This is a genomic window from Natronosalvus sp. KLKA75 (assembly GCF_059736265.1).
In genome coordinates this window covers 57,672-170,866 of record NZ_CM185522.1, presented here as the reverse complement: position 1 = coordinate 170,866, position 113,195 = coordinate 57,672, and the positions used below count along the sequence as shown (strand labels likewise).

Sequence of the window (113,195 nt, the reverse complement as noted above, 5' to 3'; positions counted from 1 at the left end):
GCGTCGACCTCCCGGAATCGCTCGCCGACGCCGTCGCCGCGGCCCAGGAACCGCTCTCCGATGCCGCCGGAATACGGCTCACCGACCCGACGCAGGCACACGTCACGCTCGTCTTCCTCGGCGACGTCGACCCCGACCGGGTACCCGACCTCGAGCGAGAACTCGAGGCCGCCGTCGACGATGCCGAGATCAACCCGTTCGAGGCTCGGTTCGCCGGTCTAGGCGTCTTCCCGAATCTCGAGTACATCCGCGTGGTATGGCTCGGCGTCGAGGACGGAAGCGAGGAACTGACGCGCCTCCAGGCGACGATCGAGGATCGGACGACGGCGATGGGCTTTGAGGCAGACGACCACGAGTTCACGCCTCACGTCACCATCGCGCGAATGGACCACGCCGGCGGGAAAGAGCGCGTCCAGTCGGTCGTCCGCGAGCGCTCGCCGACCGTCGGCACGACTACGGTCGAGGAGATTCGGCTCACCGAGAGCCGACTCACCGAGGACGGGCCCGTCTACGAGACGCGCGAGCGCTTCCCGCTCGAGTAGCCGATTCGTCGCAATTTCCGCTCGAATAGCCGGTTCGCCACGATTCCCGCTCGAGCCGGATTCGATGTCCCACGTCCCATCGGCGAACCACCTGTTCTCTCCGCACACTATCCGTCGTTCGTGACAGTCCGAAGCGCGCGTCAGTATCGCTCGATCGACCGTCATCAGAAATAGACTATTTCGTGATACGTACGCGAATATCTCGATTCAAGTAGAGTCATCGAACAACAAGTAGAGATTCTGTAACTCACGTTATCGACGAAATACAGCGAGAAGAGTAATACCAAGTTCTGTTGTAACAGAACAGGTATGATCGAGGTGACAGGGACGGTCGACGTCGGTCGCGGCCTGACTGTCGTGAACGCAAATACGTCCGTGAGCGCGACCACCGCCGCGGTGGTCAGAGCGGGCACCGATCGACCGACACCATGAACGAGGCCGACGGGTCCCGTGAATCCGGAGATGATGGGTCGGCAGTCGGTACGACAGTCGGCACGGCGGATGACACGACGGGCAGCACCGCGGACGGCGCGTTCGTCGACGGCATCACGACCCGACGAGAGGTGCTGGCAGCCCTCGGCGGCGCGGCCGTCCTCTCCTCAACCACCGAGACGACGACCACGTCGGTCACCGGAGGTCCAGTCCACCTCCGCGTCTACCCCGGCACCCTCCCCACGACCGGGTGGGCCCGCTACGGCTGGCAGGGTGTCTCGAGCGGCTGGCCACCGCCGTACGAGGACGCCCTCGAGGCCATCAGGGACGCGTTCGATCAGGTGACGGCATACGCCACAGAGCAGGGACGGCTCGAGGACATCGACGTGATCGTCGAACGCGGCGGCCAGGTCGACCTCTCGCTCGCGTCCGGCTCTTCCCCGCGGGACGCCGTCGCGCCGACCCAGCAGGGCATCCTCGACGCGTTCGCCGAGGTGCTCGAGGAGCGAGGGGCCGTCACGGGGCGGTGTAGCCACCTCCTGTGCTGGTGGGGGCCGGTTCACTACGCGGTCGGATACGGCGGCACCCGGCGGCCGAACCACCACGTCGATGCGGTCGAAGGCGAGGACGCACAGGTCGTCGCCAACCTCGGTGCCACGGAGACGTGGGATTCCCGCGACGTGACGAAGAACATCGCCATCCACGAGGCCTTTCACACGTTCCTCACCGACGACGTCGTCGAGACCGTGATCGACAGCCGGTGTGAACACGACCTCGGGACCGCCGTCCGCGTCGACGACGACACCCTCGAGGTGTCGCCGATGGCGACCGCCTACGCCGGCCCGGAGGGAGTTGGTGGCGGGACGCGATTCCACGGCACGGCCTGTTACGATCACGACTCGTTCTACCGCCACGACGGCTACGACGGGGTTGAGAACTGGCGGTACACGACGAGCGTCAGCGAGGCGACCCTCGAGGCCGTCACGACCTACGTCGAGCGCTATCTGCTCGAGGACGGGTGACTCGGGCACGTTGCTCGAGTGCGCGTCGAACCCTCGACGGCCAGATGGACAAGATTTTAAGCCAGCGTCGGTTACCTGCGTCCACTATGGGCAAAAAATCCAAGGGCAAGAAAAAGCGGCTTGCCAAACTCGAGAACCAGAACAGCCGCGTCCCCGCGTGGGTCATGCTCAAGACCGACATGGAAGTGCAGCGAAACCCCAAACGACGCAACTGGCGTCGAAACGACACTGACGAGTAACCATGAGTGCAAGTGATTTCGACGAACGCGTCGTCACCGTCCCGCTGCGTGACGTGAAGAAAGGCCCCAACCACGAGGCCGCCAACTACGCGATGTCGGTCGTCCGCGAACACCTGGCGAAGCACTTCGCCGTCGACGAGGACGCCATCCGCCTCGATCCCTCGATCAACGAGGAGGTCTGGGCCAACGGCCGCGCGAACCCGCCGCGGAAGCTCCGCGTCCGCGCCGCCCGGTTCGAGGACGCCGGCGAGGCGATCGTCGAGGCCGAGGTCGCCGAGTAACTTGCTTCGCGCCGCGTTCGGCGGGTCGTCGTACATCGGCGTCTTCGCCCGTGCGACCGACTCGCACCTGTTCGTTCGCCCCGACGCCGACGACGACCTCGTCGCAGACCTCGCCGAGGAACTCGCGGTCGAGGCCGTCCAGACGACCGTCGGCGGCTCCTCGACCGTCGGTGCGCTAGCGATGGGTAACGAGAACGGCCTGCTCGTCAGTTCGCGCGTCCTCGAGTACGAGCGCGAACGCCTCGAGGAGACTCTCGACGTACCCGTCACCGAGTTGCCCGGACAGATCAATGCCGCCGGAAACGTCGTCCTCGCAAACGATTACGGCGCGTACGTCCATCCCGACCTCCCCCGGGAGGCCGTCCAGGTCATCGGCGACGCCCTCGAGGTGCCCGTCGAACGCGGCGACCTCGCCGGCGTCAGGACGGTCGGAACCGCGGCCGTGGCGACGAACGATGGCGTCCTCTGTCATCCCAAGGCGACCGACGGGGAGTTAGACGCCCTCGAGGACGCGCTCGACGTCCGCGCGGACGTCGGGACGATTAACTACGGCGCGCCGCTGGTCGGCTCCGGTCTGCTCGCCAACGCCCAGGGATACGTCGTCGGGAGAGACACGACGGGGCCGGAGCTGGGCCGGATCGAAGACGCCCTCGGGTACATCGACTGACGGCAGACGAGTCACGTTTCTTGCCTGTGATGGCCGGAAATCGACTAACAGTTTCTAGGGACGATCATGGTACGGCCTCGAGCGGTAGCCACGCTTCACTGATTTACCCTTACTCCCGACGCTCGAACCGATGGCGAACGACCTCGCTCCCGTCGTCCCACTTGAAGGTCTCGTGAGCGCGCTCGAGCAGGTCGCGGTACGCCTCGAGGTCCTCGACACCCTCCTTTCTGGCGTCGGCGTCCGTCAGGTCTCCGAGGGTTCGTTCCGTGACGTCGACGACCTCGAACGTCGCGTCGTCGACGACGAACGTATCACCCACTTCGGCGTAGGCTCGTCCGCGGTGAATCTGGGTGATTTCGCCGTCGGAAGCCTGCGATTGCATTCGAGGCGAGGGGGAGCAGGGTTTCCGGCTCGAGTTCGGTCATACTCGACCGTTCGGTCGGTGGGGCAAAAACGCTTGAGCCTAGGGCGGTCCCGACCGCACCTCACGTCTCGGAGCCTGGTTTCACCGATCCAAATTGGTCAGGTCGGTAGGGAAGGGAACATTCTTCCGACTGCCTGACGGACCAATAGTCATGCGAACAATCGATAGCCACGAGGCGACACACGCGCGAACCGACGACGCAACCGAGGTGTCCTGCTGATGGGCGCCAGCCAGCAGCAACTCCAGGAACTCTCCCAGCAACTCCAGGAGATCGAAGAACAGATCCAGGTCCTCCGGAGCGAAGTCGAGAACGTCCGGGACGAGCAGGACGCCGTCGACGAGGCGACCGACGCCATCGAGCAACTCGAGACCGGCTCGACGGTCCAGGTTCCCCTGGGCGGCGGTGCCTACGTCCGGGCGACCATCGACGACATAGACGAGATCATCGTCGAACTCGGCGCCGACTACGCCATCGAGCGCGATCAGGACGGCGCTGCCGAGACGCTCGAGCACAAGAAGGACCGCCTCGGCGACCGGATCGACGACCTCGAGGAGGAGATTACAGATCTCGAGAGCGAGAGCGGCCAGCTCGAACAGCAGGCCCAGCAGCTCCAGCAGCAGGCGATGCAACAGCAGATGCAGCAGATGCAGGGTCAAGGCCAGGGTCCGGGATCGGATCAGGGTCTCGACGAGTAACGTAGGCGACGCCCATGTTCGACAACCTGAAGGAGAAACTCGGTAGTTTCCGCAAGGACGCCGAAGAAGCCGCGGAAGCGAACGTCGAAGACGTCGACGAGGACGAACTCGAGGACGGCGACCTCGAGGACCCGGTCGACGCGCCCGAGTCGGATCCCGCGGAACCGGACGCCGAGGACGAACCAACAGCGACGGCGGCAGCTACCGCGACCGACTCACGCTCGGGTGTCGAGTCCGACTTCGAGGACGAAACGGCCGCTGGTGCGGGTACCGAATCCGAACGCGAAGTCGCGGAGACAACCGACGCTGGCGCCGAACCTCGAGACGGTGCTCCCGTTGCAGAGACCGACGCCGCACCCGTCGAAGACGGAGCGTTCGAGGAGGATGCCACGACCGACGAAGGGGTCGTCGGGGACGGTTTGGTGAGCGAAGAGGGAGACGGAGACGGAGACGGAGACGAAGACGAGGAGGACCTCGAGGACGAAGTCGAAGTCGAAGCCGAAACCGAAGTTGAAGCCGAATCCGGAGCTGAAGCCGAAACCGACGCAGACGACACCGGCGGTATCGGCTTCGGCCGCAAGGCCAAATCCCTCGTCCGCGGCAAGTTCGTCATCGAAGAAGACGACCTCGAGGGGCCGCTTCAGGAACTCGAACTGGCCCTGCTCTCGAGCGACGTCGAGATGGGCGTCGTCGACGAGATCGTCGACAACATCCGCGAGAAACTCGTCGGCGAGACGCGCACGTTCACCACCTCGACGGGCGCGGTCGTCGAGGAGGCCCTGAAGGACGCCATCTACGACGTGATCAGCGTCGGCCAGTTCGACTTCGACGAGCGAATCGCCATCGAGGACAAGCCGGTCGTCATCGTCTTCACGGGCGTCAACGGCGTCGGCAAGACGACCTCCATCGCGAAACTTGACCGCTGCTTCGAGGAACGCGGCTACTCGACCGTGATGGCCAACGGCGACACCTACCGCGCCGGCGCGAACGAACAGATCGCCGAGCACGCCAGAGCCCGGGACACCAAACTCATCGCCCACGACCAGGGCGGCGACCCCGCGGCCGTGCTCTACGACGCCGTGGAGTACGCCGAGGCCAACGACATCGACGTCGTCCTCGGAGACACTGCTGGGCGCCTCCACACCAACGAGGGGCTGATGGACCAACTCGAGAAGATCGGCCGGGTCGTCGACCCCGACATGACCCTGTTCGTCGACGAGGCCGTCGCCGGCCAGGACGCCGTCAACCGCGCTCGAGAGTTCAACGCGGCCGCCGAAATCGACGGCACCATCCTCACGAAAGCCGACGCCGACTCGAACGGTGGCGCGGCCATTTCGGTGGCCCACGTCACCGGCAAACCGATCCTCTTCCTGGGCGTCGGTCAGGGCTACGAGGATCTCGAGCGATTCGACCCCGACGAGATGGTCGAGCGGTTGCTCGAGGAGTAGTTGCTGGCGTTCTCATTTCTCACAGCGGAAGACGATTTTCGAGGACGTCGAGCAAATCAGCGACCCTCGTCCACGCCGTTAGACGCAACCCCGAGCGTCGCGGTCATTCGGACGGCTTCCTCGACGCTGACGTCGACGTCGGAGACGGCTTCGTCGGGAACGTGGACGATGAACCCGTTCGTCATCGGATTCGGACCGAGCGGGATCATGACCGTCTGCATGTCCCCCGCATTTGCACTCTCCTCGATCGCCGTCGGAGTGTCGGCGGTCAGAAAGCCGAGGACGTGCGCGCCCCGGTGGGGGAATTCGACGAGTTTCACGTCCTCGAACTGGTCGACGTCGTCGTCGATCAGGACGTTGCTCGCCTGGCGAACGCTCGTGTAGATCGTTCCAATGCCAGGAATCGTCTCGAACGTGCGGTGAAACCGACGGGAGAGGTACGTCCCAGGGGTGTACTCCGCGATGAGCCCGACGAGGAAGAAGAACGCGAGCAGCGCGAGGATGGTCAGCACTTGCATGACCGCCGTCGACGGCTCATTGTCCCAGAGGTAGCCGATGCCGGCGATTGCCGGCGAGAGGAGACCGAGGAGGAACTCGAGGACGACGAGGAGGACGATGAGCGTGACGATGATCGGGATCGTGATTACGACCCCATTGACGAACCACCGCCTCAGCCGCGACAACAGCGCGTTCATACGTCCGGTATACGATACGAATCCCTGAAATTCGTTCGGCCTGCAGTGATCAGGAGTCGGTGATATTGATGCGCTGATAGCACTGGCCGTGATCGCCTCAGTGCTCGAGCTTAGCGGTGATACGGTCACGCCAGCGCTCGAGGCGGTCGGCGACTGCCCGAGGGACAGACCTTTCGGCCGGCCGGCCGTCGATAGGGACATGACGGCAACGCCGCTACCGCGACTCGTTTACGACGACGACTGTGGCTTCTGTACCTGGTGTGCCGAGTACGCCGACGCCCGCGGCGCGTTCGAACTCGTCGGCTTCGAGGAACTCTCGCCGGATCAACTCGCCCGGCTACCCGACGACTACGAAACCTGCGCCCACCTCCTCACCCAGGACCGGGTCTACTCCTGCGGCGAAGCCCTCGAGGAGGCCGTGGCCCGCCTCGAGACGCCCGACCGGTTCGTGGCTCGAGCGTTCCAGCGACTCCCCGGACACAGTCGATTACGAGAGTGGGGGTATCGCGCCGTCGCGGACAACCGGGTCCTGTTCGGCAAAATCGCGAGCCGGGATCCGCCGGCGAGACAGCAGTGACAGCAGCCGTCACCTCATACGACCGAGATTGAGCCTCGCTATAACATCGATACCATTTCCGAACAACTAGTCTCGAAAGTCTCGAGTGGTCGAATTGCTCGAGGAACAAGAGAGTCAGGCTGACTACTTTCAGCCGGCTATACGACCATTTATACCCCATGCCGACCCTAGACGATTTCAATGGCGCAAGCGGGCAACTCTGAACTCGTCGACGCGTTCGAGCAGTTCTTCCGTAACTACTACGACAACGAGATCAAGCAGCTCGCCCAGCGTTACCCCAACGAACAGCGCTCGCTGTCGGTCGACTGGCAGGACCTCTACCGATTCGATCCCGACCTGGCCGACGACTTCCTGAACCAGCCCGAACAGCTCCAGCGCTACGCCGAGGAAGCCCTCCGACTCTACGACCTGCCGATCGACGTCAGCCTCGGGCAGGCCCACGTCCGCATCCACACACTCCCGGACACCGAATCCCCCGAGATCCGCGAAATTCGCGCCCGCCACATGAACACCCTCGTCCAGGTGCGCGGCATCGTCCGGAAGGCCACCGACGTCCGTCCGAAGATCGAGGAGGCCGCCTTCGAGTGCCAACTCTGTGGCACCCTCTCGCGAATCCCCCAGTCGACCGGCGACTTCCAGGAGCCCCACGAGTGCCAAGGCTGTGAGCGACAGGGGCCCTTCCGCGTGAACTTCGACCAGTCCGAGTTCGTCGACTCCCAGAAGCTTCGCATCCAGGAGAGCCCCGAGGGACTGCGCGGCGGCGAGACGCCCCAGGCCATCGACGTCAACATCGAGGACGACATCACCGGCGAGGTCACCCCCGGCGATCACGTCTCCGCGGTGGGCGTCCTGCGTCTCGAGCAACAGGGCAACCAGCAGGAGAAGTCGCCCATCTTCGACTTCTACATGGAGGGGATGTCCGTCCAGGTCGACGAGGAGCAGTTCGAGGACATGGACATCACCGACGAGGACAAGAAACAAATCTACGAGATTTCCCAGCGCGAGGACGTCTACGAGGACATGGTCGGCTCCATCGCGCCCGCCATCTACGGCTACGAAGAGGAGAAGCTCGCGATGATGCTCCAGCTGTTCTCAGGCGTGACCAAGCAGTTACCCGACGGCTCGAGGATTCGTGGGGACCTGCACATGCTGCTCATCGGAGATCCTGGTACAGGGAAATCGCAGATGCTCGGATATATCCAAAATATTGCACCTCGCTCCGTCTATACCTCTGGGAAGGGGTCGTCCTCGGCAGGGCTTACCGCAGCTGCGGTTCGCGACGACTTCGGCGACGGCCAACAGTGGACCCTCGAGGCTGGCGCCCTCGTGCTCGCCGACCAAGGAATTGCGGCGGTCGACGAACTCGACAAGATGCGCCCGGAAGATCGCAGCGCCATGCACGAAGCCCTTGAGCAACAGCGGATCTCGGTCTCGAAGGCGGGCATCAACGCCACCCTCAAGTCCCGGTGTTCGCTGCTCGGCGCGGCCAACCCCAAGTACGGTCGCTTCGACCACTACGAACCCATCAGCGAGCAGATCGACCTCGAGCCGGCGCTCATCTCGCGGTTCGACCTGATCTTCACCGTCACGGACCAGCCCGACGAGGAGAAAGACCGCAATCTGGCAGAACACATTCTGACGACGAACTACGCCGGCGAGTTGACGACCCAGCAGCGAGAGATGCCACAGCTCGACGTCTCCACCGAGGAGATCGAGTCGATGACCGAGGAGGTCGACCCGGTGATCGACGCCGACTTGCTGCGCAAGTACATCGCGTACTCCAAGCAGAACTGCCACCCGCGGATGACTCAGGAGGCCCGGGAAGCCATCCGGGACTTCTACGTCGACCTCCGCTCGAAGGGGACCGACGAGGACGCCGCGGTGCCGGTGACGGCCCGAAAGCTCGAGGGGCTGGTTCGACTGTCGGAAGCCAGCGCGCGGATCCGCCTCTCCGATACGGTCGAGGAGGAAGACGCCACGCGCGTGATTGAGATCGTTCGCTCGTGTCTCCAGGACATCGGCGTGGATCCCGAAACCGGCGAGTTCGACGCGGACATCGTCGAGGCAGGGACCTCGAAGTCCCAGCGCGACCGGATCAAGAACATCAAGCAGCTCATCAGCGACGTCGAGGAGGAGTACGACGAGGGCGCACCGATCGACGTCGTCCTCGAGCGGGCGAACGAGATTGGCATGGATCAGTCGAAAGCCGAACACGAGATCGAGAAGCTCAAGCAGAAGGGCGAGGTCTACGAGCCGAGTACGAACAACTTGCGGACGACGTAGCGTCGCTCGCGCTCGTGCTCGACGTCGTCAAAAAGTGGATCGCCTCGAGTCCTCACTCCACCTGATCGACTAGTTCGACCGCCGATCGGATCGTAACCGGCGAGACGTCGGCGACGTCGGCGGCGGCCTGCTGGGTGATGGCCTCACAGTCGAGCACGAGCGAGGCGTGATACAGACAGCCAGCGGCGACGCCGCCTGGATTGCGGCCACCGATCAGACCCTGTTCGAGGAGGGCGTCGACGCGTTCCTGGGCGTGTCGCTCGACGTCAGCGTCGAGCTCGAGTTTCGACGCGAATCGCGGCAGGTACTGAGACGGGTCGATCGGGCCGGTCGGCAGGCCGAGTTCGCGGTTGAGGGCGTCGTAGGCGACCTTGAGTTCGTTTTCGCTGGCACGGGAGACGGCGACGATTTCGTCGACGGTTCGGGCGATCGACCGCGTTCGACACGTCGCGTAGACCGAGGCCGCGGCGAACCCCTCGAGCGACCGACCCTGTAGCAGGTTCTCCGACTGGGCCGATTTGAAGAGGGTACACGCCTGTTCACGGACGGATACGGGTAGCGAGAGACGGCTTCGAATGCGACGGATCTCGGTAAATCCGTAGACGCGGTTTCGGTCCGCTTTCGTCGCGATGCGAGCGCGGTTGTGTTCGCGCCTGAGTCTGGCAAATTGACGACGTTTCCGGCCGGTGAGACGCGAGCCCGAACCGTAGCCGATTTCGGTCGAGAGACCGCGGTCGTGTCGCGACCGCGTGAGCGGCGCGCCAGTTCGGCGCCGAGACTGGTCCTCGTCGCCGTAGGATCGCCACTCCGGTCCGGGATCGATCGCGTGCTCTCGACAGACGAGTCCACACTGGCTACAGATCTGTTCCGTCCCCGTCGATCGGATGGTCCCCTCGCACTCGGGACACCGGTCCTTACGTGCACCTTGTTCCACCATACATTCATTGGGGCATTGATGTATTTAAATTATACTATCGAAATTAGAATTTCATTTTTATCTGAAGACGTTAAAAATACGGTTGGATATAACACCTAATTTCCACCGTATCAGGATCGAGTCGGGTCCGGTTCAGGCTGGGTGACGAACTCGAGAACCTCGTCGTCGGTTACCTCGAGGCCCTGTCGCCGGAAGAACGAGGCGACGTTGTGGCAGTCGCGTTCGAGGAAGCCCCGACTGTTGGGGTGGTGGACGGTGACGGCTTGTCCGAGGTCGATGACGATGAGTTGATTCTCGTGGACGATGACGTTGTACTCGCTCAGGTCGCCGTGAATCAGGCCGGCCGAGTAGAGTCGACGCATGTACTCCCGAATCACCTCGTAGGCCGTCTGCGGGTTCTCGACGTGGACCTCGCCGAGGCGCTTCGCTCGACCGTCCGCGTCGTTTCCGAGGTACTCCATCACGAGGACGTTTCGTTCGGCTGCGATTGGTTCCGGGACGCGAACACCGGCGGCGCGAGCGCGCTCGAGATTGGCCAGTTCTTTGCGGACCCAGGCGAGGACGACGTCCTTCTTCTTGCCGCCCAGTCCCTCGAATCGGGGGTCGCCCTCGAGGTAGTCGCGCATCTGGCGGAAGTTCGAGGCGTTGATCCGGTAGATTTTCACGGCGACCTCTCGGTCGTCACCGAGGGCATGGTAGACGTTGGCTTCCTTGCCGGTCGAGATGGGGCCACCGAAGGCCTCGACGTGGCCATCCTGGACGAGTTTGTACAGCGCGGCGAAGGTGGCGTCGTCGAACACCGACTGTTCGACTTTGAACTGGTCAGCGTCCTTGATGCGTTCCTCGAACTGCTCGAACTCGCGGTCACGCTTGCGGGCGATGCGGTCGGCTTCCGTGTCGGTGACGTCGATCTCCTCCCACTCGTCACCGGGGGTGTCCGCTTCCTCGAGGTCGACCAGTTCGAACGCGGCTGTCATCTAGGGTGACGTAGGGCGCGAAACGGGTAAAGGGTAGGCATGAGCAACTGGTCGGATTCGACGGCAGGGCGATCGGGGACGAAAGTAAACAGTATCTGTAGTCATTGTACACGAAAAACTTTTAGTATTCCTGGTGGACCACCACCGTAGGGCCTGCTACCATGTCTCAAGATGTCTTCGACGAACGCGAGTACGAGCGTCGGGTCGAGCGAGCGAAAGCACGGTTGCGCGAGGAGGAACTCGACGCCATCGTCGTCACCGACCCGGCCAACATGAACTACCTCACCGGCTACGACGGCTGGTCGTTCTACGTCCACCAGGCCGTCGTCGTCACGGCCGACCGCGACGAGCCGGTCTGGGTCGGGCGCGAGATGGACGCCAACGGCGCCCGGACGACCACTACCCTCTCCGAGGAGAGTATCCGGGCGTACAGCGACGACCACGTCCACTCGCCGTACGACCTCCACCCGATGGACTACGTCGCGGGCGTCCTCGAGGACCTCGAGGTCGCAGACGGCCGAATCGGCCTCGAGATGGACGCATCCTACTTCACCGCGAAATCGTACACGCGACTCCAGGAAAACCTCCCGGCAGCCGAATTCGACGACGCGACGCTCCTAGTCGGCTGGGTACGGGTCAAGAAGTCCGAGCAGGAACTCGAGTACATGCGCGAGGCCGCTCGCATCTCGGAGAACGCGATGCAGGCGGGCCTCGACGCGATCTCGGAAGGCGTCCCCGAGTACGAAGCCGCGGCCGCAATTTACGACGCACTGATCACCGGCACCGACGCGTACGGCGGCGACTATCCGGCAATCGTCCCGCTGATGCCTTCGGGCGACCACACTGGTACCCCACACCTCACGTGGACCGACCGCCCGTTCGAGGACGGCGACCCCGTCATCATCGAGCTATCGGGATGTCGTCACCGCTATCACTCGCCGCTGGCCCGGACGACGTTCGTCGGCGATCCGCCCGCGGAACTCGAGCGAACCGCAGACATTGTGGTCGAGGGGATTGAGGCGGCCCTCGACGCCGTCGAGCCGGGGGTCACCTGCGAGGCCGTCGAGAAGGCCTGGCGCGATACGATCGCCCAGTACGGCCTCGAAAAGGAGGACCGAATCGGCTACTCGATGGGGGTCGGCTACCCGCCGGATTGGGGCGAACACACCGCGAGCATTCGCCCGGGCGACGAGACCATCCTCGAGGAGAACATGACCTTCCACATGATCCCCGGCATCTGGACGGAGGAAATTGGGATGGAGATCAGCGAGACGTTCCGCGTGACGGGGACCGGCGCGGAGACGCTGGCCGACTTCCCACGGCGACTGTTTACCACCTGATTGCACTCCGACCCGTTGCACATTCGAGCCGCGAACGTCGCTCTCGAGACGACGGTGAGGACTCGTCCCCGGACGAGGAACGACCGATAGGGATCGCGACGGAGAAGCGCCTCACGGACTCTGGCCGTGAGTCTCCCGTGGCTATCGGCTGATCAGTCTCTCGACGTTCCGGAACGGATCGACGTCACTGACGCTCGCTTCGTCTCCGTATTCGGACGTCACGTTGCTCGGCAGACGCTATCACCCCCACGACGAAGGGAAATTCGATCGGGGTCAGTGGTCAGCGCTGCTCCAGACCGATGTACGAACCGAGCTGTCTGACGACCTCGTCGACGAGTTTCTCGTCGAGCGTCCCGAGCTCACGGTCGATTCGAGTCACGTCGATCGATGCGACCGCCACGGGAGGATCGAACTATCTTTCGGGAGACCACCATCGATGATATCGTCGCCGTCAATCTGGACGCGCTCGTCGTACCACGTTTTCGTCGAGAGCGTGACGGCGATAAACTGGTCGCCGAAAAACGGCGTCTCGTCCGTGCCGATGAGCAGCCACGGTCGGCTGGCGTCCTCGCCCTTGAACGGATCCTCTGCGATGACGATCGTTCCTCGATCGTACGTCAGTCGCTCGCTCGGTCACTCGCTTCGATCCACTCGTCGCGATCCTCTTCGCCGTAGAGTTCGTCGAACCGCTGAACTGTCCGATGGAACTGATGGGCACGACGAAGCCGTTCCGTGTCGTCCGTAATGGCCCAGTACGACCCCTTGTGCCGGACGAGGTCCCGTTCCTTCAGTCGGTTGAGGGCCGCCGAGATCGAGTTTTCGTTGACGTCCGCTCGTTCAGCGATAGTCGATGCCTTCCACGCCTTGTCGCTGTTTTCGAAGAGGAACCGGAGCACTCGTTCGGCGTTACTCGGCTCCTCGAGTTCCGCGGGCGAGCGGTCCTCGAACTCGTCGATATCGATCGACATATGCGAACAAACGAGCCATATCGGTAAAAGCGTATCTGACGTATTATCAATACGGGATGTATGCTTGTATGCTTCCTACCCCACGTATTTTTCCGCTCAATGGCGAATGGCTTTCCCTAGAACGACGTGCGGAACTCGGGGCGTAGCCGTCATCGGACTCGACCGACGTTCTCGAGAAAGGTGGTGCGACCGTCCCGATTGTGGAGTTCGATGGCGGTCGGCCACCAGTGGCCGCTCGAGCGAGGGTCTGATCCGCTCGCGGCCAGAAAATCGAAGACCGACGACTGACCTCACGATCGCTCCGCGAGCGCCGCCGCAACCGCCTCGATCGGGTGGGGCGGATCCGTACACCCGTCGTAATCCGATAGCTGCGTCCGACAGGACGCGCCAGGGGCAACGACCCGATCTCCGTCACTCGCGTCGACCTGGTCGAACAGGATCTCGCCGATGGCCCGGCTGAGCGAGTAGTGTTCGGCCTCGTAGCCGAACGAACCGGCCATCCCGCAACAGCCCGAGTCCAGCGCGTCGACTGCGTAGCCGACGGTCTCGAGGACGGTCGCGGCGTGACCGTCCTTCTTCGTCGCCTTCTGGTGGCAGTGGCCGTGGTAGGTCAGGCGCTCACCGGCCCCGTCGGCCGGCAGTTCGCCGGCCAGGTCGAACCGATCGAGGTATTCGCAGACGCCGTAGGTGTTCCTCGCGAGTCGTTCCACGTCCGGACCCGACAACAGGTCCAGATAATCCGACTGGAGCATGACCACGTCGGAGGGTTCGACCAGGACGACCTCCCACCCGTCCTCGAGGAACGGCGTCAGTGCATCGACGTTGGTCCGGGCTCGTTCGCGAGACAGGTCCAGAAAGCCCTTCGAGTGGGCCGGACGTCCGGTCGAGGTCGTTCCGTCAGGAAGTCGGACGTGAACGCCGGCCGTCTCGAGGACCTGTACCGCCGCCTTGCCGGCCCGCGGGTGATTGTAGTTCGTGTAGGTATCCGGGAAGAGGAGCACTTTCCGGTCCGCCGCCTCGAGTGAAACTCGGGGGCCGCGCGCGGCGAACCAGTCCTCGAAGCTCCGGCTCGAGAACGTCGGGAGGTCGCGCTCGCGGGCGATTCCGACCGTTTTCTCGGCGAGAACGCCGGATCCGGGAAGCGAGGTCATCGCGTTCGACAGGGGGGCGAGCGCGGAGCCGACGGCATTGAGCCGGTCGACGTTCGCGAAGAGGCGGTCCCGGAGGGACGAGCCGTTTCGCTGGTGGGCGGCGTGTTCAACCTCGGCTTTGAGCTTCGCCACATCCACCTCGCTCGGACAGTCGCGTTTACAGCCCTTACAGCCGATACAGAGGTCCACGATTTCGGCCAGGAACTCCTCGTCGGTCGTGTCGGCGTCGAGTTCGCCGCTCATCGCCCCCCGGAGCGCGTTCGCCCGGCCACGGGTGCTGAGGCTCTCTTCTTCGGCCGCGCGGAACGTCGGACACATCACGCCGCCGGTCGTCTCCTGGCCGCTCCGACAGCCGGCACAGCCGTGACAGAGGTCGACCATCCCCTGGAAGCCGTTCTCGTTGTCCCAGTTCAGGCTCGGCTCGAGCCCCGGGTCGAACGCGTAGTCGGGGTCGAACCGGAGGTGTTCGGTCATGTCGTGGTCGCCACAGACGGTCCCGGGGTTGAGCAGCCAGTCGGGGTCGAACGCCGTCTTCAGGTCGCGAAAGAGGTCCCACACGTCGTCGCCGTAGAGCTTGTGGTTCCACTGCGTGCGGGCGCGGCCGTCGCCGTGTTCGCCCGACACCGAGCCGCCGTACTCGACGACGAGGTCGGTGACGTCGTCGGCGAGCGACTCGAACGCCTCGAGCCCGGACGAGCTCTTGGTGTCGACGAGCGGACGCATGTGCATACAGCCCGGCCCCGCATGAGCGTAGAAGCTGGCGAACGTGTCGTACTCCTCCAGAACGTCCTGGAAGTCCGCGACGTAGGCCGCCAGGTTCTCGGTCGGGACGGCCGTGTCCTCGATGAACGAGATGTGCTTCGCGTCGGACGTTCGCGAGAGGAGGATCGGGGCCGCGCTCTTGCGGAGCTTCCAGAGTTCGGCGATCCCTTCCGGGTCGTGAGCTTCGATGGCGTCGAAGGCCCGGACGGGGTCGTGCTCCGGGTTGGCCGTGGTGTCCCCGTCTTCCGAATCCGCTTCGTCGGCCCCCAGATCCGGAACGTCCGCGTCCGGCAGCCGGTCGGCCAGCAACTCCGCGACTTGTTCGCGGCCGTCGTCGTCGGTCTCGGCGTAGAACTCGACGAGCAAGGCGGTCTCGGTGCCCGCGGGGAGTCGTTCGGCGACGGCCGCGAACTCCTCGGTTCGCTCGGCGAGGTCGATCAGCACGTCGTCGATCGCCTCGATCGCCGCCGGATCGTGGTTGCGGACGATCGTATCGACGTCGGCCATCGCCTCGAGCAGGTCGTGGTAGGTCAACAGCGCCACGGACGTGGTCTCGGGCACGGGCTCGAGCGAGACCGTCGCTTCCGTCACGACGCCGAGGGTCCCTTCGCTGCCGGCGAGCACCCGGGCGAGGTTGACCGTCGCGTCGGGGTCGGGTTCGCCGTCGATCACGAGCGGGCCGTCGCCACGCTCGTCGAACGCGCCCGGTTTCCCGTAGGCCTCCGCGACCAGGCGGTCCAGGTTGTACCCCGAGACGTTGCGCTTCAGTTGCGGGAAGGCCTCGCCGATCGCGCCTGCTTCCTCGTCGATCACGCGGCGCAACGCCTCGTAGATGCGCTCGAGCAGGTCGCCGTCCGGATCGGCCGCGTTTCGGATTTCGGCGACCGTCACCTCACCGAAGCGCTCGACGGAGCCGTCGGCGAGGACGACCTCGCACGACTCGACGTAGGCGTCGGTCTTGCCGTACTGCAGCGAGTGGGCGCCCGTCGAGTTGTTCCCGATGGCGCCGCCGACCGTGCTGCGGTTGCCGGCGGCGGGGTCGGGCGCGAACTTCAGGTCGTAGGGCTCGAGGGCCGCGTTCAGGTCGGCGAGAACGGCCCCCGCCTGGACGGTCGCCCGTCGTTCGTCGGGGTCGATCGTGCCGACTGCGTCCATGTGCGCCGTGAAGTCGAGGACGACGGCCTCGTTGACCGCCTGGCCGGCGAGGCTCGTGCCGGCGCCGCGCGGCAAGACGGGGATGCCGTTGTCGGCGCAGTAGCCGACGACGCTCGAAACGTCCGCCGTCGACCGCGGCAGAACCACGCCAACGGGCGTCCGTTCGTACGCGCTCGCGTCGGTCGCGTACAGTTGGCGGGTGTACTCGTCGAATCGCACCTCGCCGTCGATTCGGGCGTCCAGATCTGAGACCAGAGCCGGTCGATCGATGGTCCCGCCGACGTAGTCGTAATTCGCCCGGGAATCCACCGCGGGGTCGGCTCCCCGGTCCGCGGACGAATCGGATCGGTCCGAATCTGGCGCACCCATAGAGTCCGGTGCCCCCGTCCGGTCGGCCCGATCGGTCGTGGACGCCGAGTCGTCGGTAGCCATCGTCGGTCACCTCGACGTCGGCTCGAGGACGGCGTTCTCGAGGGCATCGCCCGACTCCAGCGCGCGGACGTTGTGTGCGACGATGTCGGCCAGCCGGTCCCAATGTTTCGGCGTGTGGCCGCCCGTATGGGGCGTGATGAGGCAGTTCTCGAGGTCCCACAGCGGGTGATCGCCGGGCAGTGGCTCGGGGTCGGTGACGTCGAGAGCGGCCCCCCGGATGCCGTTGAACTGCAGTGCCGAAACGAGCGCCTCGGTGTCGATGAGCCCCCCTCGAGCGGCGTTGACGACGACGGCGTTCGGGGGGAGCGTCGCCAGTTCCGCCTCGCCGACGAGGCCGCGGGTCGTGTCGTTGAGCGGGCACGCCAGGACGACGTAGTCGCTGCGCGAGAACGCCTCGTGCACGTCGTCCGCCTCGAATCCGAGGACCTCGTCGGTCGGGCCACCTTTCGACGGCGTGTACCGGATGCCGATCGTCTCGACGTCGAAGCCCTCGAGCCTTGTGACGATCTGCTGGCCGATCGACCCGAGGCCGACGACCGTCACGGTGCTGTCGGTGAACTCGTGGGACTGGAAGTGGCGCCACTCGCCATTTTGCTTGCGGCGCCACCCTTCGTGGAGGTTTCGAGCGAAGACGAGCATGTTGGCGATGGACTGCTCGGCGATTCCGGGTGCGTGGATGCCGCCAGCGTTGGTCACGGCGACGCCGCGGTCGGCCAGCGCGTCCATCGGGACGTGGTCGGTCCCGGCGAACGTACACGCGAACAACTCGAGGCGCTCGGCGTGCTCGAGCATGGCCTCCTCGATCGTGATTCCGGTCACCACTCGCGCCTGCGAAACGAGTTCGCGCTCGGCCGCCGGCGTACGAGCGAGTTCGACGGTGCGTTCGGGGAGGCGCTCGCGAAGCGTTTCGGCGTACGATTCCATCGACAGGCCTTCCGTTCCCTCCCGGAGAACGACGACGTCTGGATTCGTGCTCATGTGGATCATCTCCGTCACAGCGACGGCCCACCGTCCCTGAAACGTTCGTACGCTACGATTGTCACACGTTTCCTTATCCTTTTTGTGTACCCGACGTTAACACTGATTGTGTATAATTAAGTGCGTGGGCCGCGTCAGCGTCTCGCATGACCGAGTCAATACGGGACCGACTCGTCCCCCTCCGTTGCCGTTTTCACCGCCACCCAGAACCGGCCTGGTGTGAGTTTCAGACGACCGCTCGGCTCGTCGACGAACTCGAATCCCTCGACGTCGACGAACTCGCCGTCGGAGCGGACGCGTACGACCCCGCCGACCGAATGGCCGTTCCCGACGACGAGGAACTGGAGCCCTGGCTCGAAGGGGCGCGTGAAGCCGGTGTTCGCGAGGACCTCCTCGAGCGAATGACGGGGGGCACTACCGGTGCCGTCGCGGTCCTCAATCGAGGCGACGGGCCGGCCATCGGGCTTCGAGTCGACATCGACGGCCTGTTCATCGAGGAATCGACCGACGCGGATCACGAACCGGCCGCCGAGGGCTTTCGGTCGGCAGTCGACGGCACGATGCACGCCTGCGGCCACGACGCCCACATGACCTGGGGGCTGGCCACGCTCGAGGCGATCGTAGAAAGCGACTTCGCCGGGCGACTGGTCGTCTTCTTCCAGCCAGCCGAGGAGACCGGCGGCGGCGGGTGTCCGATGGCGAAGAGCAAGTTCGCGGCGGATCTCGACTACCTGCTCGCGATTCACGTCGGCCTCGACCACCCGACGGGAGAGGTCGTCGCGGGCATCGAGAAACCCCTGGCGATGTGCCACGTCGACGCGACGATCGAGGGGACCTCCGCACACGCGGGAAAGGCACCCAACGAGGGGGACAACGCCTTACACGCCATGGCCACGGCGATCGAGAACGCCTACGGGATCCCCCGCCACAGCGACGGGATGACCCGCGTGAACGTCGGTCGTGCGGAGGCGGGAACCGCGAGCAACGTCATCGCCGAACGGGCCCACATAGTCGCTGAAGCCCGCGGCGAGACCACGGCGCTGATGGAGTACGTGAAGGAGCGACTCGAGCGAACGATAAAGTCGGCGGCGACGCTTCACGGCTGTCGAGCGGACGTCGACATCGTCAGCGAGTCGCCGCGGGCCGACAGCGACCCCGAACTACAGGCGCTCGTGAGCGAGGTCGCAGCCGACGTGGCGGGCGTCGAGCACGTGCTCCCCTCGGCTGACTTCGGCGCGAGCGAGGACGCGACCTTCCTGATGGAGCGCGTCCAGGAGGAAGGGGGACTCGCGTCGTACCTCATCGTCGGCACCGATCATCCGACAAGTCACCACACGCCCACGTTCGACGTGGACGAGCGGAGTCTCGTCCACGGCGTGGACGTGCTCGTCGAGACGATTCGTGAGCTCGAGCGACGGCACCCGGTGTCTCGTCGCGACGACGAGAGCGAGGCATGAGCGAGAGCCGCGTTACCCTCGAGGACGTCGAAGCGGCCCGGGAGCGCATCGACGACGTCGTCCACCGCACGCCTCTCGACACGTCGCGAACCTTCGCCGAGATGAGTGGCGCGGCGTCGGTCGGACTCAAACTCGAGAACGCACAGCGAACGGGCTCGTTCAAGATTCGCGGCGCGTACAACGAGATGGCCCAGCTCTCCGACGCGGAGCGAGAAGCGGGGGTCGTCTCCTCGAGCGCGGGAAATCACGCCCAGGGCGTGGCGCTGGCCGGCCAGTTGCTCGGCATCGAGACGACCATCGTCGTCCCCGAGGTGACCCCTGCGGCGAAGATCGAGGCCACCCGCGGCTACGGCGCCGAGGTGGTCGTCGAGGGCGACATCTACGAGCGATCGTACGAGTACGCCCTCGAACGGGTCGACGAGACCGGCGAGACGTTCGTCCACCCCTTCAACGACGAGGAGATCGTCGCCGGGCAGGGAACGATCGGCCTCGAGTTGCTCGAGCAGTATTCCGACCTCGACACCGTCCTCGTCGCCATCGGCGGCGGCGGGCTGATTTCGGGCATCGGGACGGTGCTGAAGGCCCACGATCCCGAGATCCGCGTGATCGGGGTCCAGCCAGAGGGGGCCGCTCACGCGAAACCCTCGCTCGAGACGGGCGAGATTCGGGAACTCGAGACCGTCGACACCGTCGCGGAGGGAATCGCCGATACCCGGATGCTGGAGACCACTTTCGCCATCGCCCGGGAGGTCGTCGACGACGTGGTCAGCGTCACCGACCGGGAGATTGCCGCCGCGGTGACGTTGCTGGCCGAACGCGCGAGGACGGTGGTCGAAGGTGCAGGTGCGACACCACTGGCGGCCGCCATTTCCGAGGAAACGGCGGTGGACCTCGAGGGAGCACACGTCGGCGTGATCGTCTCCGGGGGCAACGTCGGCCTCACCGAACACGCCGAACTGACGCGGACCGGCCTCCACGAACTCGGGCGCTACGTTGAGGCACGACTGGCCATCGACGGGTGGCCCTTGGTCGTCGGAGACGTCGCGGAGACCGTCGAGTCCGAGGGCGCCGAACTGGACGTCCTCGAGCGCGCGCGACGCGGTCCCGTCGACGAGCCGAATCGGGTTCCGGTGACCGTTGGCCTCGAGGGAAGCGGGCGGGAGCACCTCGAAGGGGTGCTCGAGAAGCTAGATTCGCTCGAGGGAGTGTCCGTCGTCGAGCGTTCCTTCGAATAGCCCCCTCGAGCGTTCCTTCGAATAGCCCCCTCGAGTTGTTCCTTCGAATAGCTCTCTCGAGCCCACTCTTGGCGCGCTGAACCGCGACTTCGTCGCGGTTCGAATGGCGCGAGTGAGCGAATCGGCTGGGGAGGGTGTGGAAATCCTAGTGGCCACGATCGAGGAGTGGTGACGGCACGGTACGGCCGTCGTGACGGAGCAGTGCGTCTTCCTGGCAGCTAAGGATTCCACGTCCTCCCCAGCCGATTCGTTCGCTCCGTACAGTCGCTCACTCATCCCTCGCGCAGTTTCGGGACGCACTATCGCACGTGAACGGTCCGACCAGTACGTGCAGCGGCCCGAATACCGGTCTCGAGTCGCAGCGTCAGAACTAGAATCAGAAACGGATTACGCCACTTTCGCGTTCGGTCCGACCGCCTCGATCGCCTCGAGGAAAATACCGATACCCAGTTCGATCTCGCGCTCGCTCGAGTCGAGCGGCGGGAGCAGCCGGATCGTCTTCTTGCCACAGCCGAGGGTCAGGAGGCCGCGCTCGAGGGCAGCCTCGACCACGGCGGTCCGGCGCTCGGGGGTATCGAACTCGACGGCCAGCATCAGTCCCTTGCCGCGGACGTCCTCGACGTACGCCGGAGCGTCGTCGCGCAGGAGTTCTTTCGCCTGCTCGCCGCGCTCGCGGGCGTTCGCGAGCAGGTCGTGCTCCTGGATGGCCTCGAGCGTGAACGCGCCCATCATCGAGCCGAGCAGGTCGCCGCCGCCGAAGGTCGAGCCGAGCCGGTTCTTCTCGTCGGGGAAGACCTCCGAACGCGAGACCGTCGCGCCCACGCGAAGTCCCTTCGCGCTCGCGATGACGTCGGGTTCGATCGGGTAGTGATCCGAGGCCCAGATCTCGCCGGTGCGACCGACACCGGCCTGGATCTCGTCGACGACCAGGGGGATGTCGTACTCGTCGGTGACGTCCGCGACCTCCTGCATGAACGCCTCGCTGGGGAAGCGATAGCCGCCGACGCCCTGGATGGGCTCGAGGGCGAGGAAGGCAATCTCGGAGGGGTCGATGTGGCCGCCTTCGGGCGCGAGCATACTGCGGAGCTGCGAGTCGCCGCCGGCGAAGAAGCCGCAGTCGCAACTGTCGGCGTCACAGCCGCGGTCGGCACAGAACGGCACCGTCTCGATCCCGCTGATCTGGGGGTAGTGACGCGTGTACACCTCTTTGGACTTCGTGATCGAGAGGGTCCCCAGGGTGCGACCGTGAAAGCTGCCGGCGAAGGCGATGCCGTACTTCGCCGGGGCGCGGTGATCGTTCGTGATCTTCATCGCGTTCTCCATCGCCTCCGCGCCGGAGTTCGAGAGGAACACCGTGTCCATCCCGTACTGGCTCGAGATGTCGACCAACTTCTCCATGAGGTGACTCGAGCCCGGCACTGCCGACTCCTCGGGGGTCGGTCCGGCGCCGAAGTAGAGGTCCTGGCCGGCGATTTTCATCGGCTCGACGAGGTCGAACGCCTCGAGTGGCTCGAGGATCTTCTCGTTGTTGTATCCGAGGGGCGCAGCGCCGATGTGGCAGGTGAAATCGAGCAGAACGTTCCCGTCGACGTCCGTGACGAACGGGCCGTCGGCCTCGCGCGTGATGTCCCAGACGAACTCGTGGGAGTACTCGCTGGGCGCGGAGTGCGCCTGATGGAAGTCGACCCACCGCTGGGCGTTCGGACCCGGAAGCACGTCCGCATCGGGTTCCGCGGTGTCCCTATCCATACACAGATTATGTGTACCTCGTACATTAAAACTTGTTATAGGATAGCAGGGAACGGATCGATTGTGGCCGTCGATCTACCGTGTGGGAGAACATCGACACAGGAGCTAAACGAGATGGCAATCAGCAGGGTGGGAGGAGGGTGGCGCCTCAGTCGTCGTCGGATTCGACGGGCCCGCCGGGACCAGTCGGCGGTGAATCGGTTTCCGATGGCTTACTCGAGCCGATGAGGACGGTCTCGTCCTGCAGTAACACGCGACCGTAGTTCGAGCCAAAGTCCTTGATCAGTGCGAGCATCGCGAGGAAGCAGACGAACGCGAAGGGAGTACCGGTGATGATCGCCGCCTGCTGGAGCGTGTTCGCGCTGCCGCTGCCGCCAAGGATCATCAGGATTGCGGCGGTCATTCCGAGGACGACGCCCCAGAAGACCCGGTTGATGGTCGACGGCTTGGCCTTCCCGCCGGTCGTCATCATGGAGACGGCCAGCGTCGAGGAGTCTGCAGACGTGACGAAGAACGTCGTCACGAGTATCAAGAACATGTAGATCAGGACCCCGCCCACCGGGACCGCGTACGTGCCGAGTCCGACGGCGCTCAAGTCGATCGTGAACTGCAACGCTTCGAAGAGAATGAAGCCGGAAACCTCCGGACCTGGAGCCTCGGGGGCTAACACCTCGCTGAAGTCGGCGACGCCGTTGTGCTGTGCCCACACCGCAGTGCCGCCGACGAACGTGAACCACGGGATAGTCGCCGCTGACGTCGCGACGATGCCGGTGAAGGCGACCTCGCGGACGGTCCGTCCCTTGGAGATGCGGGCGATGAACAGTCCCGCGAACGGGGACCACGACAGCGCCCACGCCCAGTAGAAGACGGTCCAGGTGTTCATCCACTCGGTGGCTGCCGGATCACCGTTGCCCATCGGACCAGCGCCGGTGAAGAGACTCATCGAGACGAAGTCGGTAATCATGCCGCCGAGGGCCTGGGAGCCGAGCAATACCAGGAACAGCGTCGGCCCGACGATGAACGTCGCGAGCATGAGCACGACGAACAGGACCATGTTGAAGTTCGAGAGGCGTCGGATCCCCTTGTCGACACCGAGAACCATCGAGACCGTAAACAGCAGCGTCATCACCGTCACGACGGCGAGGATCCCGATGTTCCCCATACTGATCCCCCACTGGTAGTCGAGGCCAGTGACGAACTGGCTACCGATGAATCCCAGCGAGGTCGCCACGCCGCCGATCGTCGCGAAGACGGCGAGGATGTCGATGACCTTGGCCGTCGGTCCGTCGAGATTCTCCTTCCCGAGAATCGGTGTCAGCGCCGAGGATACGCGAAGCGGAACCGCGTCGTAGTTGTACGCGAAGTACCCGATCGCGATCCCCATGATCGTAAACACGGCCAGCTGGGGCAACGCCCAGTGGAACAGCGTCTGCTGGATCGCAATGGGGATCGCTTCGGCCGTCCCACCCTCGACGTTGAACAGCGGCGAGGGACTATCGTAGTAGAACAGTCCCTCGGTCGGCCCCCAGAACACGACACCCGCAGCGAAGCCGGCCGAGTACAACATCGCGAAGAACGACAGGAAGCTGTACTCGGGGTCCTCGTCACCGAGTTTGATCCTCCCCCACGGTCCGACGATCAGGAACAGGAGGAAGACCACGATCAGGAACACGATCACCAGCAGTGCCCAGTTGAACGCGCCGAGCATCGAATCGTTTAGCGACCCGATCCCTTCCTCGACGGTTGTGGGGCTGATGAAGAACGCCGCGATTACGCCGACGGTTAGCAACGCCCCGAACGCGAAGACGATGGGGTCGATCTCCTCCCGGAACTGAGCGATTGCCCCCTTCTCGGCGTCACTCATCCCGACTCACCCCCCGAACCGAGCGACAGCTCACTGATTGACTGAGCCTCCACCCACATTTTGCCATGCTTCGTGTTGGCATACCGCTACCATTTACGTCGTAAACAATAAGTGTTTCTCACTCTCGTAAACTATCTACAGATTGCGTTTATTTGACGGTCGCTCGAGCGGCCATCGACTCGAGAATATTTTTGCCACGGATCTCCCAGAAATGCTATTCAGATCAGGAATTGCCTATTCGCAGATAGCAGCGCTGTGGGAAACAATGAACCGAATACCCGACTGTTCGTCGGTCGGGTGTAGGTAGAGTGGGATCCGGACTAGCCAGCGGCCGCTGTCGACCGTCAGTTCGCCAATTTGTCAGTTCGCCAATTTGTCAACTCGCCAGTTCGTCAGTTCGTCAGTTCCTCGAGCGTCCGCTCTCGAGCCTCGGCGCTCTCGGCCACCCGCTCGGCGAACTCGTCGACGCGATCCTTGATCTCCTCGCGGGCCGTCTCGGGCGAGAATCCCTCGGACATCGTCAACAGTCGGACGAACGCGCGCAGTTCCTCGTCAGTGAGCTGAGCGAACTCCTCGTTCTCGAGTTTCTCGATCACCGCGTCGACGTCGATCTGCCCGACCGGCTCGACGTTGAACTCGACGTTGACCATCCGGTAGTTCGACCCGGCCAGTCGCTGTTCGGCCTTGCCGACGCCCTCCGAGAGCATGTCCTTGAACGGCGTGTGATAGCCCATCGTCCCGAGGTGGAGAAACGCGAGCACGTCGGTGATTCCCTGGGTGTAGGCGTCGCGGTCCTCGGCGTCGGGATCGAACACCGTCTCGCGGTCACGTTCTTCCATGTAGGCAAAGAGTATGCTGAAGTCGAGAATCGCGTTTCGCACTCGGCGCCGGATCCGATTGCGCTTTTGCTTCTTCGAGTGATCGGTGTAGTCGGTTTTCCGGCCGAGCAGGAAGTCGCGATCGGAGGGGGTGAGAATGCCCCGCGGCCGATCCGAGTCCGCTGCCGTCTGGAGGGACGCCGGCACGTCGTCCTGGCTCATAACCAATACACAGGGAGCCCGGGGATTAATCCTTCTGATCGAACGAACATGACGAGACGAGAAGACGTCCAGATGAGCGCGGTTCTGGCCGTATCTGGCCGCACCAGGCCCTACCTGGCCGAATATGGCCGTGTCTCGCCCTACTACCGCTGACGCGAACACGCTCGAATCGCGTCCGACAGGATCGCCACGCCGATCTCGAGGCTCTCGTCGTCGACGTCGAACGTCGGCGTGTGGTGGTTCGTCGGGTGGTCCGTGCCGACGAGGACGTACGACGCCAGACCGCCGCCGGCCTGGACGCGCTCCATCAGGTAGGTAACGTCTTCGCTAACGCCGAAGTCGGTCGTCTCGGTCACCTGGTGGACCCCCTGGACGTTCCGCGCGACCGAGCCGACGAGTTCGCGCAGTGCGGGGTCGCTGTCCGCCCGGGGCGACTCGCTGATGACTCGCGGGGTTACGTCGCAGTCGTGCATCTCTGCAGCTGCATAGCAGACGCGCTCGAGTTCCGTTCGCATGTACTCCATCAGTCCCGTGGTCTCGCCGCGGACCTCCGCCTCGATCGTGATCTCCTCGGCGATGACGTTGCTCGCGGTACCACCTTCGATGCGGCCGACGTTCACGCGAGTCATGCCGTCGCTGTGGCGGGGGATCCCGTAGGCGTTCTGAATCGCCGTCGCCGCCGCCTGCATCGCGTTGCCGCCCTCGTTCGGCGCCTTCCCGGCGTGGGCGCTCGCCCCCTCGAACGTGGCCGTCAGGTGTGCCATGGCCAGGGGTTTCTCGATGCCCGCGACGATCTCCCCCGTCGGGTGATCGAGACCGATGTGGAGCGCGAACAGGTACTCGAGGTCGTCGGCGTACCCGCCCTCAGCCATCGCCTTCCCGCCGCCCGAAATCTCCTCGGCCGGCTGGAAGAACACCTTCAGCGTCCCCGAGAAGTCGCTGTTCCGTACCGCGTCGATCGTCTCCAGGGCGATCGCGATGTGGGCGTCGTGGCCGCAGGCGTGCATGTAGCCCTCGTGTTCCGACCGGAACCCCTCGGCAGTCGGCCGGTGGTCGTCGTCGCTCGACTCCGCCATCGAGATGCCGTCGAGGTCGACCCGTAGCCCGACCGTCGGCCCTGGCCCCTGCTCGAGCACCGCGACGACCCCCGTGTACCCGCCCTCCATCCGGTCGAGGAGGTCCGGTCGAACGCCAGCCCCACGGGCCCGCTCGAGCCAGGGCTCGAGGTCGGCCGCCGACGGGACGGCCATCCGTTTGTCGGGTGCGAGCGCCTCTCGTCCGATCGCGATGTCGTCGAGGTCGAAGGACTCGAGTTCCTCGACGACGCGGGCGGTCGTCCGGAACTCGCGCCAGCCGGGTTCGGGATGGCGGTGAAACGCCCGACGGAGGTCGGCCACGCTCGTGTGTGCGTCGTAGGGCATACCTGATTCTGATAGGACTGGCGGATATTTAACTATGGGTAGCGTGTGACACTTCGTTTCTGCGTCGAGGCGACGGTGAACCGACCAACCGGGCCGCACCTCCGCGAAGACGTGAACCGCTCCCGACTGTCGTAGCTCCGTGAGGACGCAAACTGATCCGACTGACCGACTGCCCAACTACCCCAGGAACGCGATCGCGTCCATCTCGATTCGAACGTCGTCGGGTAATCTCGAGACCTCGACGCAAACGCGTGCTGGCGGTTCTTCGCCGAACCGTGCGCCGTAGGCCTCGTTGACCCGGTCGTAGTCCTCGAGGTCGGTCAGGTAAACCGTCACCTTGACGACGTCGGCGAGACCGTCGCCGCCGGCTGCCTCGACCACGGCAGCGACGTTCTCGAGGACGCGCTCGGTCTGCGCTTCGACGTCGCCGTCCACGACCTCGCCGGTATCCGGATCGACCGGCCGTAGCCGGAGATGTAGCACGTGTCGCCGGCCAGGACGCCCTGCGAGTAGGGGTTGTCGTTGCTCGGCGCGTCGTCGGTCTCGAGTGGGGTGGTGTCGGACATCGTTTCGTTCGAGCGACGGCTCAGGCCGTCCGTTTCGCCCCCTCAGTCACGTGTTCGATCGCCTCCACGACGACGTCGAGGGCCGTCTCGGCCAGGTCGCGGGTGAGGACGAGCGGCGGGAGCAGCCGAAGGACGTTCCCCTGGCGACCGGCCGTCCAGACGAGGACCCCGCGTTCGAAACAGTAGGTCTGGATCGCGTCGACGAGGTCGCCGTCCGGGGTCCCGTCCACGTCGACGAATTCGGCGCCGATGAACAGTCCCTTCCCGCGGACGTCGGCCAGTCGTTCCGTTTCCTCGGCCGCCTCCAGGAGTCGGCCCTGGATGTACTCGCCGAGGTCTCGAGCGTGGGCCAGGAGATCGTGTTCCTGGATGTACTCGATGGCGCGGGTCCCGGCGCTCATTCCCACGACGTGGCCGCGGTAGGTGCCGGCGTGGTCGCCCGATCCCCAGGTGTCGAGGTCCTCGTGGTAGATAGTCGCCGACAGCGGAAATCCCGCCCCGCCGAGGGCCTTCGCGGAGGTCATCGCGTCCGGGGTGACGCCCTCCCAGTCGCAGGCCCACCACTGACCAGTACGGCCAAGCCCGCTCTGGATCTCGTCGAAGACGAGAACGACGTCGTTGTCGTCGGCAATATCGCGTACCCCCTGCAGGAACCCAGCCGGCGGCGTGACGATGCCGCCCTCGCCCTGGATCGGTTCGACGATGATCCCGGCCGGATTGGCCAGTCCCCCGTAGGGATCCTCGACAATCGCCTGGACCTCCTCGAGCGCGTGATCGACCGCCTCGTCGGGCGTCTTGTCCTGGCGAAACGGGTGGGGGTACGGCGCGTGAACGACGTCTGCGAGCAGGGGCGTGTAGTGGCCCTTGAACTTCTTGTTCGAGGTGACGCTCATCGCCCCCGTCGTCGCGCCGTGGTACGCCCCACGGAAGGCGATGAGGCCGTCGCCGCCGGTGTTGTACTTCGAGAGTTTGATCGACGCCTCGATGGCGTCGCTCCCCGTCGGACCGCCGAAGACGACCTTGTTCTGGCCCTGCAGCCCGTCCGGGGCGATTTCGTCGAGCTTTTCGATCAACTCGAGTCGGGCCTCGGTCGGGAAGTCGACCGTGTGGACGAACTTGTCGGCCTGCTCGTGCACGGCCTCAAGTACGTAGGGATTGGCGTGGCCGACGTTGAGCACGCCGATCCCGGCGAAGAGATCGATGTACGTGTTGCCGTCGGCGTCGCGGACCGTCGCCCCCTTGCCCTCCTCGAACGCGATCGGAATGTCGTTCGGGTACGCGACCGCACTGCTGTCGATTTCTCGCTGTTTCTCGAGCAGCGACCGGGTTTTCGGCCCGGGAACGGAATCAACGTCCGGTGCGTCGTCGAAGTGAAGGTCGGCGATCGGCGGTCCTGCCGTCATACGTGACTCGTTGTGAAACAGCTACTAATAATTTGTCCACAATATCTATTCAAGTCGTACACAATTACTGAATAGGTTACGAGCGCTACGTTCGTCGCGCCGTCGCCCGTGTCCGCCAGCGTGTCGACGATGGCTTCGGCGTCGAGCGCTCGAGTTCGGTATCACTCTCCACCCGGCTGACAGCGGTACACTCCCACCGAGCCGGTCGAAACGGCTAACCGGTGGATGGTCGCGCTGAAACGGCCGACCCTCGACAACCGTAGCCGTCTCGAGACCGGACGATACTTGACGAATCGTCTGTTATTTCGGGTATGCAACTTCGCCGTCCTCGTCGGCCGCCCCAGTTTCGGGTAGCCGACTCCGCCCAGCAACTCGTCGGCGGGTTCCTGCTGGCGGGGCCGTTCGTCGTCACCGAGGAGGTGTGGGTCCTCGCGTCGAATATGCACCTCGGGCAAGCGCTCGCGACGGTCGGTCTCGTCTTCGCGATCGGGTACGCGGCGCTGTACGCTGCAGATTCGAGTCGCGATCCCGACCTGGAGAAGGAAGTCGGCGGCATCCCGCTGCGATTCATCTCCCTCATGCTCGTCTCGTTCGGGTCGGTCACCATCCTGGCGTTGCTCTTCGACGCTCCCGATACGTTTATCGAGGACGCCGAAACCACGACCCAGGTTGCAGCAATTACGGCGAAGGCGATCAGCGTCGGCTCGATCTTCAGCGTCGTCGGAGCGGCGACGGCCGACAGCGTCTTTGCGAAGTGACTGGGTCCGTGATCCACAAACCTACGTTTTAATCGGATCGGGACGAACGCTCGAGTAATGTCCACACCGACGACGGAGAATCCCTACCTTCGGGATCCGCCGGTCGAGTTCGATCCGGTCCGGGACCTCGAGTTCGAGGCGGCCGAAGAACAGGTCGAGCGCCTACGCGAGGCCATCCGCGAACACGACCGTCGGTACTACGCCGAGAACGACCCAATCATCGCCGACCGGACCTACGACGCGCTGTTCGCTCGTTTGCAGGAACTCGAGGACGAATTTGACCTCGCTCATCCCGACAGCCCAACCCGAGCGGTGGGGGACGAACCGCTCGACGCGTTCGAGACGGTCGAACACGTCGCACCGATGCTCTCGATCGACGCCAGCGGCGAGGCCGACGACGTCCGGGAGTTCGACGAGCGCGTGCGCCGGGAGCTTCGTGACGCGGGCTACGACGGCGACAGTGACAGTGGAGACGGCGAGGGTGAGGTCGCCTACGTCTGTGAACCCAAGTTCGACGGCGTCTCCATGGAATTCGTCTACGAGGACGGCTCGCTCGAGCGGGCGGTCACCCGCGGCGACGGCCGCGAGGGAGACGACGTGACGCGAAACGCCCGAACAATCGGCTCCGTCCCCCAGCGACTCCACGACGATCCGCCGGAATCCTTCGCCGTCCGCGGGGAAGTGTACATGCCCAAAGACGCCTTCCAGGCGCACAACCGCGAGCGCATCGAGCGTGGCGAAAATCCCTTTGCCAATCCCCGGAACGCGACTGCGGGGACGATTCGCCAGCTCGATCCCGCCGTCGTCGCCGAGCGCCCCCTCGAGGTGTTCTACTTCGACGTGCTCGCAGCGAGTGACCTCGCGGAGAGCCACCGCGAGGAACTCGAGGATTTTCCCCGATACGGCCTCCGGACTAACGACCGCGTCGAAATCGTGTCAGATATCGAAGCGGCCATCGACTACCGCGACCGCCTGCTCGAGGCCCGCGACGACCTTCCCTACGAGATCGACGGCGTCGTGATCAAGGTCGACGACCGCGAGGCCCGCGAGGAACTCGGCCAGACGGCCCGCCACGACCGGTGGGCCTACGCCTACAAGTTCCCCGCCCGCGCGGAGGTGACGCCCATCGTCGACGTCGCCGTCCAGGTCGGGCGCACGGGCCGGGTCACGCCGGTTGCACTGCTCGAGCCAGTCGACGTCGGCGGCGTCACGGTCTCGCGGGCGAGCCTGCACAACCCCGAGGAGATCGCCGCGAAGAACGTCAACGTCGGCGACACCGTCCGGGTCCAGCGCGCCGGCGACGTCATCCCCTACGTCGAGGAGGTCGTCGAGAAGGGGAGCGACGGGCACTACGAACTGCCCGACACGTGTCCCGTCTGCGGGAGCGCGATCGAACGCGACGGCCCGCTGGCGTTCTGTACGGGCGGCCTGGCCTGCGACGCCCAGCGTCGGCGCTCGATCGAGTACTACGCGAGCGACGACGGCCTGGACCTCGAGGGCCTCGGCGAGAAGACGGTCCGACAGCTGGTCGATGCGGGATTGCTCGAGAGCGTTGCGGACCTCTACAAGCTACCGCAAAAGCGAGACGCACTCCACGACCTCGAGGGCTGGGGTGAGACGAGCGTCGAGAACCTGGTGGCCGAAATCGAGGCGAGCCGTGAGCCTCCGCTGGCGGAGTTCCTCTCGGCACTCGGCATCCCCCACGTGGGGCCGACGACCGCCCGCGAGCTGGCCCGCGAGTTCGGCTCCTTCGAGGCCTTCCGAGAGATGGCCGAGGACGACCCCGCGAAACTCGAGGGCGTCGACGACGTGGGCGAAACCGTCGCCGAGACGATCCACGAGTTCTTCGCGAGCGAGGCGAACGCAGCCGTCGTCGATGCCGTGCTCGAGCACGTCTCCCCGCAAGAAGGCGATCTCGAAGACGGTGGTGACGAACTCGCAGGCCTGACGTTCGTCTTCACGGGGAGTCTCGAGGGGATGACCCGCGGGGACGCCCAGAAACTCGTCGAAGCCCACGGCGCGAACGCGACGGGGAGCGTCTCCGGCAACACCGATTACCTCGTCATCGGCGAGAATCCGGGGGCGACGAAGCTCGAAGACGCCGAGGAGGAGGACGTAGAGGTACTCGAGGAGGACGCGTTTCGGGCAGTGCTCGAGGAGCGGGGTATCAAAGTCTGATTCGGTCGGAGGCTCGCGGCGAAGATTCGAGAGGGGAGAAAGGCAAAGACGGTAGACGAATGCCGAGTGACGCGCTACAGGTCGATCCGCTCGAATCGGGCGTACCCAATCGCGAGCGGGACCGCGATCCAGAGTGCGAGGATCACGAACGCGAACCAGTGCTGGAGGTAGAACGGCTGGGAGACGGATGCAACTGCCTCCGGGTTCTGAGGGAAGGCTTGATTCAAACCGACGAACGACGTGTTCGGAATATCGTGCTGGATCGAGAGGAGCGCCATCAGCGAGTCCAGGAAGACGACGAACAGGTCGAAGCGCTGGATGAACAGCAGGAGATCGCCCGAGAACAACTCGAGTCGGCCGTTGACGTACCCGAACAGGCCCTGCCAGAAGTACAGCAGGAAGAAGGCGCCGACGCCGCCGATGGTGGCGCGGGTCTCGGTGCTGGTAAACGCCGACACGCTGAGGCCGATAGCGACGAAGACGACGCCGAAGCAGATCGTCACGAACACGAGGGCGACGTACTCGAAGAACGGCAACTCGCCGGTCTGGGCGAACATGATGATCGCCGCGGGAACGAACCCGGCGAGGATTGCGGCGGTCAGCAGCCCAGCACGGCCGATGAACTTGCCGATGACGACTTCCTGGCGGGTGTGGGGCAGCGAGAGGAGGATGCGGATGCTCCCGAGTTCTCGTTCGCGGACGATAGATTTGATACTCACAACGAGCCCGGTCAGTGGTACGAGGAAGACGATGGCGAGAATCACGGAGAGACCGAGCAACCCAAACAGCGCGATACCCGAGTCACCCGACTGTCCCTCGAACCCACGAGTGGCGACGTAGGTGAACCCGCCCATCGAGAGCAAGAACAGCGCCATCAGCGCCCAGAGTAACCGCGAACGGATCCCGTCCCGGAAGTCCTTCCGGACGATGGCGGTGACGCTCATGCCGTCACCTCCGTATACCGCTGGAAGACGTCCTCGAGCGACGCCTCCGCCGTCGAAAAGTCCTCGACGACGATACCGGCGTCCTCGAGCGCGCCGAGCACCGCCGTCTTCGAGCCCGTCGTCTCGACGGCGACGACCGCCCCGGCCGAACCGGATTCGAGAACCTCGGCGCGTTCGACCCCCTCGAGCGCGCGGACGGCCTCGAGCGCGGGTTCGGTCATCCGGTCCGTCTCGATGCGCAACTGGCTGGCCGTCGAGACGGAATCTCGCAGTCCCTCGACGCTGTCGACGGCGACCATCTCGCCGTTCCGGATAATCCCGACGCGGTCACAGACCGCCTCGACCTGCTCTAAGATGTGACTCGAGAAGAAGATGGTCGTCCCGCGGTCGTTCTCCTCGCGAATGAGCTGGCGCATCTCCCGGGCGCCGTTGGGGTCGAGACCGGTGGAGGGCTCGTCGAGGATCAGCATGTCCGGGTCGCCGACGAGAGCCATCGCGAACAGGAGCCGCTGGGACATCCCCTTCGAGTAGCCGCCGGCCTTGCGGTCGCCTTCCTCCGGCGAGAGACCGACGTGCTCGAACAGCAGGTCCGGCTCCTCGGTCGCGTCCTTGGACTCGATGGCGAACTCGAGGTGCTGGCGACCGGTGAGGCGGTCGTAGGTCGTGAACCCCTCGGGGAGGACGCCGAGGCGCTGTCTGATCGCCTTGCTCTCCGACTGGGCGTCCATGCCGAGCACGGAGACGGTACCGTCGGTCGGGCGAATGAAGTCGAGGAGGAGGTTGATCGTCGTCGACTTTCCGGCCCCGTTCGGACCCAGGAAGCCGAAGATTTCGCCGTCTTCGACGGTCAGAGAGAGGTCGTTCAGGGCGGTGACGTCACCGAATCGCTTCGTGACGTTCGTGACCTCGATTGCGTTCATACGGCCCGCTACTAAATGCAGGGATAAATACCCACCGATAGTATAGGAATGCCAACACGACTCGTCGTGGAGTCCGCCGCGACTCGCGAGACATAGCCCTTATGCACACGTCGCCTGTACACGCATCCAATGTACGTTATCGGAACCGTCGGACTCCCGGGAAGCGGCAAGGGCGAGGCCGCGACGGTCGCCCGCGAGCGAGGAATCCCGGTCGTCACGATGGGCGACGTGGTTCGACAGGAAACCGCCGACAGGGGACTCGACCCCAGCAAGGACCACGGGACAGTCGCCCAGGCGCTGCGGGAGGAAAACGGCCCTGCCGCCATCGCCGAACGGTCGCTCCCGATGCTCGAGGACCGCCTCGAAAACCACGAGGGCGTCCTCGTCGACGGCATTCGATCCGGCACCGAGGTCGACGTCTTCGAGGAACGCTTCGGCGAGGACTTCACGGTCGTGAGCATCGAGGCCCCGTTCGACCTCCGGCGAGAACGCGTCGTCGACCGCGGGCGAGACGCCGACGAGGACCACGGCGGCGAGGGGCTCGAGGCCCGCGACGAGCGCGAACGCGGCTTCGGGATGGACGACGCGATGGCACGTGCGGACGTCGTCGTCGAGAACACCAACAGTCTCGAGGCGTTTCGGTCGCAGATTAGCGAGGTGCTCGAGGCGGCGGCCGAGGGTGCCGACGTCGAATCTGGCGAAGAGTCCCAGGACGCCGACGATGTCGAAAGTATCGAAGAGTCTGAAGATACCAAAGATAGCGAACCGACCCTCGAATCCGAACCCTGACATGACCACGCTCTACCGCGTCGACGTCGAGATCACTGCCCCCGTCAACGACACGGAGGTAACGAGCCGGGTCGAAGACGCCATCAGAAACCTGTTCCCGAACGCCGAGCCCGAAGAACGGTTCGGCGAAGTGACGGCGACGGTCCACTCCATGGAGCACTTCTCGGAACAACTACACCGCCAGGAGATTCTGGATACGGCCCGGGGCGAGTTCTTCTCGAGCCGCGAGGGCGACACGTTTCACTTCGCGCTGAAGAAGCAGGCAGCGTTCGAGGGCCGCGTGAACTTCTCGGTCGGCGAACCCGACGAACTCGGCGAAATCGCCGTTCGCGTCCGCGTCGAGGAACCGTCGCTCGAGGACTACGTCGATCACGTCGCCCCGCGAACCGAGGACGGGCGGCCGGTCGACTCGTCGTAGTCGGTTCCGATAATCGCGAATCGTCGTTCGTTCCGGCGTCCACGACTCGCCGTAGTTCGTTCTGACGTTCGCAAGTCGTCGTAGTCGGTCTCGGCGTTCGCTCTCCTTACGTCCCACACGCTTCCGCCAGCTCGAGTTGTTCTTCCGCGTCGGCCTCTCGCTCTTCGGCCGTGCGCCGGTCCCCGTCGTCGGCCGCCTTCGCCGCCTCGGTGAACGCGACTGCCGCCTGCTCGAGGTGGTCGACCTGGCACAGCGCCGTCTCGAAGTACGCCACCAGCCCCTCGGGAGCGTCCGCGTGGCCGTCCTCGAGCGACGCTTCGGTATCCGCGTAAATCGTCGCCGCGTCGTCGAACGCCGTACACGCCTCGTCGAACGCTTCTTCGTCGGCCAGGTTGCCGCCTTCCTCGAGCGCTTCGTGGCCGTCGACGAGGGACACGAGCGACGTCGAGAGGACGACCAGGGAGTCGACGACCGACGCGAGCGTCCGGACGCCGTCCTCGACGGCCGCGAGGTCCGTGATTGCGAGATCGGCGAGTCGGTCGGCATCGAGGGATTCGACGCCCTCGAGTGCAGGTTGGAGAGTCTCCTGTGCGGGGGCGAAGGTGTCGACGAGCGACTCGGCGACCGACCGGGCCGTCACGAGGTCCTCGTCGACGATGGCGTCGTTGACCTGGGCGACCTCGTCCTCGAGGCCGTCGTCGGTGACGACGGCCGTCACCTCGATGGCGGGGCCGAGGACGGCCGCGTAGGCATTCAGTTCTTCGATGTCGGCGCGTTGTGCCTCGGTCGGGTCGGCGTCTTCGGCCGCCTCGAGCGACTCGAGGGCTTCGTCGAGAAACGCCTGGGGCTCCTCGGAGTCGTAGTCGGTCGATTCGGGGTCCTCGAGGGAATCACGGGATTCTCGAAGCGAGGCGCCGGCGCGGTTCAGTCGCCCGGCAGCCAGTCGAATCTCGCGGTCAGCTTCGTCGCGGCCGGCGCTGCCGTCGGTCGTGGAGTCGTCGGTGCTGCCGGTGCCGTCGTCGCCGTCGTCCGTCGCCCCGTCGCCGTTCCCGGCCGTCCGATCGGCGTCGCTCCTGGATGTCGCCTGGAGGTCGTCGAGACAGCCGGCCAGACCGCCCACGGCAAGGCCGGCGGTGAGTGTCCCGAGATAGCGACGTCTGTTCATGTATTCGTTAGTGACGCTCACGACGTTTGAACGTACTGGCCGCAGAGGGTGTCGTTACCAGGGGGCACAGAGAGTGTCAGTACCAGAGGTCATAACGGGTCGCGTCAACGGAACACAGCAGGTCGCGTCAACGAGGAGCACCCTGAACCCGCTCGAGGACCGCATCGCGCAACTCGAGTGGGCTATCGACGACCGCGTCGGCAGGCGAGTAATCGACGTCGTCGTGAGCCTCGATTTCGTAGGCGATGCAGGTCGTCCCCGCACGGGCTGCCGCACGGATCCCGTGCTCGGAGTCCTCGAGGACGACGCACTCCTCGGGTTCGATGCCGAGTTCGGCCGCAGCGTACTCGAAGACGTCCGGTTCCGGCTTGCCCGGCCCGTCGATTTCTTCGGCGCTGACGACCGCGTCGAACCGATCCGCGAGGTCGAATCGCTCGAGGACGATGTCGATCCAGTCGTGAGGGGACGAGGAGACGATCGCTCGCGGGACGTCCCGTTCCTCGAGTTCGTCGAGCAGGTCGTGAGTACCCTCGAGGAGGGCCACGCGGTCGCGGTAGAGGGTTTCGGCGGCGGTTTCGAACAGGTCCAGGAACTCCTCGCGGGAGACCGCAGTCTCGTACTCCGCATCGAGGTAGTCGTAGATCTCGCGGTAGTTCATCCCGGTGATTTCGGCGACAGCGACGTCCTGGTCGGGGACGACCTGCGGGAGAAGTTCTTCGCGCTCGAGGGTGACCCAGTAGTCCTCGGAGTCGACGAGGACCCCGTCCATGTCGAAGAGTACGGCGCGCATGTGACCCGACGATTTCGGGCGATGGCGCATAGGCGTTCGGCTGGCAGCCGGGGGCCGGGGCCGGCGCGGAGATGGCAGGTCACTCCTGGCCGTCGTAGACGCCCTCTCGCTCGAGTTCGCCCCGCTTTCCGAGCACTGACGGCGTGCGACAGATTCCGGGGGCGCCCGTCACCTGCGGGACCGTACAGTTGTTGCAGTTCTCACAGAGGACGCGCATCTCCGGGGCAGGTTCGCGGTCAGTTATGCCCGGGGACGAAGACCGAGACTCGAGCAACCGCGCCCCGAGACGCGGTTCGGCGTAGAAGGGACGGGCCATGCCGACCATGTTGCAGGCGGGTGCCGCGTTCCTGACGGACCCGTCGTCGGTTTCGCCAGTCGCACCCAGTAACCGATCCATCTGGCCTCGCTCTCGGATTCCCCCTTCGGCCAGCACCGGAATGGAGACTCGATCGCAGACGCGACGACAGAAGTCCTCGTTCCAGGCCGGCTCGAAGTCGTAGACCAGCGACTCGAGTCGATTACCAAGCGCGACGAGTCGCCGCCGCCACGGACCGCCGAAGGCCTCGTCGTACCCCTCGCGAAGCGCCTCGTTCTCCCAGGCCCGTTTCGGATACCGCCCGCGGACGATGCTCATGTCCCAGGCCACGGAGGTCTGGACCGGCACGACGCCGTCGTACCCGATCCGTTCGAGCCGTCGCGCGATCTCGACGCCGTCCTGGAGGGAGAGCTTCCTGCGGACGACCGGCCAGGATGGGGCCGGCGTCTCGGCGGGCACCTTGGTGATCAGCGGGACGTCACCAGCCCGGTCGCGGATCTCGTCGTGGACGACCTCCAGGAAGGCGAGTCGGTTCTCGGGCGTCCCCCCAAATTCGTCGTCACGGCGGTTGTAAAACGGCGAGAGGAACTGCTGGACGATGCCCATGTTCGCCCCCGAGAGGTGGATGCCGTCGTAGCCGGCGTCGACGCAGTACGCCGCCGAACGGCCGAAGTCGGCGGCCAGTTCGTACACCTCCTCGGTCGTCAGGACGTGCGGATCGTAGGCCAGAAAGCCCGCCCGGTCGAGCGCGCGTAGCGGTGCCGGGAGGGGGGAGACGGCGAGTTGCTCGAGGTCCGGGTGCTCGCGCCGATAGCCGGCGTGCCAGGTCTCCATGCTCCGAAGGCCCCCGTGCTCGAGCTGGACGAAGATCCGGCTCCCGTGGTCGTGGATCCGGTTGGTGAGCCGTGAGAGACGGGACACGAAGTCGGGGTCGTGGACGCGGGTCATCCCTGGAGCCGCACAGCCGCCCTCGCCACGGACGATGGTCGCCCCCTGGCAGAGCAATCCGACGCCCGACTCGGCGGCCGGCTCGAGGTCTTCGATCAGCGTCTCGACGGCGTCGGGTCCGTTCCCCGCGCACTCGAGGACCGGTGCTCGGTAGAGGCGGTTCGGAATCTCGACGCCGCCGATTTCGAGCGGATCCTCGAGGCGTGCCATGTTTTTCGTTCGGGGGCGTGGACAAAGAGCGTGGCGACGGTCTCGAGTGCTTGCTATAGAAAGTATAGTAATATTCAGGAGCGGAAGGGGTGGGATTCGAACGCCACGAGGCCAGACGGCCGCCGCGGGTCAGAGACGCCGCGGTGCTCTTCCGCTGAGCGACCCTTCCGTACACCGTTCGACGACAGTGGTCCGAATTGTAATCGGGAACCTAACTCCGTCGTAAGCCGAACGTTCCCGTACGCCTCGAGGAGTCTTCACCGCCGTCTCGAGACCACCCCGGTCACTGCCATCGCTTCGAGCCCATACCAGTCGCTGCCGTCGCTTCGAGCACCCCAATCGCTGCCGACATCCATCGTTCAGGACGCGCGAGACTCCGCAGCCTTTAGGACCACGCCCCCCGGTGACTCGAGTGGTGAATCCCGACCGGATCTTCGAGGCGTTCCCCGCGCCGAGCTACCGGGGCAACCAGGAGCAGGCCCTCCGCGACATCCGCGACGCCTTCGAGGCGGGCAACGACGTCGTTCTCGTCCGCGCGCCGACGGGCAGTGGCAAGTCCCTGCTGGCTCGTGCGGTCGCCGGCTGTGCCCGTACGGTCGACGAGGCTGATCCAGTGGAGGCGACCGGCGCCTACTACACGACCCCGCAGGTCTCCCAGCTCGACGACGTGGCCGGCGACGACTTGCTCCAGGACCTGAACATCATCCGCGGGAAGTCGAACTACACCTGCCTCCTCCCCGGCGAACTCGACACGCCGGTCAACCAGGCCCCCTGCGTCCGCGAGCGGGGCTACGACTGCTCGGTCCAGCACCGCTGTCCGTACTTTTCCGACCGAGCCATCGCCTCCAACCGCTCCATCGCGGCGATGACGCTCGCGTACTTCATGCAGACCGCGGGCAGCGAGGTGTTCCGCAAGCGCGACGTCGTCGTGATCGACGAGGCCCACGGCCTCTCCGAGTGGGCCGAGATGTACGCGACGATCCAGCTCGGCCCCCGGACCGTCCCGTTCTGGGACGACCTTCGGGTGCCCCAGGTCGACTCCGTGGAAGCGGCAGCCCGCTACGCCGAGGCACTCGGCCGGCGGTGTACCAGCCGCAAGGACGAGTTGCTCGGCCAGGAATCCCTCTCACCCGGCGAAGTGCGAGAGCGGGACCGCCTCCAGGAACTCATCGGCGAACTCGACTTCTTCGTCGAGGACTACCGCGACCCGCAGAGTCCGACGACGTGGCTGGTCGATCAGGCTGATGACGGAGGGTCGAACCGCGACGGAGGGGCGGACTCGAGCGACGGGGACGAAACCGAGAACCCGAACGGCGGCCCTCTCACCATCAAACCGATGGACCCCGAGCGCTACCTCCGGTACACCGTCTGGGACCGGGGCAACAAGTTCGCACTCCTCTCGGCCACGATCCTCAACAAGGACGCCTTCTGTCGCCACGTCGGTCTCGAGCCCTCCCGCGTCGCCCTCGTCGACGTCGGCCACACCTTCCCCGTCGAGAACCGGCCGCTCTACGACGTCACTCAGGGGAAGATGACCTACGAACACCGCGAGGAGACCCTGCCGAAGATCGCCCGTACCATCGTCCGCATCATGCAGGCCCACCCCGACGAGAAGGGGCTGATCCACGCCCACTCCTACGCGATCCAGGAGCAACTCGAGTCGCTCCTCACCGATTTCGGCGTCGGCGACCGCGTTCGAGCCCACTCCAGGGACGACCGGGACGCCGACCTCGAGTCCTGGAAGGCCTCCTCGGAACCGGACGTCTTCCTCTCGGTGAAGATGGAGGAAGCGCTCGACCTGAAGGGCGACCTCTGTCGCTGGCAGGTGCTCTGCAAGGCACCGTTCCTCAACACGAGCGACTCGCGAGTGGCTCACCGTCTCGAGGAAGGGCAGTGGGCGTGGTACTACCGGGCGGCGCTCAGGACCGTGATCCAGGCCTGCGGCCGGGTGATCCGCGCCCCTGACGACCATGGAGCAACCTACGTCGCGGACTCGAGCCTGCTCGACCTGTTCGAACGCGCCCGGACGGACATGCCTGACTGGTTCGAAGAACAGGTCGATCGCCTCTCGGTGCCGGAATTGCCCGAGTTCGAGCCGCGGGCGGCGCTCGAGGCGACGGATGGGGGCGGGCGCGGCGGGTACTCGAGAACGTCCTCGCACAGTATGTCGAGTTCAGAGTCGAAAGAGGGGGCAGGCTCAGGCGGGAGCGCGAACGAGAGCGATGCTCGAGGCAGTTCCCGTTCCGGATCGCGGTCACGACGCGGCCGACGCTCCTCGAAGCGAAGCCCGCTCGCGGACGTCTGGGACACCGACGGCTAAGTTAGAAGATAAACGTCGCGCCCCAGGCGACCATCGACGAGATCATCAACAGGGCGAACAGCGCCGCGATGATCTGGTTCAGGTTCATAACGGGATGGTTCGAACCCAAGTCGTATCAAGTTCACGACCGAGTACACTTCCGTAACGAAACGTGACGACGGCAACTACGCATCGTTCGAGAAACGATTAGGTGTTCCTCCTCGACAATCGCGGTCGATGGTGGAGAGAGACCCCTTCGAGCATCTGCACGAGCATCAAACAAGCTTACGTCACCATCGTCAGCCCGACGAGCGCAGTTCTGTCTCTCGAACGCAATCGACTCGTTTACCGTCCTGGGTGGGCGATCCGCTCGAGAGTGACGACAACGCCCGAGAGAGGTATCAGGAGCCACGACGCGACGCGAGCATGAACGTCCTCTGATCCTCGGCGTCACTGGGCTTTGAGTAATTTGGCTAGCGAAAGCGACCGACGGATCCAGGCGGATGGAATCGATTCGTATTCGAGCAGATTAACAAGGTCCGCACCGCCAGTCCGGCCGTGGCTGGCGCCGACTGTTCCGAATCGGATCGCGATCCCTGCGGGAATTTCGACGACAGTAACGGTGTAGGACTCACTCGGTGGGAGGGCATACCGGTCGATAACCTCGTCTCGCGTGTGCGTCGGATCAAGCTCGTCTCGCCGGTGGAGCCAGTATTCGCCGGAAAGTCCGTTCGGCTCGAACCGAAGGTATTCGGTCGGTGTACTGGTCGTTCCCTCCATGACGATCGAGCCGTCAGCAAACGATTTGCCCATAAGGCGTCTCGGTGGGCATCGTTCATATGGATTGTCACCAGAGTCCGGTCTCGATCTCCTCGCACTCGAGGCGTTCGCCCGTTGCGGGATCGAGCCGGTATCGGTGGTCGATTGTCCGATCGACCGCGACTCGTTCCCAGAGGTCGCCATCCTCGACGGAGAGATGTCCCCGCCACTCGTCGGGTTCCGAGCGCCATCGTTCCGTGCCATCGGATTCGAATGCATAGAGATCGTGTGTGGCCTCTGAACAATAAATAAAGATGGCGTCGTCGAACTCGAGGACGTCGAAGACCTCGCCGCTGAGGTCGACGGTGTGGTCACCGACGGGGAGTTCGGTTTTGGGCCACGCCTCGAGAATCTCACCCGTTTCCGGATCGAATTCGAAGGTACCGTCCGTGTGACTGGTTAGGAATCGGTCCTGTATCGTCCACAGTTTCCGATGACCTCCGTTTTCCGAGGTCATCGGGACGGGGACGGGGTCAATTATCCACGTTACCCGGCTAGCGTGATCTATCGCAACAACGTTTCGATCGTCAGAAGGGACGTCGAAATCGCGGTCTCCGTGCTTGCCCGTCCGAAACGTTCCTAACACGACGATTACCGAGTCATCGCGTTCGACGTGATCCTCGACGGAATTGGGAGGAATCACCTCGTTGTCCCCGACCGTTATTTTGTTGAGCGATACGTCGGTTGTCATCATATCCACTCCTTCGCGAGAAGTCGGCTTAGTTCGACGGATTCGTCTCCGACAATGAGCAACCGACATTCGCGAATCGTTCGATGTTACTCTGAGAGACAGCCGTGGGTGAATCAGTAGTGGGGGACGTCGGACTCTTCGAGCGTGTATCCAAAAGCGGCGGGCTGAGGGCTGTCTTCACCAGGCCACCAAGTTATACGAACATGCACGTTCCTACCACAGAAATGAGAACGTCGATCAACGGCGCCGTCCAGCGCCCTTCAGTAGCGTAACGTCGTCGATCGGTAGTTCTGCCAGTGACTCGTCGAACGTGTGTTCGTCGGTTCGATCCTGGACCACGACCAGTTTTCGGCCCACCGTTCCGTCCTTAAAAGCAGCTGTTGCGTCGGCTACCAGTTTGTCGTCGTAGGAGTCGTGCCAGGTTGCCTCCTCGAGGGCCGCCACAACCCACTCGTCGGAGAGTACCCGGCCTGCTTCGCGCTCGGGAACGTCGTCGGCACTCACCGGCTCACCGTCGGAATGATAGATCCGTCCTGCAATTACGGATTGATCGTCCCCGTCGCGTTCGAGTTCGAAGAACCCGACGTCGCTCGTGACCTGGAACGCGTCCAGGTCCACGTCAACGTCGAGTTCGGTATCGTCCGCTGGCACGTCCTCTCGGAGGAGCGCCTCCGAGAGCCGATCGGACTTCCGGGAGACCCTCAGGCCGCGTCGACGCGCAAGCACGATGTGTGCGCACACGTGGTGAAGGACGAACCAGCGAGGGTCGTCCGGATCGGGTTCCTCCGCAGCGTAATAATCGTACAGTTCCGAAAGGCTCGTTTGAGCCGCCGGTTCCGATCCATCTACGAGTGCGCGATAATACACCGGGATCACCTCCCAATACGGGCTCTTCTCCTCGAATCGTTCGAGGCTCTCCTCGAGGTTGGCGAGCAACGCCCGTACCGACTTATCGTCGATCGCGATTGCGGCCTTAACCTTTGCATTGTAGTATCGCGCCGGCGCGCTGAGAGACGATTCGGTGAAGGCATCGAGATAACTTTCGTCCATCGCGAGCGTGGCGGCTGCGACGTTCGCGAGTAACTCCTCGTCGCGACTCAGGACTGCAGCGTTGACCGCCCGTGCGAACATCTGCGGTTCGTTGTTTCACTTCGCCTGTTCGGTCATATCGCGTCGCAAGCGACACGCTTCGATGTGCGCGAGATAGCACTTGGCGACCTCTCCGATACACGTTCGGGACTGGTGGACCGCCCCGAGTAGCGCCGTGAGTTTTCCGAGGTACTCGAACCGCCTGGCGACGGCATAGAGATACGTGGTCGTCCCGTCGATCGGGACCTCGCCGTTTTCCCACGACCGGACTCGTTTTGTAATCTCGTCAACCTCGTCTTCGAAGCAGGCACGGATTTCGTCGGCGGTGAATGTCATTCCGTCACACCTCCAGTTCGGACGATACGCACGTCGTCCATACCCAATTCCCGAAGATCCTCGTCGATCGTTCTGGACACTGAGACGTCCTGTACGACGATCGCCTCCTTCTTGTAATCCCCCATTCTGATCGCCTGTTTTACCGAACCGTACTCTCCGTCGAGATCCATATCGGAATTCGATCGTAAATGGATCCACGTCGTTCATCGTCGTCGATTACGAGTCAGGAGCGTTCGTAGCTTCCGTTCCAGTCGTCGATGGAAGTAATTTGATTCCTCTCCGAATAGCGTCGGCTATATCAACGACTGCGATCGGAGCGATAGACGTCTCGCAGTCGATCGATATCTTCGCGGAGGCCTCGGTAGTCGGACGAGTCCGCTGCGAGTTGCGGATTGACATCAGCGACGAAGGCCTCGAACTCGGTCGCTCGATCGACGAGTTCGTTCACCAGCGGCTCCGCGCGGACGGTCACACTCGGTTCGTACGCTTCACGCTGTGCCGGAGAGTGCGCACTCCGTTTAGAATAACAGATCGAAACGGAGATCGTCTCATCGTCGGCAGGTTCGAACACGATATAGAGCGGGCCGTTTCCTGTCCGGAGGATTTCATCGTTCCCCGCTACACAACCCATCAGTGCTTGCAATAGACCTCCAAACAGACTCGTTAGGTATTCCCTCATCCCTTCCTCGTGTTCACCGCCGACGAGCGGTTTATCACCCCCTCGGATAACATCGATCCAGCCCAGCGGATCAGTAGCTCCCTCTTTGACCTGTTCTCGAAGATCGTCATCGTAGCGAACGGCAATTTCGAAGGTGTCTGCTGGGTCAGTCATCTTTGGAGGGTTACAGATTATCTAGCCATTCCTGCTCATCACGGATCCAGACAGCGACGTCGGGCCCCTCCTCCGGGAACGCGGTCGTTATTTTCCCATCGGCGTTCACCCTAACTATCATTTCGCTCACACCCGTTGAAGCAGGATCAGGGTCATGTGTATATTCAGCTAAACTTCGTCTGGGCCCCTGTTTGGGGTGACCGGTTTTTACTGCAGCGCCGATGATCCTTTGGACGTCACGTTCGTCGCTCATAGGTCCATCTAGCGTCCTCCCATTTATGTTCTGGTCGATTGGGAAGTAGCTTGCCAGTAGCCCTCTCCTGCACCCTCTTAATCCATCATGCGCCATGTATGTTCGATTGAAGATCCATAACACAATTTAATATTTTCTATTTTCTAATAATTGGGAAGGTGATTTATAGAGAGACGAGAATAGCCTGTTCGCGTTGCATAATAGAGAACACAAACAGAAGACTGTCGGCGGGCGTATTTGGGACGAGGCTCGATTCGAGGCGGTGCTCGTACTAGACGAGACCCGTAATACCAGATCTTAGGAGGACGAACTCGGTATCGATTGGACCTTCTCCTGAGACATGGTGGTGTAGCGGCCTGGAGGTCCTCGTGCGACGGTTCTGTCCAGTTCGAGCGCATTCGATGGTCGCTGTATCCGGTCGAAGCAGCATCGCTCAGCGAAGACGTTAGCCAGATGCTAGCCGTGCCGAACGAACGCAAAGGCCTGCTTCGCAACAGCGACCAACAAGGATAGATAACGAGCCCTTCAGGAGTCACTTCACGCGAGCGTCCACGACCACGTGTTCGACACCCGCGCTGTGCGTCTTCACCCGCCGCTTCTCGAGCACCTCGAGGGTCCGCCCTGCCTCTTCAACAGCGGCCTCGAGCCGACCGACCGGTCGCTCCCACAGTTCCGGTCTCGGCGTCGCCTCGTGATAGTGGACGACGCCACCTGGCTCGAGGGCCTCGAGGGCCGCCGGCAGGAACGAAACGGCCTCCTCAACTCGACTGCCGTGTCCCGCCTCGTCTTCGTCGTCGGCGACGCCGTAGTAGCCCATGACGACCCGGTCCGCGCGAACGTCGGCAGCCAGTTCACGACAGTCGCTGTGGTAGGCGTCGACCCGACTCGAGACGTCGTTGGCTATCGCGTTCTCGAGCAGGTAGCGAAATGCCGTCGGATTCAGCTCCGTCGCGGCCACTCGCGCTCCCGCTCGCGCCATGGGGAGCGTGAAGTAGCCGATGCCGGCGAACATGTCGAACACGCGCTCGTCCGGGTTGACGACCTCGGCCATCCGCCGGCGCTCGGCCTGATTGCCCGGCGAGAACATCACCCGCGTCGGGTCGAGGGCGTACTGCGTGCCGTCCTCGACGTGGACGGTCTCGGTGTCACTCGAGCCCGCGAGCAGTCGCGTTCGGGGTTCGCGGTAGGTGCCGCCGTCGCCCTTACTCTCGTTCGAGATTCCCTCGTCAGCGAGCACGCTGTCGGCCTCGCCGTGGAGTGCGAGCAAGGCCTCTCCGAGTTCGGCCTCGTCGTGGCAGTCGTCGGGAACGCGAACGAGGATCACCGAACCGATAACGGCCCAGGAGCCGGGCGCCGTCTCGAGGTCGGCGTCGCTCCACCCCCACTCGCGGAGGTGGTCGGCCAGGTCGCGGGTGCGGTAGGTGGGGTCGATTTGACGGACGACCTCGAGGACGGCCGTATCCGAGGGTGACTCGAGCACCGGGAGCGCCACCGTCTCGGAGCCGTACTCCCGCACCCGGCGGTCGTCGTCGTAGACGCCCTCTGCCCGCAGGGATTCGATCGCCGTCTCCGAGCGCGGTTTCTCGACGACGACCGCGAGCGGGTCGTCTCGCGGCTCGAGCGCGGTCGAGTCTTTTGCTATAGATTTTGTAGTATCGCCGCTGGGACTCGAGTTCGAATCGTCGTCCGACCTCGAATCGTCGTCTCGAGGTCGGCCCTCGTCTCGAGGGTAATCCTCGCCTCGAGACCGGTCGTCCTCCCCTGTGCCCTCACTCATCGTCCTCAGGCAAAATGTGCAAGCCGGCGCGACTCTTCAGCGCCGGTACTTCCTCCGCGTCGGCGTCGACGTACTCGGGCCGGGAAATCGTCTTCGCCTGGTAGGTCTCGGGATCGAGCACCTGGATCGAGCGCTCGTCCTCGACCGTGACGACGGTCGCCTCGACGGCGTCCTCGCGCTCCCCAAGTTTGCGGGCCTCGGGGGAGTTGCCCTCCTCGTAACTCGCCTCGTAGCGTTCGCCCGTCCGCAACCGGATTCCTTTGAGGTTGCCGTGGGCACTACTGACCAGGACGGGCCCCTCGTCGTCGTCCGCGAGGTCGATCACGTCGCCGGGAACGTACGGCGGGAGCCGAACTGCGAACGTCACGCGGTAGACGCCGTTGCCATCCTCGTCCTCGGTGACCAGTGTTTCGGCGTCGTTGACGGTGCCGCCGAACTCTTCGACCATCTTGTTGGCGATCTTCTTGCCGATCTTGTTGGTCGAAACCCGCATGTTGAGGCCGTCGTCGGTCTCCGTGGTCTCGGTGATGAAGGCGTTCCGGTCCCCGGTCGCCTCCATGTCCGCGACGATGGTCTCGGCTATCTCTTTCGCCCGCTCGAGTTCTTCCGTCGTGGGCGTCCGGTCCTCGGCCCGGATCTGGACGATGCTGGCGTAGTAGTCCCCGGCGATGCGACCGCACCTGGTGCAGGTCTGACGGGCTATCTTCACCGGGATCATCACCTGCTCCTCGACGGGCGTTCCGCGAACCGTCCCCGTGAAGTAACAGTGCATCCGGATCGTGTTCGGGCCGACCTCCTCGGGTTCGACCTGCCAGGCGACGTCCTTGACGTCGACGTGAACGGCCAGCGCCTCGCTCACCTCCTCGATGGCGACGTCGGTGTAATCCTGCGCACCGACGTCGACCCAGCGACGACCCCGGTGGACAGCCCCGCACTGGGCGCAGACGCGTACGTCGATCCGGTCGGGCGCGTCGATGAATTCGAAGTCGTCGAAGTAACAGCTGTCACAGAGGTCGACGTCGGTCCCCGGTCGGAGGGGGTCCGTCGCGTCGCCTTCGCTCCGCTCCGGCACCGGATCGCCACAGCGGGGACAGAACGCACGCGAATCGGTCATGTCCCGTGGTTGGGGACTGGGGGAGTTAAGCGACGCGTTCGTCGCCGACGCCGGTCCCAGCGAGGTGTCTCCACCGGAAATAGAGGGGTTCGACGGGCCGTTCGGTCACAGCGTGTGGGAACTCCACCCGAAACCAGGGGGTTGCGGATCGTGTTATCAGGGCACACGGAATTCGTCTCCAGTAAGTGCGCGTTTCGAACTATGTGTCTGATCTCCCCCACTGGTGTCGGTTTCGATCGTGGTGTTATCGATCGTCAAACATGTAGAACGACGGATTTCACGCCCGTCTGACGTTTCCGGTGGAACGCGAAGGCCGGGCGTCTGACGCGTGGCGTACGCTCGAGCGTCGACACCGGTGGCCGTCCCCTCGTGTTCGACTTTCCAGGGGAAATAGAGGGGTTTTGGGGACGCTCGCTCGGTGCTTCGACGTACCCGCTCGAGCACTTATGACTCAACTGAAAGGTGGTGGATTGGGGTGGCAGAACGTATCGAGGGAGCGATATCGTCGACGATCCACGTCGTCGTTGGAGGTCGATAGGGGGCGCATACGAGATACGACTCGAGGACGAGCGAGCACGGAGCGTCCGGTCGGGCCACCCGCTCGAGGCGCGTTCGCGGCGGATTTATCCGCCCTCGGTCCGTTGTTCGCGTATGGACTGGAAACCGGACTGGGGATTGCGGTTTCGGATGTTCCTCACGATGTTCCTGCTGTTCGCCCTGTACATCGTCTTCGCAGGGGTGCTGACGGCGTACATCGCGGGCGGAGCGAACCTGCTGATCTTCGGCCTGCTCTTCGGCGGGATGTCGCTGGTGCAGTACTACTTCAGCGACACCCTCACTCTCAAAACGATGGGCGCGAAGACGGTCTCCGCCGAGGAGTACCCACAGCTTCACAGCGCCGTCGAACGCCTCTCCCAGCAGGCCGACCTCCCGAAGCCGAAAGTCGCCGTCATCGACTCGAAAGTGCCGAACGCGTTCGCGACGGGGCGAAACCAGAAGAACGCTGCCGTCGCCGTCACCACGGGACTGATGCGAACGCTCGACCAGGACGAACTCGACGGCGTCCTCGCCCACGAACTCGCTCACGTCAAGAATCGGGACATGATGGTGATGACCATCGCCTCGTTCCTGTCGACCATCGCGTTCATGATCGTCCGCTGGGGCGCCTTCTTCGGCGGCGGTCACGGTCGCGGCCGCGGCGGTGGTGGCGGCGTGATCGTCGCCATCGTCGTCTCGCTGGTCGTCTGGATCGTGAGTTACCTGCTGATCCGGGCGCTCTCGCGGTATCGCGAGTTCTCCGCCGACCGGGGTGCTGCGACGATCACCGGCAAGCCCTCTGCGCTCGCCTCCGCGCTGCTGAAGATTTCGGGAGAGATCGACAAGGTACCCGACAGAGACATGCGCGAAGAGGCCGAGATGAACGCCTTCTTCATCATCCCGCTGAAATCGGGCGTCGTCGGGAGACTGTTCTCGACGCATCCATCGACCGAGCGCCGCGTGGATCAGCTCCGCCAGCTCGAGCGCGAGATGGAGACAGTATAGCTCCTCGCTCGAGATTCGACAGCACCGGTTCGGTGAGAATCCACGACGAACGCCGAAAACTATTTAACCCGCCGCGCCGAATTATTACATACAGAAGATAAACGAATTAAAATCGGTGCTTTCTTTTATCACTACCAATACGTGTAGCTACAGCGCTCGAGAGCCCTGATTTCGGGCGCACTGTAATACGACGACTCGCCTTCGATCCCACAGCGACGGCTCTCTCCACGAGTCGACCGCTCCCGCCGACCGACACCTGATCGAACGGATAGCAACTCCTCACGCATGACAGACACCCCTTTCGAGCAGACCATCGACTGGAACCGCTTCTGGGAGACCGCCGACGCGGACGACCGCGCCGGCGCGACCCCCAGTACCCACCACCTGACCGACCTCCTCGAGGACTTCGTCGCCGCGAAGGGCGTCCCTGATTCGATCGCGGACGTCGGCTGTGGCCCCGGCGAGGTCGCCTTCACCGTCGCGAAACGCCACCCGGAAACCAGCGTCGTCGGCTACGACGCCGCCGACTCGATTCTCGCGGCGAACCGCGATCGAGCCCGCTCGAGCGGGGTCGAGAACGTGTGCTTCGAACGCGCCGTGCTCCCCGAGTTTGATCCCGGCCGGCAGTTCGACCTCGTGTGCTGTTACGCGACGCTGTGTTACGTCGACGACACAGAGCGCGCGCTCCGCGCGCTGTACGACGCGGTCACCCCCGGCGGCCACCTCGTGCTCGGCTACATCACCGAGGCCGGGCGCGATCACTACGACGGTCGTCTCGCGGACCCCGACGCGTGGCGCGAGCACGACCCGGACTTCGATCCCCACGGGTTCGCCAGGCGGTTCCGGCTGGTGCTCGAGGGGGAAAGTACGCTTTCCGAATCGGCAATCGAAGACGCCCTCGGCACTCCGCCGCGGCAGTTCTGGGAATTCACCGAGAAACCCGAGGAGCGCTGGGCCTGGGATCACGTTCCACTGGTCTGGTTGCCGAAATGAGTCCATTCCAGGAACGCGGCGAATCCAGTCGAAACGCAGACACGAGATACAGATGAAGAAAACCGTCATCGCACCCGGACAAGGCACGATTGAATCGGACGTCATCGACGAACCGCAAATTTCGCTCGCAGTGGCAACGCATCACGACACGCACACGCACGTCGAGATCAACGGCCTCGTCTACCCTGAGGGGAACGTTCGTGAGCAGACTCGACAGATGCTGGGCCTCGTTGAAAAGATACTCGAGGACCTCGAGGGGTCGATGCACGACATCGTGAAGTTTCGATGGTTCGTTCGCGAGGATGTCCTCGATGACGAAACCAGAGGAACGATTCACGAGGTCCGATCGGACTTCATCGACTATCCTCACTACCCGGCTAGTTGCATGGTCGGGGTTGCCAGTCACAACGTCGACGGAGCCCTCGTAGAACTCGAAGTGCGGGCGACGATTCCCACCGACGGCGAGTGGACAGTTCGAACGATTACCGGCGACGAATAACCAATGACGGAGAAATCACCACGATCCGCGACCAGCTCGACGCGCACCGACTCCCTGACCGACCTCGAGTCGCTCACTGACCCGGCCCGGTTCCGAGACCGCGACGACGTTCACTACGAGGAACGCACCGAGACCCACGCCGACGAGAACCACTGCCGCGCCCACAGTCGCGGGATGGCCGTCGTCGGGGTCACCGCCGCCGACGGCTCGGTTCTGATCGCCACCCACCTCGAGGAGCCCGTCGCCCTGTTGCCGAACGCTCACATTGAGGACGAAGACGACGACTGGCTCGCGGCGGCCGATCGAGCGATCGAACGACTCACGGACGAGCCCGTCGACGTCGGCCGTCCAGTTCGCGTTCGATCGGTCGAGCACGTCGTCGAGGGCGACGACACGGCCCACACCTCGAGTCACACCGTCGTGTTCGAGGCCTCCCCGGAAGCGGACGGGGCGACGGCGGCCGATCTCACCGCCAGGACGACCTGCAGCTGGGACGCCGGGTGGTACACCTCGTTCCCCGACGGCTGTGACGAAACGCCCGAGCGGCCGGCGGCGGACGTTCGACTGTTCCTCGAGTGACGACCTCGAGTAAAGCCGTCCTCGGGTGAGGGAACTACCGCTTCGAGCGAGAAAACGCGAGCTTTCAAACCCTGGCCCCCCAACGAAGGGTATGGGACTGCTCGACGGACTGCGATCCGTACTCGGCATCCGCGCCGAATCGGACGCCAGCCGGGACGCCAACCCCGAGGACCTCTTCGGGATGAGCACCGCGTATCTGACGATGGAAGCCGACCTCGGCTACGACTCCGCCGACGCGGGCGCGCTCTGTTTCGCCGGTGTCGACTCGAGCAGCTTTCGCGACGCCGTCGAGAACGTCGAAGCAATCCTCGAGGCCGGCAGCGAAGACACCGGCACCGACTTTCGCGTCACCGAGGACGACCACGGCTACCACTGGGTCGTCCTCGAGGACTCGGATCCGGAGGACCTGATCACCAGCCTCCACTTCGCGGCGGACACGTTCATCGAGGAAGGCTACGGCTCGCGGCTGCTCGCGGCCGTCTTCGCCTATCGAAACGACAGCGGACCGGCCTACTGGATCTACTCCTTCCGGCGCGGCGCGTACTACCCCTTCGCGCCGCGGGCCGGCCGCGAGCGCGATTCGGGCACCGAGTTCAAACTCGAGTCCGTCCTGGACGGCGAACTCGAGATCGAACCCGACAAGGAGTACTGGTATCCCCTGTGGCCGAGTACGAGCGGGCGTCACCCCTGGGAGTAGCGCGCTCGCCGGGGGCGTGTGATCCACGACTCGAGACTCGGGACTCGAGAGTCGGGCCGAGAACGGGGCGGGACCTTTTTCTCGTCTCGGCGGGACGTGGCGGTCGATGGCAATGGACCTCGAGTCGATCCCGGGCGTCGGCGCGAAGACCGCCCGTGCACTGGACGAACTCGACGACCCCGAGCGGGCCCTCGAGAACGGCGACGTGGCCGCGCTCGCCAGCGCGCCCGGCGTCACCGTCGGCCGGGCCGCTCGCATCGCCCGCGGGGCGATCCGACGCGAACACGACGACCCCGGCGGCTTCCTCGCGACCGACCGCGCACGCGAGATTTACCGACAGGTACTCTCCCTGTGTCAGGATCGAACGGTGACCGACTACGCGGCCCACCGCCTCGAGACCCTGTACCCCAGCCCCAGGCGCTCGCGCATTGAGGAGGTGCAGGACTTCTCTCGTCAGGCGATCGAACGCGACCCCGATCCGGTCGTGCTCGAGGCCCTCGAGGGCGTCGAACCGCTCGAGCGGCCCGGCGACGTTCGCGTCCGGGACCGCTGTCTGGCAACGACCGACGCCGAGCGCTACGCCGAAGCCCGTGAGGCGATTCCCGAGATCTCCGTCGAAATCGTCGAGGACGCCCAGGGGCTGGCCGAACTGGCGAGAGGGTATTCGACGGTGGTCGCGATCGACGAGTCCTTCGCCGGCGTCGAGGTCGAGGGGGACGTACAGGTTCGCCCGGATGCGCTCGCGGACCCCGCCGACGTGGTTCCGGAGCGTCCACTCGCGTTCTTCGCCCGCAACCGGGAGCGACTGCGGGCAGCGGTCGCGGTTCATCGTGCGGTCGGCGGTAGTGGCGACACCGATTCGCAACTGGACGCGACGGTCGACCTCGACGCCCTCGAGAACGGCCTCGAGCGCCTCGACGACGACGGTACCGTCGCCGGCGACCCCGAACTCGATCGGTTGACGGTCGCCGTCGACGACCTCGACGCGGTCGCGGGCGTCGCCGAGAGCGTCGCCAACGACCGACTCCGCGGGGCGATCGAGGCACGAGACGTGACCATCGAGGGTGCCGACCTGCTCTCGCTCGTCGAGCGCGGTGCCGGCGTCGACTCGCTGCTCTCCCGGGAACTCGCCGACGAGTTCGCCGCGGCGGTCGAGGCCGCCCGCGAGCACCTGATCGACGCCCTCGACCTGGACGTCGGCGAGGCCGAACTCGCCCGCCACGTCTTCGACGACGAACCGACCTTTCCCGTCGAACGCGGCGAGAACGCCACGGCACGGCTTCGCGAGGAACTCACCGTCGCCCGGGACCGACGGGCGGCCCAGCTCAAACGCGACCTGGCGGCCGACCTCGCCGCCCAGCGTGAGGGCGCCCACGACCTGGTTCGCACGGCACTCGAGCTCGACGTCGAACTCGCCGTCGCCCGCTTCTCACGGGACTTCGAGTGTACGATGCCCGAGTTCGTCTGGGACGGCGACGACGGCTACGGGGAAACCGGATTCGCCATCGAGGGCGGCCGCTCGCCCGTCCTCGAGGAGCCACTCGAGGAAATCGAACCCGTCGACTACGCGGTGTCGGGTACCACCCTGCTCTCGGGGGTCAACAGCGGCGGGAAGACCTCGACGCTCGACCTGGTCGCGAGCGTCGTCGTCCTCGCACACATGGGCCTACCCGTTCCCGCCGAAGGGCTCCGGCTGCGCCGCTTCGACGACGTACACTACCACGCCAAGACCCAGGGAACCCTCGACGCCGGGGCGTTCGAGTCCACCGTCCGGGAGTTCGCGGACCTCGCCACCGGCGGCGAGGGGTCGCTCGTTCTCGTCGACGAACTCGAGAGCATCACCGAACCCGGGGCGAGCGCGAAGATCATCGCCGGCATCCTCGAGGCGCTCGCCGAGAACGGCGCCACGGCCGTCTTCGTCTCCCACCTGGCCGGGGAAATCCGGGAGATGGCCGCCATCGACGTGGCCGTCGACGGCATCGAGGCCGTCGGCCTGGTCGATGGCGAACTCGAGGTCAACCGGTCGCCGGTCAAGGACCACCTCGCGCGGTCGACACCCGAGTTGATCGTCGAGAAGCTGGCCCAGGAGGGGAACGCCGCGTTCTACGACCGGTTGCTCGAGAAGTTCGAGTGACCGCGGTCAGGGGGCGACCACGAGGTCGGAGAGCGACCACGACACGAGGTCGGGTCATCCGCGAGGCTCGCTCGAGGGTCGAGCCGCGGTCTCGGTGGCGGCCGCCCGCATCCCCCGATACCCCGCGACGGCGACGAGGGTGCTGGCGAGGGCGGCGACGTAGAGGCCGGGTTCCGGCGAGACGGTGACGTAGTGGGCGGGGTAGCCGACGGCGAAGACGTTCTCGAGGGAGGTGTAGATCACGCCCAGCGACAGGAGCGTCAGGACGCCCACAGCCGCAGTCACTTTGGCCTCGAACGCGGTCCACTCGCGCAGGGTTACCAGTCCGAGGGCGACGAAACCGGCGACCGGGACGGCGTATCCCATGCCCGTGAATCCGTTCGTCGTCGTCGATATGTCGAGCACGTCGATGCTGGCCCAGGGGAGGAACGCGCTGACGACGAGGCACGCGCCACCGAGGGCAGCCAGACGCTCGTTTCCGTCCGCAGGTACGTCGATCATCGATCCGTTCTGGCCCCGGCGTCGTATATAAAGTCGTGGACGCTGTGTCGGTGATTGCGTACCAATATCCCGTTTCGACGGTCTCGAGCGGTGAGAACCCGGCTTCACGCCGAAAACGACCGCAAACAACTAAGTAGCTTCGAGGGCGTGGTGAAAGTGATGACTGGCGACCCCGAAGAGGGGATGTTGTCGTGGGACGAATCCGTGTTCAGGAACGAGCACGTCTTCGAGATCGATTACGTCCCCGAGACGTTCCGCCACCGCGATTCGCAGATGCAGAGTCTCACGTACGCGCTGCGACCTGCGGTCCGGGGCTCGCGCCCGCTAAACGTGATGGTCCGCGGACCGCCGGGAACAGGGAAGACCACGGCGATTCAGAAGCTGTACGACGAGGTCGGCGCCCAGACCCGGGACGTCCAGACGATCCGGGTCAACTGCCAGGTCAACTCGACGCGGTACTCCGTCTTTTCGCGACTGTTCGAGGGCTGTTTCGACTACGAACCCCCGTCGTCGGGCATCTCTTTCAAGAAGCTCTTCGGCCAGATCGCCGAGAAACTCGTCGAGGACGACCGCGTGCTCGTCGTCGCGCTCGACGACGTCAACTACCTCTTCTACGAGAACGAGGCGTCTGATACGCTCTACTCGCTGCTGCGCGCCCACGAGGAACACCCGGGGGCGAAGATCGGCGTCATCGTCGTCTCCTCGGACCCGGCGCTCGAGGTGATCGACGCCCTGGACACCCGCGTCCAGAGCGTCTTCCGGCCCGAGGACGTCTACTTCCCGGTGTACGACCAGCCGGAGATCGTCGACATCCTCCACGAGCGCGTCACGCGCGGGTTCCACGACGGCGTCGTCGCCACAGACGTTCTGGAGCGGGTCGGCTCGCTCACGGCCAAGAGCGGCGACCTCCGGGTGGGGATCGACCTCCTCAGGCGAGCCGGACTCAACGCCGAGATGCGGGCGAGCCGAACCGTCGAACTCGAGGACGTCGAGAAGGCCTACGAGACGTCGAAGTACATCAACCTCTCCAGAAGCCTCAACAGCCTGAGTGAGAACGAACGAGCGCTCCTCGAGGTACTCGTCGACCACGACGGCTCACAGGCTGGCGAGGTGTACGAGCGGTTCAGCGAGGAGACAGACCTCGGCTACACCCGCTATTCGGAAATCGTCAACAAGCTCGACCAGCTCGGCCTCATCGACGCCGAGTACGCCGAGATCGACGGGCGTGGACGGTCGCGGTCGCTGACGCTCTCGTACGAACCCGAGGCGATTCGGGAGCGACTCGAGTGAGTTACCGGTCGCCTATTCGTCCATCCGCCGCCAGCGTGTGCCACCCACCGCCTCGCCCACCCGAACGGTGAGGCACCAACTCAGTGCCAATCGGTCGTCCGACGCCGAGTAGCGACGACTCGGCGTCAGTTCGTCCGTCCGCGTTGATCCTCGAGGGGCTCGAGGTCGGCCGTCGCCGGCGTCGACGTGGGCTCTTGCTCAGCGAGCGCTGGCGATCCGACGGCTGGCGACGATTCGTCGGTTTCACCGCCCGCTCGAACGGCGCTAAGTTGCTCGCCGGCGGCCGAACGGACGAAGTTCCAGCCGTCCTGGACGAACGGGACGGGGTCGTCCGCGACGGCGTAGTCGAACCGGGGCTCTCGAACCATCGACGTGGCGACGTCGCTGACGGCGGAGAGAAACGAGGGGCGTTCGACCAGCGGGTAGTCCTCGGCCAGGATGCTGTGGAGGTGACAGAGTTCGCCTCGGAGCAGGTGACCGCCGATGCCGACCTCGTAGTCGGGCTGGCTGATCGGTTCGCCACGGGCGAGTTGCCAATAGTAGTAGGGGAAGTCGGCGCCCGCACGCACGGAGAACGGGAGCGACGACCAGAACCGTGGGTTGATCTCCATCAGTTCGAACGAGCCCGTCTCGGGGTTGCGCAGGAACTCGACCATCGCCAGGCCGTGCCACTCGAGTTCGTCCAGCAGCGCGAGGCCGGCCGCCTCGAGTTCGGGGATGTCGGTCGACTCGCGGTAGGCGCTGGGACCACCGCTGTACTTGTAGCCCCGTTTCTGGCAGTGCTGGAAGGTGGCGACCGCCTCCCCCTCGTCGTACAGCGCGAAGAAGCCGTACTCCCGGGAGTCGGGGACGTACTCCTGGACGATGGGGACGTGGCCCCACTCGTTGAGCGACGATTCGACCGCCGGCGGGGTGCCGGGTTCGTGATAGACGGTCGAGCCGATGTCGCTGAGTCCGGCGTCGTGGCCGAGGTATTCGGGAGCGGCGACGGTGTAGCGAGGCTTGATGATCGTCTCGCGCGACCAGTCGTCCCACTCGTCGAGCAGGGTCGTCTCGGGCGTCTCGACGCCGGCGCGCTCGGCGGCCGCGAAGAGTTCGACCCGGTCTTGCACCTGCCGCAGGGTCTCGAAGTCCGGCCACGGCGTCGCGACGTGCTCGGCGAAGGCGTCCCTGTTCGCCGCGAGCGTGTAGACGTCCTCCTCGCGGACGGGGATGATCGTCTCGACGCCAGGTCGGGCCGCGAGCGAAAGGAGGACGTCCCCGTAGGCCTCGATGTCCGACCGCGGGTCGGGGAGCGTGACGAATCGATCGCAGTACCTCGAGACGGAGCCGGGCGTCGTCCGATCCTCGGAGCCGACGATGGTGTAGATCCCGCGCGGCTCGAGCGACCGCAGACAGGCGACGGTGCTAGGGGCCGTGATACCGGGAACGATGACGCGTTCCCGCGCCTCGCGTGGTTGGTCGTGCGCAGCCGATTGCATACGCGTTGGAGGGGGCCACGAGGGTATTGTTATGGGTCCGTTACCCTCGTATGGCTGCCCTACCGGGGCGAAAACCGACCCTCGAGGACCGAGTCTCGAGAGGACTCACGCGTGCTCGAGGCTCTGGCGATAGCTCTCGGCGTGTTCGATGGCGCCCTCGAGGCGATCTGCCGTCTCGGCGTCGGACTCGCGTCGTGCCTGCCTGAGCGCGTTGAGGTGCTCGTCGAAGACGGCGTGGTCGGCTTCGCCCTCGCTGGCGGCGATTTCGGCGAAGGCGGCCGCCGTGTCTCGAATAACGTCCCGCACGTCGTCGCCGGCGGTCTCGGTCGCCAGCTCGAGGTCGGCTCGAGCCTGCTGTAAGTCGGCGTCGCGGCTGGAACTGGACATACGTTCTCGACGACGACCGGCGTCAAAGACGTGGGGGCGGCATATGCGCGGCGGCTTCGGTCGGCGGGCCCGCCAACCGTAGCCGTCAGACGAGCGGCTTACGTAGCCCGAGCCCCTGGTCACGGATACGATGAGCGACACTCGAGGCCCCCTCCAGCCGGATCGACCCGAGGCCGCGAAACCGTTCGCGGTCGACGCCCCGTTCGAGCCCGCGGGCGACCAGCCCGAGGCGATCGAGCAGCTGGCGGCGGGCTTCGCCGACGGCATGGACCGCCAGACGCTGCTCGGCGTGACGGGGTCGGGCAAGACTAATACCGTCTCGTGGGTGATGGAAGAGGTCCAGGAGCCGACGCTGGTCATTGCCCACAACAAGACCCTGGCCGCCCAGCTCTACGAGGAGTTCCGGAACCTGTTCCCCGACAACGCCGTCGAGTACTTCGTCTCCTACTACGACTACTACCAGCCCGAGGCCTACGTCGAGCAGACCGACACATACATCGACAAGGACGCCTCGATCAACGACGAGATCGACCGTCTCCGTCACTCGGCGACCCGGTCCCTGCTCACCCGGGACGACGTGATCGTCGTCGCCTCGGTCTCGGCCATCTACGGACTCGGTGACCCGCGAAACTACGTCGAGATGGCGATGCGCCTCGAAACGGGCGAGGAGATCGGACGCGACGACCTCCTGAAGCGACTCGTCGATCTGAACTACGAGCGCAACGACGTCGACTTCTCCCAGGGGACGTTCCGGGTTCGCGGGGACACCATCGAGATCTTCCCGATGTACGGCCGCTACGCCGTCCGCGTCGAGTTCTGGGGCGACGAGATCGACCGCATGCTCAAAGTTGACCCGCTCGAGGGCGAGGTCAAGAGCACCGAACCCGCCGTCCTCGTCCACCCCGCCGAGCACTACTCGATGCCCGAGACTCGTCTCGAGCAAGCCGTCGAGGAGATTCGGGACGACCTCGACTCGCGGATTTCGTACTTCGAGCGCAAGGGCGACCTGCTCGCCGCCCAGCGAATCGAGGAACGAACCACGTTCGACCTCGAGATGATGGAGGAGACGGGCTATTGCTCGGGCATCGAGAACTACTCGGTGTACCTCGACGACCGCGACCCCGGCGACACGCCCTACACCCTGCTGGATTACTTCCCGGACGACTTCCTCACCGTAGTCGACGAGTCTCACGTCACCCTGCCCCAGGTTCGGGGCCAGTACGCCGGCGACAAATCTCGGAAGGACTCGCTGGTCGAGAACGGCTTTCGACTCCCGACCGCCTACGACAACCGCCCGCTCACGTTCGAGGAGTTCGAGGAGCGAACCGACAAGACGCTGTACGTCTCCGCGACGCCGGGCGACTACGAGCGCGAGGAGAGCGACCAGATCGTCGAACAGATCGTTCGCCCCACCCACCTCGTCGACCCCGAGGTCGAAGTCGCCCCCGCGACGGGCCAGGTCGACGACCTCATGGATCGCATCGACGCCCGAATCGACCGCGACGAGCGTACCCTCGTGACGACGCTGACCAAACGGATGGCCGAGGACCTGACCGAGTACCTCGAGGAGGCGGGCGTCGACGTCGCCTACATGCACGACGAGACGGATACCCTCGAGCGCCACGAAATCGTGCGCTCTCTCCGCCTCGGGGAGATCGACGTCCTCGTCGGCATCAACCTCCTGCGGGAGGGCCTGGACATTCCCGAGGTCTCCCTCGTGGCGATTCTGGACGCCGACCAGGAGGGGTTCCTCCGATCCGAAACGACGCTCGTCCAGACGATGGGGCGGGCGGCCCGGAACGTCAACGGCGAGGTCGTGCTATACGCCGACGAGGTCTCGAACGCGATGGAGTCGGCCATCGATGAGACCCGCCGCCGCCGCGAGATTCAACGCGAGTTCAACGAAGAACACGGCCACGAACCGATGACCATCGAGAAGGAAGTCGGCGAGACAAATCTCCCGGGGAGCAAGACCGACACCTCGAGCGTCGCCGGCACGGACCTCGAGGATGAGGAGGACGCCGCCCGCTACGTCGCCGAACTCGAAGATCGGATGCAGGAGGCGGCGAGCAATCTCGAGTTCGAACTCGCCGCGGACATCCGGGATCGGTTGCGGGAGGTTCGAGATGAGTTCGACCTCGAGGGGAAGGACGAGGGGGTCGCCCCGCCGGCCGAGGAGTTCTAGCGGTTCAGCCCTCGCTGGCGCTCACTCGATGACGTCGAACTCCTCGCATCCACACTCACAGCCCGTTCGCCGGCCGATCGGCTGGACCGTCCCGTCGGGCCACAACTGGGCGGCGTAAACGTTCGAACAGGATCGGCAGGCGGCAGCGACCTTTCGTTTTCCGTTGTCTTCGACGTCGCTTTCGTTATCGACTCCATCCGGTCGCGGCCCGGTCCGCGAGGAGGGATCGACGTTCGTCTTCGACCGTGGCAGCTCGGCCATAGTATTCCCCACCACAGGAACAAAGAAAGCCAGACTGCTTTGAGTTAGAAGTCCCTTATATACCCGAGGATAGAATTACGATCGCTTGAGGCCCTCGGCCCGTTCCGAAGAGACGGTGAGCGTATTTCTGGTGAGGTTGTTCGTTGCCCGACGGAGCCGCTGTGAGACGGCGTTGGTCGAGATGTCGAGGGCGTCCGCCAGTTCGGCGATTTGCGTCTCTCGCGGAACCGCGAAGTAGCCCATCTCGAGTGCGGTGACCATCGCCTCCCGTTGCTGGGGCGTCAGGTCGTACTCACGCTCCTTCGGATCCGTTGACTCGTAGAGCCGCTGGAGTTCGAAGGAGTAACCCTGTTCGTCGAAGTAGTGCTGGAACGACTCGAGTCGTCCCTGGCCGACGAACTGGAGTTTGAGATACCAGGTTCCGTTCGTCGCTGCTGCCTCCTGGACGATACCGTGTTGGTCGACGACCTGGTCGATCAGTTCCTGGACGCGTTCGGTCCAGTGGACGTTGAAGTAGCCGACGTTACCGGTACGATCGATCGTCTTCAGTTTTGTAACCGAAGAATCAGCCCGTATGGCCGTTTCCGCCGCATCGAGGTCGTCCGCGGTCACCCACAGGAACGGCATGACCCACTCGCGGCTGTGCGTGGCGAGGCGTTCGACCTCGAGCGTGAGGTCCGGGACCGTCTCGAGTGCCTCCTCGAGGGCAAACGCCTCGGCCGGGAGCGTGAATTCGGTTACGATGCTCATGCGGCGACTGATGGGTCCGACCCGTATAAGGAGTCGCCAGGAATCCGCCACTGGACCGTCGAGACCGCCAGATCGGTGATCCCACACTCCCCTCCACTCTCCTACCCCGACACTCGAGCGCGTCTCACTCGAACCCACTCACCAGCGTCGCGAGCCACTGGGCTGGATCGCCGCGGCGACGGACCTCGACTCGCTCGACCCATTTCACCCACTGGAAGCCGCGGCGACCGGGCGCCACGAGTCGCATCGGTGCTCCGTGACCGTGGCTCAGCGGTTCGCCGCCGACGTGCGTCGCGAGCAGCGCCGCCCGCGCCTCCTCGATCGGGAGCGACCACCGGTAGCCGGTCACCGAGACGAACCGGACGTATCGGGCGTCCGCCCGGGCACCGGCCGCCTCGAGCAGGTCGTCGACGCGAATGCCGTTCCAGCGCTGAACGGTGTACCAGCCGCTCGTGCAGTCGAGGAGTACTTCTTCGGAACTGTCCGGGACCAGCTCGTCGGCGCCGTACTCGAGGGACGTCTCGACCTCACCCTGGACGGACAGCGTCCACTCAGCAAGGTCGATCGGGTCTGGATCGTCCGCGACCCACGAGGTGACCGGGAAGCTCGCGTTCCCGTCGCCGCGTCGCGGCTGTGAGCCCGTGAACCGCCGGTCGGCGCCGCGGGTCTCGAGGAGTCGGTTGGTGGTCTCCTGGACCCGATAGGCGGCGGCCCCGCCAAGCAGAAGCGCCCCGTAGGCGAGCGTCGTTCGGCGACGGTCGAAGTCGCCCCGCTGCGGGAGACGAAACCGGGTCGTGAGGTGCCACGCCATCAGGAGAACGAGCGCGAGGCCGAACCCGACGTGAACGCTCAGCAGGGTCCAGTACGCGATGCGGACGTCCGCGCCGAACACCCAGACGACGCCCGTGCCGACTGCGCCCGTCGCCGCGATCAGGGTAAGTACCGAAAGAACGGTGGAGCGACGCCACAGCCGTCGATCGGTCAGTCGGTGGCGAACCCTGGCGAGTTTGAACCCCAGGAAGACGACGAGCGTCAGGCCGAGGATCCGGTGGAGCCAGAAGAGCGGCCATCCCTCCGGCCCGCCGACGGTGAACGAGAGCAGTCCCGAGGCCGCCTCGAGTACGACGATGGCGAAGATCGACCAGTCGACGAGGCGCGGCGGTGGCCTGAGGGCGTCGACAGCACTTCGACCGAGAGCCGCAGGGCTGCGCTCCATACGCGATGTTACGGGCTCGCACGGCAAGAAGGGGTACGCCCGATCCGAAAGACCGGGTTATCGAAGACGAACGAATCGGAAACGCGGGACTCGAGCGATCCGAAGTCAGTCGTCGCAAGGGGCTTCCCGGCGCTGGGTGCCGGCGAACGGCTTGGCAGAGATGTTCTTACGACCGGCGTCGAGTTCCGAGAGGACGTACACGAGACCGACGAGCAGGACTGCGCCGAGAGGCACCAGGACGAACGGCGAGAGGCCGAACAGACCGTACGCCAGGTAGACGATCAGTGCGACGAAGATCACCGTGACCGCGTAGTACAGCTGGGTCCGGACGTGGTCGATGTGATCGGCACCGGCAAACGTTGAGGAGAGGATCGTCGTGTCCGAGATGGGCGAGCAGTGGTCGCCGAAGATGGCCCCCGAGAACACGGTCCCGACGGCGAGTGCCAGCACTTCCGGCGAGCCGTTGCCGACCTCGTAGGCCAGCGGGATGGCGACCGGCGTCACGATCCCCATCGTCCCCCACGAGGTGCCGATCGAGAATGCGATCACGGCGGTCGTCAGCAACACGACGACCGGCAGCAGCGTCGGCGTGATGAAGCCGGCAGCGATGTCGGTGACATACTGGCCGGTCTGGAGTTCGCTCGCAACGGTGCCAATCGACCACGCCAGGACGAGAATGCTCACGGCAGTGAGCATGATTCCGAACCCGTCCAGGACGGTCTCCATCGACTCCTCGAGATCCATCACCCCGTAGTACAGTGACATCGCGACGGCGGTCGCGACCATGGCGAACGAGCCCCAGACGAGCGCGCCCGTGAAGTTCACGTTGTCCACGAGGGTGATGAGCGCGTCGCCACCGGATGCGGCCTCGGCGGGCGTGACCCCGGCGGCCTGGAAGCCGGTGATCGTCGCCCCGCCCATGACCACAATTACCAGGGCCGCGACCGGCACGACGAACGTCCGAACGAGCGGATCGTTGACGACCGGTTCGCCGAGGTCCTCCTTCATGCTCTGGAGCGGCGTGGCGTCCTCGCGTGTTACGTTACCCGTCTCCCTGGCGCGCGTTTCCGCGGTGAGCATCTCCCCGAAGTCCCGGCGGGTGAGGACGACGATCAGGACCATCAATAGGGCCAGCAGGCAGTAGACGTTGAACGGGATCGACCAGAGGAACGTCGCCACGGCCGAGGGCGTTTCGCCATCGATCTGTTCGTATTCGGTCTGGATGAGGCTGATTTGGAACGCGACCCAGCTCGAGATACCGAACGTCGCCACCGGCGCGGCCGTCGAGTCGAGGATGTAGGCCAGTTTCTCGCGAGACATTCGCATCTCGTCGGCGATGTCCTTCACCGCCGAACCGACGATGGCCGTGTTGGCGTAGTCGTCGAAGAACCACACCAGCCCGAGCAGCCACGCGGCCAGGCCGACCCGCCGGTGGGAGTCGACGCGATCCGTTGCGGCGCGGGCAATGGCGATCGAGCCGCCCATCCGCCAAACCAACGCGATACCGGCACCCAGCAGGAACGTGAACGTGATGATCTCGGCGTGGAACGTGTCGTCCCCGAACGAGGCGACGATCCAGCCGAACGCTTCGACCACGCCCACCACCGGGACGGCGGCGATATCGAGAGCGCTCGATGCGTTATCCCAGGCGACGATCATGCCCCCGGACCAGACGCCGAGAAACAGCGAGAGCATGGCCCGACGGGTGAGGATGGCGAGCAGGATCGCCAGCAACGGCGGCAGGAGCGACCACGCGCCGAACGGGTGTGGTTGTACCATGTACACACGGAGCACGCTATTAGTATTTAAACGATGCGTAATCGCAATCTTCGCGTCACTGACAAACTAACAACCCTGCTTCGCGGAGAAGAACGCTCGAGCGCGCTTACTCGAGCAACAGGAGTTCGGGATTCTCGAGGTACCGCATGACCTCGTTGGTGAACGCCGCGCCCTCGGCGCCGTCGATGAGGCGGTGGTCGAACGACAGCGAGAGCGTCATGACCGAGCGGGGTTCGATCGATTCGTTGCCCTCGTCGTCGGTGACGACGCGTGGCTTGCGCTTGATTTCGCCAACCGCGAGGATGCCGGCCTCGGGGTAGTTGAGAATCGGCGTGGCGTACTCGCCGCCGATACCGCCGATATTCGTGATGGTGAACGTCGAGCCCCGGAGTTCGTCCGGGCTAATGGTGCGCTCGCGGGCCTTCGTCACCAGTTCGTCCGTCTCCGAGGAGAGCTGGAGCATGCCCTTGTGGTCGGCGTCCTCGACGACCGGTACCATCAACCCGGCGTCGGTCGCGGCCGCGACGCCGATGTTGTAGTAGTTGCGGTGGACGATTTCCTGGTTCTCGTCGTCGATCATCGCGTTCATCTCCGGGAACTCCTTGAGCGCCGCGACGACCGCCTTCATGATGAACGGCATGTAGGTCAGCCGAATGCCCTGCTCCTCGGCGGTCGGCTTCAGCCGCTCACGGGTTTCGACCAGCTTCGTTACATCGACCTCGTCGTGGTGGGTGACGTGCGGTGCCGTGTACTTCGAGCGCTCCATCGCGTTCGCGATGGTCTTGCGGACGCCCTTGAACGGCTCGCGAGTCTCCCGCGGGCCGGTCTCGCCGGTCGCGACTGCGGCGGCGTCGGCCTCCTGGGCGCGCTGCTGGGCCTCGGCGTACTCCATCACGGCCTCGGGCGTGACAAACGCCTCGCCGTCGCGCTCTTCGGTCGCAGGGACGGCGTTGATATCGACGCCCTGCTCCTCCGCGACGCGGCGAGTGGCGGGAGCGGCCAGCGTGCGGTCGCGGTCGGCCGATTCGACGGACGGAGCGCTCGAGGCGCTCGTCCCAGTTCCCGTTCCCGTCTCGGTCTCGGTCTCGCCGTGGGCCCCCGCGGCAGCGTCGACGCCACCGGTGCCTTCGGTCGGTTCCGCCGGAGCGGTCTCGGCGGATTCGGTGCCACTGTCGCTCGAGCCACCTGCACCCGCAGCTGCCTCGACGTCACCTTCAGTGACTCGGCCGCCCGGGCCGCTACCCTGCACCGTCGAGATGTCGACGCCCTGCTCGCGGGCGAGTTTGCGAACTCGCGGCGGGGCGAAGACGCGGCCCTCGGGGACGTCGACGGACTCGGCGTCGGCCGCTGCGTCCGCGGAGTCGGTCTCGGCCGAACTCGAGTCGGCCGTCTCCGCTTGGTCAGCGGCTGCTTCGGTTTCCGTTTCGGCGCTCGCCTCCTCTGCCTCGTCCGCCTCGCCCTCGACGTTGAACGTGATAATCACGTCACCGACCGGGACCATTTCACCCTCCTCGGCGCGAAGTTCCGCGACTGTGCCGTTGTACGGCGAGGGAACCTCGACCAGCGCCTTGTCGGTCTCGACCTCGGCGACCGGCTGGTCCTCGCTGACCGTGTCGCCGGGTTCGACCAGCCACGAGACCAGTTCACCCTCGGCCACGCCCTCGCCCACGTCGGGAAGTTTGAATTCGCGCATACGTCGCCTTCACGGTTCGCTCACATACGGTTTTCGTTACCCTTTCGATTCGCACATATATTGCTCGGGACAGAACGGTGGTTCGTTCGTCGATTCGCTCGATCGAACTAGCTGCCGACCCGTGCCCGAACGGATTGTGACGGGGAGTTCGACTACAATCGCCGGCGACGCGCCAGCAACCCGGCTATCAGAAGCAGGGCGAAAATCGCCACTGCCGGTGATCGTTCGAGGGAATCGTCACTCTCTGCAGCGACGTCGCCACGGTACAGGACAATCTCGGGCGCCGGATCGTCGCCGATCGTCCAGACGTAGATCTGCTGTGCGTGCGTCACAGTGTCGGCCTTATCCCGATTGACGGTCCAGTTCTCCCACCGTTCGGCGGGTACCGCGACCCGGAACTCGTCGCCCGACTCGAGTGCAGCAGCGAACCCGGGCCCGATCCGGATGCGATCATCGTCAGTCGTCGGGATGTCAGTCCACTGGACGCTGTAGCGGATCGTTATGGTTTCCGCGTCGTCGCCTCGGGGAACCGAGTAGCCTCTCCTGGGGTGCTCGACCGCGTCGGAATCGAGGTCGTTGGCAGCCATCGCGTCCTGAACGATTTCCTCGCCACGGAACCACGCTATGTCCAGCGTTTCGTTGCGCGCTCGCTGGAGTTCTGCAGTCGATCTCGCCTCGTAGCTGATCTCAACGCGGACTTGAGCGGCGTCCGGTGCTTTCGGGGTAATTTTGACCACGTACGTTGCATTCTCGGGTGGCTCTCCATGGCCGTCCCCACTTTGACCGCCGACCGCAGGTGATTCGTCCGGCGATGCGGCGATGGCATGACCGGACGCGAATCCGAGCACGATCAGGGCAACGACGAGCACACCGATACAGACGAGTGCGTACTCGAGGGGGCGACGGTGTCGATCTTTCATTCGTATAGGATCCCACCTAGTAACTTTCTGTCTTGGTGTTGGTTTTTGTGACCAACAGAAGATCTCATCTTGTATAGATTATCTATCGTTCATTTAAGTGTTGTTGGAAAATGTCGTCAATTAGACGGAGTACGGTCTAAATTACCGTAGCAAATCGAACGAAGAGGTGAGTGAAGCCGATTGATCAGTTCATAGCCCGCCTCGAAACCAATCCAGACCGACGCAGTCGGCGTTCCTGAACGCACAGGGTCGCTTCCGGCGACCCTAAAAATCCATCGCGTCCCGAATTCCCGTCTCGATGCGGGCCGGTTCGGGCAAGTAGTAGTCCTCGAGCGCGTACAGCGGGAACGGCGTGTCGAAGCCGCTGATGCGCTGGATCGGCGCCTCCTGGTACATCAGGGCCTCCTCCTGGATGGTCGCCGCAATCTCGGCGCCCATGCCGTTCGTCTTCGGCGCCTCGTGGACGACCGCACCGCGGCCGGTCTTCTTGAACGACTCGACGATGGTGTCGATGTCCAGCGGGGAGACCGTCCGGAGGTCGACGACCTCGACGTCGATTTCGCCCTCGAGGTTCTCGGCGGCCTCGAGCGTCGGGCGGGTCATCGCGCCGTAGGTGAACACCGAAATGTCGGACCCCTCGCGGCGAACGGCCGCCTCGCCGATCGGGACCTCGTAGGACTCGTTTGGCACTTCTTCGCGGAATGCCCGGTAGATGAGCTTGGGCTCGAGGAAGATGACCGGATCGGGCGAGCGAATCGCACTCGTGAGCAGTCCCTTCGTGTCGTATGGCGTCGACGGGATGACCACCTTGAGGCCGGGCTGGTGGACGAACATCGCTTCGCTCGATTCGGAGTGGTGTTCAGGCGCTCGGATCCCGCCGCCGTAGGGCGCACGAATGACCATCGGACAGGTGAAGCGACCGCGCGAGCGCGTTCGCAGGCGCGCGGCGTGGGAGACGATCTGGTCGAAGGCGGGGTAGATGAACCCGAGGAACTGCATCTCGGGGACGGGCCGGAGCCCGTAGGCAGCCATGCCGATGGCCGTCCCGACGATGCCCGACTCGGCGAGTGGCGTGTCGATGACCCGGTCCTCGCCGAACTCGTCGTAGAGCCCTTCCGTCGCGCGGAAGACCCCGCCGTTCTTCCCGACGTCCTCGCCCATGACGACGACGTCTTCGTCCCGTTCCATCTCCTGACGCAGTCCGTCGCGGACCGCCTGTACCAGCGTGAGGTTTTCAGATTCTGCTGCCATGTTAGTCCTCCAGTAGCGCGTCGTCTCCGTACTGTTCGCGAATCCGTTCGAACCACTCGCGTTGTTCCGCGAGCCGTCGCGGCATCTCGGCGTAGACCTTCGAGAAGATTTCCTCGGGGTCCGGCCGCTCGACGGCTTCGGCGGCGTCGATCGCGTCCGCCACCGCGTCGGTGACGCGCTCTTCGATCGCGTCAGCGCGCTCATCGTCGAGCATCCCGTGCTCGCGCAGGAAGGTCTCCATGCGCGGGATCGGATCCTTCTGTTTCCAGCGTTCGACTTCCTCGTCGTCGCGGTAGACCGAAGGGTCGTCGGCGGTGGTGTGGGCCCCGAAGCGGTACTGGACCGCCTCGATGAGCGTCGGGCGGAGTTCACCCTCGCCCGGATTCTTGGCCTTCTGGACGGCCTCGCGGGTGACCTTGTAGACAGCCAGCGGGTCCATTCCGTCGACCTGGACGCCCTCGAACCCGTAGGCGCTGGCCTTCTGGGCGATGGTGTCGCTCGCAGTCTGGCGCTCTCGAGGCACCGAGATGGCCCACTGATTGTTGTTACAGAAGAAGACGGCCGGCGCGTCGAAGACCCCCGCGAAGTTCAGCCCTTCGTGGAAGTCGCCCTCGCTCGTGGCGCCGTCGCCGAAGTAACAGAGGAACGCCTTCTCCTCGCCGCGCAGTCTGGAGGCCCAGGCGGCCCCGGTGGCGTGGGGAATCTGGGTCGCGATTGGGACGGCGACCGTGAAGATATTCTGCTCTTCGGGAACCGCGTTGCCCTCCTCGTGGCCCATCCAGTAGAGCAGCGTCTGTTTCAACGAGAGGCCGCGGACGAGCGCCGCGCCGTGCTCGCGGTAACTCGGGAAGAGCCAGTCCTCGTCGTCCAGGGCGTGGGCACTTCCGATCTGGGCGCCCTCCTGGCCCGACAGCGGCGGGTACGTCCCCATGCGACCCTGTCGCTGGAGACTCACCGCCCGCTGGTCGAAGTGGCGGGCGAGTTTCATCTGCTCGTAGAGCTCGAGGAACTCGGATTCGTCGAGATCCGGTACCTCGACGCCCTCGAGGACGCGACCATCGTCGTCGAGTACCTGTACTCGATCACTAGGGTCGTGCTGTAGCGTGCTCACGGGTATACCCACCTTCGCATACCCTAATGGTCTATCGCTCACGTTAAAGGAGTTTCGTAAATAATTTACTATCAGCACGATTCTTGCCATTGATTACCAAAGTTCGCCGTTGTTTTCGGATGAGGCCGACCAAGCGTCCAAATAAACGCGAGAAATGGCGAGAATAGTTTGGAGTATCACGGATTATGTCCACGTTACTGGACGGATGTTCGTCGGTCATGTGGGTTCCAGGAGCGAACCGCCCGTGCGGCGGCCCGGTACGATATCGAAACGCGTCTGAAAGGTGATGGAATCGCGGGCGAAAGACCGCTCAGTTCGACGCGGGGCTCTGACGAGCGCTCGCTCGAGCGTCCTCGACGCTCTTGCCCTCCCGAAGCACAGCGTCGACGAACAGTTCGCCGGCCTTGTACGACGAGCGAACCATCGGCCCGCTGGCACAGTAAAGAAATCCAAGTTCCTCCTCGGCGACCCGTCGCCAGGTCTCGTACTTGTCCGGGTGGTCGTAGCGCTTGACCTCGAGGTGGCTCAACGACGGCTGGAGGTACTGACCCAGCGTGACGATGTCGACCCCGCGTTCGCGGAGGTCGGCCAGCGTCTGGTAGACCTCGTGGTCGTACTCGCCGTGGCCGAGCATTATCGAGGTCTTGGTGTAAATGTCCGACTCGCGTTCGACCTGCTCGAGCACGCCCAGGCTCTGTTCGTATCCTGCACGACGGTCCCGGACGGGGAACTGCAGACGCTCGACGGTCTCAACGTTGTGGGCGATGACGTCCGGCTGGGCGTCGATGATCTTTCGGACGAGGCGTTCCTCGCCCTGGAAGTCGGGGATGAGGACCTCGACGAGGACGCCCGGGTGGCGCTTTTTTATTTCGCGAATCGTCCTGGCGAAGTGACCGGCGCCCTGGTCGGGGAGGTCGTCGCGGTCGACGCTCGTCAGGACGACGTAGTCGAGGCCGATCTCGGCGATGGCCTTCCCCACGTTTTCGGGTTCGTCCGGATCGAGCGGTTCCATCCCGCCGGTTTCGACGTCACAGAAGTTACACCCGCGCGAGCAGCGATGGCCCATCAGCATGAACGTCGCCGTGCCGCCGCTGTCCGATTCGCCCGTTCCGTTTCGGCCGCTCCAGCACTCGCCCAGGTTCGGGCAGTTCGCCTCCTCACAGACGGTGTTGAGGTCGTGCTCGCGCAGCGTCTCCTTGATCCCGGTGAACTCCCGGCCCGACGGCGGCCGCATCTTCAGCCAGTCGGGCTTTCGCGAGCGACTCATACCTGATGCTGGACGGCGATGGTGAAAAGTCGTGGTGGTTCTCGTCGAAATTCGATCGCCGTTCCGTTGAGACAATGCACCAACGTGAATGAACAGTTATATTACGCCCCGTGTGCCAATGTAACAGGTCACTGACGATGCTATCCGCTTCGCGTGAGGAAATTTCGAACGGCTCTCTCCCGAAAGTCCTCCTCGTACTCGCCGCGCCGCTGCTCGTCCAGAACCTCGTCCACGTCGCCAACCAGGTGATCGACGTCTTCTGGCTCGGTCGACTGGAGCTCGGCGGTGACGCCATCGCAGCCGTCGGGTTGAACTTCCCGATTATCGCCCTGCTGTTCACCGTGGCCATCGGCATTTCGGTGGGCACGCAGGTCGTCGTCGCCCAGCGCGTCGGAAGCGAGAACCTCGAGGGGGCCCGTCGCGTCGCCGTCACCGGCACCGTTGTCGGTCTGATCGGTGGAACGATCCTCGGCATCGTCGCGTTCGTCTTCGCCCGCGACGTCATGGGGCTGTTCGCGGCCGAACCCCAAGTCATCGAGGCCGCCGCCGCTTACCTCGCAGTCATTGCACTCGGCATTCCGCTCGCGACCGCCAGCGACGCCCTCGAGTCGGGGTTCGTCGGCTGGGGCGACGCGCGGGCAGCGCTATACATCAACGTCGCCACCGTCGTCGTCAACGTCGCTCTCGACCCGTTCCTCATCTTCGGCTGGTGGGTGTTCCCCGAACTGGGCGTCGAGGGAGCGGCCGCCGCCACCGCCATCGGGTACGCCGCGGGCTTTTTCTTCGCGGTCGGCCTCGCCGTCTACGGCCGGGACGGCTTTCGAATCAGGCTCAGCAACATCGGCTTCGACCTCGAGGACGCCCGCGAAATCGTTGACGTCGGCTGGCCGAATGCCGGCCAGTACGTCGCGAGCCAGTCCGTCCGCGTGTTGATGGTCGCCATCGTCGCCGTCGCCGGCGGATCGGCCGCCGTCGCCGCCTACGCTATCGGCGCCCGGGTCGCCTCCATCGCCTTCATCCCCGCCCAGGGCCTCCAGCAGGCCGCCCAGAGCGTCATCGGGCAGAACCTCGGTGCCGAGAATCCAGGACGGGCGACCAGGACGACCTGGGTTGGCGTCGCCATCGCCGCGGGTGCCCTCACCGTCGTCGGCGCCGTCCAATGGCTCGTTCCCGAGACGTTGACGACGGTGTTCGTACCCGACGCGACGCCCGAAGAGGTCGCCCACACCGTCGCATACCTCGAGATCCTCGCCTACGGCTACTGGGCCATCGGCGCGAACTACCTGCTGATGGCTGGGTTCAACGGCGCCCGCCGGACACGGACGAGTTTCGTCGCCACGCTCTGTCAGTACTGGGCCGTTCGCCTCCCGGTCGCCGCTCTCGGGATTTACGTCCTCGGCATGGACGCGACTGCCGCCTTCTGGGCCGTGACCATCTCGAACGTCGTCGTCGCCGTCGGACTGGGACTGTACTACTGGTACGAGACCGGCTCCGGGATGAATCAGCGCGCGGTCGACGTCGCCGCCTCGAGCACCGATTGATCGGCTTTCATTTTCCAGCGTTTGCTCGAGCGTTCGGTCCTCGAGTCTGCGCTCAAGTCGTTCAGTCGCTCCAGACCCGTGCAGCCGCCCCAGCCCCGTTTAACGTGCGACCACCTCGCCCCGGCGCTCGTGTTCCATCTCGTCTGTGACCGCCGCCGCGACCGCCTCGCCGAACTCGCGCTCGAGGAACCACAGCGCCAGGTCGATTCCCGACGTGACGCCGCCCGCGGTCAACACGTCGCCGTCGTCGACGACGCGCGCCGAGCGCACGTCCGCGACCGCCTCCAGGGCCTCGAGAGCAACCCGGTGCGTGACGGCGGGCCGACCGTCCAGCAGGCCCGCGTCGGCGAGCACCATCGCGCCCGTACAGACCGACGCGACGACGGCGCCCTCGGCGTGACGGTCGGCGACGGCCTCCGGAAGCCGACGCTCGTCGATTATACGACTGACGCCCCCGTCGTCGCTCGTCCAGCCCCCGCCCGGGACGACGAGTACGTCTGGATCGCCCAGGACGTCGTCGGGTTCGACGCGCAGGCCGTGGCTGGCTCGAACCCGGTCAACGGGGTCGAGGGTGACGAGTTTCGTCTCGAGAGGCGCACCGGCACGAGCGCCGTTCTGAAAGACCTCGAAGGGACCGATGGCGTCGAGTTCGTCGAAGCCGGGGAAGATGACGATTTCGACGGTGGTCGTGGATTCGGCGTCGGACATGTGCTCGAGGAGGGTCCTCGAGACGAAGCGTGTTTCGCGTTCCGGATGACGAAATGCCGACTCTTTCCGCCTCGAGCCGACGATAAAAGGACGGTCGTCCGCCTATACGTCGTGCATCAGCCCCTGGACGTCGTCTCGAGACACGGACTTGTCGTGCGTCCGCTCGGCGTGTTGCTGGACGAGATCGACCATCTCGTCTTCGTTTTCGTCCCGGATGACGAAGTCACAGTCCTCGAACCCCGCGTCTTTGCATTGTACCTCTTTAACCATAGGAATCACTCGCCTCGTGCCGGCAGGGATTTCCACACCATCGACCGCAATAACGGTTGTCGGAGGCGGGAATGACAGTCACTCGGAGCGAAGACTCCGGACCATCCGACGAACGCGGCGGCGCCGTCCGGGGACGGTACACTGAAACCCCTCGCCCCGCTAGAGGCGTCGATAGCGATGGACGCCGAGACGCTTCGCGAGCGAGCGGCCGACCTCCCTCGAGAGCCCGGCGTCTACCAGTTCCGCGACCGTGACGGCGAAACGACCCTCTACGTCGGCAAGGCCGTCGACCTCCGCTCACGGGTGCGCTCGTATGCAGACCCGCGGAGTGCCCGCATTCGCCGGATGGTCGACCGCGCCGACGACCTCGAGATCGCCGTCACCGACACCGAGACCCAGGCGCTGTTGCTCGAGGCCAACCTGATCAAGCGTCACCAGCCCCGGTACAACGTCCGGCTGAAGGACGACAAGTCCTACCCGATGGTCCAGCTCACGGCCCACGAGGCCCCGAGAATCGAAATTACTCGAGATCCGGCAGAGGCCGCGACCGTCTTCGGCCCGTTCACGAACAAGGGCCGGCTCGAGACCGTCGTCAAAGCGCTGCGGGAAATCTACGGTCTGCGTGGCTGCTCGGACAACAAGTACGCGGGCCGCGACCGGCCCTGCCTCGACTACGAGATGGGGCTCTGCAGCGCCCCCTGTACCCGCGAGATCGACCTCGAGAGCTACCGCGAGGACGTGCAGTCGGCCGTCCGCTTCTTCGAGGGCGAGACGGGCGTGCTCACGGACCCCCTCCGGCGGGGGATGGAGACCGCCGCTGAGAGCCAGCAGTTCGAGCGCGCCGCACACCTCCGAGACCGCCTCGAGACCGTCGAGGCGTTCCACGGGGACGCCGACGACGCCGTCCAGTCGATGGGTGAGGGCCAGGAACACCTCGTCGACGTCGTCGGCGTCGCGATTCGCGGCGAGGACGCGACCGTCGCCCGCCTGCGCTCCGACCACGGCAAACTGGTCGACCGCGACCGCCACACCCTCGAAGCACCCGCGACCGACGAGGGAGCCAAGAGCGCCGTCCCTGCCGTCCTCGCGGCCTTCCTGGTCCAGTACTACGCCGAGCGACAGCTGCCGGACGCGCTGTTGCTCCCCGAGCGCCACGGCGACCCGGAGGTGGCCGCCTGGCTCGAGGCCGAGGGCGTGGCCGTCCGCGTGCCGGGCGCCGGTCGCGAGGCGAAACTCGTCGAACTGGCGCTGAAGAACGCCCGTCAGAACGTCGGCCGACGGGACGAGTGCGGCATGCTCGCCGACGCGCTGGGTCTCGAGCGCGCCAGGCGCCTCGAGGGGTTCGACGTGAGCCATGCCCAGGGCTCGTCGGCGGTCGGCAGCAACGTCGCGTTCGACGACGGAAGCGCCGACAAGTCGGGCTACCGTCGGAAGAAGCTCACCGACGAGAACGACGACTACGCCAACATGCGCCGACTCGTCACCTGGCGCGCCGAGCGAGCCCTCGACGGGCGGGACGACCGGCCTAACCCAGACCTGCTGGTGATCGACGGGGGTCGAGGACAGCTGGAAGCAGCGCTCGAGGCCCTGGAGGAGGTGGGCTGGGACGTCCCCGCCATCGGGCTGGCGAAAGCCGAGGAGCGCGTCGTCACGCCCGACCGGGAGTACGACTGGCCGCGGGACGCCCCGCACCTCCACCTGCTCCAGCGGGTGCGCGACGAGGCCCACCGCTTCGCCGTCCAGTATCACCAGACGCTCCGCGACGAAGTCTCGACTGTACTCGACGACGTCCCGGGAATCGGGCCGGAGACGCGAAAGCGACTGCTGGGACGGTTCGGCAGCGTCGAAAACGTCCGGGCGGCGAGCCTCGAGGATCTCCAGAGCGTCCCCGGCGTGGGCGAACGGACAGCGCAGACGGTGAAGGAGCGGCTGTGAGCGTAAACGGCCAAGGAGCGGCTATGTGCGGTTCGCAACTGTACGACGTCTCGACCTCGAACCTCCGACCACCTCTTTGGTACTCGATGACGTGGGTCGCGTATGGACACCGACATTCGCCCGGCCACGGCAGACGACCGCGAGGCCATCCGCGAACTCGCCCGTGAAACCTGGCACGACACGTACACGGAACTCGAACCCGACGTAATCGACGAGACCGTCGACGCCTGGTACAGCGACGAGGAACTCGAGCGCGCTCTCTCGACGCCCGGCACGACGATGCTGGTCGCCGAAGCGGGTGAAGAAGCGGGTAGGGAAGCGGGAATCGTGGGTGTCGCCCACGGCGTCGTCCAGGAGGACGAGGGCGACGTCCTCCGACTGTACGTCCACCCCGACCACCAGCGCGAGGGTATCGGCACGGCCCTCCACGAGCGCCTCCGCGAGAACCTCGAGGACTTCAACATGCGCCGTATGCGGGCAATCGACCTCGCGTCGAACGTCGACGGACGAGCGTTCTACGAGGATCTGGGGTTCGAGAAGTCTGGAGAGGGGACGGTCGACATTGGCGGCGAGTCCCGTCGGGAGGTCGTCTACACGCTCGATCTCGAGTGACGTCTCGTTCCCTCGAGTGACAGTCAATTCGGGCGAGAGACAACGCTTTGGCACTCGAAGCCGTAGCACACCTACTGTGTCAAACGACGACCTCGACGACCTGCTCGACGAACTCGACTCCCACGACGACCTCACCGTCGCCGAACAGGTGCTCACGATCCGCCTCGAGAAGCGCCGATACGGGAAACCCGTCACGATTCTCGAGGGGTTCGACCTCTCGACGGCGGACCTGAAATCGACCGCGTCCGAACTCAAACAGGCGCTCGGAACCGGTGGTACCGTCGAGGAGGGCCGAATCGAGCTTCAGGGAGATCACCGCAGTCGACTCCCGCCGCTCCTTCGCGAGCGCGGGTTCCAGGTCCAGGAGTAGCGCTCACACATTTTTGTCGTCGAGCACGATCGGTCGCTCGACTGCCGCAACCGACGCGTTCTTTGGGACACCGACTCGAGAATAACCCGACACTCGAGCGCGTCGGGTTCCCACGGAGAGAACGGCAGCTAGCCACCCGCAGCCTCGAGGCGAAACTGACGACGAACGACGAAACTGACGACGATGGACCTGCTGAATCGATGGCGCTACCGGGAGACCGTCCTCGCGCTCTGTACGCTCGCCTTCTTCGCGACGATGGTCGCCCGCCTGGTGATCAGCCCGGTCGTCCCCGACGTCACCGACGCCTTCGGCGTCTCGAACTTCGTCGTCGGCATCGCGCTCACCGGCCTCTGGATGACCTACTTTCTCGCGCAATTCCCCAGCGGCATCCTCGCCGACCGCTTCGGCGAACGACCCGTCATCTTGGTCGCCGTCGGCGGCACGGCCGTCACGAGCCTCCTCATCGCCGTCTCCCCCGCGTTTCCGATCTTCCTGCTTGCGACGCTCGTACTCGGCGCCGTCGCGGGCCTCCATTACAGCGTCGCGACGACGCTCCTGACACGAACTTACGACAACATCGGCTCCGCCATCGGCGTCCACAACGGCGGCGGCCCGCTCGCCGGCCTCGTCGCCCCGGCGCTGGCCGCCTGGATCGCCGTCGTCCTCGGCTGGCGCTACGCCATCGCCCTCGGTGTCGTCGCCGCCGTCCCCATCTTCGTCCTGTTCTCCCGCTACGTCGAACCGACCGAGCCACGCCGCCCCGATCAGCCGATGCGCGACCGGTTCGAACTCGAGCCGTTGCTCGAGGTGCTCTCGCGTCCGTCCATCGCGTTTACCGTCTGCCTCGCGATCCTCGCGGCGTTCGTCTGGCAGGCGCTGTCGTCGTTCCTGCCCACCTTTCTGATCGAACACCGCGGTCACTCCCAGACCCTCGCCGGCATCGTCTTCTCGGCGTACTTCGTCGTGCAGGCGATCACCCAGGTCGGCGTCGGCGCCATCTCCGACCGCTACGGCCGCGACCTCGCCGCCGCCGGCTGCATGGTGCTCGGCTCGAGCGGTCTCCTGCTGTTCGTCTTCGGCCTCGGTTTTCCATCGATCGTCCTCGCCGTCCTGCTCGTCGGAACGGGCCTGGGCTGGGGGGCCGCTCTGCTTCCCCGGATCATGGACAACCTCACCGACGAGGAGCGCGGGGCCGGCTTCGGCCTCGTCCGGACCGTCTACGGTGTCGTCGGCTCGCTCGGCTCCGTCGCGACCGGCCTCTTCGCCGACGTTCTCGGCTGGGGCGTCGCTTTCACGATCCTGGCCGGTTTCCTGGTCGTCGTCCTCTTCGCGCTCGTCACGAATCGAGCCCTCGGCCTGGGGTATTGACCTGACTGGTCCCTCGAGAGGAGGCTCTCCAGGGCATCTATCAGTTCGGTTTGTTTGCTATAGAAAAGAGAGTTTTGTCGAGCTACGGAACCGAAGCGACGGAATCAGTGTTCCTCGTTCAGTTCGCGCTCCTTCGTGACCGTCTGGTCGCCCTCCGGCGGAGCGTCCTCAATGTCCGCGGGACGAGACGCGCCCGAATCCTCGGTTTTCGCCGTGTCGGTCTCGGCGCCGCCCTCGGTCTCGCCGTCGCCCGCCTCCTGATCGTCCCAGGACGGGCCCTCGCTCGAGGGGAACGCCTCGAGTCGGATCGTCTCCTCTACCGCCCGGACGTCGCTCTCGTGGAGCGGGACGGCGTCCTGAGGGTCGGACGACCAGCCGAGGGCCGCCCTGAGCGAATCGACGACGCCCGGTTCCGGTTCGACGAACGCAGTATCGTCCTCGACCGAAACGACGACGCCGACAGCCATTCCCTCGTCGTTTTCGACCGTCTTGCCGACGTCGTCAGCCGTGAAGGTGGCGCACATACACTGGGCTAGCCCCGCCTCGAGCGAATAGTGTGGTGCCTGCATCGGCTGGCAGGTCCGGGAGGGTCGTTCGAGCGTAGACGTCGTCCCATCGCCGGCGGCGGCGTCAGAACCCCATCGTCGGAGTCGACCCACCACCCGGCACACACGCGGCAATGGCTTTTCGAGGTAGCCGTCGACCGTTCCCTATGGACTGGAATGCCCTTCGCGACGCGTGTAGAAGACTCGAGCCGGGAACCGAACTCGTGACGCCGGTCTCCGAGCGTGCGTTTCGGATCACCGACGCGCTCGAGGATCGACTCGTGATCCAGTTCGTCGACAGCGGCGAGGAGCGCCCGCTCCACCGCGAGCAGTTCGACGTGCTGGCCGAGCAACTCGAGGGCGGCCCGATCCCGCTCGCGGAACTCCCACCGGGTGTCGAGCCGTACGCGAGCGTCCTGAGTCTCTCGGCCGAGCACGTTTCCGACGGCGAGAGCCTCGAACGCGCCCCGGAGGAGGCCGTCGCCGGCGAGAGCCCGCACCTCGTCTCGCCCGAGGACGCCCGGACGAGTCTCGAGCGAGTCCACGACGACGCCACCCTGCTCGCCGATCAGCTCGAGCGCCTCGAGCGCGACGGACGCGACGAGCCGTCGACGCTCGACACGGAGACGCTGACCGACCTGTACGTCCTGCTCTCGGACGTCCAGCGGGGATCCGACCGGGTGCGGCGAACCGCCGGCGAGACGCTCCTCGAGCGACTCGGCCCCGATCAACAGCTCCACGGTCGCTTCGGGACGGTCCGGCGAACGACCCGCGACCGGCGCCAGCCGAAAGACGAGGACGTCGTCCTGGACGCCCTCGACAAGCACGGCATCCCCCACGAGTGGGTGCTCGGGATCGACTCCGACAAGCTGGACGTCGTCCTGGCGGTCACCGATCTCGAGCCCGACGCCGTCTACGACATCGAGCAGCAGGTGTACGTCCAGAAGACCGGCGTCGACGAGGGCGAGAAGTACTCCCGGCTGCAGGGGCTGGCCGAGCGCCTCGAGGACGTCGACGCAGAAGCCGCCGGCCAGATCGACGAGTCGCTCTACGATGACCTCAGCGACCTCGAGCAACGGCTCGAGGAGGCGCTCTCGGCGGGGTGATCGGGTGACGAGGCGACCAGAACCTCCTTTCCCGGGTCAAAACGACGGGGGTGCCTCCTAACGGTTCGATTCGTCGTCCTGCTCGTCGGTACCGCGTTCCGTTCGGCGCTCGTCCTCGTCGCCGCACTCCGTCTCGGCGTCTTCGGAGCCCGAACGCCCCGAACCCTCGAGCCCCTCCCGAACCGCGTCCGGTTCGACCGCCGCGTCGGTCCGCTGGCCGACGTCCTCGCCCGGACGAACCCCGGCTTCCGGGTCACGGCCCGTGAGTTCGGTCGGATCCACCTCGAGTTCCCGGCGCTGGGCTTCCTCGATCTCTTCGAGTTCCTCGAGGTCTGCGGCTGGGTCGACCGACCCGCTCGAGTCGCCGTCGATTCGCTCGCCCGCGTCCGCCCCCGGGTCTGGATCGTCCTCCCCGGGTGGCGCCGACGGTTCCTCCTGGTCGGTCGTGACTGGTTCCCCCGGTGTGTACTCCTCGTCCGGAGCGGGGGTGTTCTTCCCCGAGGCTTCCGACGATGGCAACTCCGAGTCGGCCGGGCTCGCGTCACTCGTCAGATCCTCCCCGGGGAACGACGGGGAGAGCCGAACCGCGTCGTCGGTGACCCGGTCGACGGCGTCGTCCGCGAGGGGGACGGCGTCCTCCCGGCCGCCCCACCCGAGCGCGGCCCTGGTGGAGGCCGCCATTTCCGGATCCGGTTCGACGTAGGCCGTTCCGGGGTCGACGGCGGTGACGAGGCCGACCGTGTCTCCCGAGGCGGTCTCGACCGACTTGCCGACGTCGTCCGCGGTGAATACTGGACTCATACGAGTCGATCTAACACAGCCCGTTCGAAGTGGTTCGTGCCTGCATGGTCCTGCCTCGGCCAGCCCTCTCGATTCGTGCTGCAATCGCCCTTCACGAACCGCTCTCAACGTCCCTCACGACTGCTCGAGCACTCGGTCGGTGTCGCTCATGGGTTGATCGACACGCATCGGCGACAAACAGGTGATCGCTGCTCACGCAACCCGCGGGCCGAAGTCCCTCAACTCGAGTCGCGTCGGTCCGATTCGAGGTCCTCGGGCGCTGGTTCGTACCGCAGGACGGGAGTGGCGTCGGCGTCCTCAGGCTCGTCGACCCGTGAGACGCCAGGAATCTCGAGGAGGAGGGACGAAAGCGCCTCGGTTGGGCCGTCACTCGACTCGTCTTCCGTCGAGTGCGCGTCCTCGATCGCTTCGAGGAGGTCGTCGACCGTCGCCCGTCTGCGCTCGGCGAGCACGACGAACGCCGCCCGAGCGGTCGCCCGCTCCGCTGGCGAGGGTTCGAGATTCTCGAGGGCGTGTCGGGCGCTCCCGATCGAGTGTCTAACCGAGGGCGGATCCGGAACGTCCCGACCGTCGCCGTTCTCCGGACGGTCGATCACGGGAGTTTCCTCGTAGCGCCACCGTTCGCCGAGGTCCTCGTCGCCCGAGCGCGCGACGGTCGGCAGGGCCCCGAGGTGATCGCGAACGCACTCGGACCACCACCCCTCGGTCGACTCGTAGCCCGCGGGGACCTCGCTGTAGGTCGCGTCGATTACCTCCGCGGCTGTGGCCTCTCCCCAGTACCGGAGGAACGAGAACGCCGCACGGACGGCCGACGCCTCGTCCGGTCGCAGGTCGCGCGACTCGAGCGCCCGTTCGACCTCGTCGGGGGTGTCGATCCGGTAATCGCGCGCGCCGACGGGGGTCGCCTCGAGGACGCGCCGGCCGTTGTCGGTGAGTTCGTACCCGTCGTCGCCGCGGCTCACGAGCGCGTTGTCCGCGAGGTGCTCGAGGCTGTCCGCGATCTCGTCGGGCCCCGTATCGAAGCGTTCCGAGAGCGCCTCGATTCCCGCGGGGCCGTCTTCGAGTGCCTCGAGGACCGTTCGATCCCGATCGTCGAGCGTGTTCGACGGCACGCGAGAACGTCCACCGCCGGGGCACCTAAGTCGAACGCCGGCCGTCGAAAGGTAACGGTTTCGAGGATCACTCGGCGGGCATCGCGCCCGACTCGATCTGTTTCTCGTCGTCCTCGAACGACCCCGACGCGCGCTCGAGGTCGAAGACGAACTCGGGTCCGAACGCGCCCGCCGGCGTGCAAAAGCCCTCGTCGGCGTCGCCGGCGAGTACCCGTCGGGCCGCCGCGACGGCGCCGTCGACCGTCACCACGTACGGGTCTGGCGTTTCGAGTCTCGAGACGACGCGCACGTCGCCCTCGCGCGCCTCGCCCCAGCCGAGGGCCGACCCACGCTCTCGCGCCCGCTCGGACGGTCCCTCGCGGACGAGGTCGGCGACCGCCTTCAGCGCCCGCTGGACGGAATCCCTCGCGAGCACCGGTGCGAGCAGCCGGTGCGATTTGAGACCGAGGCGAGCTGGCGGGGGCACCATCGCGTACACTTCGACGTTCGGCACGCCGGTCGTGAAGTACGCCGCCGACACGTCGCCCATGGGCACGGTGACGGCCGGTCGCTCGCCGTGCCCGAAGTCGATCCATCGCGTCTGCCACCCGGCCGGGACGCGCTCGAGGTGGCCGTTCCGGCGAATCGCACCGCCGGTGTCGACGCCCTCGACGACCGTTCTGAGCGTGCCGACCGACGGCACCCGGATCGAATCGACCCCCAGCGCGAGCGCTGAGGCGCCGGGGAACCGCTCCGCCAGGTGGGCGGCGAGACAATCCATAGCGATCACGGAGAACCCCGCGGCCGGGAGCAGCGTCACGCCGGCATCGCGGGCGTCCTCGTCGCGGTCGTGAATCGACTCGATGACGGGTATCTCGCCAGTGATGTCGACGTAGTCGGTTCCGGTGCGGATGCAGGCCTCGACGAGCGGATCGGCGGTGTTCGAGAACGGGCCAGCACAGTTCAACACGCACTCGACGTCCTCGAGCGCCTCGGCCACGGTCGACGGATCGTCGAGAGCGAACCGTCGGCCAGGGCGCCCGAGTTCGTCGACCTGGTCGGCTACCCGATCGCCGTCTCGACCGGCGAGGATCACGTCGACGCCTTGATCGACGGCCGCCTCGGCGACGAGCGACCCGACGAACCCGTACGAGCCGTACAGCAGGAGAGACGACATACCGACGCGTTCCACGACCCGACGGTTAAACCGTTGGCTGGCGTAAGCCGACGGCGCCTTCGACGGGTGGTTGGCGGCCTCGGCTGCAGTCGGCCGGTTTATAACGATTCGGTGGCGAGAGGGGGACATGTCTCAGGCGAAGGGCGACCGCCGGGAACGCGAACTCGTCAACCTGCTCGACGAGGCCGGGTTCGCCGTCATGCGAGCGCCCGCCAGCGGCTCTGCGACCGAACGCGAACTGCCCGACGTGCTCGCCGGCGACGGCGAGACCTTCTACGCGATCGAGGCCAAGTCGAGCGCCGGCAACCCCATCTACCTCACCGGCGAGGAGGTCGAGGCGCTCATCTACTTCGCGCAGAACTTCGGCGCGAAACCGCGCATCGGCGTCCGGTTCGACCGCGAGGACTGGTACTTCTTCCACCCCGGCGACCTCCACGTCACCGACGGCGGGAACTACCGCGTCAAGAAGGAGACCGCCGTCGCCGAGGGCACCGACTTCGACGAGTTCGTCGGCCGCTCGAAGAAGGTCACCCTCGAGGAGGTCGGAGACGCTGCTGACTCGGGACCGGATCCCGAAATCATGCGCGTCCTCCAGGCGGTCGAGCAGGGCGTGATGGACGTCGAGGAAGCGGCCGCGATACTCGAGTAGCCTCGAGTCGAAACGGCGCCCTCGAGCCGGCTCACCCCAAGAAGAGGTCGATCATGTCGTTGCTCGAGTTGCCGCGGTACAGTTCGGAGTATCCGCAGTTGGTACACGAGACGACGCGGAACCGCCGGTTCTGGATGTCGAAGATCTTCGAGAGGCCGGTGCCGGAGGTGGCGATGTCGTCGACTTCCGTCTCGGTGTGGCCGCACTTCGGACAGCCCTGATCGCGATCGGAGACCATACGCGCCGTTCGTGACGGATGGTTGAATACTTTATTGTCGCTGAACGTCGAATCGGTATTCATGACTGCCGGATTCGTCGCCTTCGTGCTCCTCCTCTCGCTACTGGTGCCGCTCGTGCTCTACGTGCTGATCAGCGACGAAATTACGAACCCGGAGGTCATCGATCGAGAGACGGCCGAGCGCGAGGCGATGAGCCTCGGCGGACGCGGAAATCGGAGTCGCACCGAGGAAAGTGAGGACGATTGGACCGGGTCGATAGCGGACTCGAGCGAGCGCGACGAAACCGACTCGTGGGGTTACAGCCGCCTGGAGGACGAGTGAGGAGCGGTCGGGGAAGGGACGACGGTCAGTCCTCGAGCGTCGCCGGATCGACCGGCTCGTAGCCAACTACGGCGTCGAAGTGCTCGAGCGCGAACCGGTCGCCGCTCGTGAGCCCGCGGGCTGCCCGAGTGCCGAACTGTCGGTCGACGAATCGGCGGGCCACGAGTGCGAGGCGGGCGTCGGGATCGCCGCCGTCGCATCCATCACGCTGGCCCTCGAGCGCTCGCTGGGCCTCCTCGAGCAACAGCGCTGCGGTGAAGACGTCGAAGACGTAGTGAGTCAGTTCTTTGGCCTGGATCTGGGCGTACTCGCCATCCTTCGTCGCCAGCGTGGCGAGGGCGGTTCCGAGGTCCTGAAACTCCCTCTCGACCGCCTCGGCGGAATCCACGAGCAGCGGGTGCGAAACGGCCTCGAGCCGCGCCTCCACGACCTCGAGGAACGGCTCGTGGGCGGCCTCGCGCTCGAGCGCACGGAGCACGTCCAGGGAGAGGACGTTCTCGGTTCCTTCCCAGATGGGGAGCACCTGGGCGTCGCGCAGCAGGCGGTTGGTCACGAAGTCGTTCACGTAACCGTTGCCGCCCTGGATCTCCATCGCGTATGAAGCAGTGTCGACGGCCATCCGGCCCGTCCGAGCTTTCGCGATGGGGATCAGGAGTCGCACGAGTCGGTAGGCGCGTTCCTCGAGGCGGTCGTCCGGAGTTTCGAGGTCCCCACGCGCCGCCCGTTCGGCCCGCTCCCGGATCGAGAACAGCCGCGCGGCTTCCATCGTGAACGCCGTCGCCGCCTCGTGGTCGACGGCCATGTCGACCAGATCCCGTCGCATCAACGGGTGCTGATCGATCGGTTTTCCGAAGGCCTCCCGGTTGGCCGCCCTGACTTTGCTCTCGAGCAGTGCTCGGCCGATGAGCCCGCACGACGCCGCGGCGTTCGAGAGCCGCTCGAGGTTGAGCATCTCGGCCATCTGCCGGAACCCGTTCTCCGGTTCGCCGACGAGAAACGCCTTCGCACCCCGGAACTCGACTTCGCCCGTTGGGACCGCGATGGTCCCCAGTTTGTCCTTCAGACGGCGGTACAGCTGGTCGTTCAGTTCCCCCTCGAGTTCATGCGGCACGAGAAACAGCGAGAGCCCGCTCGTGCCGTCGGGAGCGCCTTCGATTCGAGCGAGCGCGAGCGTCCCCTGGGCGTCGATATTCGAGCAGAACCACTTCTCGCCGGTGAGGCGGTAGCATCCGGCATCCTCGTCCCACTCGGCGCAGGTTTCGGTGGCGCCGACGTCGCTGCCGCCTTGCTTCTCGGTGAGGAACATCGCCCCCTCGATCAGGTCGTCGTAGGCGCGGCTCGTCAGGCCGTCGTAGTAGGACTCGAGGCTCCCGTCGTCGAACTTCTCGAGGACCAGCGCGGCCCCCGCGGTCATCGCGACCGGGCAATCGAAGCCGACGTCGGCGTAACAGAGCAGGTACTGCATCGCGAGGTTGTGCGCCAGGGGCATCGGCTCGTCGCGACCCGGTGGTGCTTCGAACGCGTCGGCGACGATTCCCGACTCGTAGACCAGGCGCTCGTTCTCGAGCTGTTCGGGCGGGTAGCGAACCCGGTTCTGCACCTCGCCGTGTTTGTCGTAGGGCTCGAGTTCCGGCCCGTGGTCGTCGATCACGTCCGCATTGTCGGTGACCGTGTGCCCGACGAGCTCGCCGAACGCCTTGAGGCGTGGGCGGGCCCACTCGAGCTCGTCCTCGGTGTAAATGCGGGCGACCTCGCGCTGGAGCGTCCGGTCGAGGGTCCAGTAGTTGACGTGACGACCCTCCTTGAGGGCGCCGTAGTCGATTCGGTCGTCCGTGATCGTCATACTCGAGTACTCGGATTCAGACGACGATAAAACGGGGCGAAACCAACGGGTGGGGCGTTGCGTCTGGTTGTCGGCAGTCGCTAGCGTCCCAACCAGCGCTCAGAACGGGTTCAGACGAGGCTCAGGCTCAGACTTTCTCGAGGCGCGTCCGCGGGAAGACGTACACGCGTAGCGACTCGGGAACGGGGCCGTTTCGCGCGACCGTGGCGTGGGGGTACACCGCGCCGACGACCGGCACGTCGGGGTCGTAGCGCCTGTTGGTGACGTAGTCGGCGACGGAAGTGTCAGCGGCGCTGATGTGGACGGCGTCGGCCCGGAGGTCCGAGACGTCGACGACCGTCAGGCGGTCGCCGGTTTCCCGATCTCGGACGCGATCGCCGGGGTAGACGGCGTGTTCGTCGCAGTAGGCCGGACCGTCGGCTTCCGGGCCGTCCTCGTCGACGAACGTCGGGTCGCCGCAGTCGAAACAGGGGACGGCGAGCTGGCCCGGTGGCGGCGTCCGTCCCTCGGTGATTTCGATGGCGATTCGGCGAACGTGCTTACAGCGGGCGTCCCGGAAGACGTGATCCGGACAGGTACACCGGCCGGCCTCGAGGTCGGCCAGGTAGGTTGCGCCGCTTCCGGCCTCGACCTCGTAGAGGCCGTCGCCGAGCGGGAGCACGGACATGCGGTCGGTTCGCGCCCGGACCGACCGGTCGTCGAGGTGTCGGCGGGGCGGGAGGGGCAGCGATGCTTTCGGTGACGCGACTGTGTTCATGGATGCGTCGATAGTGGTGGATTCGGTCGTCGGGCTATTCGACAGTAATAGGGGCTCGAGCATCCTAAACCCTCGGTCAGCCGATGCTGACTGTTCAGAACAACTCGGTGCGCGGGCCGTCTCGGGTCGACGCTGACGCGGAGAGAGCTTCGATGCGGTTCGCCGTCGGCGGGTGCGTCCCGAAGAGTCGCCGCTCGAGGCGGTGCAGTCGCGTGCGGAGCCACCAGAACGACGGTTCGACGTCGCCCTCTGGCCCGAGCATGACCTTCTCGAGTTCCGCTGGTTCGAGGGGCAGGATCGACAGCGAGGATATCCCCGAGACGGCTCGCAGGCCGCGGTCGGGCGTCTCGGCGATCGATCGGTCGAGGCGTGCGAGGGCGCTGGCCAGGGCTGCAGGCGACCCGGTGACGTCGATCGCGGCGCGGTCGGCGGCCCGTTCTCGTGCTCGCGAGAGGTGTGCCGTCAGGAGCCGACCGACGACCCACCCGAGGTTCGAGACGAGGCCGAGGGGGACGACGACAAGGACGAACCAGCCGGGGTTCTCGAACGCCGTGATCCGCGAACGGATGCCACCGGCGAGGACGACGGGGAGCGAGACGGCCGTCATCACCATTGCGTCCCGGTTTGCGACGTGAGCAAGTTCGTGGGCGATCACCGCCTCGAGTTCCGCGGGATCCTCGAGGGCGTCGAGCATTCCCGTCGAGAGGACGAGGTGCATGGATCTGGGACGGAGTCCGACGACCATCGCCTCGGGCGCCGACCGTGGCGAGACAGCGATCGTCGGCGCGGGAACCTCGAGCTGGGCGGCGGCCCGCGTCGCGACGCGGTAGAGCTCCGGCGCCGCCTCCCGGTCGACCGGGTCGGCGTCCGCCGTCCGCTCGATCGTCTCCCGCTGGTGGTATTCGAGGAACCCGATGCACAGGAGAGTCGCGACCGTCACGAGACCGGCGATTGGCGCCGCGCCACCGAACCCGGCAGCGAGAAGCGCCCCGTAGAAGACCAACCAGACGCCGACCAGAAAGGCGACGGTCACCGCGGCGAGCGCAACGACGGAGACCGCCATCCGGGCGGAGAGTGCGAGTCGAGCGGAGGGCATGCGAACCGGTACAGAATCCGAGGTGAAAAACGTTGAACGTTCGTCAGGCGTCCACGACGCCGCTCGTCAACTCGCCGAGGGTCGCCTCGAGCGCATAGTCCGGTGCCTCGAGCGACAGGACGGTGTCCTCGTCGACGTCAGCGAAGCGGACGAGGAGTTCGTAGGAGCCGTCGGCCTCGACCTGCGAAATCTCCTGCTGGGATTCGTCGAGCGTCGAGAGCCAGACGTACTCGCCCTCGTGGTCCGGCGAGGACTGACCGACGATGTCGTAGGTCGGGATGGACTCGGCGCTCTCACCCACGGTCGGATAGCCCGCGTCGGTCCACCCGTTGTACCCCTCGTCGAGCGCGTAGACGTTCTCGAAGCCGTTCGCGAGCAGTTCACTCGCCCGGAGGACGGCCAGCGAGTGGGGGCAGCCGCAGTAGGTGACGATCCGGGTGTCCTCGCTCCACTCCGTCGTGGGGTCGTCCTCGACGCCGTCGGGCGCCGTGCTCAGGTGCGCCCCTTCGATGTGCGAGGCGCCGTACTGTCCCGCTCCACGCGTGTCCAGGAACTCCGCCTCGTCGGCCTCGTACCACTCGTAGGCGTCCTCGAGCGGGACCAGGGGAACGGTTTGACCGCCCTGCGATTCCGTGTCGTATCCCTCGTCGTTCGTCGCGTCTCCGCCGGGCGAGTCCTCGTCCTCGAGGATCGATCCGAGACAGCCCGATAGACCCGGTATTGAAGCGATCCCGACCGCCCCGAGAACCGTACGTCGTCGCATACGGGTTTTCAGGTCGTGCCACCGTCTAAACCTTCTGGTGTAAACCCCGCTTCTCGCCGGTAATTTCGATGAGAGAACCCCTTCATTTCGAGTGGAAACCGCTAGCAAGGGCTACGATCGAGCTCGAGTTGAAATTCGAGAAGTAGACCCACCAGGATTCGAACCTGGGTCGAAGCCCCCAGAAGGCTTCAGGATTGGCCGCTACCCCATGGGTCTGCGAGCGCAGAACGAGATTCGTGCGGCCACTACTTATGGCTGTCGTCTCGGACCAGGCGGAACGATCATCGCTCGGAAATTGGCGGTTCCTCGAACGTCTCCTCGCAGCCGTGACAGCGAATGATAGCCGACTCGATGCTGACGTCAACGCCTGTTCCTCGAGCGAACGCGAGGTCCCCGCCCCCACAGACGGGGCAGCGGTCGGCCTCGAACCTACTGTCGCAGTTCGGACACTCGAACGTGACTGTCCCCTCGTCGGTTCGCAGTCGCAGGGGTTCGCCCCCACAGTCCGAACAGGAGGCAGGTACCCGGATGTCCTCGGATTCCCGTGGTGCGCCGAGCGCCAGTACCACCAGTTCCGTGTCACCACCGTTTTTTCCGGACTGAAAGGTTCCGCGACCGAATCGCACTGCCTCGCTCTCTGCAACGGTAACCGTGCCCGACAGCGTCTCGAACGTCGCGACGCCCGACAGGATTACGAACACCTCCTCCTGGTCACGGTGTGCGTGCAAGCCACCCGGAAACTCCCCGCCCGGCGGGATCCGGTACTCGTTGATCGCGAGATGCGACGTTTCCAGCGCGCCCGAGAGTTCCCGCCGTTGGCCACCGTCGGCGAACTCGACGGGCTCGAGGGCGTCGATCTCGACGGGATGCATACGCGAGCGTTTCGCTCCAGGAAGATAAAATCGAGGTCGGGACGACTGATAACGAATGGCGGTGCCGAAGCGGGACGGTCGTGCATACATCGACATCTATTTTCCCTCGAGATGCACACGAACGCGTATGTACGTCGGACGATTCGTCGTCGTCGGCCCGGACGCGGGCGCCTACCGCGTCTCCTCCCGTTCGTTCCCCAATCGCCAGATTACTGCCCGCGAGGACGCGCTCACCGTCGGCCCCACTCCCGACGCGCCCGAGACGGACAACCCCTACGTCGCCTACAACTGCCTGCGCGTCGTGGAGACGCCGACCGGCGAAACGGTTGCCTTCGGTAACGGCTCCCACGTCGACCCCATCGCGGAGAAACTCGAGCTGGGCTACCCCGCTCGAGACGCCCTCGCCACGGCGTTGCTCGCGCTGGACTTCGAGAAGGACGACTACGACACGCCCCGCATCGCGGCGACCATCGACGCCGACGGCGAGGCCCTGATCGCCACCGTCCGTCGGGACGCCCTGCTCGTCGAAACCGTCGAGGAGCCGACGCTCGTGGCCACCTACGAGAAAAATACGCCGGAAGCGTTCGAGTTCGAACCAACGGACGCCCTGGACGCGGCGAGCGAGGCGCTCGAGGCCGAGTTCGAACACGCCGTCTGTGCCGCTGGCGTCGTCCGGACCGACGACGGGTTCGAGACGGCGATCGACAACGGCGAAAACTGATAGGGAATGTTGTAACAATTTTCCGCCGATCGCCGACCCTGTGGCGGGCGGTCGGCGGTAAGTGACTACAACGATACCTATGAGGGGCGCTCGGATCTGGTACCGGAACTCGAAGGGTCGGAGAGCGGGGTTCGGGAGGAGTGACGACTCGAGCGGTTCGAGGCGCGTTAGTCGTCGCCGTCGACCACCAGCGAACCGAACAGTTACGCCGCGTCGTCGGGGACGTCGAAGTCGTGGTAGTGCTCGCCCTTCTCCTTCGTCAGGATGTTGAGCGCCGCCGCCGCCCCGTCGCCCGCCGAGATGACCGCCTGCCACTCCTCCGCGCGACACACCGCCCCCGTCGCGTACGCGTTCTCGAGGCTGGTCTCCATCGTGATGTCGACGTCGACGACGTCGTCGTCCGTGAACTCACAGCCCAGGTCCGCCGCGAGGTCGCGGTTGGCACCCGTCGCGAGCACGAGATAGGGCGCCGTCTCCTCGCCGTCCTCGGTCGTGACGCGGTAGCCGTCGTCCGTCGACTCGACGCTCGTGACTTCGACGCCTTGCTGGCGGTCGACGCCGAAGTCGTCGACCTGTTCTCGGAGGATCTCGATGTACTGCGACCCGTCCATCGACTGGACGCCCGGGTAGTTGAACAGGTGGGCCTTGTGCATCCACGTCGCGTCCGTGTCGTAGACGGTTGTCTCGAGGCCGTTCTTTCCGGTGAACAGCGCCGCGCTCAATCCGGCCGGACCGCCGCCGACGATCAGTACATCCGTCATGGGTTGAAATTACACAGGAACGCGAATAAGCGTGTGGGAGGCGGCGAACTGGTCTCGAATTTCGGTCCCCCTGAGCTCTACGGCTTCAGCATACCGAGAGGCCACTCGGTGGAGGTTCCCAAAAAGTGCAACCCGGTCCTTCATTTCGACTCCCGTCTCGCACAGAGGGGCTTCGACATCCGAAGGGGCAAAATGCGCTTTCAGGCGTTGGTTGGTAACACATCTCGTTAGAAGTTATTGCTCGTCCTCCTAGTTTCGACGATGTGACTCCCGCACATCCACGACTCACGGCATTTCTCGAGGAGACAGGAACCGACGGGTATCTGATCGACGCCGACGGCGAGGACAGCAACCAGTATTATCTCTCGGGGTTTCACGCGATGGGCGACTTTACGACGCTGTATACCGACGGGGATATTCGGCTTCTCGTCCCCGACCTCGTCTATTCACGAGCGCGCGCCGAAAGCGACGGTGACAGTATCCGCAGGCGCTCCGAGTTCGATTACGGAGAGCTGGTCGTCGAACACGGACCGGTGAAAGCCGCCCCACTCGCAACCGCAGCGTTCGTCTCCGAGAACGAAATCGGTTCCGTGTCCGTCCCTCCGTACTTTCCGAACGCGACCGCGGACGTCCTGCGCAACGAGGGCGTCGAGGTCGTCACGGATTACGCCGACACCGTGGCCAGTATCCGGGCGGTGAAAACCGACGAAGAGATCGAGCACATCGCAGCGACCCAGCGGGCCAATGAGAAAGCAATGGCGGTCGCGGAGGGAATGCTCGAACGCGCAACGGTCGAAGCGGGTGTCTTACGTCTCGACGGTGAGGTTCTGTCGAGCGAACGAATCCGTCGAGCGATCGAAGTTACGCTTCTCGAGGAGGACTGTGGACTGAGCGACTGTATCGTCGCCTCGGGAGCGGAAGGCGCACGGGCCCACGCGGTCGGGTCGGGACCGATCGAGGCAGGCGAGCCGATCATCATCGACGTCTTCCCGCGTCACAAAGAGTCGCGGTACTTCGGGGACATGACGCGGACGTTCGTGAAGGGCGAACCGAGAGCGGAGATCAAAGCGTGGTACGACCTGACCCGCGAAGCGTACGAGGCGGCACTGGGGGCGATCCGACCTGGCGTGACTGGAAAAGCGGTGAACGACACGGTCTGTGACGTCTTCGAACGCGAAGGATACCCGACGCTTCGAACCGACGAGTCCACCGAGGACGGCTTCACGAGCATCACCGGCCACGGTGTTGGTCTCGACGTCCACGAACAGCCCAAACTTGGCTGGGGCGGTGGCGAGTTGCAACCTGGCCACGTCGTCACCGTCGAACCCGGACTCTACGAGCGCGGAGTCGGAGGTGTCCGGCTCGAGGATCTCGTCGTAGTAACTGAAGAGGGGTACGAGAACCTGACCGACTATCCCCGTGGACTCGGTGTCGTCTAAGCTCTTACCTTACCCTCGCGACTGTGTCGTTCTCCGCACCGGGCGACGGGAGACCGATACGGGCCAGTCTCAGGCGTCGGCAGACCCGAAAACCGCTACAGATCGGATTCCCGCAACTCGATGTCAGCGATCAGGTCGTAGGGGTGAGCGTCCTTGCGGATGCCGTCGACGATCGCGAACGCCTCCCCGGGCGAGAGGAAGTGTTCCGTCACCACTCGCCCCAGCGGCGTCGGCGAGAAGCCGTCGATGAAGTCGTACTCGAGCAACTTGCCGATGGCGTGGGTCGTCGGCACCTCGCCGAGCATCCGGTCGTTGAGCGCCTTCGCCGCCTTCCCGCCGACCGTGATGTTCGCCAGGGTCTCCTCGATGGCGCCGTCCTCGTCGTAGTGGGTCATCACCGGCTCCATCTCTCCCTTGAGGAGCTTGAAGGCCACCTCGTCCTCGGTCATCTCCATCGAGTTGTGGTAGCTGCAGTCGGGTTCGACGAGGACGTATACGGTCCCCTGGTCGTGGTAGTCCGGGCGCCCCGCCCGCCCGAGCATCTGGTGGAACTCCTGGACCGAGAGCCACTCGATCCCCATCGCCAGCGAGTCGAAGATCACCTGCGAGGCCGGGAAGTCGACGCCCGCGGCCAGCGCCGCGGTGGTGACGACCGCCGCGAGGTCCTGGTCGGCGAACATCTTCTCGACGCGCTTTCGCCGCCGGTAATCGAGTCCCGCGTGGTACGGCGCCGCGTTGTACTCGAGCTTTCGCGAGATCTCGTGACACCGCCTGCGGGAGTTGGTGAAGATGATCGTCTGGCCGCGGTACCCCTTCGAGGACTCGGTGTCGAACTCCCGCCTGACGAGTTTGTTCTCAACGTTGACCTTCTCCCGGCCGTCGGCAAATGTGACGTGGCGCTCGATGGGAACCGGGCGCTCCTCGAACTCGATGAGGGTAGCCTCGAGCGCCTGACCCAGCTGTTCGGCGTTGCCGACGGTCGCCGATAGGTAGATCCACTGGGCGCCGTCGTAGTTCTCGCGGGCCGCCGCGCGCTTTTCGGTCGTGTACTTCAGCCTCGAGATGAGGCCGTCGAGGCGGTGGCCTCGCTCTTCTTCCTTCAGCGTGTGGACCTCGTCGATGACGACGGTGCCGATGTCACCCATGTCCTTGCCCGTCCGGAGGGCGTGATCGATCCCCTCGTAGGTGCCGACGATGACGTCCGCGTTCGGGTCGAACTGGTTGCCCGAGTCGGCGATTCGGCTCGCGCCGACGCGGATGGAGACGTCCACGAGGTGGCCGTACTCGTCCTGGAAGTCCTCGTACTTCTGGTTGGCCAGCGCGACGAGGGGCACGAGAAAGAGCAGTTTCCCCTTGCCGTTGAGCACGCGGTTGAGCCCCGCGAGTTCCCCCACGAGTGTCTTTCCCGTCGCCGTGGCGCTGACGACCAGTTGGTCGTCCCCATCGAAGAGACCGTTCTCGACCGAGAGGCTCTGGACCGGAAGCAAGGTATCGAACCGGTCCTCGAGCAGGGTCTGCAGGCCCGGATGCAGGTTGAGGGTGTCGACACCCACCGAATCGACCTCGTCGGTCGTCGCCGAGATGGTGTCGAACTTCGTGAGGTCCGGATCCAGTCGCCCCTTCAGCAGGTTCGTGATCCGCTGGAGGTCCTGCACCTCGAGCATCAGCTCCTCGAGGCGGTCCTTCGCCGCCCCCGTCACGTTCCCGACGTAAGAGAGTTCCCGCTCTAGTTCGCGAGCCGCGCAGTCGGTGCAGATCCAGTCCTCGTCATCCTTGATCGCCGTCTCGGTGGTGATCGGAGAGTACTGGCCCGAGGACGCGCAGTACCGACAGGTCCGGACGACCTTCGTCTTCTCCTCGAGCTGGTAGCCCGCGAACATTTCCTCGAGTTCCCGGCGTCCCTCCCGGGACGTCTGCTCGGAGATGCGGATGCGGCCGGTGCGGCGAGCGAGGTCAACGAACTCGTCAGGCTGACGGGGCTCTTCGCTCGAGTTGCGCTTGACGCGAAATTTCGCGGGTCGTGGTCCTGCCGAGGTCTCCGAGATGCCGAGTTTTGCCCGGAACAGCCGCTTTCCGTCCCGGGTGACCACCACGAGGTAGTCGTTCCCGGTCTCGTGACAAAAGAGCGTCTCGACCTCGGGGACCTGTTTTGACACGCCCGTCAGTAACAGCGTAGCGTACTTGAGCGGTTCGGACTCGGTCGATCCCCCAATGTGGCTATGCTATAAAAACCATAGTTAGAGGTGTGCTGTGCAATGACCGTTCTGTCAAAGAGAAGATCCTCCTCTCGAGGGCGGAACGAGAACCGGCTTCGAACGTCAGTGCCAGTGCTGAACCGCACCGTCGGTGGTCTCTCGAGGTCACTGTCCATTCGACGACTCCGCGAGATCACTGTCTGTTCGACGAGAACACAAGATCACCGTCCGTTCGACGATCCCTCGTCAGCGCTCTCGTTTCCGCGGTCTCCAGAGGTCTCGTTCCCACGGTCTCGAGCCGTTTCGTTGCCGCCGTCGGGCGACCGATCGTCCGTCGGCTGGCCGACCCCCTCACCGGCGATCGACCGCGCCGTCGCTGCGACGTCGGGACCACCACGCTCGCCGGCTCGCTCCCGGAGCGTCCGAATCTCGTCGACGTCGACGCCCTGTGCCGAGAGAACGTCAGTCGGCAACTCACCGGCGGCGGTCGCGCCGATGGCAGCACGTCGCTCGACGCTCCCCATCTCGGCGACGACCTTCGCGACCTCCGCGCGATAGTGCCCTTCGCTGACCTCGCCCGCCTCGCGGGACTCGTTGAGTGTTTCGAGTCTCCCCTCGAGTTTCTCGAGGCGCGCTTCGTCTTCTCCGTGGCGCTCGGCGATGATCGCCGCCTTCGCCTCGTCGGACTCGGCGTTCGCCAGTTCGAGACCGAACGCTCGTTCGGAGACGTCGCCCTCGAGTTCGGCGTCCTGGACGCCGACGGCTGCCGATAGCTGTTCACCGGGGGCGATCGATTCGTTCTCGGCGTCGGATCCCTCCTGGACGGCGCCGTTCGGGACGACGCTCGCCGCCGCGAGCGGAACCGCTACCGCCGCGACGAGGAGGGCAACCGTCAGTGCCATCGATGTGCGTCGATTCATTGGTGGGTATTGTACTGGTTCGATGATATACGTTGGAGTCGATGGCCCCGGGTCAACGACCATCAACGCGATTCAACGCCATTTTCGATCCGGTTCCGTCTATCGATTTCGTCGATATTGGTGATTCTGACGATCCCGGCGCCGCGGGCTCGAGACTGACGACCGAACGGATCATTGTCGTCCGTCACCGCCGTTACCGCCGGCTGCCGACGAGTCGTCATTCCCGGAATCCACATCTCCTGGACCCTCTGCCTCCGGAAGCGAGAGCACGTTTTCCCGACCCAGCCGGAACGACTCGAGTTTACCCTCCTCTCGGAGGCCGGTGACGACTTTGCTGGTTTTCGCGTCCGTCCAGTCCAGTTCCTCGACGACCGACTGCTGTTTCATCCGGCCGCCGCGTGACTCGAGGAGATTGATGACCTGCTCCTCGTTGCTCAGAAGTTCCATGTCTGGAGTCCCGGCGGCGGGCGACGTCGACTGATCGGGCGACGACGTTGGCTGGTTGGCCGACGACGTCGACTGATCGGCCGGCGGTTCAGACGCTGGTCCGTCTCGAGTTCCCGCTTCATCCCCAGAGTCGGCGAGGTGAGCGCCGGTCTCGTCGGACCGATCCGTCGTCTGCGTACCTGGATGGGTGACCGTATCCCCTCCGGCGCCGTCCCGGCCGGCTGGCTGGTCGTGATTTCGATACCACCAGGCTCCACCAGCGGCGAGTGCGACGACGGCGAGCGCGACTGCGACCATGGTCGTCGTACTCAAACCGCCACCGGCGGCGAGGATCACTCGAGGCTCCCCGGAGACGAAATCGGTCTCGCCGCCGCGCCAGATCACCGCGCGGTCGCGTTCGTCGTCGGGATCGGGTGCGACCGTGCTGCGTTCGTAGCCTTCGGGCCACTCGACGAGCAATCGCGTTCCCTCGTCGAGATAGATTCCCTCGATGGCGTCGCCCACGTGGATTTCGCTGTCTTCGACGGCGGCGAAGCCGTGCCAGTCGAATGTGTACCTGACAACACCGTACTCCCGCGAGAGTGACTGCCGCTGGGTCTCCACATCGAATCCGTCGACGGTCATCTCCCGACCCGTCGCTTCGCTCGCCGTCGCGGCCGTCTCGGTCATCCGGTCGGCGAACGATTGCGTGTAATTGTCGGGGTCGTCGCGGATGTCCTGGCGCAGCGATTCGAACGCTGCCTCGCTCTCGTTGTCGTCGAGACGAATCCAGAACTCGAGGGTCCACTCGGCGGTCCCGTCGGGCCGAATAGCGACGTCCATTCGGACCTCGTCGGCGTCGATCCGGTCCTGCTGGAACGCGTTCGATTCGGGTTGTGTCGCCCCGGCCGCGGCCACCCCGAATACGCCGGCCGTCGGTCCGACGCCGGAGAAGCAGAGCAAGACCACCAGGACAATTGCGCCGACGCGACGGTTCATACGAGTCGATGCTTGCCACATCGCTTAAAATACACGAAAGTGAGAACGAGAGTCGATGTGCTGGTAACGGAGTTCGTATCGCAGGTATCGAATCGAACTTCGATTGGAAAGGAGCTGTCAGCCGGTTCGAGTTGATTCGGTTACGTATAGATTTTGTAAAACAGCCGGTCGAGACGGTATCGAATAGCCTCGAAGGTCGGAAGAACGTCTCAGGTTGGACGGGGTTCAGGATCCATTACGTCCACCTCGAGAGTCGATGACTCCGTAGAGTGGGTCGAAGGATCGGCCTTATTCGTCGGTGTCGTTCGACTCCTCGACGTCGTCATCAGCGTCTTCCGTGTCTTCGCGTCCTTCGTCGTTATCGTCGCTTTCGTCGCTATCGTCGGCTTCCTGCTCGTCGGTCTCCTCTTCATCGTCTGGCGTCACGTCGTTTTCGTCGGTCTCGTCGTTTTCGTCGGCTTCCTGCTCGTCACCTTCGTCGGTATCGTCGTCGGTCTCGTCGTCGGCCTCGTTACGTTCGTCGCGTTCGTCGGACTCCTGCTCGTCCGTCTCCTCCTCATCGTCCGGTGTCACGTCACGTATCGCCTCGCCGAGCGTCCCCTCGAGGCTGCCGTTCAGGAAGGCTGCGATTCGGTCGTGGATCGCGGAAACGTGATCGGGAACCTGCGCGGGGAGGTCGGCGTTCGGGCCCTGTCGGGTGTCAGCGCCGCGATCGGCGCCAGTGGCGTTCCCGCGTCGGTCGTCGGCGCGGTCAGCGTTGCGGTCGTCACCAGCTTCGGCGCGATCGTCCGCATTCTCGGCGCGATCGTCCGCCGGAACGTCGGAACTGTTGTCGTCCGCACCCACGGACGTGGGCGCGTTTCCGGGCACTGCGGCGGCGAAGCCGGTCGTTATCACGAGCACTGCCAGCACGGCTGCGATCAGCGTTGTTCGGTTCATGACTGCACTCGGCTCTGGTCGCCAGACCCACTTCAAGCAGTAACTCGGTGGAAGCGGTTTTCCAGGGTTTGACGCCATTTGACGGACGTTTTCTCCGATTTGTCCCCATTCAACGCGGCTCGAGTGAGCGTTGCGCGGCCGAAACGTCGAGCGACGAATAGGCCGATCCCGACGACCCTCGAACGCGCTCGCGCGACGTCAGCGGTCGACCGGATGGTGGGGCTGGATGATCGGGCCCTCTTCACCGTAGCCGACGGTCGCGACCACGCCGAAGACCTCCTCGAGCAGGACGTCCGTGACCACCTCGTCCGGCGGCCCCCAGTCGTAGACGCTGCCGTCTTTGAGCGCCACCAGGTTGTCCGCGTAGCGGGCCGCCTGGCCGATGTCGTGCAGGACGACGCCGACCGTCACGTCGCGTTCGGTCGTCAGCGCGTCGACGACCTCGAGCACCCGGAGCTGGTGGTGTAAATCGAGGTAGGTCGTCGGTTCGTCGAGCAAGAGGACGTCGGTCTCCTGGGCTAAGCTCATTGCGATCCAGACCAGTTGTTTCTGACCGCCACTGAGGCTCCCGACGTCTGCCTCGCGGAGGTGATCGACGCCGGCTAAATCGATGGCGCGGTCGACGGCTTCCGCGTCCGCCTCGTCGACCGCGTCGAAGAACCCGCGGTAGGGATAGCGACCGTGATAGACCAGTTCCTCAACGGTGATGCTCCCCGGCGAGTCGTGTTCCTGGGAGAGGAGGCCGACCTGCCGGGCGAACGACTTCTTCCCAAACTCGTCGGTGTCGTCTCCGTCCAGAAGGACGGCTCCCCGGTCGGGTGCCAATTGACGAGCGAGCGACTTCAGGAGCGTCGACTTCCCACTTCCGTTCGGGCCGACCAGCGCCGTCACCTCGCCTGCAGGCAGGTCGATCCGTTCGCACTCGACGACTGGCTCGTCAGTGTCGGGGTAGCCGATCTCGAGGTCCGTGCCGACGAGTTCGCTTCCTGATCGCGTGGGTCGGACGGTGTTCGAGGACGTTCGCGTCGCGTCCAGGGCGCTCGAGCCGTTCGAGCCCGAGGCGTCCGGTTTCGCGTCGGCACCGTCGGTTGTCGAGTCGGTTTCTGGGCTCGAGGTTCGTTCGCGACTCGAGTGTGTGGTTTCGTCGGTGGTGGACGGACTGCCGTCGGTATCCGACTCCGGTGGTTCTGACGGGTCCGGCGATTCCGACGATTTCGTCTCCTCTTCTCGAGCGCTCCCGCGGAGGTTTGGCAGGCGTTTCATGGCTAGAGATCACCCAGGTGTTTGCGTCTGCGCATGAGATACAGGAAGTACGGCCCGCCAATCAGGCCGGTCAGGATACCGACCGGGAGCTGGTTCGTGCTGCCGAAGAGGACAGCCATCCCCAGTCGCGCGCCGACGTCGGCAGTGACCAGCAACGCCGGACCGACGAACAGACAGCCCACGATGAGGCGCTTGTAATCCGAGCCCACGAGCGTTCGTACGGCGTGAGGGACAATGAGTCCGACGAAACCGACGATGCCCGCCGCGGCGATCGACGACGACGCCGCCACGATTGCAATTCCCGAGAGGCCGAATCTGGCGCGCTCGACGGACATTCCGAGCGCGCCAGCGGTTCGTTCTCCCAGCAGGAGGACGTTCAACTGTCTCGCGCCCGCCAGCGCGAGGATCGAGGTAAGGATCGTCCAGGGGAGGACGAGACGGACCTCGTCCCAGTCCGCGCCAGTGAGCGTCCCGGTCGTCCAGGAGATGGCCGTCTGCACGGTCGCCATGTCCTGAGCGAACAGGAGGAGGGCCGTCTGGAGCGAATTGAAGACGGTGCCGACGATCACGCCCGCGAGCACGAGTCGAACGGGGTTAGTTCCGCCCTTCCAGGCGATGGCGTAGACGAGGACAAACGCGATCGCACCGCCGAGAGCCGCGCTAATCGGGAGCAACGCAGCCATTCCCGAGAAGATCACGAGCGTGAGCAAGATCGCCAGTCCGGCGCCCGAGGAGACCCCGAGGATGTACGGACTCGCGAGTTCGTTTCGGGTCACCGCCTGGAAGATCGCGCCAGAAATCGCGAGGTTCGAGCCGACCAGCACCGCGGCGAGTACCCGCGGCAAGCGGCCGTTCCAGACGATCGTCGTGTTCCTCGCCAGGTTGGGGAGTTCGTAACTCTCGGGCACGAACAGCACAGTCCGCATCAGATCCTCGCCGAGGAGGAACGACAGCAACACCCGCTCGTCGTACCAGACGTCGGCGTCGAGGACGGCGTACCACGCCTCCGTGATGGACATCGAGTACACGCCAAAGCTCACCTGGACGAACAGCGAGACGAGCACAACTCCCACGCTCGCGATGGCGACTCCGACCAGTCGAGCGTCTATCCACCCGTAGCTCTCGAGTCGTGCGGACAGTTCCTGTGACGTCCTCGAATCACCCATTTCAGGGCCCGTCGGTGACGATTTCGGCAACTCGCTCGCGGTCGAACAGATCGCCCTCGAACCGGTCGGGGAACAGTTCCAGTGCGGCGCGTTCCGTCGTGAAGAGATTGATGATCGGGCCCTGGTAGAGCGGACCGCCGCGGAAGACGCGCTCGTCCTGGACGGCCGTGAGGTCGCTCGCCATGGGGTGATCCTGCATGAACGCGAGCACGGAGTCCTCGAATTCTTCGGCGGACTTGGCTTCGTGTCCGCGCACGAGGAGCACGTCGGGGTCGACCTCGAGCATCGTCTCGTAGTCGATCTGGCCGCGGTCGTCCGTGCTCAGTCCATCGACGCCGGTTCCCTCCAAGGCGTCCCCGATGCCGAGGTCGCGCCACTGTTTCTTGCTCGTCCCCTCACCGAGCCGGTATGGCGAGAACGCTTCGGGCTCCTCGCCGCCCCAGACGAGCAGGGCGTTCGGGCGCTCGGATTCGGGCGGTAGCTCCGCCTGAACGTCCGAGATGAACTCGTCGTGGAGCGACGCGAACGCCTCGTAGCGCTCCTCGCGCTGGAAGATCTGGGCGACGATCTCGAAGGCCTCGTACAGGGAGTAGTACCGGTAGTCGTGCCACGGGTCGGTCTGTCGGAAGATGACGTTCCCCATGAACGGCGCGATTTCCGTCGAAATCTCGTCCACGTCGGACTGCTCGAGGTTGAACGCGCCGTTTTTGACCAGCCAGTTCGGGTCCATCAGGTGGAGGTCGGCCTCGAGATCGTAGAACACCTCTTTGTCGATGCCGCCCTCGCCGATTAGCTGGACAAGGTCGTCCTTCTCGACGGAGACGCCCTCGAGTTTGTCGTAGTACTGCGTGTGATACCGTGGCGCGTTGCCGACCGAGAGGAGGCCGTCGCCGACGCCGAGGGCGACGCCCATGTCCGCGTACCCGGAGAAGTACGTCGCCCACCGTTCGGGCGGCTCGTCGAACTCGAGGGTGCCGACGGGTTCCATCGTGACTGAATAGGAACCGTTGCCTTCGTTTCCATCGGTGTCGCTCGAGTTCTCGTTCCCCGAGCCGTCGTCGGTGCCGTTCCCGTCGTTCGAATCTGGGTCTCCCTCACCCTCTCGGTCGGTACCGCTCACGCACCCTGCGAGGCCGGCGAGTGCCGCCGTTCCAGTCGCCAGGACTGCCCGTCGCGTCCGATTCGATTTCATACGTTTTAGGCTAGCCTAACAGCGTAAAAGTGCACTGATTTAGGCCGACCGAAATGAGTCGGTTCGCTTACTCGAGGAGTTCGATCTCGTCCTCGCCGTTGGGAACGGCACAGAGGAACGCGCCCGCAGCGTCGGTTTCGTTGCGATACCAGTGGACAGTTCCGGCCGGGATCAGGAGGGAGTCGCCCGCTTCAACGTCGTACTCCTCGTCACCGATCCCGACGACGTACTCGCCTTCGAGGACGTACTGCTCGTGCTCGACGGCGTTCGTGTGCGGCGGAACCTCGGCGCTGGCCTCGAGGGTGAACCGGCGAATCGCGAAGTTCGGGGCCCCGTGTTCGGCCGCGATGAGGACGCCTTTGTTGAGTCCGTCCGCGGCATCGACGGGTTCGTACTCGACGTCGTCGGTACGGCGAATCGTCGGCTCAGGGTCCGGATTCGGTTCGGCGGATTCGGTGTCGTCCATATCGGTCGTGAGCGCGTGAGCGACAAAACGGTTCGGACTCTGTAACCCGGATCAGTTTGGGTACGCTTGTCCGCGTCGGCGAGGGCCCGGCGACGAAGGTTCTCGCGACGAGGGCACCATTTCGTGTCGAGCAAGATTCGTCGTACTCGAGGTTTTTACCCGAGGACCTCTGGGATCGCACCTGAGGACCCGAAGACGTACCCGTGACTCGAGCGTGAATCAGGGACTGGAGACTGGTTAGTGTCGAATCACGAGAGTGAGCGCGAACGGTAGCGTCGTCACTCGCGAGCGAAAAATATAGTTCAAAAGCGATACCTCAGTGAATTCCCGATTTACAGGCGCTCGACGTTCGTCGCGCGCGGGCCCTTGGGGGCCTGCTCGATGTCGAACTCGATTTCCTGGCCTTCTTCCAGGTCAGGGCCGCCAACGTCTTCCATGTGGAAGAAAACGTCGTCGTCCGCGTCCTCAGTCTCGATGAATCCGTAGCCGCCAGTGTCGTTGAAGAAATCAACGGTTCCTTTCGCCATTGCTTCTAAAGAGAGTCGGGGAAGACGGATAACCGTTCCGATGTAGCCTCCAGCCGGAATGGGTGGCTGAAAGACCTCGAGAGACACTCTGGCGGCGTCTCGACTCGTGGCTACTCCTGGTCCTCGAGTCGCTGGGCGAAGATCGAGACGAAAAAGACCAGCATGAACATGGAGAACCCTGCGATGATTCCGAGGAAGCCGCCCTGGGTGAGGTCTACCGAGCTAGTCAGCGAGACGGCGACGAACGCGGCGACGAAGATGGCGATCGTGAGGAACCCGATAGCGTAGTAGAAGTTGGTGTCGTTCTCGAGGAAACCCCACAGCGAGTCCCAGATCGGGGGTTGTGGCATACTCGAGCGTTCGAACGCGAGGACGAATAACGTTCGGTCCGCGGTTCACTTCGCCTCGAGATTCGGCCCGCGGATCGCTTCACCTCGAGACGAAACCTACCGCGTGACACATCACTTCCGAGTACGGAATCGTTGATGGCCGTCGGAACGTGGGTGAGAAGGATCGTCGTCCGTATCGACGGCGGCTATCGTGGTCAGTAGAGCAGGCTCGAGACGCTATCGGCGTACGTATCGGGAAGGTCCATCGCGATGGCTCGCGGGTCGGTTTCGCCGTCGAGGTTGACCAGGTACGCTCGCCCCGGTTCGGATCCGTAGGTTTCGTGGAAATCGTAGACGAAGCCGTAGCAGGAGACTGAGGACGGAATCGATTCCGCCATTCGAAGGTACGAGACCTGTCGGTGGACGTTGTACTCGACGAGCTGGTCGATAATTCCGGTGTCGGCGTCGGCATCAACGTCATCGTCGGATCCAATATCGGTATCTACCAGTTCGCTCTCGAGACCCGACTCGACGACGGGAACGAGCGCCTCGACCCATTTGGTGACCCCGCGTGGGCCCGGGGGTTCCTCGTCACCCGACGCAACCTCGTAGGCAGCCGTGACGGCACCACAGCCGGTGTGACCGACGACGGCGACCGCCTCCGTGTCGGTGTAGTGAATCGGGTACAGAACGCTCCCGTCGACGAATCGCTCGCCGTCCTCGACGTCCCAGATCTGGTTTCCAATCGTACTCGGCGTGAAGATGGCTCCAGGACGGTCGATCGACCACATGCCTTCCTGTGAAACCCGCGAATCCGAACAGCACATGGTGACGACGTCGGGGTGTTGTTCGTCTCGAACGGCGTCGAAGTAGCCGTCGGCGAGGGAATCGACGTGTCGTTCGTTCCCTTCGAGGAGATTGAAGAGGACGGTTGCGTGATCGTCTCGAGCGTCCGTTGAGTCGGAGTCGGAGTCAGAGTCGGATGTCATGGGAATCGTCCGGAGTTTCACGTAAACGAACGACGAGAACTGTATAATTGTGTTGGGGATTCCGGTCATGGAGCGATTGGCCGTCGTCGCCTCGAGCCAGTGGTGACGACCGGCTGTCGCTTCAAGTGGTCAGTGAAGGTCTCGATATTGAACGCAGAGCGCTGGAGAAGTCGAAAGCGGAGGGTGAGGCGAGCCAAGGGCAGAGAGTGAGAGGAGCCGAGGCAGGAGTAGGAGAAGGATTGGAAAGAACGGGGTGTGGTAGAGGACGAAGGTTTGGCAGAGGGGGAATCGGACGATGTCGGGAGTCCCAACGAGACTGGAGATTGAAAGAGAGATTTGTGAGTGAAAACCACGTTCCATGAGGTACGATAACACGATCTCTCGGAGAGGGATTTGGAGGGGACCCCCCACCCCTTTGTTTCAGGTGGAGAGCGAAAAGGAGGGGTGGGGTGGGAGGGGTTTCTAGGACGGGAAGGTTTAAGATACCTCCCGATAAATTAGTCCGCAGCACTAGCAAATAACGCATCTTACTAGGTGGGTTGGTTTTTGTTACTAGACTCTACTAGAAACGCCGTTCTAGACGGCTTGAGTTACTAGACCGCCTGTTCTCTCCGAATTCACGACTCTCACGGCTTCTCCTGCCGTCTCGAGCAGAAATCGTCCCCACTCGATCGCCGATCCGGCTCTCCCGGCCCACGAAACCCACCACCCCTCTGACCGTCTCCACCCGAAACGAAGGGGTGGGGGTGTTCTAACCCCGGCAAACACCTCAGAATAATTCACTTAATCATCTTCCCTTTAACATCAATCATCTAATAGGAACCGACGTAGGACCAAACACCCCTTCGTTTCGACTCGAGAATCACTACGCTTTCAGGCACGATCCAAACGCCAACACACCAGTCTCCGATCGTGACGGAACCAGACCTCGGTACATCTTTGCCGTCCGCGACCAAAGCGCCGACCATACCATGAACGACGAACGCTCACGCGCGCTGTACGACCGGGCGCTGTCCGTCATGCCCGGCGGCGTCAACTCCGCCGTCCGGGCGGCCATCGAGCCGTATCCCTTTTTCGTCCGGAAGGGCGACGGCGGCCACGTCGTCGACGCCGACGGCAATCGACTCGTCGACTGGGTCATGGGACTCGGGCCCCTGCTCCTCGGACACGACCTCCCCGAACCCGTCCAGGCGGCGGTCCAGCGAGCCGCTAGCGAGGGTCCGATGTACGGTACACCGACCGAACTCGAGGTCGACCTCGCCGAGTTCGTCGTCCGGCACGTCCCGAGTGTCGAGAAGATCCGGTTCGTCAACTCCGGGACGGAAGCGACCGTCTCGGCCGTCCGCCTCGCCCGCGGAACGACCGGTCGAAACAAGATCGTCATCATGCAGGGCGGCTACCACGGCGCCCAGGAGTCGACGCTGGTCGAGGGCGACGCCGACCATCCCGCTCCCTCCTCTGCCGGCATCCCGCAGGCGTTCGCCGAGCACACCCTTCCCGTCCCGTTCAACGACGAAGCGGCCGTCCGCGAGGTCTTCCAGGAACACGGAGGCGACATCGCTGGCGTCCTCGTCGAACCGATCCTCGCCAACTACGGCATCGTCCACCCCGTCGACGGCTACCTCGAGACCCTTCGTGAGCTCACCGACAATCACGACTCGCTCCTGATCTTCGACGAGGTCATCACCGGCTTTCGCGTCGGCGGGCTAGGCTGTGCGCAGAGTCACTTCGGCATCACGCCCGACCTCACCACCTTCGGCAAGATCATCGGCGGCGGGTTTCCCGTCGGCGCCATCGGTGGCCGCGCCGAGTTGATCGAGGGATTCGCACCTACCGGGGACGTCTTCCAGGCCGGAACCTTCTCCGGCCACCCCGTGACGATGGCCGCCGGACTCGAGACGCTCACGTTCGCGGCCGAAAACGACGTCTACGACCACGTCAACGGGCTCGGGGAGATGCTCCGGGCCGGTCTCACCGACGTCCTCGCGGACCAGACGCCGAACTACACCGTGGTCGGAACCGACAGCATGTTCAAAGTAATCTTTACGCGCGAGGGCCCCTCCCGGGACGAACTCGAGGGCCAGTGTGAAGCCGGCTGTCGCCAGAATCCCGACTGTCCGCGCTACGAGTACTGTCCGAAGAACGCAGCCGACGTCAAGCGAGCCGAAACCGAACGCTGGCGGCGGATCTTCTGGGGCGAGATGCGTGACCAGGGCATCTTTCTCTCCCAGAACCAGTTCGAGAGCCAGTTCGTCAGTTACGGCCACACCGAGGAAGACGTCGAGCGAACACTCGAGGCGTACAAGCACGCGCTCTGATTGTGCCCGCGCCTCGAGTCGCCGGCTGCTCGTCATTTCACTCTGTGAACGTGGACGTTCGTCGTCTTACTCTGTGAACCTGGACACAGTCGTTTCACTGTGTGAAAGTTATCCAAAGGTTTACGTTTCGAGCCATCGCCTCTTCGAGTGGCCACTGGGGGGTGGCCACCTGGGAATACAGGGTCGCGGCTGGTCGTTCCGATGGCCGGCCCGTGTCTTTTGTGGTGCGTTACAGTGGTGGTTTCCGAATCGTCAGGTGGTGTTCTAGCGAGCCTCGCGTTTCAGCGCAGTCTCGCTTTCCAGCGCTGCTTTGCATACCAGCACCGCCTCGCGTTCCAGTCGAGACGACGGCCCACCAGGGCTCAACCTACGAGTCGATTCGACTGCAAACTCGCGTGACGACGATTCATCTCGTCGCTACCGACCGACGATTCGTTTTTCGACTGCAAACGCCGCTGCCGATCCTTTATATACGATGCCGCGGCCAGATCAGTCCGTCAACCCTATGCACGACCGACGATGAGTACGGAGGAGATGACGGACTGGCGCCCAGTGTTCGGCCACGACGAACCCTACGACGAGCAAGTCGACGGGATCGAGACGGCCATCGAAACCGCTACTGAGGGCGGGTACACGGTCATCGAAGGAGCCTGCGGGACCGGCAAGACGATGATCGCACTCACGGCGGGCATCGACCTCGTTCGTGACCCCGACAGCCAGTACGAACGGGTGTTCGTCCTCACGAGCGTCAAACAGCAACTGCGCCAGTTCGAGACGGACCTCGAGACGATCAACGAGAACCTGCCCACCGACTGGAACCCGATTTCTGGACTCACGCTCGTCGGCAAGGCCGACGTCTGCCCGTACAACCGCGAAAACGCAGGCGGAATCAGTGACGACAACGTCTACGACCGATGCGAGACCCTCCGCGATCGCACGCGCGACCTCACCGGCGAGGGTGGCTCGACGACGGCCGGTGCGCTTGCCGCCCAGGCCCGAAGCCAGCAGATTGGCCTGGCCGATAGCGGTCGCGGGAGCCGGCACGGGCGCAGCAGTTCCAGTGGAACCGAAGGGGGTGTCGATGGCAGAAACGGCGGCGCAGGAACGAGCGGATCGTCCGTCAGCCACGCCGGCGCGCGCTATCTCGAGACGGCGGGCGAACCGACGCCGTACCCACCGGAGATGCCGGAGTACAACACCGGCGGCCCCGCGGGAAGCGAGGTCGAGTACTGTCCGTTCTACGCCCAGTATCTCGAGGACCTGCCGGAGGAGGGAAGCGACGCCGATCCAGTCGAAGCGGCTCCCTTCGACGTGACCGAAACCGGGCTGCTCACGCCTGAAGATCTCGTCGCTGGGTCGGTTCGACACGGCACTTGCCCGCACTCGGTGATGGGGGCCGTACTGGGCCATGTGGAGGTCGTCATCGGCAACTACTACCACGCCTTTGACCCGACGACGACCGCCGCGTTCACCGGCGCCCTACTCGACGAATCGACGTTCGTCGTCTGCGACGAAGCACACATGCTCGAGCCCCGGGTTCGCGATCTGGTGAGCGACATGGTCGCAGACACCACGCTTCGGGACGCCGAAACCGAACTCTCGCGGGTGCTCCAGCCGGTTCGATTCGACCAGGAGGGTCGCCAGGCCCAGGGTGGCTCGAAGACAGCCGACGCGGACCTCGTTCGCGCCGAACTGAACGACACCGACGTCTCGATCGAGGAACTCGAGCGCACCCTCGAGTTCGTCCAGGACCTCCGCGGGGAACTCGACCGTCGAGTTCGTGCCCACTTGGAGCGGACAAATCGAGCCTGGCAGTCGGATCTGACGTCCCTCGAGGACGACGAAATCCCGCTCCGCGACCCGACGATGCCGGCCGAGGACGAGATTTCCGAGTGGGCGGCCGAGGCGGGGTACAGCGACGCGATCTGGGTGCGAGCCGAGTCGGTCGGCGCGGTCGTCGAGCGGATTCTCAACGAGGCCGAGGACGAGGAGAAGACCCGGGCCTCGCCCGCCGTCGGCCGCTTGCTCGGGGAGTGGTACCGTCGCGATCACACGACGAACTTCCGAGAAATCGAACTCGAGCGAACCTGGGACGAGATGGAGCCGGCCGACTCCTGGCGGCGAGCGTACACGGCTCGACTCGCCCTGCACAGCTGCGTTCCCAGTGACGCTATCGGGTCGCGACTGTCGGCGTTCGGCGGCGGGATCTTGATGAGCGCGACTCTCGAGCCGATGGACGCCTTCCGGGAGGTCACGGGTCTCGAATACCTCGCGCGCGAGGAAGGGCGTCCGGTCGTCGAACGGCAGTACGGCCTGCACTTCCCCGAGGCTAATCGCGAGAGCTTCGCGGTGTCGGTGCCGAAGTTCACCTACGACAACCGGGGGCCGCCTGGCGAGGAGACGCCGACGCGAACCGCGTACGCGGACGCGCTGGCACAGGTCGCCCGACTTCCGGGGAACGTCCTCGTCGGAATGCCGAGTTATGGCGAGGCGGAGTGGGCCGCGTCGGTCCTCGAGGCGCGTCCAGGAGTCGACAAGTCCGTCTTGCTCGATGCCTCGAGCAGCGACGACGCCACTGAATCGCTGAAAGACGAGTTCTTCGCGGGTGGGGGTAAGATACTCGTCACGAGCCTCCGTGGGACCCTGACGGAGGGCGTCGATTACAGCGGGGATCGCCTCGCAGCGGCGGTCATCTGCGGCGTTCCGATCGTCAATACGGCGAGTCCGCGGACGAAGGCGATTCGACGAGCCTACGACGACGCGTTCGGCGACGGGTTCACCTACGCGCTGACGGTCCCGGCGGTTCGGAAGGCCAGGCAGGCGATCGGTCGGGTGATCCGCTCGCCCGAGGACATTGGTGTCCGCATCCTGCTCGACGAACGGTACGCTCGCGACAGCTGGGATTCGGTTCGTCAGTTCCTTCCGGACGACGACGAGTTTCAGCCGGTCAGTCCCGACATGCTCGAGTTCGGCCTCGAGCGATTTCGCGAGCGGCTCGAGTCGAGCCAGTAAGGCATTCCAATTTTCGCGGCAAGATGTTCTCGAGTTCTCGCCGCGTCGCCTCTGACTTCCCGCCGCGACGCCCCGAGCTCCTGTCGCGACGCCCCAACTTCTCGTCGAAACGTCTCAAACTTCTCGCTACAGGAAATTCCGCGCAGCGCCCGCTTCAGCGCTCTTCCGGGGTGTTATCAGTAATCGAACTCCTCCTCCCAGGCACCGCGCCACGCTGGGAGGTCGTCCCGGCGGGTTTCGTACGAAAACGTCACGACGGACGGCGGATCCTCGGCGTAGTCGGCGTAGACGTCGAACTCTTCGGGAAACTCGAGTTCGGCGATCGGGCGCACCGGGTACTGCCCGAGGCGTGGAGCGAGTCCGGCCTGAATCTCCGGCGAGAGCGCGAACTCGAGGAACGTGTAGGCCAGGTCGACGTTGATCGCGTTTTCGAAGATGGCCATCTGGAGGGGTTCGGCGTAGGCCTCCCCGTCGAGGTACGTGATCTGGTACTGATCGGGGTCGCCGCCGACGTCGGCCGTTTCGTCGGTCGCTTCGCCGTCTGAGTCGTCCCCCGAGTCGTCGTCTGCGCTCGAGTCCTCGCCGTTGGAACCGCCGCCGTCCGAATCCGACTCGTCGTCTGCACCCGAATCGGTGGAATCGTCGCCATCGGCCCCAGTTCCGTCGGTCGCATTGTCCGGGCCATCAGTTTCGTTTTGCTCGCTCCCCCGCGTCTCGTCGGTATCTGACGTCACTGCCCGATCGATCGCCACGAGCGCATCCGCCGCGTAGGCGACGGTCATCGGTCGAGCGCGCTCGGCGTACGCCAGCAGCGTCTCGACCCAGGTGTCGTAGACGTCGAGTCCGTTGTCCTCGAGCTCGGCCCAGACAGTCAGCGCGTCGTCTGGACCGGCGGATTCGAACAGCCAGTCGAGGAAGGCGCCGCCGCGACCGCGGGATGGCGTCGGGGTGAGCAGCGAGTCGGCGTAGGCCGATTCGCCGAGTTCCTCGAGTCTGGTCGGTGGGTCGATACGCGTTTCATCGACCATCAGACAGGAGTACTGCGTACTGACCGGGACGATACGTTCGTCTGGATCCTCGAGGTCGAGTTCGTCGACGACACCGTCGAGCGTCTCGATTCGATCCCGGTTGAGTTCGCGAAATAGGCCACCCTCCTCGAGGTCGTGGTCGACGGTCGCGAGGTCGGCTGCCGAGAGGCCGACGTAGGCATCGACGTCCGGGAGAAATCCGCGTTGCTCGCGTTCGACGTAGTGACCGATGCCGGATTCGGGAATAACCCAGTTGACTTCGACGTTGTCGAACGTCTCCTCGAACTGGGTTTTGAGCCAGGCTGAGGCGGGATTCTCGCCGTGGGCGAACGCGTCCGTCGTCGCGACTCGAAGGACGCCTTCGTCCTCGGGTTCGGCCGGTTCGTCGTCGCCGTTTGGCTCCTGTGGCTCTGGTTCCGATTCGCGGGTGGCACAGCCCGCGAGCGACGTCAGGGCGAGCGTCGTGGATCCGGTTGCGACGCGAAGGTACGACCGTCGATCCAGTCCCATCGTGCGAGATATCGACGCGCTGGTGCATAAGTCCGATGTCAGCGCGTTCAAAGGTTTTTGCTCGAGATTGCGTCACTTCTCGATCCCTCGAGATTGAGTCCTTTGGCTTTGTTAAAACATTCATTGCTTACAATTCTCAGCGGTCTTGCTGAATACATAGAATGAGTTCAGTACAGCGACTTCGGTTATTTCACGATGAAATCAGTGAACTATCCGCTCACTACACGTGTTGATCAAAAGCATTCGAGGAGGTCGCCGTCTTCGACTGGATCGGGCGTCTCTTTTACGACCGCTCTCTCATCGCCGAAATACCGTTCATGGAGGCGGACGACTCCGGTCTCATCGACCCCGTAGACTGCCTCGTCGCTGAAATTATCATCACCGACGAAATTCCCGTCGTGTGATCTGTAATTTACGGGTGGAGCGAAACGGATGCCGATGACCGTAATCTCATCGTAGAGCTCAAGAACTCGTGTCGGATCTCCCCAATTGTCAAGGGTCTCTGCTCCAGCACCAATTGCTCGTTTCCCGTACTCCGACACGGCCTTATTTTGCTGGTAGGCGTCTTCGTACTCGTACACGTACTCTATCAGCGATTCTTCGTCGAACGTACTCGGTGGCTCCGGATACGGCTTGATACCCACGCTGTGTAACTCGTCGATTTCACCGTTCGGCTTCTCTAACTCGAACGTCTCACAAACATCCCCGGTAGGTTCGGGGCGATCCGCGTTCGCACAATTGCGACGTCCGGCGATCGAGTCTGGACCGGGAAACGGGCCGTTGGTATGGTCATCTACCCACTCCGCTTTCGACGTACAGCCCGGGATAACGTTCTCATCAGTGGAGTTTTTATCGTCAAAATTGGCTGAATTTTCACGCTGTGGATTGAGGTTGGCGATGCAGCCACCCGTCTCGAGGAGGACACTCACAGCACCCGCAACGAGAAGTTCCCGACGATTCATACTGTATTGTCTGTCAGTACAATAAGGTGTCTTAAATAGGTACTCCAACTTCAAGGAGTGATTTGAGCCACAACTATTCGATACCTATCTCACCTATACTGGCCGTTCGCTACCCTCGTAAATCGGCCTTTGACTCGTGCGACATTCGCGCCATGTATGCAGCACGTCGTTTGCATCAACCGCCGAGGATTTCAACTGAGCTAGTCGGGTCTCTACCCTTGAGCGTCGCCTCGTTTCTCGAGGACCGACGCTCACCACGAGTGTCAGATATGAGATACCTATCTCGGGGGGCACGGTATTTTTCCAATTCGGCGTCCTACATTGGCGTATGGTCCGCTCGTCGACGCCAGTTCACGCCGTCATCGGAGCGATCGTCGGGGTCGTTCTCTCGTTTCTCCCGTTTTCGACCGTCCTGGGCGGTGCAGCGTCCGGATTCCTCGAAGGCCGCGACGCTCGTAGGGGGACCGTTTCGGGTGCGCTCGCGGGGGCGATCATGACTGTACCGATTGCCGGCGTACTCTTCCTGTTCCTCGGTCTGTTCGGCTTCGGTGCCGCCCTTAGTGGATTCCCCGTAGAGGGGTTCGCTCTGGTACTGTTCTTCGTCCTTGCGTTCGGCGTCGCCACCTGTCTCTACACCATTGGCGGCGCGGCCGTCGGCGGTTTCGTCGGGTCGATGCTCGCTGCCGAATACCCGGACGAACGGCGTCGACTCCAGCGATCACTCGGACTCACGCCGACGAGCAGTGCGGACGACACTTCTCGCGGACCGGATCGTCGAGAACTCGATTCAGAACGCAATTTAGAATACGAATCGGAAGGCCGACGAACGGACCTCGAGCCAGAATCGAATCGGCGACACGAGCGAGACCGCCGATAGTTCCGGTCCGATTGGCCGAGACCGACGCTCACTCGTATCGAAGCGCGTCGATCGGATCTGTCCTCGCGGCTCGCCAGGCCGGATACAACCCGGACAGGACGCCGACCAGGATGCCGGCAACGATGGCGAGGGCGACGTACTCGAGTGGGTACACCAGCGGGATGTCGATGTAGCTGGCACCGATGGCCGCAACGGCCAGTCCGAGGGCGGTTCCCAGTATCGCGCCGATCACGCCGAGGATCACGGCCTCCGTGAGGAACAGTCCGAGAACGTCCCGGTTCTGCGCGCCAACGGCTTTCATAATTCCGATCTCGCGGGTTCGCTCGGTGACCGACACGAGCATGATGTTCGCGATACCGATCGAACCGACGACGAGCGAGATGGCGGCGATGCCGACGATGAAGCTCTGAAGGATGTCCAGGATGTCCTCGAGTTGCTGGAGTAACTGGGTGCTGGTCTGGAGGGTGACGGCGACGTCATCGCCGAGGAACTCGCTTGCGTCGGATTCCTCGCTCTTGAAGTACGCAGTTGCAGCGTCTCGAGCGGCGTCGACGTCGCCCTCGTCGGCGCTGGGGGCCTCAACGATGATGGCGAGGTAGCGGACGTCGGTTTCCGAACTGGCCTCGTCGTTTTCCGATTCGCTATCGTCGTTCCCCTCACCCGAACCGCCGCCTCCGCCCGCCGGACCGACCGCCTGCTCGAGGTAGAACGGATCCATCGGGACGTACATTCGTGGCGCCGCGTCGAACCCCTCGAACGGGCTCAGCCCCTCCGAGGTGTCGGTGATCCCGACGACGGTAACGGTCTCGGTTCCGCCGGTAGCGATCCGGACCTCGAGTTCGTCGCCAACGCTGACGTTCTCCTCGAACTGCTCGGCGGCTGCGGGGTTGATGACGGCCTCGCGCTCGCCCATCTCGAACTGGCGTCCCTCGCGCAGGGAGGACTCGCGAACGTAGGACGGGCCGGCGGCGATCAGGCCGTTGCTCTGTAACCGGGTCTCACCCGCGTGGGTCACCGACTGGGCGTCGATGGTCGCATAGCCGTAAGCGGCGTCGACGGCCTCGAGTTCCTCGACGGCCTCGAGGTCGTCCTGACTGAAGACGAACTGGGCGCCGGCGAGCGGACCGCCCTCGGTATCCGGGTCGGCCGCCCAGCCGTAGAGGTTCCGCTGGTCGTCGGGGCTGATGTCGCCGATGATGCCGGCCTGCAGGCTCGCGCCGAGGGCGACGAAGGCGATGACGGCGGCGACGCCGATGATCACTCCGAGCGTCGTCAGCGCCGACCGAAGTCGGTGGCCACGAATCGACCGCCAGGAGAGCCGGAGCGACTCGAGTGGGTTCATCAGCGCTCCTCCTCGCTCGTGGTGGGGTCGTCTTGGCTCGCGGTGGGGTCATTATCGCTCGCGGCGGGGTCGTCATCGCCGGAGGACAGATCGTCGTTCGAGGACACACCATCAATCGAGGGTCGATTAGCAGTCTTTTCATTCGCAACTTCGCTCCGAACACCCTCAGCAGACCCCTTCGTTTCCACTCGAGAATCGCCACCGGGGGACGCCTTGTCATCCCCACCTTCCAGTAGTTCGATTCGCTCGACGCTTCCGTCCAGCAGGTGGACGATGCGTTCGGCGCGTTCGGCGACGTGGCGCTCGTGCGTGACGACGATGAGCGTCGTCCCGGCGTCGTGGAACTCCTCGAAGAGGTCGAGCACGTCCGCTTCCGTCTCGGTGTCAAGGTTGCCGGAGGGTTCGTCGGCGAGCACGATCGCCGGATCGTTCACCAGCGCGCGGGCGAGGGCGACCCGCTGGCGCTGGCCGCCCGATAACTCGTTCGGGAGGTGATCGAGTCGGTCGCCGAGTCCGACGCGCTCGAGCAGATCCTGCGCGCGGTCGTGGCGCTCCGTCCGACCGACGCTGCGGAACAACTGGGGGAGGGCCACGTTCTCGAGGGCGTTCAACCGCGGCATCAGGTTGAACGTCTGGAAGACGAATCCGACCCTGGTTCCCCGCAGGCGGGTACGTTCGCGTTCCGAGAGCGTCGAAATATCTTCCCCGTCGACGGCGACGGTGCCCGACGTGGGGGTATCGAGACAGCCGACGAGGTTCATCAGCGTCGATTTCCCCGATCCGCTCGGGCCCATGATGGCCGTGTACGACCCGCGCGGGATCGACAG

104 protein-coding genes, 2 tRNA genes and 2 pseudogenes (2 of these 108 cut by a window edge) are annotated in these 113,195 nt (G+C 64.7%); 39 read left to right on the top strand and 69 right to left on the bottom strand.

The genetic code is table 11. The annotated features are described in order from the left end of the window. The 6 genes from thpR to AC6I65_RS00805 form a co-directional block, all read left to right on the top strand. A protein-coding gene (gene thpR / locus AC6I65_RS00830; RefSeq protein ID WP_497902222.1) for an RNA 2',3'-cyclic phosphodiesterase crosses the window boundary here: on the top strand, window positions 1-542 show its 3' portion. 16 nt of this gene lie to the left of the window's left edge; only the last 542 of its 558 coding nucleotides appear in the window; its start codon lies beyond the left edge, outside the window; its stop codon occupies window positions 540-542. Window positions 543-851: 309 nt separating this feature from the next. Continuing rightward, on the top strand, window positions 852-974 hold the full coding sequence (locus tag AC6I65_RS00825; protein ID WP_497902221.1) for a hypothetical protein: 123 nt from the start codon (window positions 852-854) through the stop codon (window positions 972-974). After that, complete coding sequence (locus AC6I65_RS00820; RefSeq protein WP_497902220.1) at window positions 971-1,996, top strand: hypothetical protein; 1,026 nt, start codon at window positions 971-973, stop codon at window positions 1,994-1,996. Before AC6I65_RS00825 ends, AC6I65_RS00820 begins: the two co-directional genes overlap by 4 nt. A gap of 86 nt (window positions 1,997-2,082) precedes the next feature. Beyond that, window positions 2,083-2,235 carry a 50S ribosomal protein L39e gene (locus AC6I65_RS00815; RefSeq protein WP_497902219.1) on the top strand — a complete coding sequence of 51 codons (153 nt, stop codon included), beginning with the start codon at window positions 2,083-2,085 and terminating at the stop codon, window positions 2,233-2,235. A gap of 2 nt (window positions 2,236-2,237) precedes the next feature. Then, window positions 2,238-2,516, top strand: coding sequence for a 50S ribosomal protein L31e (locus AC6I65_RS00810; RefSeq protein ID WP_254159007.1), 279 nt, complete (start codon window positions 2,238-2,240; stop codon window positions 2,514-2,516). A 1-nt stretch (window position 2,517) separates the two neighbouring features. Then, window positions 2,518-3,183, top strand: coding sequence for a translation initiation factor IF-6 (locus AC6I65_RS00805; RefSeq protein ID WP_497902218.1), 666 nt, complete (start codon window positions 2,518-2,520; stop codon window positions 3,181-3,183). Between the two features lie 109 nt (window positions 3,184-3,292). Here AC6I65_RS00805 and AC6I65_RS00800 read toward each other — a convergent pair. Continuing rightward, window positions 3,293-3,608 (bottom strand): annotated as a pseudogene (locus AC6I65_RS00800) (ASCH domain-containing protein). 218 nt (window positions 3,609-3,826) lie between these two features. Between AC6I65_RS00800 and pfdA the strand changes: the two are divergent. After that, complete coding sequence (pfdA, locus tag AC6I65_RS00795; protein ID WP_497902217.1) at window positions 3,827-4,303, top strand: prefoldin subunit alpha; 477 nt, start codon at window positions 3,827-3,829, stop codon at window positions 4,301-4,303. Between the two features lie 14 nt (window positions 4,304-4,317). Next, on the top strand, window positions 4,318-5,751 hold the full coding sequence (gene ftsY, locus AC6I65_RS00790; RefSeq protein WP_497902216.1) for a signal recognition particle-docking protein FtsY: 1,434 nt from the start codon (window positions 4,318-4,320) through the stop codon (window positions 5,749-5,751). A 56-nt stretch (window positions 5,752-5,807) separates the two neighbouring features. On the opposite strand, the gene AC6I65_RS00785 is transcribed toward ftsY, so the two are convergent. Beyond that, the gene (locus tag AC6I65_RS00785; protein ID WP_497902215.1) at window positions 5,808-6,446 is read right to left on the bottom strand and encodes a DUF502 domain-containing protein; all 639 of its coding nucleotides are present in this window, start codon (window positions 6,444-6,446) and stop codon (window positions 5,808-5,810) included. A 100-nt stretch (window positions 6,447-6,546) separates the two neighbouring features. Here AC6I65_RS00785 and AC6I65_RS00780 point away from each other — a divergent pair, with 100 nt between their 5' ends. Both AC6I65_RS00780 and AC6I65_RS00775 read left to right on the top strand, forming a co-directional pair. Further along, window positions 6,547-7,023, top strand: coding sequence for a thiol-disulfide oxidoreductase DCC family protein (locus tag AC6I65_RS00780; RefSeq protein ID WP_497902214.1), 477 nt, complete (start codon window positions 6,547-6,549; stop codon window positions 7,021-7,023). Between the two features lie 180 nt (window positions 7,024-7,203). Continuing rightward, entirely contained in the window at window positions 7,204-9,306 is a 2,103-nt protein-coding gene (locus tag AC6I65_RS00775) for a minichromosome maintenance protein MCM (RefSeq protein ID WP_254158999.1), read from the top strand. A gap of 52 nt (window positions 9,307-9,358) precedes the next feature. On the opposite strand, the gene AC6I65_RS00770 is transcribed toward AC6I65_RS00775, so the two are convergent. Beyond that, a complete protein-coding gene (locus tag AC6I65_RS00770; protein WP_497902213.1) occupies window positions 9,359-10,243 on the bottom strand; it encodes a transcription initiation factor IIB in 885 nt (294 codons plus the stop codon). Window positions 10,244-10,353: 110 nt separating this feature from the next. Beyond that, complete coding sequence (gene rio1 / locus AC6I65_RS00765; protein ID WP_497902212.1) at window positions 10,354-11,220, bottom strand: serine/threonine-protein kinase Rio1; 867 nt, start codon at window positions 11,218-11,220, stop codon at window positions 10,354-10,356. Window positions 11,221-11,381: 161 nt separating this feature from the next. On the opposite strand from rio1, the gene AC6I65_RS00760 reads away from it, so the two are divergent. Continuing rightward, window positions 11,382-12,560, top strand: coding sequence for a M24 family metallopeptidase (locus AC6I65_RS00760; RefSeq protein ID WP_497902211.1), 1,179 nt, complete (start codon window positions 11,382-11,384; stop codon window positions 12,558-12,560). Between the two features lie 617 nt (window positions 12,561-13,177). On the opposite strand, the gene AC6I65_RS00755 is transcribed toward AC6I65_RS00760, so the two are convergent. The 3 genes from AC6I65_RS00755 to AC6I65_RS00745 all read right to left on the bottom strand — a co-directional run bounded on the left by AC6I65_RS00755 (window position 13,178) and on the right by AC6I65_RS00745 (window position 18,006). Further along, window positions 13,178-13,528 carry a helix-turn-helix domain-containing protein gene (locus AC6I65_RS00755; protein ID WP_497902210.1) on the bottom strand — a complete coding sequence of 117 codons (351 nt, stop codon included), beginning with the start codon at window positions 13,526-13,528 and terminating at the stop codon, window positions 13,178-13,180. 290 nt (window positions 13,529-13,818) lie between these two features. Next, window positions 13,819-17,028: an FAD-binding and (Fe-S)-binding domain-containing protein gene (locus AC6I65_RS00750; RefSeq protein ID WP_497902209.1), complete on the bottom strand. Its 3,210-nt coding sequence runs from the start codon at window positions 17,026-17,028 to the stop codon at window positions 13,819-13,821. 6 nt (window positions 17,029-17,034) lie between these two features. Beyond that, complete coding sequence (locus AC6I65_RS00745; protein ID WP_497902208.1) at window positions 17,035-18,006, bottom strand: NAD(P)-dependent oxidoreductase; 972 nt, start codon at window positions 18,004-18,006, stop codon at window positions 17,035-17,037. Between the two features lie 146 nt (window positions 18,007-18,152). On the opposite strand from AC6I65_RS00745, the gene AC6I65_RS00740 reads away from it, so the two are divergent. Together AC6I65_RS00740 and ilvA are read left to right on the top strand one after the other, a co-directional pair. Then, window positions 18,153-19,463 (top strand): amidohydrolase, encoded by a 1,311-nt coding sequence (locus AC6I65_RS00740; RefSeq protein ID WP_497902207.1) that lies wholly within the window; start codon window positions 18,153-18,155, stop codon window positions 19,461-19,463. Beyond that, the gene (ilvA, locus tag AC6I65_RS00735; protein WP_497902206.1) at window positions 19,460-20,698 is read left to right on the top strand and encodes a threonine ammonia-lyase; all 1,239 of its coding nucleotides are present in this window, start codon (window positions 19,460-19,462) and stop codon (window positions 20,696-20,698) included. The genes AC6I65_RS00740 and ilvA overlap by 4 nt, the downstream gene beginning before the upstream one ends. Before the next feature lie 387 nt (window positions 20,699-21,085). Here ilvA and AC6I65_RS00730 read toward each other — a convergent pair whose 3' ends face one another. From AC6I65_RS00730 to AC6I65_RS00705, 6 genes and pseudogenes are all read right to left on the bottom strand, one after another. Then, window positions 21,086-22,447, bottom strand: a complete 1,362-nt coding sequence (locus AC6I65_RS00730) for an aminotransferase class III-fold pyridoxal phosphate-dependent enzyme (protein WP_497902205.1) — start codon at window positions 22,445-22,447, stop codon at window positions 21,086-21,088. Window positions 22,448-22,595: 148 nt separating this feature from the next. Next, window positions 22,596-24,311 carry a BCCT family transporter gene (locus AC6I65_RS00725; protein ID WP_497902204.1) on the bottom strand — a complete coding sequence of 572 codons (1,716 nt, stop codon included), beginning with the start codon at window positions 24,309-24,311 and terminating at the stop codon, window positions 22,596-22,598. Window positions 24,312-24,703: 392 nt separating this feature from the next. Continuing rightward, on the bottom strand, window positions 24,704-25,351 hold the full coding sequence (locus AC6I65_RS00720; protein ID WP_254158985.1) for a DUF8102 family protein: 648 nt from the start codon (window positions 25,349-25,351) through the stop codon (window positions 24,704-24,706). A 143-nt stretch (window positions 25,352-25,494) separates the two neighbouring features. Continuing rightward, window positions 25,495-26,772, bottom strand: a complete 1,278-nt coding sequence (locus AC6I65_RS00715) for an amidohydrolase (RefSeq protein WP_497902203.1) — start codon at window positions 26,770-26,772, stop codon at window positions 25,495-25,497. A 177-nt stretch (window positions 26,773-26,949) separates the two neighbouring features. Then, window positions 26,950-27,338: pseudogene (locus AC6I65_RS00710) on the bottom strand (Rid family detoxifying hydrolase). A 20-nt stretch (window positions 27,339-27,358) separates the two neighbouring features. Continuing rightward, on the bottom strand, window positions 27,359-28,741 hold the full coding sequence (locus tag AC6I65_RS00705) for an aspartate aminotransferase family protein (protein WP_497902202.1): 1,383 nt from the start codon (window positions 28,739-28,741) through the stop codon (window positions 27,359-27,361). Window positions 28,742-29,052: 311 nt separating this feature from the next. Between AC6I65_RS00705 and AC6I65_RS00700 the strand changes: the two genes are divergently transcribed. Together AC6I65_RS00700 and ligA are read left to right on the top strand one after the other, a co-directional pair. After that, entirely contained in the window at window positions 29,053-29,499 is a 447-nt protein-coding gene (locus AC6I65_RS00700; RefSeq protein WP_497902201.1) for a DUF2391 domain-containing protein, read from the top strand. A gap of 57 nt (window positions 29,500-29,556) precedes the next feature. Next, window positions 29,557-31,677 carry an NAD-dependent DNA ligase LigA gene (gene ligA, locus AC6I65_RS00695; RefSeq protein ID WP_497902200.1) on the top strand — a complete coding sequence of 707 codons (2,121 nt, stop codon included), beginning with the start codon at window positions 29,557-29,559 and terminating at the stop codon, window positions 31,675-31,677. A 74-nt stretch (window positions 31,678-31,751) separates the two neighbouring features. On the opposite strand, the gene AC6I65_RS00690 is transcribed toward ligA, so the two are convergent. After that, window positions 31,752-32,621 carry an ABC transporter permease subunit gene (locus AC6I65_RS00690; protein ID WP_497902199.1) on the bottom strand — a complete coding sequence of 290 codons (870 nt, stop codon included), beginning with the start codon at window positions 32,619-32,621 and terminating at the stop codon, window positions 31,752-31,754. After that, window positions 32,618-33,541, bottom strand: coding sequence for an ABC transporter ATP-binding protein (locus AC6I65_RS00685; RefSeq protein ID WP_497902198.1), 924 nt, complete (start codon window positions 33,539-33,541; stop codon window positions 32,618-32,620). The genes AC6I65_RS00690 and AC6I65_RS00685 overlap by 4 nt, the downstream gene beginning before the upstream one ends. A 129-nt stretch (window positions 33,542-33,670) precedes the next feature. Between AC6I65_RS00685 and AC6I65_RS00680 the strand changes: the two genes are divergently transcribed. Continuing rightward, window positions 33,671-34,330 (top strand): AAA family ATPase, encoded by a 660-nt coding sequence (locus AC6I65_RS00680; RefSeq protein WP_497902197.1) that lies wholly within the window; start codon window positions 33,671-33,673, stop codon window positions 34,328-34,330. Window position 34,331: 1 nt separating this feature from the next. Continuing rightward, window positions 34,332-34,748 (top strand): RNA-binding domain-containing protein, encoded by a 417-nt coding sequence (locus AC6I65_RS00675; RefSeq protein ID WP_497902196.1) that lies wholly within the window; start codon window positions 34,332-34,334, stop codon window positions 34,746-34,748. A 106-nt stretch (window positions 34,749-34,854) separates the two neighbouring features. Here the strand turns inward: AC6I65_RS00675 and AC6I65_RS00670 are convergent, their stop codons facing one another. The 4 genes from AC6I65_RS00670 to AC6I65_RS00655 all read right to left on the bottom strand — a co-directional run bounded on the left by AC6I65_RS00670 (window position 34,855) and on the right by AC6I65_RS00655 (window position 38,346). Continuing rightward, window positions 34,855-35,913 carry a hypothetical protein gene (locus tag AC6I65_RS00670; RefSeq protein WP_497902195.1) on the bottom strand — a complete coding sequence of 353 codons (1,059 nt, stop codon included), beginning with the start codon at window positions 35,911-35,913 and terminating at the stop codon, window positions 34,855-34,857. 127 nt (window positions 35,914-36,040) lie between these two features. Then, the gene (locus tag AC6I65_RS00665) at window positions 36,041-36,703 is read right to left on the bottom strand and encodes an HAD family hydrolase (protein WP_497902194.1); all 663 of its coding nucleotides are present in this window, start codon (window positions 36,701-36,703) and stop codon (window positions 36,041-36,043) included. A 79-nt stretch (window positions 36,704-36,782) separates the two neighbouring features. After that, window positions 36,783-38,177: an oxidoreductase gene (locus AC6I65_RS00660; protein WP_497902193.1), complete on the bottom strand. Its 1,395-nt coding sequence runs from the start codon at window positions 38,175-38,177 to the stop codon at window positions 36,783-36,785. 81 nt (window positions 38,178-38,258) lie between these two features. After that, window positions 38,259-38,346 (bottom strand) — tRNA-OTHER (locus AC6I65_RS00655). 246 nt (window positions 38,347-38,592) lie between these two features. On the opposite strand from AC6I65_RS00655, the gene AC6I65_RS00650 reads away from it, so the two are divergent. Next, window positions 38,593-40,497, top strand: a complete 1,905-nt coding sequence (locus tag AC6I65_RS00650; protein WP_497902192.1) for a helicase C-terminal domain-containing protein — start codon at window positions 38,593-38,595, stop codon at window positions 40,495-40,497. Between the two features lie 429 nt (window positions 40,498-40,926). Here the strand turns inward: AC6I65_RS00650 and AC6I65_RS00645 are convergent, their stop codons facing one another. The 9 genes from AC6I65_RS00645 to AC6I65_RS00605 form a co-directional block, all read right to left on the bottom strand. Further along, window positions 40,927-41,289 carry a hypothetical protein gene (locus AC6I65_RS00645; protein WP_497902191.1) on the bottom strand — a complete coding sequence of 121 codons (363 nt, stop codon included), beginning with the start codon at window positions 41,287-41,289 and terminating at the stop codon, window positions 40,927-40,929. 34 nt (window positions 41,290-41,323) lie between these two features. Beyond that, the gene (locus AC6I65_RS00640) at window positions 41,324-41,986 is read right to left on the bottom strand and encodes a DUF7957 family protein (RefSeq protein ID WP_497902190.1); all 663 of its coding nucleotides are present in this window, start codon (window positions 41,984-41,986) and stop codon (window positions 41,324-41,326) included. A gap of 237 nt (window positions 41,987-42,223) precedes the next feature. Beyond that, the gene (locus AC6I65_RS00635) at window positions 42,224-43,117 is read right to left on the bottom strand and encodes a hypothetical protein (protein ID WP_497902189.1); all 894 of its coding nucleotides are present in this window, start codon (window positions 43,115-43,117) and stop codon (window positions 42,224-42,226) included. A gap of 15 nt (window positions 43,118-43,132) precedes the next feature. Beyond that, entirely contained in the window at window positions 43,133-43,411 is a 279-nt protein-coding gene (locus AC6I65_RS00630) for a hypothetical protein (protein ID WP_497902188.1), read from the bottom strand. Then, window positions 43,408-43,581, bottom strand: coding sequence for a hypothetical protein (locus tag AC6I65_RS00625; protein WP_497902187.1), 174 nt, complete (start codon window positions 43,579-43,581; stop codon window positions 43,408-43,410). The genes AC6I65_RS00630 and AC6I65_RS00625 overlap by 4 nt, the downstream gene beginning before the upstream one ends. A gap of 128 nt (window positions 43,582-43,709) precedes the next feature. Next, complete coding sequence (locus AC6I65_RS00620) at window positions 43,710-44,243, bottom strand: hypothetical protein (protein WP_497902186.1); 534 nt, start codon at window positions 44,241-44,243, stop codon at window positions 43,710-43,712. 10 nt (window positions 44,244-44,253) lie between these two features. Further along, window positions 44,254-44,496, bottom strand: a complete 243-nt coding sequence (locus AC6I65_RS00615; protein WP_497902185.1) for a hypothetical protein — start codon at window positions 44,494-44,496, stop codon at window positions 44,254-44,256. A 532-nt stretch (window positions 44,497-45,028) separates the two neighbouring features. Continuing rightward, window positions 45,029-46,273 carry a class I SAM-dependent methyltransferase gene (locus AC6I65_RS00610; protein ID WP_497902184.1) on the bottom strand — a complete coding sequence of 415 codons (1,245 nt, stop codon included), beginning with the start codon at window positions 46,271-46,273 and terminating at the stop codon, window positions 45,029-45,031. Next, the gene (locus tag AC6I65_RS00605; RefSeq protein ID WP_497902183.1) at window positions 46,266-47,387 is read right to left on the bottom strand and encodes a 60S ribosomal export protein NMD3; all 1,122 of its coding nucleotides are present in this window, start codon (window positions 47,385-47,387) and stop codon (window positions 46,266-46,268) included. The genes AC6I65_RS00610 and AC6I65_RS00605 overlap by 8 nt, the downstream gene beginning before the upstream one ends. Window positions 47,388-48,038: 651 nt before the next feature. On the opposite strand from AC6I65_RS00605, the gene htpX reads away from it, so the two are divergent. The 6 genes from htpX (at window position 48,039) to AC6I65_RS00575 (ending at window position 53,831) form a co-directional block, all read left to right on the top strand. Next, on the top strand, window positions 48,039-48,929 hold the full coding sequence (htpX, locus tag AC6I65_RS00600) for a zinc metalloprotease HtpX (protein ID WP_497902182.1): 891 nt from the start codon (window positions 48,039-48,041) through the stop codon (window positions 48,927-48,929). A gap of 285 nt (window positions 48,930-49,214) precedes the next feature. Beyond that, window positions 49,215-49,922: a class I SAM-dependent methyltransferase gene (locus AC6I65_RS00595; RefSeq protein ID WP_497902181.1), complete on the top strand. Its 708-nt coding sequence runs from the start codon at window positions 49,215-49,217 to the stop codon at window positions 49,920-49,922. Window positions 49,923-49,974: 52 nt separating this feature from the next. Continuing rightward, window positions 49,975-50,421 carry a RidA family protein gene (locus AC6I65_RS00590; RefSeq protein WP_497902180.1) on the top strand — a complete coding sequence of 149 codons (447 nt, stop codon included), beginning with the start codon at window positions 49,975-49,977 and terminating at the stop codon, window positions 50,419-50,421. A 3-nt stretch (window positions 50,422-50,424) separates the two neighbouring features. Further along, window positions 50,425-51,000: a hypothetical protein gene (locus AC6I65_RS00585; protein ID WP_497902179.1), complete on the top strand. Its 576-nt coding sequence runs from the start codon at window positions 50,425-50,427 to the stop codon at window positions 50,998-51,000. 91 nt (window positions 51,001-51,091) lie between these two features. After that, complete coding sequence (gene pspAB, locus AC6I65_RS00580; protein ID WP_497902178.1) at window positions 51,092-51,697, top strand: PspA-associated protein PspAB; 606 nt, start codon at window positions 51,092-51,094, stop codon at window positions 51,695-51,697. 112 nt (window positions 51,698-51,809) lie between these two features. Continuing rightward, on the top strand, window positions 51,810-53,831 hold the full coding sequence (locus AC6I65_RS00575; RefSeq protein WP_497903135.1) for a MutS-related protein: 2,022 nt from the start codon (window positions 51,810-51,812) through the stop codon (window positions 53,829-53,831). Window positions 53,832-53,885: 54 nt separating this feature from the next. Here AC6I65_RS00575 and AC6I65_RS00570 read toward each other — a convergent pair whose 3' ends face one another. Continuing rightward, window positions 53,886-54,332, bottom strand: a complete 447-nt coding sequence (locus AC6I65_RS00570; protein WP_497902177.1) for a hypothetical protein — start codon at window positions 54,330-54,332, stop codon at window positions 53,886-53,888. 159 nt (window positions 54,333-54,491) lie between these two features. On the opposite strand from AC6I65_RS00570, the gene AC6I65_RS00565 reads away from it, so the two are divergent. Beyond that, window positions 54,492-55,622, top strand: coding sequence for an ORC1-type DNA replication protein (locus AC6I65_RS00565; RefSeq protein ID WP_497902176.1), 1,131 nt, complete (start codon window positions 54,492-54,494; stop codon window positions 55,620-55,622). A gap of 125 nt (window positions 55,623-55,747) precedes the next feature. Here the strand turns inward: AC6I65_RS00565 and AC6I65_RS00560 are convergent, their stop codons facing one another. Together AC6I65_RS00560 and AC6I65_RS00555 are read right to left on the bottom strand one after the other, a co-directional pair. After that, window positions 55,748-57,103: a carboxylate--amine ligase gene (locus AC6I65_RS00560; RefSeq protein ID WP_497902175.1), complete on the bottom strand. Its 1,356-nt coding sequence runs from the start codon at window positions 57,101-57,103 to the stop codon at window positions 55,748-55,750. 105 nt (window positions 57,104-57,208) lie between these two features. Then, on the bottom strand, window positions 57,209-57,490 hold the full coding sequence (locus AC6I65_RS00555) for a DUF7553 family protein (protein ID WP_497902174.1): 282 nt from the start codon (window positions 57,488-57,490) through the stop codon (window positions 57,209-57,211). A 130-nt stretch (window positions 57,491-57,620) separates the two neighbouring features. Between AC6I65_RS00555 and uvrB the strand changes: the two genes are divergently transcribed. Continuing rightward, window positions 57,621-59,675 carry an excinuclease ABC subunit UvrB gene (uvrB, locus tag AC6I65_RS00550; RefSeq protein ID WP_497902173.1) on the top strand — a complete coding sequence of 685 codons (2,055 nt, stop codon included), beginning with the start codon at window positions 57,621-57,623 and terminating at the stop codon, window positions 59,673-59,675. Between the two features lie 21 nt (window positions 59,676-59,696). Here uvrB and AC6I65_RS00545 read toward each other — a convergent pair whose 3' ends face one another. The 9 genes from AC6I65_RS00545 to lipA all read right to left on the bottom strand — a co-directional run bounded on the left by AC6I65_RS00545 (window position 59,697) and on the right by lipA (window position 69,923). Further along, complete coding sequence (locus tag AC6I65_RS00545; RefSeq protein WP_497902172.1) at window positions 59,697-59,936, bottom strand: hypothetical protein; 240 nt, start codon at window positions 59,934-59,936, stop codon at window positions 59,697-59,699. 75 nt (window positions 59,937-60,011) lie between these two features. Then, window positions 60,012-60,686: a helix-turn-helix domain-containing protein gene (locus AC6I65_RS00540; protein WP_497902171.1), complete on the bottom strand. Its 675-nt coding sequence runs from the start codon at window positions 60,684-60,686 to the stop codon at window positions 60,012-60,014. A gap of 124 nt (window positions 60,687-60,810) precedes the next feature. Beyond that, window positions 60,811-61,902 carry a molybdopterin-dependent oxidoreductase gene (locus AC6I65_RS00535; protein ID WP_497902170.1) on the bottom strand — a complete coding sequence of 364 codons (1,092 nt, stop codon included), beginning with the start codon at window positions 61,900-61,902 and terminating at the stop codon, window positions 60,811-60,813. 105 nt (window positions 61,903-62,007) lie between these two features. Then, the gene (locus tag AC6I65_RS00530; protein ID WP_497902169.1) at window positions 62,008-63,681 is read right to left on the bottom strand and encodes a Na+/H+ antiporter NhaC family protein; all 1,674 of its coding nucleotides are present in this window, start codon (window positions 63,679-63,681) and stop codon (window positions 62,008-62,010) included. 106 nt (window positions 63,682-63,787) lie between these two features. Beyond that, entirely contained in the window at window positions 63,788-65,374 is a 1,587-nt protein-coding gene (locus AC6I65_RS00525) for a dihydrolipoamide acetyltransferase family protein (protein ID WP_497902168.1), read from the bottom strand. A gap of 152 nt (window positions 65,375-65,526) precedes the next feature. After that, entirely contained in the window at window positions 65,527-66,294 is a 768-nt protein-coding gene (locus AC6I65_RS00520) for a hypothetical protein (protein WP_497902167.1), read from the bottom strand. Between the two features lie 264 nt (window positions 66,295-66,558). Beyond that, entirely contained in the window at window positions 66,559-67,545 is a 987-nt protein-coding gene (locus AC6I65_RS00515) for an alpha-ketoacid dehydrogenase subunit beta (protein WP_497902166.1), read from the bottom strand. Window position 67,546: 1 nt separating this feature from the next. Next, the gene (gene pdhA / locus AC6I65_RS00510; protein WP_497902165.1) at window positions 67,547-68,656 is read right to left on the bottom strand and encodes a pyruvate dehydrogenase (acetyl-transferring) E1 component subunit alpha; all 1,110 of its coding nucleotides are present in this window, start codon (window positions 68,654-68,656) and stop codon (window positions 67,547-67,549) included. Window positions 68,657-68,966: 310 nt separating this feature from the next. Next, entirely contained in the window at window positions 68,967-69,923 is a 957-nt protein-coding gene (gene lipA / locus AC6I65_RS00505) for a lipoyl synthase (protein WP_497902164.1), read from the bottom strand. Window positions 69,924-70,060: 137 nt separating this feature from the next. On the opposite strand from lipA, the gene AC6I65_RS00500 reads away from it, so the two are divergent. Continuing rightward, window positions 70,061-71,464: an MATE family efflux transporter gene (locus AC6I65_RS00500; RefSeq protein WP_497902163.1), complete on the top strand. Its 1,404-nt coding sequence runs from the start codon at window positions 70,061-70,063 to the stop codon at window positions 71,462-71,464. 99 nt (window positions 71,465-71,563) lie between these two features. Here the strand turns inward: AC6I65_RS00500 and AC6I65_RS00495 are convergent, their stop codons facing one another. Next, window positions 71,564-72,172, bottom strand: coding sequence for a DJ-1/PfpI family protein (locus AC6I65_RS00495; RefSeq protein WP_497902162.1), 609 nt, complete (start codon window positions 72,170-72,172; stop codon window positions 71,564-71,566). A gap of 102 nt (window positions 72,173-72,274) precedes the next feature. Beyond that, on the bottom strand, window positions 72,275-72,442 hold the full coding sequence (locus AC6I65_RS00490; protein ID WP_497902161.1) for a DUF1059 domain-containing protein: 168 nt from the start codon (window positions 72,440-72,442) through the stop codon (window positions 72,275-72,277). Between the two features lie 177 nt (window positions 72,443-72,619). Between AC6I65_RS00490 and AC6I65_RS00485 the strand changes: the two genes are divergently transcribed. From AC6I65_RS00485 to AC6I65_RS00470, 4 genes are all read left to right on the top strand, one after another. Further along, on the top strand, window positions 72,620-74,377 hold the full coding sequence (locus tag AC6I65_RS00485) for an excinuclease ABC subunit C (protein ID WP_497902160.1): 1,758 nt from the start codon (window positions 72,620-72,622) through the stop codon (window positions 74,375-74,377). A 102-nt stretch (window positions 74,378-74,479) separates the two neighbouring features. Beyond that, complete coding sequence (locus tag AC6I65_RS00480) at window positions 74,480-74,989, top strand: GNAT family N-acetyltransferase (RefSeq protein WP_497902159.1); 510 nt, start codon at window positions 74,480-74,482, stop codon at window positions 74,987-74,989. A gap of 76 nt (window positions 74,990-75,065) precedes the next feature. Next, window positions 75,066-75,359, top strand: a complete 294-nt coding sequence (locus AC6I65_RS00475; RefSeq protein ID WP_254158939.1) for an SUI1 family translation initiation factor — start codon at window positions 75,066-75,068, stop codon at window positions 75,357-75,359. A 183-nt stretch (window positions 75,360-75,542) separates the two neighbouring features. After that, window positions 75,543-76,727: an MFS transporter gene (locus AC6I65_RS00470; protein WP_497902158.1), complete on the top strand. Its 1,185-nt coding sequence runs from the start codon at window positions 75,543-75,545 to the stop codon at window positions 76,725-76,727. Between the two features lie 104 nt (window positions 76,728-76,831). Here the strand turns inward: AC6I65_RS00470 and AC6I65_RS00465 are convergent, their stop codons facing one another. Next, entirely contained in the window at window positions 76,832-77,296 is a 465-nt protein-coding gene (locus tag AC6I65_RS00465; RefSeq protein WP_497902157.1) for a DUF8593 domain-containing protein, read from the bottom strand. Between the two features lie 143 nt (window positions 77,297-77,439). Here AC6I65_RS00465 and AC6I65_RS00460 point away from each other — a divergent pair, with 143 nt between their 5' ends. Further along, window positions 77,440-78,378 carry a DUF7983 family protein gene (locus AC6I65_RS00460; protein WP_497902156.1) on the top strand — a complete coding sequence of 313 codons (939 nt, stop codon included), beginning with the start codon at window positions 77,440-77,442 and terminating at the stop codon, window positions 78,376-78,378. 57 nt (window positions 78,379-78,435) lie between these two features. Here AC6I65_RS00460 and AC6I65_RS00455 read toward each other — a convergent pair whose 3' ends face one another. From AC6I65_RS00455 to AC6I65_RS00445, 3 genes are all read right to left on the bottom strand, one after another. Further along, entirely contained in the window at window positions 78,436-79,179 is a 744-nt protein-coding gene (locus tag AC6I65_RS00455) for a DUF8593 domain-containing protein (RefSeq protein ID WP_497902155.1), read from the bottom strand. A gap of 218 nt (window positions 79,180-79,397) precedes the next feature. Next, window positions 79,398-80,291, bottom strand: a complete 894-nt coding sequence (locus tag AC6I65_RS00450; RefSeq protein WP_497902154.1) for a hypothetical protein — start codon at window positions 80,289-80,291, stop codon at window positions 79,398-79,400. 67 nt (window positions 80,292-80,358) lie between these two features. Continuing rightward, the gene (locus tag AC6I65_RS00445) at window positions 80,359-81,447 is read right to left on the bottom strand and encodes a saccharopine dehydrogenase family protein (RefSeq protein ID WP_497902153.1); all 1,089 of its coding nucleotides are present in this window, start codon (window positions 81,445-81,447) and stop codon (window positions 80,359-80,361) included. 127 nt (window positions 81,448-81,574) lie between these two features. Between AC6I65_RS00445 and hjc the strand changes: the two genes are divergently transcribed. Continuing rightward, the gene (hjc, locus tag AC6I65_RS00440) at window positions 81,575-82,096 is read left to right on the top strand and encodes a Holliday junction resolvase Hjc (protein ID WP_497902152.1); all 522 of its coding nucleotides are present in this window, start codon (window positions 81,575-81,577) and stop codon (window positions 82,094-82,096) included. Window positions 82,097-82,127: 31 nt separating this feature from the next. On the opposite strand, the gene AC6I65_RS00435 is transcribed toward hjc, so the two are convergent. Next, window positions 82,128-82,334, bottom strand: a complete 207-nt coding sequence (locus AC6I65_RS00435) for a zinc ribbon domain-containing protein (protein ID WP_497902151.1) — start codon at window positions 82,332-82,334, stop codon at window positions 82,128-82,130. A 61-nt stretch (window positions 82,335-82,395) separates the two neighbouring features. Between AC6I65_RS00435 and AC6I65_RS00430 the strand changes: the two genes are divergently transcribed. Beyond that, entirely contained in the window at window positions 82,396-82,656 is a 261-nt protein-coding gene (locus AC6I65_RS00430; RefSeq protein ID WP_497902150.1) for a DUF8143 family protein, read from the top strand. A 25-nt stretch (window positions 82,657-82,681) separates the two neighbouring features. Here AC6I65_RS00430 and AC6I65_RS00425 read toward each other — a convergent pair whose 3' ends face one another. The 6 genes from AC6I65_RS00425 to AC6I65_RS00400 all read right to left on the bottom strand — a co-directional run bounded on the left by AC6I65_RS00425 (window position 82,682) and on the right by AC6I65_RS00400 (window position 87,987). After that, window positions 82,682-84,499: an acyl-CoA dehydrogenase family protein gene (locus AC6I65_RS00425; protein WP_497902149.1), complete on the bottom strand. Its 1,818-nt coding sequence runs from the start codon at window positions 84,497-84,499 to the stop codon at window positions 82,682-82,684. 127 nt (window positions 84,500-84,626) lie between these two features. Further along, window positions 84,627-85,256 carry an SWIM zinc finger family protein gene (locus AC6I65_RS00420; RefSeq protein WP_497902148.1) on the bottom strand — a complete coding sequence of 210 codons (630 nt, stop codon included), beginning with the start codon at window positions 85,254-85,256 and terminating at the stop codon, window positions 84,627-84,629. A 94-nt stretch (window positions 85,257-85,350) separates the two neighbouring features. Beyond that, window positions 85,351-86,352, bottom strand: coding sequence for a M48 family metalloprotease (locus AC6I65_RS00415; RefSeq protein ID WP_497902147.1), 1,002 nt, complete (start codon window positions 86,350-86,352; stop codon window positions 85,351-85,353). A 43-nt stretch (window positions 86,353-86,395) separates the two neighbouring features. Then, window positions 86,396-87,115: a rhodanese-like domain-containing protein gene (locus tag AC6I65_RS00410; protein WP_497902146.1), complete on the bottom strand. Its 720-nt coding sequence runs from the start codon at window positions 87,113-87,115 to the stop codon at window positions 86,396-86,398. A 143-nt stretch (window positions 87,116-87,258) separates the two neighbouring features. Then, window positions 87,259-87,331: transfer RNA gene (locus tag AC6I65_RS00405), tRNA-Gln, on the bottom strand. Between the two features lie 65 nt (window positions 87,332-87,396). Then, window positions 87,397-87,987 (bottom strand): cupin domain-containing protein, encoded by a 591-nt coding sequence (locus tag AC6I65_RS00400; protein WP_497902145.1) that lies wholly within the window; start codon window positions 87,985-87,987, stop codon window positions 87,397-87,399. Window positions 87,988-88,114: 127 nt separating this feature from the next. Between AC6I65_RS00400 and AC6I65_RS00395 the strand changes: the two genes are divergently transcribed. After that, window positions 88,115-88,708 (top strand): IMP cyclohydrolase, encoded by a 594-nt coding sequence (locus AC6I65_RS00395; RefSeq protein ID WP_497902144.1) that lies wholly within the window; start codon window positions 88,115-88,117, stop codon window positions 88,706-88,708. A 203-nt stretch (window positions 88,709-88,911) separates the two neighbouring features. On the opposite strand, the gene AC6I65_RS00390 is transcribed toward AC6I65_RS00395, so the two are convergent. Further along, complete coding sequence (locus AC6I65_RS00390; protein WP_497902143.1) at window positions 88,912-89,469, bottom strand: NAD(P)/FAD-dependent oxidoreductase; 558 nt, start codon at window positions 89,467-89,469, stop codon at window positions 88,912-88,914. A gap of 263 nt (window positions 89,470-89,732) precedes the next feature. Between AC6I65_RS00390 and AC6I65_RS00385 the strand changes: the two genes are divergently transcribed. Then, window positions 89,733-90,908: a M24 family metallopeptidase gene (locus tag AC6I65_RS00385; protein ID WP_497902142.1), complete on the top strand. Its 1,176-nt coding sequence runs from the start codon at window positions 89,733-89,735 to the stop codon at window positions 90,906-90,908. Window positions 90,909-91,003: 95 nt separating this feature from the next. Here the strand turns inward: AC6I65_RS00385 and AC6I65_RS00380 are convergent, their stop codons facing one another. The 11 genes from AC6I65_RS00380 to AC6I65_RS00330 all read right to left on the bottom strand — a co-directional run bounded on the left by AC6I65_RS00380 (window position 91,004) and on the right by AC6I65_RS00330 (window position 102,319). Beyond that, window positions 91,004-93,064, bottom strand: coding sequence for a DEAD/DEAH box helicase (locus tag AC6I65_RS00380; RefSeq protein ID WP_497902141.1), 2,061 nt, complete (start codon window positions 93,062-93,064; stop codon window positions 91,004-91,006). 260 nt (window positions 93,065-93,324) lie between these two features. Beyond that, complete coding sequence (locus AC6I65_RS00375) at window positions 93,325-94,023, bottom strand: hypothetical protein (protein WP_497902140.1); 699 nt, start codon at window positions 94,021-94,023, stop codon at window positions 93,325-93,327. 171 nt (window positions 94,024-94,194) lie between these two features. Then, a complete protein-coding gene (locus AC6I65_RS00370; protein WP_497902139.1) occupies window positions 94,195-95,448 on the bottom strand; it encodes a DUF7345 domain-containing protein in 1,254 nt (417 codons plus the stop codon). A 288-nt stretch (window positions 95,449-95,736) separates the two neighbouring features. After that, the gene (locus tag AC6I65_RS00365; RefSeq protein ID WP_497902138.1) at window positions 95,737-96,387 is read right to left on the bottom strand and encodes a hypothetical protein; all 651 of its coding nucleotides are present in this window, start codon (window positions 96,385-96,387) and stop codon (window positions 95,737-95,739) included. A gap of 198 nt (window positions 96,388-96,585) precedes the next feature. Further along, window positions 96,586-97,650, bottom strand: coding sequence for an ABC transporter ATP-binding protein (locus AC6I65_RS00360; RefSeq protein ID WP_497902137.1), 1,065 nt, complete (start codon window positions 97,648-97,650; stop codon window positions 96,586-96,588). A gap of 2 nt (window positions 97,651-97,652) precedes the next feature. After that, window positions 97,653-98,816: a FecCD family ABC transporter permease gene (locus AC6I65_RS00355; RefSeq protein ID WP_497902136.1), complete on the bottom strand. Its 1,164-nt coding sequence runs from the start codon at window positions 98,814-98,816 to the stop codon at window positions 97,653-97,655. Between the two features lies 1 nt (window position 98,817). Then, window positions 98,818-100,008 carry an ABC transporter substrate-binding protein gene (locus AC6I65_RS00350; RefSeq protein WP_497902135.1) on the bottom strand — a complete coding sequence of 397 codons (1,191 nt, stop codon included), beginning with the start codon at window positions 100,006-100,008 and terminating at the stop codon, window positions 98,818-98,820. Window positions 100,009-100,075: 67 nt separating this feature from the next. After that, complete coding sequence (locus AC6I65_RS00345; protein ID WP_497902134.1) at window positions 100,076-100,474, bottom strand: cupin domain-containing protein; 399 nt, start codon at window positions 100,472-100,474, stop codon at window positions 100,076-100,078. A gap of 332 nt (window positions 100,475-100,806) precedes the next feature. Beyond that, window positions 100,807-101,001, bottom strand: a complete 195-nt coding sequence (locus AC6I65_RS00340) for a cold-shock protein (RefSeq protein ID WP_252701219.1) — start codon at window positions 100,999-101,001, stop codon at window positions 100,807-100,809. Between the two features lie 110 nt (window positions 101,002-101,111). After that, complete coding sequence (locus AC6I65_RS00335; protein WP_497902133.1) at window positions 101,112-101,351, bottom strand: hypothetical protein; 240 nt, start codon at window positions 101,349-101,351, stop codon at window positions 101,112-101,114. A 194-nt stretch (window positions 101,352-101,545) separates the two neighbouring features. Further along, the gene (locus AC6I65_RS00330) at window positions 101,546-102,319 is read right to left on the bottom strand and encodes a carbonic anhydrase (protein ID WP_497902132.1); all 774 of its coding nucleotides are present in this window, start codon (window positions 102,317-102,319) and stop codon (window positions 101,546-101,548) included. Window positions 102,320-103,290: 971 nt separating this feature from the next. Here AC6I65_RS00330 and hemL point away from each other — a divergent pair. Together hemL and AC6I65_RS00320 are read left to right on the top strand one after the other, a co-directional pair. Continuing rightward, the gene (gene hemL, locus AC6I65_RS00325) at window positions 103,291-104,637 is read left to right on the top strand and encodes a glutamate-1-semialdehyde 2,1-aminomutase (protein ID WP_497902131.1); all 1,347 of its coding nucleotides are present in this window, start codon (window positions 103,291-103,293) and stop codon (window positions 104,635-104,637) included. A gap of 534 nt (window positions 104,638-105,171) precedes the next feature. Further along, window positions 105,172-107,649 carry an ATP-dependent DNA helicase gene (locus AC6I65_RS00320; RefSeq protein ID WP_497903134.1) on the top strand — a complete coding sequence of 826 codons (2,478 nt, stop codon included), beginning with the start codon at window positions 105,172-105,174 and terminating at the stop codon, window positions 107,647-107,649. Window positions 107,650-107,825: 176 nt separating this feature from the next. On the opposite strand, the gene AC6I65_RS00315 is transcribed toward AC6I65_RS00320, so the two are convergent. Both AC6I65_RS00315 and AC6I65_RS00310 read right to left on the bottom strand, forming a co-directional pair. Further along, complete coding sequence (locus tag AC6I65_RS00315) at window positions 107,826-109,187, bottom strand: ABC transporter substrate-binding protein (protein WP_497902130.1); 1,362 nt, start codon at window positions 109,185-109,187, stop codon at window positions 107,826-107,828. Between the two features lie 233 nt (window positions 109,188-109,420). After that, entirely contained in the window at window positions 109,421-110,149 is a 729-nt protein-coding gene (locus AC6I65_RS00310; RefSeq protein ID WP_497902129.1) for a hypothetical protein, read from the bottom strand. Between the two features lie 328 nt (window positions 110,150-110,477). On the opposite strand from AC6I65_RS00310, the gene AC6I65_RS00305 reads away from it, so the two are divergent. Continuing rightward, window positions 110,478-111,026, top strand: coding sequence for a DUF5518 domain-containing protein (locus AC6I65_RS00305; protein WP_497902128.1), 549 nt, complete (start codon window positions 110,478-110,480; stop codon window positions 111,024-111,026). Window positions 111,027-111,054: 28 nt separating this feature from the next. Here AC6I65_RS00305 and AC6I65_RS00300 read toward each other — a convergent pair whose 3' ends face one another. Together AC6I65_RS00300 and AC6I65_RS00295 are read right to left on the bottom strand one after the other, a co-directional pair. Then, complete coding sequence (locus tag AC6I65_RS00300) at window positions 111,055-112,368, bottom strand: ABC transporter permease (RefSeq protein WP_497902127.1); 1,314 nt, start codon at window positions 112,366-112,368, stop codon at window positions 111,055-111,057. Continuing rightward, on the bottom strand, window positions 112,368-113,195 hold the 3' portion of the coding sequence (locus AC6I65_RS00295) for an ABC transporter ATP-binding protein (RefSeq protein ID WP_497902126.1). Its footprint extends 90 nt past the window's final position; only the last 828 of its 918 coding nucleotides appear in the window; its start codon lies off the right edge, out of view; its stop codon occupies window positions 112,368-112,370. The genes AC6I65_RS00300 and AC6I65_RS00295 overlap by 1 nt, the downstream gene beginning before the upstream one ends.

Bases quoted from the DNA above. Each gene is read 5' to 3' on its own strand.
- AC6I65_RS00825 (WP_497902221.1), top strand. From the start codon at position 852: ATGATCGAGGTGACAGGGACGGTCGACGTCGGTCGCGGCCTGACTGTC.
- AC6I65_RS00820 (WP_497902220.1), top strand. From the start codon at position 971: ATGAACGAGGCCGACGGGTCCCGTGAATCCGGAGATGATGGGTCGGCA.
- AC6I65_RS00815 (WP_497902219.1), top strand. From the start codon at position 2,083: ATGGGCAAAAAATCCAAGGGCAAGAAAAAGCGGCTTGCCAAACTCGAG.
- AC6I65_RS00810 (WP_254159007.1), top strand. From the start codon at position 2,238: ATGAGTGCAAGTGATTTCGACGAACGCGTCGTCACCGTCCCGCTGCGT.
- pfdA (WP_497902217.1), top strand. From the start codon at position 3,827: ATGGGCGCCAGCCAGCAGCAACTCCAGGAACTCTCCCAGCAACTCCAG.
- ftsY (WP_497902216.1), top strand. From the start codon at position 4,318: ATGTTCGACAACCTGAAGGAGAAACTCGGTAGTTTCCGCAAGGACGCC.
- AC6I65_RS00785 (WP_497902215.1), bottom strand. From the start codon at position 6,446: ATGAACGCGCTGTTGTCGCGGCTGAGGCGGTGGTTCGTCAATGGGGTC.
- AC6I65_RS00775 (WP_254158999.1), top strand. From the start codon at position 7,204: ATGGCGCAAGCGGGCAACTCTGAACTCGTCGACGCGTTCGAGCAGTTC.
- AC6I65_RS00770 (WP_497902213.1), bottom strand. From the start codon at position 10,243: ATGGTGGAACAAGGTGCACGTAAGGACCGGTGTCCCGAGTGCGAGGGG.
- rio1 (WP_497902212.1), bottom strand. From the start codon at position 11,220: ATGACAGCCGCGTTCGAACTGGTCGACCTCGAGGAAGCGGACACCCCC.
- AC6I65_RS00760 (WP_497902211.1), top strand. From the start codon at position 11,382: ATGTCTCAAGATGTCTTCGACGAACGCGAGTACGAGCGTCGGGTCGAG.
- AC6I65_RS00755 (WP_497902210.1), bottom strand. From the start codon at position 13,528: ATGTCGATCGATATCGACGAGTTCGAGGACCGCTCGCCCGCGGAACTC.
- AC6I65_RS00750 (WP_497902209.1), bottom strand. From the start codon at position 17,028: ATGGCTACCGACGACTCGGCGTCCACGACCGATCGGGCCGACCGGACG.
- AC6I65_RS00745 (WP_497902208.1), bottom strand. From the start codon at position 18,006: ATGAGCACGAATCCAGACGTCGTCGTTCTCCGGGAGGGAACGGAAGGC.
- AC6I65_RS00740 (WP_497902207.1), top strand. From the start codon at position 18,153: ATGACCGAGTCAATACGGGACCGACTCGTCCCCCTCCGTTGCCGTTTT.
- ilvA (WP_497902206.1), top strand. From the start codon at position 19,460: ATGAGCGAGAGCCGCGTTACCCTCGAGGACGTCGAAGCGGCCCGGGAG.
- AC6I65_RS00730 (WP_497902205.1), bottom strand. From the start codon at position 22,447: ATGGATAGGGACACCGCGGAACCCGATGCGGACGTGCTTCCGGGTCCG.
- AC6I65_RS00725 (WP_497902204.1), bottom strand. From the start codon at position 24,311: ATGAGTGACGCCGAGAAGGGGGCAATCGCTCAGTTCCGGGAGGAGATC.
- AC6I65_RS00720 (WP_254158985.1), bottom strand. From the start codon at position 25,351: ATGAGCCAGGACGACGTGCCGGCGTCCCTCCAGACGGCAGCGGACTCG.
- AC6I65_RS00715 (WP_497902203.1), bottom strand. From the start codon at position 26,772: ATGCCCTACGACGCACACACGAGCGTGGCCGACCTCCGTCGGGCGTTT.
- AC6I65_RS00705 (WP_497902202.1), bottom strand. From the start codon at position 28,741: ATGACGGCAGGACCGCCGATCGCCGACCTTCACTTCGACGACGCACCG.
- AC6I65_RS00700 (WP_497902201.1), top strand. From the start codon at position 29,053: ATGCAACTTCGCCGTCCTCGTCGGCCGCCCCAGTTTCGGGTAGCCGAC.
- ligA (WP_497902200.1), top strand. From the start codon at position 29,557: ATGTCCACACCGACGACGGAGAATCCCTACCTTCGGGATCCGCCGGTC.
- AC6I65_RS00690 (WP_497902199.1), bottom strand. From the start codon at position 32,621: ATGAGCGTCACCGCCATCGTCCGGAAGGACTTCCGGGACGGGATCCGT.
- AC6I65_RS00685 (WP_497902198.1), bottom strand. From the start codon at position 33,541: ATGAACGCAATCGAGGTCACGAACGTCACGAAGCGATTCGGTGACGTC.
- AC6I65_RS00680 (WP_497902197.1), top strand. From the start codon at position 33,671: ATGTACGTTATCGGAACCGTCGGACTCCCGGGAAGCGGCAAGGGCGAG.
- AC6I65_RS00675 (WP_497902196.1), top strand. From the start codon at position 34,332: ATGACCACGCTCTACCGCGTCGACGTCGAGATCACTGCCCCCGTCAAC.
- AC6I65_RS00670 (WP_497902195.1), bottom strand. From the start codon at position 35,913: ATGAACAGACGTCGCTATCTCGGGACACTCACCGCCGGCCTTGCCGTG.
- AC6I65_RS00665 (WP_497902194.1), bottom strand. From the start codon at position 36,703: ATGCGCGCCGTACTCTTCGACATGGACGGGGTCCTCGTCGACTCCGAG.
- AC6I65_RS00660 (WP_497902193.1), bottom strand. From the start codon at position 38,177: ATGGCACGCCTCGAGGATCCGCTCGAAATCGGCGGCGTCGAGATTCCG.
- AC6I65_RS00645 (WP_497902191.1), bottom strand. From the start codon at position 41,289: ATGGGCAAATCGTTTGCTGACGGCTCGATCGTCATGGAGGGAACGACC.
- AC6I65_RS00640 (WP_497902190.1), bottom strand. From the start codon at position 41,986: ATGACAACCGACGTATCGCTCAACAAAATAACGGTCGGGGACAACGAG.
- AC6I65_RS00635 (WP_497902189.1), bottom strand. From the start codon at position 43,117: ATGTTCGCACGGGCGGTCAACGCTGCAGTCCTGAGTCGCGACGAGGAG.
- AC6I65_RS00630 (WP_497902188.1), bottom strand. From the start codon at position 43,411: ATGACATTCACCGCCGACGAAATCCGTGCCTGCTTCGAAGACGAGGTT.
- AC6I65_RS00625 (WP_497902187.1), bottom strand. From the start codon at position 43,581: ATGGATCTCGACGGAGAGTACGGTTCGGTAAAACAGGCGATCAGAATG.
- AC6I65_RS00620 (WP_497902186.1), bottom strand. From the start codon at position 44,243: ATGACTGACCCAGCAGACACCTTCGAAATTGCCGTTCGCTACGATGAC.
- AC6I65_RS00615 (WP_497902185.1), bottom strand. From the start codon at position 44,496: ATGAGCGACGAACGTGACGTCCAAAGGATCATCGGCGCTGCAGTAAAA.
- AC6I65_RS00610 (WP_497902184.1), bottom strand. From the start codon at position 46,273: ATGAGTGAGGGCACAGGGGAGGACGACCGGTCTCGAGGCGAGGATTAC.
- AC6I65_RS00605 (WP_497902183.1), bottom strand. From the start codon at position 47,387: ATGACCGATTCGCGTGCGTTCTGTCCCCGCTGTGGCGATCCGGTGCCG.
- htpX (WP_497902182.1), top strand. From the start codon at position 48,039: ATGGACTGGAAACCGGACTGGGGATTGCGGTTTCGGATGTTCCTCACG.
- AC6I65_RS00595 (WP_497902181.1), top strand. From the start codon at position 49,215: ATGACAGACACCCCTTTCGAGCAGACCATCGACTGGAACCGCTTCTGG.
- AC6I65_RS00590 (WP_497902180.1), top strand. From the start codon at position 49,975: ATGAAGAAAACCGTCATCGCACCCGGACAAGGCACGATTGAATCGGAC.
- AC6I65_RS00585 (WP_497902179.1), top strand. From the start codon at position 50,425: ATGACGGAGAAATCACCACGATCCGCGACCAGCTCGACGCGCACCGAC.
- pspAB (WP_497902178.1), top strand. From the start codon at position 51,092: ATGGGACTGCTCGACGGACTGCGATCCGTACTCGGCATCCGCGCCGAA.
- AC6I65_RS00575 (WP_497903135.1), top strand. From the start codon at position 51,810: ATGGACCTCGAGTCGATCCCGGGCGTCGGCGCGAAGACCGCCCGTGCA.
- AC6I65_RS00570 (WP_497902177.1), bottom strand. From the start codon at position 54,332: ATGATCGACGTACCTGCGGACGGAAACGAGCGTCTGGCTGCCCTCGGT.
- AC6I65_RS00565 (WP_497902176.1), top strand. From the start codon at position 54,492: ATGACTGGCGACCCCGAAGAGGGGATGTTGTCGTGGGACGAATCCGTG.
- AC6I65_RS00560 (WP_497902175.1), bottom strand. From the start codon at position 57,103: ATGCAATCGGCTGCGCACGACCAACCACGCGAGGCGCGGGAACGCGTC.
- AC6I65_RS00555 (WP_497902174.1), bottom strand. From the start codon at position 57,490: ATGTCCAGTTCCAGCCGCGACGCCGACTTACAGCAGGCTCGAGCCGAC.
- uvrB (WP_497902173.1), top strand. From the start codon at position 57,621: ATGAGCGACACTCGAGGCCCCCTCCAGCCGGATCGACCCGAGGCCGCG.
- AC6I65_RS00545 (WP_497902172.1), bottom strand. From the start codon at position 59,936: ATGGCCGAGCTGCCACGGTCGAAGACGAACGTCGATCCCTCCTCGCGG.
- AC6I65_RS00540 (WP_497902171.1), bottom strand. From the start codon at position 60,686: ATGAGCATCGTAACCGAATTCACGCTCCCGGCCGAGGCGTTTGCCCTC.
- AC6I65_RS00535 (WP_497902170.1), bottom strand. From the start codon at position 61,902: ATGGAGCGCAGCCCTGCGGCTCTCGGTCGAAGTGCTGTCGACGCCCTC.
- AC6I65_RS00530 (WP_497902169.1), bottom strand. From the start codon at position 63,681: ATGGTACAACCACACCCGTTCGGCGCGTGGTCGCTCCTGCCGCCGTTG.
- AC6I65_RS00525 (WP_497902168.1), bottom strand. From the start codon at position 65,374: ATGCGCGAATTCAAACTTCCCGACGTGGGCGAGGGCGTGGCCGAGGGT.
- AC6I65_RS00520 (WP_497902167.1), bottom strand. From the start codon at position 66,294: ATGAAAGATCGACACCGTCGCCCCCTCGAGTACGCACTCGTCTGTATC.
- AC6I65_RS00515 (WP_497902166.1), bottom strand. From the start codon at position 67,545: ATGGCAGCAGAATCTGAAAACCTCACGCTGGTACAGGCGGTCCGCGAC.
- lipA (WP_497902164.1), bottom strand. From the start codon at position 69,923: ATGAGTCGCTCGCGAAAGCCCGACTGGCTGAAGATGCGGCCGCCGTCG.
- AC6I65_RS00500 (WP_497902163.1), top strand. From the start codon at position 70,061: ATGCTATCCGCTTCGCGTGAGGAAATTTCGAACGGCTCTCTCCCGAAA.
- AC6I65_RS00495 (WP_497902162.1), bottom strand. From the start codon at position 72,172: ATGTCCGACGCCGAATCCACGACCACCGTCGAAATCGTCATCTTCCCC.
- AC6I65_RS00490 (WP_497902161.1), bottom strand. From the start codon at position 72,442: ATGGTTAAAGAGGTACAATGCAAAGACGCGGGGTTCGAGGACTGTGAC.
- AC6I65_RS00485 (WP_497902160.1), top strand. From the start codon at position 72,620: ATGGACGCCGAGACGCTTCGCGAGCGAGCGGCCGACCTCCCTCGAGAG.
- AC6I65_RS00480 (WP_497902159.1), top strand. From the start codon at position 74,480: ATGGACACCGACATTCGCCCGGCCACGGCAGACGACCGCGAGGCCATC.
- AC6I65_RS00470 (WP_497902158.1), top strand. From the start codon at position 75,543: ATGGACCTGCTGAATCGATGGCGCTACCGGGAGACCGTCCTCGCGCTC.
- AC6I65_RS00465 (WP_497902157.1), bottom strand. From the start codon at position 77,296: ATGCAGGCACCACACTATTCGCTCGAGGCGGGGCTAGCCCAGTGTATG.
- AC6I65_RS00460 (WP_497902156.1), top strand. From the start codon at position 77,440: ATGGACTGGAATGCCCTTCGCGACGCGTGTAGAAGACTCGAGCCGGGA.
- AC6I65_RS00455 (WP_497902155.1), bottom strand. From the start codon at position 79,179: ATGAGTCCAGTATTCACCGCGGACGACGTCGGCAAGTCGGTCGAGACC.
- AC6I65_RS00445 (WP_497902153.1), bottom strand. From the start codon at position 81,447: ATGTCGTCTCTCCTGCTGTACGGCTCGTACGGGTTCGTCGGGTCGCTC.
- hjc (WP_497902152.1), top strand. From the start codon at position 81,575: ATGTCTCAGGCGAAGGGCGACCGCCGGGAACGCGAACTCGTCAACCTG.
- AC6I65_RS00435 (WP_497902151.1), bottom strand. From the start codon at position 82,334: ATGGTCTCCGATCGCGATCAGGGCTGTCCGAAGTGCGGCCACACCGAG.
- AC6I65_RS00430 (WP_497902150.1), top strand. From the start codon at position 82,396: ATGACTGCCGGATTCGTCGCCTTCGTGCTCCTCCTCTCGCTACTGGTG.
- AC6I65_RS00425 (WP_497902149.1), bottom strand. From the start codon at position 84,499: ATGACGATCACGGACGACCGAATCGACTACGGCGCCCTCAAGGAGGGT.
- AC6I65_RS00420 (WP_497902148.1), bottom strand. From the start codon at position 85,256: ATGAACACAGTCGCGTCACCGAAAGCATCGCTGCCCCTCCCGCCCCGC.
- AC6I65_RS00415 (WP_497902147.1), bottom strand. From the start codon at position 86,352: ATGCCCTCCGCTCGACTCGCACTCTCCGCCCGGATGGCGGTCTCCGTC.
- AC6I65_RS00410 (WP_497902146.1), bottom strand. From the start codon at position 87,115: ATGCGACGACGTACGGTTCTCGGGGCGGTCGGGATCGCTTCAATACCG.
- AC6I65_RS00400 (WP_497902145.1), bottom strand. From the start codon at position 87,987: ATGCATCCCGTCGAGATCGACGCCCTCGAGCCCGTCGAGTTCGCCGAC.
- AC6I65_RS00395 (WP_497902144.1), top strand. From the start codon at position 88,115: ATGTACGTCGGACGATTCGTCGTCGTCGGCCCGGACGCGGGCGCCTAC.
- AC6I65_RS00390 (WP_497902143.1), bottom strand. From the start codon at position 89,469: ATGACGGATGTACTGATCGTCGGCGGCGGTCCGGCCGGATTGAGCGCG.
- AC6I65_RS00375 (WP_497902140.1), bottom strand. From the start codon at position 94,023: ATGAATCGACGCACATCGATGGCACTGACGGTTGCCCTCCTCGTCGCG.
- AC6I65_RS00370 (WP_497902139.1), bottom strand. From the start codon at position 95,448: ATGAACCGTCGCGTCGGCGCAATTGTCCTGGTGGTCTTGCTCTGCTTC.
- AC6I65_RS00365 (WP_497902138.1), bottom strand. From the start codon at position 96,387: ATGAACCGAACAACGCTGATCGCAGCCGTGCTGGCAGTGCTCGTGATA.
- AC6I65_RS00360 (WP_497902137.1), bottom strand. From the start codon at position 97,650: ATGAAACGCCTGCCAAACCTCCGCGGGAGCGCTCGAGAAGAGGAGACG.
- AC6I65_RS00355 (WP_497902136.1), bottom strand. From the start codon at position 98,816: ATGGGTGATTCGAGGACGTCACAGGAACTGTCCGCACGACTCGAGAGC.
- AC6I65_RS00350 (WP_497902135.1), bottom strand. From the start codon at position 100,008: ATGAAATCGAATCGGACGCGACGGGCAGTCCTGGCGACTGGAACGGCG.
- AC6I65_RS00345 (WP_497902134.1), bottom strand. From the start codon at position 100,474: ATGGACGACACCGAATCCGCCGAACCGAATCCGGACCCTGAGCCGACG.
- AC6I65_RS00340 (WP_252701219.1), bottom strand. From the start codon at position 101,001: ATGGCGAAAGGAACCGTTGATTTCTTCAACGACACTGGCGGCTACGGA.
- AC6I65_RS00335 (WP_497902133.1), bottom strand. From the start codon at position 101,351: ATGCCACAACCCCCGATCTGGGACTCGCTGTGGGGTTTCCTCGAGAAC.
- AC6I65_RS00330 (WP_497902132.1), bottom strand. From the start codon at position 102,319: ATGACATCCGACTCTGACTCCGACTCCGACTCAACGGACGCTCGAGAC.
- hemL (WP_497902131.1), top strand. From the start codon at position 103,291: ATGAACGACGAACGCTCACGCGCGCTGTACGACCGGGCGCTGTCCGTC.
- AC6I65_RS00320 (WP_497903134.1), top strand. From the start codon at position 105,172: ATGACGGACTGGCGCCCAGTGTTCGGCCACGACGAACCCTACGACGAG.
- AC6I65_RS00315 (WP_497902130.1), bottom strand. From the start codon at position 109,187: ATGGGACTGGATCGACGGTCGTACCTTCGCGTCGCAACCGGATCCACG.
- AC6I65_RS00310 (WP_497902129.1), bottom strand. From the start codon at position 110,149: ATGAATCGTCGGGAACTTCTCGTTGCGGGTGCTGTGAGTGTCCTCCTC.
- AC6I65_RS00305 (WP_497902128.1), top strand. From the start codon at position 110,478: ATGGTCCGCTCGTCGACGCCAGTTCACGCCGTCATCGGAGCGATCGTC.
- AC6I65_RS00300 (WP_497902127.1), bottom strand. From the start codon at position 112,368: ATGAACCCACTCGAGTCGCTCCGGCTCTCCTGGCGGTCGATTCGTGGC.